The sequence below is a fragment of the Saccharothrix coeruleofusca genome, from assembly GCF_017876325.1.
Taxonomy (GTDB): Bacteria; Actinomycetota; Actinomycetes; order Mycobacteriales; family Pseudonocardiaceae; genus Actinosynnema; species Actinosynnema coeruleofuscum.
Genome location: NZ_JAGINV010000001.1, coordinates 7044489 through 7156055, shown reverse-complemented (window position 1 = coordinate 7156055; position 111567 = coordinate 7044489). Strand labels below are relative to the sequence as shown.

The window sequence follows — 111567 nt, the reverse complement described above, 5'->3', positions numbered from 1 at the left end:
CGCGCTGCGCCGGGAGGCCGCCGTGCGCTCCGCCCTGCGCCAGCGCGCCGACGACGAGCCGCTGGTGGCGCAGCAGGACCTGATCGGCGCGCTGGACACGGTCCGGCCGATCTCCATGTCCACTTCGGACACGCTGCGCACCGGCGGGCTCACCCTGGACGACGTGGGCGACATGGTCGAGGTGAAGCAGGCGCTGACCGAGGCCGCGCTGTGGCCGCTGCGCTACCCGGACTCCTTCGCGCGGCTGGGCGTGGCTCCCCCGCGCGGCCTGCTGCTGTACGGCCCGCCCGGCTGCGGCAAGACGTTCCTGATCCGCGCGCTGGCGGGCACCGGCAGGCTGAACGTGCTCTCGGTCAAGGGCGCGGAGCTGATGGACAAGTTCGTCGGCGAGTCCGAGCGGGCGGTGCGGGAGCTGTTCCGCCGGGCCGCCGAGGCCGCGCCCGCGCTGGTGTTCCTGGACGAGGTGGACGCGCTGGCCCCGCGCCGGGGCCAGTCCGCCGACTCGGGCGTGGGCGACCGCGTGGTGGCCGCGCTGCTGACCGAGCTGGACGGCGTGGAGCCGCTGCGGGACGTGATCGTGCTGGGCGCGACCAACCGGCCGGAGCTGATCGACCCGGCGCTGCTGCGGCCGGGCAGGCTGGAGCGGCTGGTCTACGTGCCGCCGCCGGACGCCGACGCCAGGGCCGAGATCCTGCGCGCGTCGGCGCGCAACACCCCGCTGGCGGCGGACGTGGACCTGCCCGCGCTGGCGGCGGAGCTGGACGGCTACTCGGCGGCGGACTGCGCGGCGCTGATCCGCGAGGCCGCGCTCACCGCGATGCGCGAGGACCTGGCGGCGGCGTCGGTCACCGCGGCGCACCTGGCGACCGCGCGCAAGACCGTGCGGCCCTCCCTGGACCCGGCCCAGCTGGCGTCGCTGGCCGCCTACGCCGAGTCCCGCCAGCGCGCCTGACGCGCGCGGGCGGGACCGGTCAGGACCCCGCCTTCGGGTTGGGGCCCCGGTAGTCGTTGGTGACGATCACGATGATGCCGGGGTGGGCCTTGACGATGCCCTCGAAGCGCGGCTCCGCCCTGGCCCCGATCAGCTCGGCCAGCTGCTTGGCCTGCGCCTCCTCGTCGGTGCCCGGCCGGAAGTAGACCGTGGTGGTGGGGATCTGGCCCTGGGAGTAGTTGTCGGTCTCGGTGACCTGCCAGCCCAGGGAGCGCACCTCGGTGGACGCCCTGGCCGCCAGGTTGGGCACGGTGCTGTTGTTGTAGACCCGCACCGGCTGCCGGTTCTCCGGGGTGACCGGCGGGGGCGGGGTGTCCGTCGCGGGCGCGGTCGTCGTGGTCGCGGGCGCGCCCGTGGTCGTGTCCGTGGTCGTGTCCGTGCTCGTGGGCGCGTCCGTGGTCGTCTCGGCGGGTGCCGAGGGGGGCGCGTCGGAGGTCGGCGAGCCCGCCGTCGAGGCCGGTGGCTGCCCCGGCTGCGCGCCGGAGGTGTCCTCGCCGCCGGTGAACAGCGACACCACGCCGAGCACCAGGGACGCCGCGGCGACCGCGAGCAGGGCGTAGCCCGCGGCTCGCGTCGGACGCGTGGAGCCGGTCGGTTCGGGGTTGCTCATCGGTCGGCCACGTCCGAGTCGGCCACGTCCGAGTCGGCCGGGTCCAGCCCGGTCGCACCCAGCCCGGTCGCACCCAGCCCGGTCACACCCGGCCCGGTCACGCCCAGCCGCCTGGCCGCGCGGGCGCGCTGCCTGCCGGACCTGATCCGGCGCAGCCGCTTGACCAGCATCGGGTCGACCGCCAGCGCCGCCTCCTTGTCCACCACCGCGTTGAGCAGCTGGTAGTACCGGGTCGCCGACATGTCGAACAGCTCGCGGATGGCCTGCTCCTTGGCGCCCGCGTACTTCCACCACTGGCGTTCGAAGGCCAGGATCTGGCGCTCGCGGTCGTCCAAACCGTCGTCCGGCCCCTCCGCCGGCGCCAGTGCCTCTGCGGCGTCCATCGGGCTCCTCAGCCGTGTCGGTGCGTGCCGCCCCATTACATCACGTGATCTTCGACCGGGTCGGCTCATCGGTCGGCGCGTCCCCGGCCCGCCTGGTTAGGCTGCCGGTCATGGCAGTTCACCCGATCCGGATCGCGGGAGACCCGGTCCTGCACCACCCGACGCGCCCGGTCGAGGTCTTCGACGACGCGCTGCGGACGCTCATCGAGGACATGTTCGAGACCATGGCGGCGGCGCGCGGCGTCGGCCTCGCGGCCAACCAGATCGGGATCGACCAGCGCCTGTTCGTCTACGACTGCCCGGACGACGAGGGCGTGCGGCACCGCGGCGTGGTGGTCAACCCGGTGCTGGAGACCTCCGAGATCCCGCTGGGCATGCCCGACCCGGACGACGACTACGAGGGCTGCCTGTCCGCGCCCGGCGAGTCCTACCCGACCGGCCGGGCGAGCTGGGCGAAGGTCACCGGCGTGGACGGCGACGGCAAGCCCGTCGAGGTCGAGGGCACCGGGTTCTTCGCCCGCTGCCTGCAGCACGAGACCGACCACCTCGACGGCCACCTGTACCTGGACCGGCTGGTCGGGCGGCACAAGCGGGCCGCGAAGAAGATGCTCAAGGCCAACGGGTGGGGCGTGCCCGGCCTGTCCTGGGACCCGGCGACCTCGCCGGACCCGTTCGCCGACGAGGACGACGAGGGCTGACAAAACCGCTGGACACCCCGGTGACGATGGTCGCGTGTGGAGCAGCGCGGCCGCGCTCGTCGCGGCGTCCTTCCTGATCGCACTGTCGCCCGGCCCCGGAACGGCGCTGGTCCTGCGCCAGTCGGTCCGGGGGCGCGGCAGCGCGCTGGCCACGGTCGCGGGCATGGAGGTCGGCGTGGCCTGCTGGGCGGTGGCCGCCGCGCTGGGGCTGTCGGTGCTGCTGACCGCGTCCGAGATCGCCTACCACGCGCTGCGGATCACCGGCGCGGTGTTCCTGGTCTACCTGGGCGTGAAGGCGTGGCGGTCGGCGAGCGAGCCGGTGACCGCGCCGCCGCCCGCGAGCCACGCCTTCCGGGCGGGCCTGGTGGTGAACCTGGCCAACCCGAAGCTGGGCGTGTTCGCCGTCTCGTTCCTGCCGCAGTTCCTGCCCGCGGGCGGCGGCAGGAGCGTGCTGCTGCTGTTCGCGCTGGTCTGGGTGCTGGTGGACACGGCGTGGTACCTGGTCGTGGTGGTCGTGCTAGACCGGGTCCGAGGCCGGCTCTCCCGCGCGCGGGTCCGCCGCACCCTGGAGCGGGTCTCCGGCGCGGTCCTGGTCGCCCTGGGGCTTCGGCTGGTGCTCTCCGCTCGGTGACGGACGCAGCCACGGCAGCTCGGGGAACCCGATCAGCTCGCCGTGGTCGGCGCAGCGCGCCAGCTCCTCGTAGGCGCCCGCGAGGACCTGGGCGCGCAGCCGCCGCACCTGCCCCACCGTGGGCAGGTGGCCGACCAGCAGGAACGGCATCAGCAGCCGCCACGCCCCGACCACCGGGTCGCGGTGGCGGTGCGGGGCGCGCAGGGTGGCCCGCGCCACGCGCAGCGCGTGCTCGCCCGCGGTCATCGACTTCGGGAACCCGGCGTGGTCCCAGGACCAGCGCAGCGCGTCGGACATCGCGCACCGGACGCAGTCCACCGGCCCGGTGCCCGGCTCGGCGCCGCACTGGGAGCAGCCGACCAGCGTCATCGCCCAGTCCACGCAGGTCCACGGGTACTTGCCGACCTCGTCGGCGAGCACCAGCTCGGCCAGCTCGCGCTCCCCCGCGCCGCCCTCGGCCAGCTGCTCGGCGGCCAGCAGCACCTGCCAGTCGGCCAGCCAGTACTGGTCCACCAGCTCGGCGCAGAACCGGCAGGCGGGGTAGCCGCGACCGGCCAGGTCCCCGCACGAGGGGCACGGCGACGCGACGGCGGGGCGTTCCACGCGCCTGCCTCCGGGCGGGAACGGCTGGTGATCAGCCACGCGGAGAACTTAGACCGAAACCGGCGGCCTTGGCATCCGCACCCGGCCGTGGTTATGGTCGGGCGGACAACTCAACACGCGGGAGCTCGCGCCGTAGCGGGCTGAGAGGGCGGCTGGGTCGAGGGACCCGGCGCCGCCGACCGCCGGAACCTGACCGGGTAATGCCGGCGTAGGGAGGAAACGTCGTGACGGCACTTGACGACCGCTCGGTTCGGCCCGCTGTCACCACCGGCCCGATTTCGGGCTCCCGCAAGGTCCACCGCGAGGTGGGCGACGGGGTGCGGGTGCCCTTCCGCAGGGTGGAGCTGACCAACGGCGAGCACGTCGACCTGTACGACACTTCCGGTCCGTACACCGATTCCAACGCCACCATCGACGTCCACAGCGGACTGCCCGCGCTGCGCGCGGGGTGGATCGGGGACCGCGAGCCGATCGGCGGGGCGGTGACCCAGCTGGCCTACGCCAAGGCCGGGGTCATCACCCCCGAGATGCGGTTCATCGCGGCCCGCGAGTCGATGACCCCCGAGTTCGTCCGCGACGAGGTGGCCGCCGGGCGCGCGGTCATCCCGCTCAACCGCAACCACCCCGAGGCCGAGCCGATGATCATCGGCAAGAAGTTCCTGGTGAAGATCAACGCCAACATCGGCAACTCGGCGGTGTCCTCCTCCATCGAGGAGGAGGTGGAGAAGATGGTGTGGGCGACCCGCTGGGGCGCCGACACGATCATGGACCTGTCCACCGGCAAGCGCATCCACGAGACCCGCGAGTGGATCCTGCGCAACTCGCCGGTGCCGGTCGGCACCGTGCCCATCTACCAGGCGCTGGAGAAGGTCGACGGCGACCCGGCGAAGCTGTCGTGGGAGGTCTACCGCGACACCGTGGTCGAGCAGGCCGAGCAGGGCGTGGACTACATGACCGTGCACGCGGGCGTGCTGCTGCGGTACGTGCCGCTGACCGCCAAGCGGGTCACCGGCATCGTCTCGCGCGGCGGGTCGATCATGGCCGCGTGGTGCCTGGCGCACCACAAGGAGAGCTTCCTCTACACGCACTTCGAGGAGCTGTGCGACATCCTGCGCGCCTACGACGTGACGTTCTCGCTGGGCGACGGCCTGCGGCCGGGCTCGATCGCGGACGCCAACGACGAGGCGCAGTTCGCCGAGCTGCGCACGCTGGGCGAGCTGACCCACATCGCCCGCGCCCGCGACGTGCAGGTGATGATCGAGGGGCCCGGCCACGTGCCGATGCACAAGATCGCGGAGAACGTGCGGCTGGAGGAGGAGTGGTGCGGTGAGGCGCCGTTCTACACCCTCGGGCCGCTGGCCACCGACATCGCGCCCGCCTACGACCACATCACCTCGGCCATCGGGGCGGCCCAGATCGGCTGGCTGGGCACCGCGATGCTGTGCTACGTCACGCCCAAGGAGCACCTGGGCCTGCCCAACCGGGACGACGTGAAGACCGGCGTGATCACCTACAAGATCGCGGCGCACTCGGCGGACCTGGCCAAGGGCCACCCCGGCGCGCAGGACTGGGACGACGCGCTGTCCAAGGCGCGGTTCGAGTTCCGCTGGGAGGACCAGTTCAACCTGTCGCTGGACCCGGACACCGCGCGCTCGTTCCACGACGAGACGCTGCCCGCGGCGCCGGCGAAGACCGCGCACTTCTGCTCGATGTGCGGTCCCAAGTTCTGCTCGATGAAGATCACCCAGGACGTGCGGCGGTACGCGGAGGAGCGCGGGCTGTCCACGGTCGAGGCGATCGAGGCGGGCATGTCCGAGAAGTCCCACCAGTTCAGCGACCAGGGCGGCAAGGTCTACCTGCCGGTAGTGGAGTGATGGAGCGAACACCCCCCAGGGTCCTCACCATCGCCGGATCGGATTCCGGCGGTGGTGCGGGCCTGCAAGCGGACCTGCGCGCGCTGTTCGCGTGCGGCGTCCACGGCATGACCGCGGTCACCGCGGTGACCGTGCAGAACTCGCTGGGCGTCACCGGCTACACCGAGATCCCGCCGGAGGTGGTGGCCGCCCAGATCGAGGCGGTGGCGGGCGACATCGGCGTGAACGCGGCCAAGACCGGGATGCTGGCGTCGGCGGGCATCATCGAGGCGGTCGCCGAAGCGTGCGACCGGGTCCACATCGGACGGACGATCCCGTTCGTGGTCGACCCGGTGGCCGCGTCCATGCACGGCCACCAGCTGCTGGCCGACGACGCGCTCAAGGCGCTGCGCGACGAGCTGTTCCCGCGCGCGACGCTGGTGACGCCGAACCTGGACGAGGTGCGGCTGCTCACCGGCCTGGAGGTGCGCTCGCGCGCGGACCAGCGCGAGGCCGCGCGGGCGCTGCACGCGCTGGGGCCGCGGTGGGTGCTGGTCAAGGGCGGCCACCTGTGGGACGACCCGGAGTGCCTGGACGTGCTCTACGACGGCGCGGAGTTCGTCGAGCTGCTCGGCCCCCGCTTCGACGTGCCGCACACCCACGGCAGCGGCGACACCCTGGCCTCGGCGATCTGCTCCCGGCTGGCCAGGGGCGAGAGCGTGCCCGACGCGGTGCGGTTCGGCAAGGAGTTCATCGTCCGCTCGGTGCGGGCCGCCTACCCGCTGGGCGCGGGCGTCGGCCCCGTGTCCCCGTTGTGGCGCTTGGCGGACGGGTCGCACTAGCGTGGCGCGATGGCGCGCGAGGCGATCACGTTCACGGGCACTCAGGAGACGATGCTGGCGACCCTGTACGCCAGGGCGCTGGACAGCGCGCGGCCCGACTCCGTCCTGCACGACACCGCGGCGGCCGAGGCGGTGGCCCGGATCGACTACGACTTCGCCAGGACCGGCATCCGGGGCACCTCGGCGATCGGCGTGGCGATCCGGGCCAGGGTGCTCGACGACTGGACCGCCGAGTTCCTGGCCGCCACGCCCGAGGCGACCGTGCTGCACCTGGCCTGCGGCCTGGACACGCGGGCGCGCAGGATGGCGCCGCCGCCGTCGGTGCGCTGGGTGGACGTGGACCTGCCCGAAGTGGTCGAGCTGCGGCGCAAGCTGCTGCCCGACCCGCCGGGCGACTACCGGCTGCTGGCCACCTCGGTGACCGCCGAGGGCTGGCTGGAGGCCGTCCCCGCCGACCGGCCGGTGGTGGCCGTGTTCGAGGGCCTGACGATGTACCTGCGGGCCGAGGAGGTGGAGCGGCTGGTGCGGCGGATCACCGGCCACTTCCCCGGCGGGCAGCTGCTGTTCGACGCCTACGGCACGCTCGGGATCAAGCTGCAGAAGCTGGTCCCGGCGGTGCGCAACGCGGGCGCGACGCTGCACTGGGGCATGGACGACCCCCGGTCGATCGAGCCGTGGGGCGTCGAGCTGGTGCAGTCGCTGCGCAGCGTCGAACTGCCGCACCTGGACAAGCTGCCGCGCGGCGGGCGGATCGCGATGAAGGTGCTGGCGCTGCTGCCCGGCCTGCGCGACTCGGGCAGGCTGGTGCGGTACCGGTTCTGACCGCCGAGGTTCTGACCGCTAGTGCGCCTCGCCCACCAGTTCCTCCAGCGCGCCCAGCGCGTTGACCAGCGCCGACTGGTGCTCCGGGGAGAGCTGCTCGATGCGGCGCTGCAGCTCGCGCACGCGGGCCGAGCGGACCCCGGAGACCATCGTCTCGCCCTCGGGGGTCGGCGTGGCCAGCCAGGCGCGGCCGTCCTGCGGGTCCGGCTCCCGGCGCACGTACCCGGCCTCCACCAGCGCGGCGACGATCCGCGAGAGCGTCGGCGGGGCGACCCCCTCCTTGGTGGCGAGGTCGCCCAGCCGCATCGGGCCGCACCGGGCGAGGGTGGCCAGCGCGGACACCGCGCCGGGACCGAGCCCTGGGGACCCGGTCCGGCGCAGCAGGCGCGCGAGCCTGCCGATCGCCAGGTACAGGCGCGCGGTGGCGTCCTCGACCTGGTCGGTCAACGGTGCCGTCACGGCACGTTCCTCCTCGGTCGGTGGACAGGACGGAGCACGGGTGCTCAAGCATCCATCATGCCGCCCGCGCCGACCACCGCCCGATGGGCCATCACCGATCCAGCGCCGGGCTGGACGCCTGCGCCCAGAACCGCTGCGGGATGCGGCCCGCCAGCCGGGCCAGCCTGCCCGCCTCGACCGCGCCGCGCATCGCCGAGGCCATCCGCTCCGGGTCCTGCGCGCGGGTCACCGCGGTGGCCAGCAGCACCGCCGAGCAGCCCAGCTCCATGGCCAGCGCGGCGTCGGAGGCGGTGCCCACCCCCGCGTCCAGGATCACCGGCACCGACGCGCGGGCCACGATCAGCTCGATGTTGTGCGGGTTGCGGATGCCCAGCCCGGTGCCGATCGGCGAGCCCAGCGGCATCACCGTGGCGCAGCCCAGGTCCTCCAGCCTGCGCGCCAGCACCGGGTCGTCGCTGGTGTAGGGCAGCACCACGAACCCGTCGTCGACCAGCCGCTCGGCCGCGTCCAGCAGCTCCACCGGGTCGGGCAGCAGGGTGCGCTCGTCGGCGTGCACCTCCAGCTTCACCCAGTTGGTGCCCAGCGCCTCGCGGGCCAGCCGGGCGGTCAGCACCGCCTCGGCCGCGGTGCGGCAGCCCGCGGTGTTGGGCAGCGCCTCGATGCCGAGGCGGCGCAGCAGCTCCAGCACGCCGGTGCCGCCGCCCGCGTCCGCGCGCCGCATGGCGACGGTGGTCAGCTCGGTGCCCGACGCCACCAGCGCGCGCTCCAGCACGGCCAGGTTCGCCGCGCCGCCGGTGCCCATGACCAGCCGGGAGCGGAACTCGCGCCCGGCGATGACCAGCGGGTCGTCCACGTCAGCCCCCCTGCACGGCGGTGAGCACCTCGACCGCGCCGCCCTCGGGCACGGCGGTGGAGTCCCAGGCCGCGCGCGGCACCACCTCGCCGTCCAGCGCGACGGCGACCCCGCTGGGCGGCGTGCCCAGCAGCGCCACCACGGTGGCCACGGTGGCCCCCTCGGCCAGCTCCCGCACCCGTCCGTTGACCTTGGCCTTCATCAGCTGTCCTCCCTCTCGCGCAGCAGGGCGAGCGCCCGCCGCGCGGTGACCGGCGCGAGCAGCAGGCCGTTGCGGTGGTGGCCGGTGGCGGCCAGCACGCCCGGTTCCAGCCAGTCCACGACGGGCGCGTTGTCCGGGCTGCCCGCGCGGAACCCGGCGGCCGACTCGACCAGCGCGTACTCGGTGATCGCGGGCCACACCGCTTCGGCGTCCCGCAGCAGGTCCAGCACGCCCCGCACCTTGACCCCGGTGTCGAAGCCCGCCTCGTACTGGGTGGCGCCGAGCACCAGCCCGCCCGGCCTCGGCACCAGGTAGACCGGCCTGCCCTCGACGTGCGCGCGGACGGTGTGCCGGGGCGGCGGCAGCGCGCCTGGTCGGGCGGCCAGGCGCAGGATCTCGCCCTTCACCGGGCGGATCACCCCGCGCAGCTTCGGGTGCAGCCCGCCGCTCCACGCCCCTGCCGCGATCACCGTGACACCGCCGTTCCGACCGGACGCGGTCTCGGGCTCGGCCCCTGGCTCGGCTTCGGCGAACCGCACGCCGTGGTCCCGGCACGCCGCGCGCAGCGCGTCCAGCAGCGCCCGGTTGTCCACGGAGAGGTCGCCGGGCACGTGCAGTCCACTTCGGACCGACGGGCCCAGCCCCGGCTCCAGGCCGCGCAGCTCGCGCCCGGTCACCCGGCGCGCGGAGCGGCCGCGCGTGCCCAGGTAGGCGCACAGCTGGTCGAGCACCTGCGCGTCCGCGCGGTCGACGGCCACCGCCAGCGTGCCCACCTCGCTCAGCTCCAGGCCGAGGTCGGCGGCGAAGGAGGGCCACCGCTCCAGCGACTCCACGCCCAGGTCGAGCACGTGCTCGTCACCGGGCCACGCCTCGGTGATCGGGGCGAGCATCCCGCCCGCGACCCACGAGCCGCCGTGCGGCGAGCCGCGGTCGACGACGGTGACCGGGAAGCCGTCCCGCGCGGCGAACCACGCCACGGACAGGCCGATGACGCCGCCCCCGAGGACGGTGACCTGCACTGCCAAGGCACTCACGCTCCCTGCGCCGGCATGACCCGGATCAGGTTCGACGGTCGGAGCGAACCACGCTCCCTCTCAGCCCGGTGTCCTCCGGGCTCCCGTGCGGACCGCCTCCACCGTAGCGCACGGCCGCGGCGGGCGGTTACCTTCCAGCCCGTGCCAGGACTCGACGCAACCACGACCAGGCGGCGGCTCGCGGACGCGACGCTGTACCTCTGCACCCCGAACCGCCCCGACCTCGCCGAGTTCGCCGACGCCGCGCTCGCGGGCGGGGTGGACGTCGTGCAGCTGCGGGACAAGGGCCTGGAGGCCAAGCAGGAGATCGCCGCGCTGGAGGTGCTGGCCGAGGCGTGCGCCCGGCACGGCGCGCTGCTGGCGGTCAACGACCGCGCGGACGTGGCGCTGGCGGTGGACGCCGACGTGCTGCACCTGGGCCAGGACGACCTGCCGGTGCCGCTGGCCCGCCGGATCGTGGGCGAGGACGTGGTGATCGGCCGGTCCACGCACGACGTGGCGCAGGCGCGGGCGGCGGCGGCCGAGCCGGGCGTGGACTACTTCTGCACCGGCCCGTGCTGGCCGACGCCGACCAAGCCGGGCCGTCCCGCGCCGGGGCTGGACCTGGTGCGGGCCACCGCGGCGGCGGGCGTGGACCGCCCCTGGTTCGCCATCGGCGGCATCGACCGGGAGCGGCTGCCGGAGGTGCTGGCCGCCGGGGCGCGCCGGATCGTGGTGGTGCGGGCGATCACCGAGGCCGAGGACCCGAGGGCCGCGGCATCGTGGTTGAAGTTTCAACTAGAGGGCGTACTCTCGACCCCGTGATGCCTGTGCTGTACCTGGGCCACGGGGCTCCCCCGCTGGCCGACGACGAGCGGTGGACCGGCGAGCTGCGGTCGTGGGCGGCCGAGCTGCCGCGACCGGAGTCGATCCTGGTCGTCTCCGCGCACTGGGAGGAGTCCCCGCTGACCCTGGGGGCCACCCGCCCGACGCCGCTCACCTACGACTTCTGGGGCTTCCCCCGGCGCTACTACGAGGTCACCTACGACGCGCCCGGCGCGCCCGAGCTGGCCGAGGAGGTGACCAAGCTCGTCGGCGGCGCCGAACCCGTGGCCCAGGACCCGGAACGCGGCCTGGACCACGGCGCGTACGTGCCGCTGAAGGAGATGTTCCCCGAAGCCGACGTCCCGGTGCTCCAGGTGTCCATGCCCAGCCTCGACCCGCGCGGGCTGTTCGACCTGGGCCGCAGGCTCGCGCCGCTGCGCGAGCGGGGCGTGCTGGTGGTCGGCAGCGGGTTCCTCACGCACAACCTCAGCTGCGTGGACTTCCCGGCGGGCCCGGACTACCAGCCGCCGTCGTGGTCGGCCGAGTTCGACGACTGGGCCGCCCGCGCGCTGGCAGGCGGCGACGTGGACGCGCTGCTGGACTTCCAGCGCAAGGCCCCCGCCGCGGGCATCGCGCACCCCCGCACCGAGCACTTCGCGCCGCTGTTCGTGGCGATGGGCGCGGCGGGCGCGGGCGCGGACCCGTCGTCGCCCCGCACCGCCGTCGAGGGCTTCTGGTACGGCCTGTCCAAGCGCTCGGTCCAGTTCGGCTGACCGGGGTCGGCACCCCCTGGCGAGGGGGTGCGCCAGGGGGTGCCGGTCGCCCGCGGCGCGGTCCGCAGGGAGGTCGACCGCGCGCGGGCCGGGGTCAGCCTCGGGTCAGGCTCAGCCCGTAGGCGCTGAGGATCTCGCCGACCGGCTGGAAGTAGGTCGTGCCACCGGAGGAGCAGTTGCCCGAGCCGCCGGAGGTCACGCCCTGGGCCTGGCTGTAGTTGCTGCCCGCCACCCACGACCCGCCCGAGTCGCCCGGCTCAGCGCAGGCGTTGGTGCGGGTCAGGCCGGACACCGAGCCCTGCGCGTAGTTCACCGTCTGGTTCTTGGCCTGGACGGTGCCGCAGCGCCAGCCGGTGGTGGAGCCGGAGCGGCAGATCGCCGCGCCGACCGCCGCCGAGCTGGAGCCGGTGACGGTGACGTTGGAGCCGTTGTAGCGGTTCACCCACGGCCGCGAGGTCCAGTTGCTGTTCGTGCGGACCCAGCCGTAGTCGTTGCCGGGGAACGACGAGCCCGCGAAGGAGCCCTGCGCCACCCGGTTGTGGCCGCTGGTGCTCGCGCCGCTGCGGCCGCAGTGGCCCGCGGTCACGAAGCCGCCGCTGACCGCGAAGCCGACCGAGCACCGGCTGCTGCCGATGTAGTAGGCGTCGCCGCCGCGGGTGTCGTACAGGGTGGTGGGCGTCTGGTCGACCTCGACCACGCGCACCGCCGGGCTGACCGCCCTGGCCCTGGTCAGGAACGCCTCGGTGGCCGCGTCCCGCTGGTCGCGGTGGACCTCGACCACCACCGAGTTGGTCAGGTCGTCGACCCGCCAGCCGGTGACCGACCGGGGCGCGCCCATGGCGTCGATCGCGTCCTTGGCGCCGGTCAGCTGCTGGTGCGAGAAGGCGACGTGCTTGGCCTCGGCGCCCGCGGCGCGCACCGCGCCCGCCTTGGCCGGGTCGACCACGGCGACCACGAGCCCGCCGGTGGCGGGGCTGATCCAGGAGCCCGCGTACGCCGCGCCCGCGGCGTCGCGCGCCTCGTCCTCGACCTCCGCCGCCGCGGCGTCGCGGGCGAGACGGGTGGTCATCTGTTCGGCGGTCAGGCCGAGGTCGCGTTGCGCCGCTCGGACCAACTCGGCGGGGTAGCTCTCCGTGTTCGGAGAGCTTGTCCCGTTGGGGCCGACCGGAGCGGCGATCGCCGGTACGCTGAGAGGTGTAGCCGCGCCGGTGGCGAGCAGAGCTGCCACGGCGAGGCGGGCCGCACTCGTGCGGTTCATCAGGCGTCTCCCTCATCTTCGGGTGCAGGGAACCCGAGAGCCTGGTTGCAGGGACCGCTCTCGGGGGCTCTAGGGGGACGGGTGGTGGGGCGGCGGCAGGGGTCGCCCCACCCCTTCTCTTCTCTCCGTCTTCTCCAGCACGGGCCGGACGAGTCGCGCGGGGTGCCGTCGCATCGCGCTCCTTCCCGATCGCTACCGATCAGTACTCGCCCGTTCGAGCTACGTTATGACTCTGTGACCTGTTACGCCTCGGATCACCTGAGGGCGAAGTGTGTCACAAGTCACGCCAGTTTGACTGCGCTGTGTAGCGTTTGACAGTTAACTCTCACTCGGGGTAATGATTAGCTCACCGAATGGTGTTAATTGCCAGAAGTGACCAGTTCTCGTCCGACTACTCCCCGTTCGCGTGACACCCCCTATGCCGAACGAGTGGCCATGGCGCGTCTCAGTAGTCGCCAGAGTGGTTCCGGAACGAACCCGGCGCGGACATCGGGAGGGTTCAGGATCTCCACCATGGACCTCGTCACCCTCACCGACATCCAGGCCGCGGCGGCCCTGATCGCCCCCGCGGTCGTCCGCACCCCCCTGCTGCCGCAGGACGACGGGCTGTGGCTCAAGCCGGAAAGCCTCCAGCGGGTCGGCGCGTTCAAGATCCGCGGCGCCTACCACGCGCTGGCGCGGCTGCCCGAGCAGGTGCGGGCGCGCGGCGTCATCGCCTACTCCAGCGGCAACCACGCCCAGGCCGTGGCCAGTGCCGCCGCCCTGTTCGGGATCAAGGCCACCATCGTCATCCCGGACAACGCCCCCGCGGTCAAGATCGAGGCCACCCGCGCGCACGGCGCCGAGGTGGTGCTGGTGCCGATGCCCGAGCGCGAGTCGCGGGCCCGCGAGCTGGCCGAGGCCACCGGCGCCACCCTGGTCCCGCCGTTCGACCACCCCGACGTGATCGCGGGCCAGGGCACCATCGGCCTGGAGGTGCTGGCCGACCTGCCCGACGTGGCCACCGTGCTGGTGCCCGTCAGCGGCGGCGGGCTGATCTCCGGCGTCGCCGCCGCGGTGAAGGCGCTGCGGCCCTCCGCCGCGGTGGTCGGCGTGGAGCCGGAGCTGGCCGCCGACGCGGCCGAGTCGTTCCGCGCCGGGGCGCGGGTGCCGTGGTCCCCGGCCGACCGCGCCCGCACGGTGGCCGACGGGCTGCGGGCCGAGCTGTCCGAGCTGACCTTCGCCCACCTGCGGGCGTTCGTCGACGACGTGGTGACCGTGTCCGAGGGGGAGATCCTGGACGCCGTCCGGGTGCTCGCCCGCCGGGCGCGGCTGGTGGTCGAGCCCACCGGCGCGGTGGCCGTCGCGGCGCACCTGAAGTCGCCGCGTCCTGGGAAGACCGTCGCCGTGGTGACCGGCGGCAACGTCGACCCGGAGGTCTTCGCCCGCATCCTGTCCTCGTGATCACGGCCACCCGATCACGGCCACCCGATCACGGGCACCCGATCACGGGCACCCGATCACTGCCACCTGATCGGGTCCGCCTGATCGTGTCATTGCCGCTCGAACAGCCGTTCGAATAGCGTGGTCGGCATGGAAACCCCGCCGCCGCTGCTGTCCGACGAGCAGCTGCGCTCAGCCGCCGTCGAGGCCGAGGCCGCCGCCCGCGCGGCCCACCGGCGACGGCTGGGCCTGCTCGCCGAGGCCCAGCGCCGCGGCCTGGACCTGGCCGCCTACCGCCTGCTGCTGCGCGCCGACCGGGCCGAGTTCACCCGCTGGCTGACCCAGGTCCGGCTGTTCCTGCCCGCGCTGAGCCCGTCGGGCCAACCGCTGCCACCGGCCCACCCGGTCACCGCCGCCGCCCTGCCCGAGCTGTCCGAGGCCCACCTGGCCCAGCTCGCCCGAGCCCTGCCCCGGCTCCCCGAGGGCGCGGAGGACATCCTGGTCACCGCCGCCCGCTCCACCGAGCCCCGCGCGCTGCGCCTGCTGGCCGACCGCATCCACGCCGAGCAGGACGCCGCCGAGCCCGGACCCGAGCCCGAGGCGGAAGCCCCCGACGTGCTGCACCTGCGCGACCTGCCCGGCGGGCGGCTGGAGCTGTGGGGCGAGCTGACCGCCGAGACCGGCGCCCGCCTCACCGCCGCGCTGGACCCGCTGGCCCGCCCCGGCGCCGAGGACACCCGCTCCCGCGCCGAGCGCCAGGGCCAGGCCCTGGCCGACCTGATCGACCTGCGCGGCGAGGCCCTGCCCACCCGGGCGGGGCAACGCCCCCACCTCAGCGTCACCCTGGACTACCAGACCCTGCGCACCGGCACCGGCACCGCGCGGCTGGACGGCGGCGGCCACCTGACCGCCGCCCAGGCCCGCCGCCTTGCCTGCGACGCCGTGGTCATCCCCGCGGTGCTGGGCGGTCGCTCCGAGGTGCTGGACCTGGGCCGGGCCCGGCGCACCGTGAGCCTGGCCCAGCGCCGGGCGCTGCACGCGCGCGACCGCGGCTGCGCCTTCCCCGGCTGCGGCCGCCCGGCCCGCTGGTGCGACGCCCACCACGTGCGGCACTGGGCCGACGGCGGTCCCACCGATCTGGACAACCTCGTCCTGCTCTGCCGCCGCCACCACAGCGAGGTCCACCACCACCGGTGGCGGATCCGGCTCACCGGCGGGGCGGCGGTGTTCATCCCGCCCCGCCACATCGACCCCGCCCAGCTCCCCCGGCAGAACCTGCTGCACCGACGAGCCCTGGAGCTGGCGGGGTGAGCGGTCAGTCCGAGGGGCGGTTCAGCGTCGCCACGAACTTGTAGCGGTCGCCCCGGTACACCGAGCGCACCCACTCCACCGGGTTGCCCTGGGTGTCGAAGGAGTGCCGGGACAGCAGCAGCATCGGCAGCCCGATGTCGGCGCCGAGCAGCTCGGCCTCCTCGGGCGAGGCCAGCGCCGTCTCGATGGTCTCCTCGGCGTGCCCCATCTCGACCCCGAAGCGCTCGCGCAGCACCTGGTACAGCGAGCCGCCGGGGGTCAGGTACCGGCGCAGGCCCCGGAACCGGCCCAGCGCCAGGTGCGTGGTCTCGATCGCCATCGGCTCGCCGTCGGCCAGCCGCAGGCGGTGCAGCCGCAGCACCTTCGCGCCCGCCCGCACGCCCAGCAGCCGGGCCAGCTCGGCCTCCGCGGGCTGCTCGGAGGCGTCGATCAGCCGGGACGAGGGCTGGCGGCCCTGCGCCCGCATGTCCTCTGTGTACGAGGACAGCTGAAGCCGTTGCGCCACCTTGGGTTCCGCGGCGAAGGTGCCCTTGCCCTGCACCCGCAGCAGCCGCCCCTCGACGGTCAGCTCCGCCAGCGCCTGCCGGACCGTCGTGCGCGAGACGTCGAACTCCGCGGCGAGCGAGCGCTCGGTCGGGATCGGCGAGCCCGGCGGCAGCGCCCGCAGCAGGTCGAGCAGGTGGCGCTTGAGTCCCCAGTACTTCGGTTCGCGCTGCGCGCGGGACCTGGTGTCCAGTCCCGTCGCAGTGCTCGTCTCCAGCATGCCTTCCTCCTCGACCTCACCAGCGCTCCCACGACAAGGATGCCCTGTCCACGGCGGATCGCGCCCCCGAACCCCCGGAGCGGAATTGATCCGATGACTTTGCAACGTCTCTGCAACGGCCTTGACAGGCAGTGTGGCGAGGCACACGCTGATCATATTGGTCTACACCACTTGGTGCCCGGTCGCGGCGACCGGGTCAGGGAAAGGGCGCGAACGTGAAGGGCTGGAAAGGGATGGCCGCCGGTGCCGCCGCACTGGCGGTGGCCGTGGCCGGATGTGGCACGAGCTCCAGCGGGTCCGACAGCGGCTCCGGCGACGGCAAGACGCTCACCGTCTGGCTGATGGACGGCTCCGCGCCGGCCGCGCTGACCGACGCCCTGCACAAGGAGTTCCAGGACGCCCACCCCGGCGTCACGGTCAAGTACGAGGTGCAGAAGTGGGGCGGCATCCAGGAGAAGCTGACCACCGCGCTGACCAGCAACACCCCGCCCGACGTGATCGAGCTGGGCAACACCCAGACCGCGAAGTTCGCCGCCGAGGAGACGCTGGAGGACCTCAGCGGTGACGTCTCCGCGCTCGGCGGCGACCAGTGGCTCGCCGGCCTGAAGGACTCGCTGACCTGGGACGGCAAGTCCTACGGGATGCCGTTCTACGCCTCCAACCGCACCGTCATCTACCGCACGGACCTCTTCGAGGCCGCGGGCATCACCGCCGCGCCCACCACGCGCGACGAGTGGGTCGCGGCCATCGAGAAGCTCAAGGCCGCCAACGCCGCCGACCCCGACTTCCAGGCCCTCTACCTGCCCGGCCAGTCCTGGTACGCGCTGCTGTCGTTCATCTGGGACGAGGGCGGCGACGTGGCCAAGCAGGACGGCTCCGCCTGGACCGGCGCGCTGGACACCCCGCAGGCCAAGGCGGGCCTGGACTTCTACAAGAAGCTCGTGGACGTCTCCGGCACCAAGGCCCCCAAGGACACCGACGAGGCCACCCCGCAGCAGATGGAGGTCTTCGGCACGGGCAAGGTCGGCATGATGATCGGCCTGCCGTGGGAGCTGGCGGGCGCGGTCAAGGCCAACCCCGACCTGGCGAGCAAGACCGCGGCGTTCCCGATCCCGTCCAAGACCGCGGGCAAGACCGCGCCGGTCTTCCTCGGCGGCTCGAACCTGGCCATCCCGGCGGGCAGCCAGAACACCGACCTGGCCAAGGACTACCTGAAGCTGCTGTCGTCCAAGAAGTACCAGGACATGCTGGCCGAGGGCGGCTCGGTGCCGGGCACCTCCACCGACACCGCCAAGCTGGCCACCAACCCGGTGGGCAAGGCGCTGGCCGAGTCCGCCCCCAACGGCAAGGTCACCCCGACCACGCCCACCTGGGCCGCGGTGGAGGCGGGCCAGAACCCGCTCAAGGACATGCTGACCGCGTACCTGACCGGCGCCAAGTCGCTGGACCAGGCCACCGGCGACGCCAACGCCGCGCTGACCAAGACGCTGGCCGGATGACGCAGCCATGACGGCCGTGGACACGACCGACGCCGCGGTGCCGACGAGGGGTTCCTCGCAGGCACCGCGGCGTGCCGCGCCCGGCGGCGCCCGTCGCCGCCGGGGCAGCGCCCTGGACCGGGCGCTGCCCTACCTGCTGCTCGCCCCCGCGGTCATCGCCATCCTGTGGATGATCGGCTTCCCGGTGCTGTCCGTGCTGGCGACCAGCTTCCGCAAGCTGAACCTGCGCGAGCTGACCCGCGGCCAGGTCGTGTGGACCGGCCTGGACAACTACACCCAGGTGCTGTCCGACCCGGAGTTCTGGGCCATCACCGCCCGCACCGTGGTGTTCACCGCGCTGGTGGTGGGCAGCTCGGTGCTGGCGGGCCTGCTGCTGGCGCTGCTGATGCGCCAGATCAGCCCGGTGGTCCGGATCGTGCTGCAGGTGTCGATGCTGCTGGCGTGGGCCATGCCGCTGCTCGCGGCGACCACGGTCTACCAGTGGATCTTCGACCAGCAGTACGGCATCCTCAACAAGACCCTGGTGCGCCTTGGCTTCGACGGGTTCGCGGGCTTCTCCTGGTTCTCCACCGGCGCCTCCACGCTGGCGGTGATCGGGCTGCTGATCGTCTGGCAGGCCGTGCCGTTCCTGGCCTTCTCGCTGTACGCGGGCGCCATCGGCATCCCGCGCGACCAGTACGAGGCGGCGGGCATGGACGGCGCCTCGCCGTGGCAGACCTTCCGCGCGGTGACCTGGCCGGAGCTGCGCCCGCTGCTGATGATGGTGACGTTCCTGTCCCTGCTGTGGGACTTCAAGGTGTTCGCGCAGATCTGGGCGATCCGCAAGGGCGGCCCGGACGGCGGGAGCACCACGCTGGCGGTCTACCAGTACCTGGAGGGCATCTCGCAGAGCCACTTCGGCGTGGCCGCCGCGGTGAGCGTGCTGATGGTGCTGCTGCTGGCCCTGCTGACCTTCCAGTACCTGCGCAGGCTGGTCCGATCCCAGGAAGGGGCGCTGTGAACCCCGCGAAGAGCAAGAAGGTGGCCGCGAACGCCGTCGCGCTGGTCGTGGCGCTGTTCTTCGCGTTCCCGACCTACTGGATGGTCGCCACCGCGCTCAAGCCGCGCAAGGACATGCTGACCAGCGAGTACGACCTGCTGCCGCTGTCGGTCACCGGGACCAACTTCGCCACCGCGTGGACCAAGCCGGGCTTCCTGCAGTCGCTGGGCAACAGCCTGGTGGTGACGCTGCTGGCGGTGCTGGCCGCGGTCGTGGTCGGCCTGCTGGCGGCGGTGCCGCTGGCGCGGATGAGGTTCCGCGGCCGCAAGGGCTTCGTGATGCTGATGCTGGTGGCCCAGATGGCCCCGTTCGAGGCGCTGCTGATCCCGGTGTTCCTGATGATGCGGGACCTGGACCTGCTGGACAAGCTGCCCTCGCTGGTGCTGATCTACTTCGCGGTGACCCTGCCGTTCTGCGCCTGGACGCTGCGCGGGTTCGTCAACGGCATCCCGCTGGAGCTGGAGGAGGCCGCGCAGGTCGACGGGTGCAGCCGGTGGGAGGCGTTCCGCCGGGTCACCCTGCCGCTGCTGGGCCCCGGCATGGTGGCCACGTCGGTGTTCGCGTTCGTCACCGCGTGGAACGAGTTCCTGTACGCGCTGTCGCTGATCAACGACCAGTCCAGGCAGACGCTGCCGGTGTGGTTGAGCGGCTTCCAGTCGCAGTTCGGCACCGACTGGGGCGGCGCGATGGCCGCCTCGGCGCTGTTCACGCTGCCGGTGCTGGTGTTCTTCCTGATCGTCCAGCGCAAGATGGTCATCGGCGTCACCGCCGGTGCGGTGAAGGGGTAGGACCGCATGTCGTTGCACCGGCTCGCGTCGGCCGTGCTGCTGCCCGGCTTCCACGGCACCACCGCCCCCGACTGGCTGATCGCGCGGGTGGCCGACGGCCTGGGCGGGGTCGTGCTGTTCGGCCGCAACGTCGTCGACGACGCCCAGGTGACCGCGCTGACCGCGCAGCTGCGCGCGGCCCGCCCGGACGTGGTCGTCGGCATCGACGAGGAGGGCGGCGACGTCACCCGCCTGGACGCCGCGCGGGGGTCGGAGGTGCCCGGCAACCACGCGCTGGGGGCCGCCGACGACCTCGACCTGACCCGCGCGGTGGCCGCGTCGATCGGGGCGCGGCTGGCGGCGTGCGGGGTGACCCTGAACCTGGCGCCGTCGGCCGACCTGGTGCTCACCCCGGAGGACCCGGTGATCGGCGTGCGCGCGTTCGGCTCGGACCCGCACGCGGCGGCCGGGCACGTGGCCGCGTTCGTGGAGGGGACGCAGGCGGTGGGCGTGGCCGCGTGCGCGAAGCACTTCCCCGGCCACGGCGCCTCCTCGGTGGACTCGCACGCGGCGCTGCCGGTGCTGCCCAGGACCGAGGAGCAGCTGCGCGAGGTGGAGTTCGTGCCGTTCCGCGCGGCGGTGCGGGCGGGCGTCCGGTCGGTGATGACCGGGCACCTGGTGGTGCCCGCGTGGGGCGACCAGCCCGCGACGCTGAACCCGCGGGCGCTGCGGGTGCTGCGGGAGGAGCTGGGGTTCACCGGCGCGGTCATCACCGACGGCCTGGACATGAAGGCGGTCGGCGGCGACCTGGCCGAGGGGTCGGTGCGGGCGCTGGCGGCGGGCGTGGACGCGCTGTGCCTGGGCGGTGAGCCGCTGGACGACGACGGGCTGCGGTGGCTGGTGGACAGCATCGTGGCGGCGGTGGAGTCCGGGGCGCTGTCCCGCGAGCGGCTGGCGGAGGCCGCCCGGCGCACCGCCGCGCTCGGCAGGCCCCCGGCGGCGGTCGACGGGCACGACCCGGAGCTGGGCATGGCCGCCGCGCGCCGGGCCGTCGAGGTGGCCGGGACGCTGGCGCCCAGCGGTCCGCCGCTGGTGCTCGACCTGGCGGTGGAGCCGTCGATCGCGGTCGGCGACGTGCCGTGGGGGTTGGGGCCGCACCTGGTGGAACTGCTGCCCGGCACCGAGGTGCTGCCCGCCGATGGCGTCACCGCCGCGGCGGTGTCGCGGGCGGCCGCCGGACGTACCGTGGTGGTGGTCACCAGGGAGGCGCACCGCTTCCCGGCGGTTCGCGACCTGGTGTCCGAACTGGCTACAATTGGTCTAGACCTAGTGCACGTGGAGACCGGCGTGCCGGGCCCCGACCTGGGCGCCGGTGCCCGCGTGGACACCCACGGCGGTTCACGGGTGTGCCTGCGCGCCGCGGCCGAGCGCATCGCCGCCGCCACCACCTGACGCCACCACCTGACAGGGGTTCCGACATGACCGACCAGCAGCCCGGCAGGCACATGGCGGCCGAGATCGACCAGCAGCCCGGCATCTTCGCCGCGCTGGTGGACCGGCGGGCCGAGATCGCCGAGGTGGCGCGAGCCATCCGCGACCGCGGCCCCCGGTTCGTCCTGCTGGCCGCCAGGGGGTCCAGCGACCACGCGGCGCTGTACGCCAAGTACCTCACCGAGGTGCTGCTGCAGCTGCCCGCCGGCCTGGTGTCGCCGTCCACCACGACGCTGTACGGCGCCCAGCCGGACCTGACCGACGTGCTGGTGGTGTCGGTGTCGCAGAGCGGCGGCTCACCGGACCTGCTGGAGGTCACCGAGTCGGCGCGGGCCAGGGGCGCGCTCACCGTGGCGGTGACCAACACCCCCGACTCGCCGCTCAACGGCGCGGCCGAGCTGTCGGTGGACGTCGGCGCGGGCGTGGAGCACGCGGTGGCCGCCACCAAGACCTACTCGGCGACGCTGCTGGCGCTGTACCTGCTGGTGGACGCGGTGCGCGGCGGCGACGGGCGGCACGCGCGCGACCTGGGCGAGCTGGCCAGGTCCACTCTGGACACCTCGGCGGACGCGGTGGCCGAGGCGGTGCGGCGGTACCGGTTCGTGGACCGGGTGCTGACCACCGCGCGCGGGTACTCGCTGCCCTCGGCGCTGGAGTCGGCGCTGAAGCTGGCCGAGACCTCCTACCTCGCGGCCCGCGCCTACAGCGGGGCGGACCTGCTGCACGGGCCGGTGGCGGCGGTCGACGCCGAGACCGCGGTGCTGGCGGTGACCAGCACCGGCAAGGGCGGCGAGGCGCTGCACGACGTGCTGGACGCGGTGCACGGGCGCGGGGCGGACGTGCTGGCCGTCGGCTCGGCCGCGACCAAAGCGTCGGCGGCGCTGCGCATCCCGGTGGCGGAGACCGCCGAGGAGGTGGCGCCGGTGCTGGAGATCCTGCCGGTGCAGCGGCTGGCGCACGGGCTGGCGCTGGCCCGCGGCGGCGACCCGGACAGCCCGCGCGGGCTGAACAAGGTCACCCGCACCCGCTAGCCGAGAAGGGCGGGCTCCCCTGGGGAGCCCGCCCTTCTCGTCAGCTCACCGGCCCGTCAGCTCACTGGCCGGCGGCGGCGTAGCCGAGCTTGCCGTCGGCGGGCACGGGCGCGTCGGCGTCGAAGACCACCTCGCCGCCCACCCAGACCTTGCGCGGGCGCAGCTCGTCGTCCCACCAGACCAGGTCGGCGACCGCGCCGGGGGCCAGCCGTCCCAGCCCGGTCTCGCCGATGGCGTCCGCCGGCACGATCGTCGCCGAGGCCAGCGCGTCGGCCAGGTCCACGCCCACCGACACGATGTTGCGCACCGCCCGGTCCAGGGTCAGCGCGCTGCCCGCGATGATCCCCTCGGGCGAGCGCGGCACGCCGTCCTCGGTCAGCACCACGACCTCGCCGCCCAGGTGGTAGCGGCCGGGCGGCATGCCCGCGGCGGCCATCGCGTCGGTCACCAGCGCCACCCGGTGGCCCGCCGCGTTGAACACCAGCCTGCACACGTCCGGCCCCACGTGCGCGAGGTCGGCGATCAGGCCGAGGGTGAACCGCTCGTCCACCAGCGCCACGCCGGGCACGCCGGGCTCGCGGTGCCCCAGCGGCCGCTGCGCGTTGAACAGGTGGGTCACCATCCGCGCGCCCGCCTCGGCCGCCGCGCGGGTCTGCTCGCCGGTGGCGTCGCTGTGCCCGACGGCGACCAGCACGCCCGCCTCGACCAGCCTGCGCACGGCTGCCATGCCGCCGGGCTGCTCGGGGGCGAGGGTCACCACGCGCAGAGCGCCGCGCAGGGCCTCGTCGTCGAGCAGCTGGTCGATCTCGGCCGCTCCGGGTTCCGCCATCAGCGCCGGGTTGTGCACGCCCGCGCGCTTCGGGGACAGGAACGGCCCCTCCAGGTGCACGCCCAGCGGACGCGCGCCGACGCCCTCCGGCAGCGCGGCCGACGCCGCCAGCACCGCCCTGGCCTGCCGGATGGCCACCGGCACCGGCGCGGTGATCAGGGTCGGCAGGAAGCGCGTCACCCCCGTGCGCGGGAGGGCTCGGGCGACGGCGAGCATCCCCTCGGCGTCCACGTCCGCGAAGTCGATCCCGACCGCGCCGTTGACCTGCACGTCCACCAGTCCGGGGGTGAGCAGGCCGCCGGTGAGCACTTCGGCCCGCGCGGGCGGGTCGCCCGCGAGCACCTCCACGATCCGGCCCGCCCTGACGCGCACGGACGCCGGACCGGTGATGGTGCGACCGAGCAGTGCTCGCGGAGCTGCGACAACCGTGTCCAAGGTCCCTCCTCAAATGGTCCAGACCATTATGGCCGCAATCCGCAGGCCACGTCACCCGTGGTGAGAAGATAACCGAATATAGTGAATCACGGTTAATGATCGTCAGCCACGGCGGCGTTCCGGAACGGCCACAGCCCCGCTGCCGTTGGCCATACTGGGCGCCGTGGCGGTGACCGACGACGCGATCCTGCGCGTCAAGCAGATGATCGTGTCCGGGGAGCTGAAGCCGGGCGACCGGCTGCCCCGCGAGGCCGACCTCGCCGAGCGCCTGGGGCTGTCGCGCAACTCGCTGCGCGAGGCGGTGAAGGCGCTGTCCCTGGTGCGGGTGCTGGACGTGCGGCAGGGCGACGGCACCTACGTGTCCAGCCTGCGCGCCGACGAGCTGCTCGGCGCGCTGTCATTCGTGCTCGACCTGCACCGCGGCGAGGACTCGGCGCTGGAGGTGCTCCAGGTCCGCCGCATCCTGGAACCCGCCGCCGCCGCGATGGCCGCGACGCGCATCGGCGAGCAGGAGCTGGCCGCGCTGCGGGGGCTGTGCGACGCCGCGGAGTCCGCGCGCACGGTGGAGGAGCTGGCCGGGCACGACCTGGAGTTCCACCGGGCGGTCGCGCGCTGCTCGGGCAACTCCTACCTGGCCCGGCTGCTGGACGCGCTGGCCGGGCCGACCGCGCGGGCGCGGGTCTGGCGCGGCATCGCCAGGGCGGGCGCGGTGGAGCGCACGGTCGCCGAGCACCGCGCGATCGTCGACGCGCTGGCCGCCCACCAGCCGGAGCTGGCCCGCTCCTGGTCCACGGTGCACGTGGCGGGCGTCGAGCGGTGGCTGCCCGACCTGGCCTGACCCGCCGCGCTCAACCCACCACGCTCAACCCACCACGCCCTGGGGAGCCGCGTCGATCACCTCGTCGAGCATCCCGCGAGAGACCTGCAGCTGCTCGATCACCGACGTGATCCGCTCGCGCTCCCGCCGCAGCTGCGCCACCAGCGTGGAGCACGTGGGCACCAGCCGCTCGCCGTCGTCGCGCACGCACGGCAGCACCCGCGCGATCACGGCGGTCGGCAGCCCGGCGGTGAGCAGGGCCCGGATGCGCCGCACCGCGTCCACGTCCGCCTCGCGGTAGACCCGGTACCCGCTGGGCAGCCGCTCCGGCGCGAGCAGCCCCTGCTCCTCGTAGTAGCGCAGCAGCCGCTCGCTCACCCCGGTTCGCCGGACCATCTCACCGATGCGCACGTGATCCGCACCTCCGCGCCTTGACCCTCACATCGGTGTCAGACTTTATCGTCGCCGCATGACCACCGGAACCAAGCTGCCGCTGGGCCGCGTCGTGCGCGGCTCCGGACCCGGCCTGCTGCTCGCCCACGGCGCGGGCGGCGGTGTCGACGCCAACTTCGGACCGATCCTGGACGGCCTGGCCGAGCGCCGGACCGTGGTCGGCCCCGACTACCCCGGCACCGGCCGGACCCCGCGCGCCGCCGGACCGCTGTCGCTGGACGGGCTGGCCGACGACCTGGTCGCCGCCGCGGTCGAGGAGGGCCTGGAGACCTTCGCCGTCGCCGGGTACTCGCTGGGCGCCGCGGTGGCGGTGCGCGCGGCCACCCGCCACCCCGACCGGGTCACCGCGCTGGTGCTCACCGCGGGCTTCGCCCGGCCCAACCCGCGGATGCTGCTGGCCGTGCGGCTGTGGCGGGAGCTGCTGGAGGCGGGTGACCGCGAGCGCCTGGCGGCGTTCCTGGCCCTGATGGCCACCGGCGCGCCCGCGCTGGACCGGCTGTCCCAGGAGGCGCTGGACGCCGCGGTGGCGGACACCGCGGCGTCGATCCCGCCGGGCACGGCGCAGCACGTCGACCTGGCCGCCGAGGTCGACGTGCGGGACGACCTGGCCGCGATCCGGGTGCCCACCCTGGTGGTGTGCACCCGGCACGACGCCCTGGTGACGCCCTTCCTCCAGCGGCAGCTGGCCGAGGCCACCCCCGGCGCGGAGCTGGTCGAGCTCGAGGCGGGCCACCTGCCCTTCGCGGAGCGGCCCGCCGAGTGGCTGGCCGCGATCCGCGAGTTCCTGGACCGCGGTCAGGAGAACGCCGCCAGGAGAACGCGGCGGTGGTGATGCGGGTGATGCCCAGGCCGTGCACCGCGTGAGGCCGTCGGTGCGGGGCCTCGTCGTCAGGGTCGCACGTCGCGCCTGCGGAAGTGGAACGGGCAGGTGGCCCCGCCGCGCGCGATGGTGGTCGGGCGGCGGAAGTCGATGCCGTGCCGGTCGGGGTCGATCGCGCTGATCCAGGCGGCGTCGAACTCGCAGAACACCGGCCCCAGCTCGGGCACCCCGCAACGCGCCAGCACCTCGACGTAGAAGCACCGCCGCACGTCCACCAAGTAGCGCTCGTCATCGTCGGCGGTGCGCTCGAAGGCGAAGTCGGCCCCGAAGTAGTTCTCCTCGCGGTCCTTGGAGTAGCCCACGATCACGGCGAACGGGTCCTCGGCCGCGTCCAGCGCGGCCCTGGTGCTGTCGTGGCCGTGGGGACGGGTCGGTTCGTGGAACGCCCGCGCCACGCGCACGAGCGCCTCCCGCTGCGGCATCCGGGCCAGCAGGCACTGGTAGCCGGCGACGACGACGGCGGTCAGCTCCAGGTGGGGGCTCCGCCCGCCGATGCCTGCGACGATCCGCTCCGCGCGGTCGTCCAGCTCGGTCAGCGGCACCTCGCGACCGATGTGCTCGCGGAACAGGGTGATGATGAGATCGTTCACGGTGGTTGTCCTTCGGTCCGCACCCGCGCACGCGCGGGACGGCCGGCACGCTCCAACCACCAACCTGGCGCCGACCAGGGTTGTCGGTACGAGGCCGGAATCTACACCCGCGCACCGGACGGCCGGCAAGCTGATCGCATGGATCTCGTGGTCGGTCTGGACGCGGGTGGCACGTCGACCAGGGCGCTGGTGCTGGACCTGACCGGCCGCGCGGTCGGCGTGGGCCGCGCGGGCGGGGGCAACCCCAACTCGCACCCGCCCGAGCGGGCCGCCGCGCACGTCGGGCAGGCGCTGCGGGAGGCGCTGGCGGGCCTGGACGCGGGCGGGGTGCGGGCGGGCGTGCTGGGCATGGCCGGGTCCAGCAAGCTGACCGACCCCCTGGTGGCCGAGCTGTACGAGCGGGCGTGGTCGGACGCGGGGCTGCGCTGCCCGCTGCGGGTGGTGACCGACTGCGAGGCCGCGTTCGCCACCGCCTCGGCGTCGCCGGACGGGACGGCGCTGGTGGCGGGCACGGGGTCGATCGCGGCGCGGATCGAGGGCAGGCGGCTGGTCCGCACGGCGGGCGGGTACGGCTGGCTGCTCGGCGACGAGGGCTCGGCGTTCTGGCTGGGCCGCGAGGCGGTGCGGGCGGCGCTGCGGGCGCTGGAGGCGGGTGAGCTGGACGGCCTGGCCGAGGCGGTGCTCGCGCTGGCGGGGGTGGCGCCGGGACCGGCGGCGTGGAAGCGGCTGATCACCGCGGTCAACGCCGAGCCGCCGATCCACCTGGCCCGGTTCGCGCCGCTGGTGACCGCGCACGCGGCCGAGCCGGTGGCGGGCGGGATCGTGCGCCGGGCGGCGCGCGTGCTGGCCGACCTGGCGATGGCCGCGCGGACCCCGGCGGAGACGACGCCGATCGTGCTGGTCGGCAGCCTGGTCGGGGCGCCGTCGCTGGGCGAGCGGCTGCGCGCGGAGCTGGCGGTGCGCACGGACGGCCCGGTGCTGGTGGCGTCCGAGGGCGCGGCGGGCGCGGCGTGGCTGGCCGCCGTGGAGCTGCTCGGCGACGACGCGCCCCGCCCGGTCTGAGCGCCCGGTCTGAGCGCCCCGACCGAGCGCCCCGGTCAGGCGGCGGGCTCGCGGGGGTGGCGCAGGCCGGGGTGGTCGGCCGGGAGGGTGCGGCGCAGGATCCACCAGCTCGCCGCGACGCACACGGCCTGCAGCGGCCAGGTCAGCGCCACCCGCATGATGCCGAGCACGAGCACCTGCCCGGCCAGCCACAGCGCCCCGAAGACCACCACGCGCAGCACGTACTGCCCCACCCACGGCCAGCTCGCGTAGCGGTAGGCGCGCAGCAGGTCCGGGTCGCGCCGCCAGCGGAACCTCTGCCCGGTCAGCAGGCCGACGACCACGCCGAGCAGCGGCCACCGCACCACGATGCTGGCCAGCCAGGCCAGCGCGCTGGCGGCGTTGAGGAACACCTGCACCAGGAAGAAGTCCTCGGCCCGGCCGGTGCGCAGCGCCACGTAGGCGGCCAGCACGACCAGGGTCACGCTGACCACGACACCGCCGACGCGCCCGCCCCGGAACAGTCGCACGCCGCCCACCGCGAGCCCGACGACGACGGCGGCGACCGCGCCCACCACCACGGAGCGCCCGCCCAGCAGCCACCCCGCGGCGAACGCCACCGGCGGCAGGGAGGCGTCCAGCGCCCCTCCCCTGCCGCCGAGGAGCTGGGCCAGCGACTCCTGCCGCGTATCGGTCATGCCTCCAGGGTGCCTTAGGGCGTCCTAACCTGACCAATGGACCCGTTTCGCCCATTGACCGCCGTGACCGGTCTCACTAGCGTGGCGAGAAATAGTCTGGAAAGTTAACAGACAGGAGTGGTCATGCGCGCGGGCAGCCCCCGACTGCTGCGGGAGATCAACGACCGCGCGGCGGTCGAAGCACTGCTGCGCAACGGCCCGCTCACCCGCTCCGAGCTGGAAGGTCTCATCGGCCTGTCCAAGCCGGCCACCGCCCAGCTGCTGACCCGCCTGGAGACCGAGGGCACGGTGCTGCGCACCGGCCTGCGCGGCGGCGGCCGGGGTCCGCGCGCCCAGCTGTGGGCGGTCAACGGCGCGCTGGCGCACGTGGCCGCGGTCGACCTCACGCCGGACGCGGTGGACGTCGCCATCGCCGACATCTCCGGCGCGCTGCTCACCGAGCACTGCGCCCCCATGCCGCGCACCGGCGTGGTGGAGGCGTTCCGCGCCGCGGTGGCCAAGGCCGCGAGCCAGGCCGGGCTCACCCCGGACGCGCTGCGGCACGTCGTGGTCGGCAGCCCCGGCGCGGTCGACCCGGCCGACGGCGGGCTCGACTACGCGCCGCACATGCCCGGCTGGGAGGGCTTCGACGTGCCCGGCGCGCTGCGGGAGGCGCTGGGCACCGGCGTCACCGTGGAGAACGACGTCAACCTGGTCGCGCTGGAGGAGATGGTGGCCGGGCGGGCCGTCGGCGTGCGGAACTTCGTCCTGGTCTGGCCCGCCGACGCGGTGGGCGCGGCGGTGGTGGTCAACGGCGTGCTGCTGCGCGGCGCGACCGGCGGCGCGGGTGAGATCGACGCCATGCGGGTGCCCGACCCGGCCAACGCCGAGACCGGCACCGGCCGCCGCGGCGGGCGCTACGGCGACCTGCTGGACAACGCCGCGGTGGTCAAGCTGGCGCGGGCGCACGGCCTGTCCGCCCGCTCCGGCGAGGCCGCGGTGCGCAAGGCGCTGGGCGCGGGCACGCCCGGCCGGGAGTTCCTCGTGGACCTGGCCCGCCGGATCGCCACCGGGGTGGCCAACGTGGTCGCCGTGCTGGACCCGGAGCTGGTGCTGCTCTCCGGCGACATCGCGCAGGCGGGCGGGACCGCGCTGGTGGACCTGGTCTCCGCCGAGCTGCGCACCCTGGTGGTGCCCCGCACCGCCGTCCGCCTCGCCATGGTCACCGGCAAGCCGGTGCGCTCCGGCGCGCTGCACTCCGCGCTGTCGGTGGTCCGGGAAGAGGTGTTCGGCCTGCCCGCCGCCACGACCGAGCCGTTCGGTCCCCGCTGAGAGTCCCCGCTGAGAGTCCCCGCTGAGACGAGGAGAGCACATGCGTTCACTCCCCCGCGCCGCCGCGGTGTCGTCGGCGGTGGCGTTGGCCGCGTCGTTAGCCGCGTGCGCGGCCGGTTCGGGCGGGAGCGGCCAGGGGTCCGGGCCCGCCGCCGCGCCCGCCCGTGACGCCGAGTTCTCCCTGACGGTGTGGAGCAACTACTCCGGGCGCGAGCAGGACGAGGTCACCAAGGCGCTGGAGAGCTTCAAGGAGAAGTTCCCCAACGCCGTGATCGAGCACCAGGGCAGCCAGGACGACGACAAGATCACCGCGGGCATCCGCGGCGGCAACCCGCCGGACGTGGCGCTGTCGTTCACCACCGACAACATCGGCCAGTTCTGCTCCAGGGGCGCTTTCCAGCCGCTCAAGCCCTACCTCGACCGCGACGGCGTCGACCTGGGCCAGATCCCGGACGCGGTGCGCTCCTACACCGAGTACAAGGGCAACCGCTGCGCGATGCCCATGCTCAGCGACGTGTACGGGCTGTACTACAACAAGGAGCTGCTGGCAGCGGCGGGCATCACCGCCCCGCCGAGGACGACCTCCGAGCTGCTGGACTTCGCCAAGCGCACCACCAGGCGGGCGGCCGACGGCTCGCTGGAGGTGGTGGGCTTCCTGCCCTCCATGCCGTTCTACGCCAACCGGCCGCAGATCTGGGCGCCGCACTTCGGCGCGGAGTGGGAGACCGCGGACGGCAGGTCCGGCCTGGCCACCCCGGAGTGGGCGGCGATGCTGGAGTTCCAGAAGCGGCTGGTGGACTTCTACGGCCACGACGCGCTGGAGCGCTTCCGCGCCGGGCTCGGCCAGGAGTACTCCGCCGACCACGCCTTCCACCGGCAGAAGATCGCCATGATGGTGGACGGCGAGTACCGCACGGCGTTCCTGGCCGACCAGGCCCCGGAGGTCGAGTTCGGCACCGCGCCGTTCCCCGTCCCCGACGACAGGCCCGACCTGTACGGCACCGGCTTCACCACCGGCACGATTATGGGCATCCCCAAGGGCGCCAAGAACCCCGGCGCGGCGTGGGAGCTGATCAAGCACCTGGCGCTGGACACCGACACCGTCGTCGAGCTGGCCAACGGGATCAAGAACATCCCCAGCACCAAGGCCGCGCTGGCCGATCCGGGACTGGAGGTGGACGAGAACTTCCGGACCTTCGTCGACCTGGCCACCAGCGGCAAGCTGCGGGGCAACCCGGTCACCCCGATCGGCGACGCGCACATCAAGGCCGTCGGCGACTTCGCCACCGCGTGGCAGGCGGGCCAGGTGCCCGACGTGCTGGCGGGCCTGCGGGAGGTCGACCGGCGCGTCGACGAGCAGATCGCCAAGAGCGGCAAGTAGCGGTGACCGCCCGCCGCCGCCTGACCGTCCTGGCCCTGCTGGCCCCGGCGGTCCTGGGCTTCGCCGCGTTCTTCGGCTACCCGCTGGTGGCCACGGTGGTGTTCTCGTTCACCAGGTACGACCTGATCAACCCGCCGGAGTGGATCGGCCTGGCGAACTACGAGTACATGCTGGGCGACGAGCTGTTCGCGCGGGCGGTGGGCAACACCCTGTGGTTCGTCGTGGTGCTCACCGCCACGCGCGTGGTGTTCGCGCTGGGCGTGGCGTCGGTGATCGCCCGGCTGAAGTCGGGCGTGGGCCTGGTGCGCACCTTGTGCTACCTGCCCTCGCTGGCCCCACCGGTGGCCGCGACCCTGGTGTTCTTCCTGGTCCTGCGCCCGAACGAGGGCCCGGTGGACACCTTCCTGGGCTGGTTGGGCGTCCAGGGCCCGCTGTGGTTCGCCGACCCGGCGTGGGCCAAGCCGGGCATCGCCGCGGTGGTGCTGTGGGTCTCCGGCGACCTGATGATCATCGTCCTGGCGGCGATCCTGGACGTGCCGCGGGAGCAGTACGAGGCGGCGGAGCTGGACGGGGCGGGGCCGCTGCGGCGGTGGTGGCACATCACCCTGCCGTCGATCTCGCCGGTGCTGCTGTTCGGCGTGGTCAACTCCATCATCCTGGCGCTGCAGCTGTTCACGCAGGCGGTGGTGGCCGGGTCGGCGGCCAGCGGCTCGGCCGACGTCACCGGCAGCACGAAGGACCTCGGCTTCCCGGAGAACTCGACGCTGACGTTCCCGGTGTGGCTGTACGCGCAGGGCTTCCGCTACTTCGACATGGGTTACGCGGCGGCCATGGCGACCGTGCTGTTCGCGGTGTCGTTCCTGGCCACCGCGCTGCTGGTGCAGCGGATGCGCCGGGCCACCCACCAGGAGGAGGGGGCGTGACCGCCGCGTCGGGACGCGCGCCGAGGGACTGGCGCGGCGCGCTGGACTGGGTCGCGGTGCACAGCATCGGCATCGCGCTGGGCCTGATGTTCACGCTGCCGATCGTGTTCGTCCTGCTCACCGCGGTGATGCCGGACGAGCAGGCGTTCACCGCCGACCTGTGGCCGCGCGAGTGGCGCTGGGGCAACTTCGTCGAGGTCTTCGAGCGGGCGCCGCTGCTGACCTACCTGGGCAACAGCATGCTGTACGCGCTGCTGGCGACCGCCGGGATGCTGCTGTCGTCCATCCCGGCCGCCTACGCGCTGGCCAAGCTGCGCTGGCGCGGGCGCGACGCGGTGTTCCTGCTCGTGGTCGGGGCGATGATGCTGCCACCGCAGGTGGTCGCCGTGCCGCTGTACGACGCCTGGTCGGGCCTGGGCCTGACCGGCACGCTGTGGCCGCTGGTCGTGCCGTACTTCCTGTTCGACGCGTTCAGCGTCTTCCTGCTGCGCCAGTTCATGCTCACCATCCCGCAGTCCTATGTGGACGCTGCGCGGGTGGACGGGTGCACGGAGTTCCAGGCGATGCTGCGGGTGGTGGTGCCGATGGCGCGGCCGGGCATCGCGGCGACCGCGCTGTTCTGCTTCCTCTACACCTGGAACGACTACTTCGGGCCGCTGCTCTACACCAGCGAGCGGCCGGACGAGTGGACGCTGTCGCTGGCGCTGTCCTCGTTCAAGGGGATGCACCACGTGCAGTGGAACCTCGCCATGGCGGTCACGTTGCTCACCATGCTCCCGGCGGTGGTGCTGTTCGTCCTCGCGCAGCGCTCGTTCGTCAGGGGGATCACGTTCACAGGAGTCAAGGGTTGAAGCTCACCGTGGTCGGTGGGGGGTCGACATACACCCCCGAGTTGGTCGACGGCATCGCGAACAGGCGCACCAGCCTGGCGGTCGACGAGATCGTGCTGGTGGACCCGGACCAGCGGCGGCTGGCGGTGGTGGGCGCGTTCTGCCGCCGCCTGCTCGCGCACGCCGGGCACCCCGCGCGGGTGCGCACCACCGCGGACCTGGCCGAGGGCGCCGAGGGCGCGTCCGCGGTGCTGCTGCAGCTGCGCGTGGGCGGGCAGCGGGCGCGGTTGTCCGACGAGACGTTCCCGCTGCTGTGCGACTGCGTGGGGCAGGAGACCACCGGCGCGGGCGGGCTGGCCAAGGCGCTGCGGACCGTGCCGGTGGTGCTCGACATCGCCGAGCGGGTGCGCGCGGTGGCGGGCGCGGACACCTGGATCGTCAACTTCACCAACCCGGTCGGCATCGTGACGCGGGCGCTGCTGGAGGCCGGGCACCGCGCGGTGGGGCTGTGCAACGTCGCGATCACCTTCCAGCGCTGGGCCTCCGCGCTGCTGGGTGTCACGCCGGAGGCGGTGGAGCTGGAGCACGTCGGCCTGAACCACCTGTCCTGGGAGCGCGGCGTCCTGGTCGACGGGGTGGACCGGCTGCCGGAGCTGCTCGACGGCCACGGCGACGCGCTGGCCGAGCACATCGGCCTGCCCGCGAACCTGATGCGACGGCTGGGCGCGGTGCCGTCGTACTACCTGAAGTACTTCTACGAGCACGACGAGGTGGTGGCCGCGCAGCGGACCGGGCGGCCGCGCGCGGAGGTCGTCGCGGAGGTGGAGCGGGAGCTGCTGGCCGTCTACCGGGACGAGGCCGTGGTCACCAAGCCCGAGCAGCTGTCCCGGCGCGGCGGCGCGTACTACTCGGAGGCGGCGGTGCAGCTGGTGCACGCGCTGACCGGCGGCGCGGGCGCGCAGCGGCACGTGGTCAACGTCCGCAACGGCGGCACGCTGCCGTTCCTGCCCGACGACGCGGTCGTCGAGGTGCCCGCGGCGGTCGACGCCTCGGGGGCGACACCGCTGCCCGCGCGGCCGGTGGGCCCGTCGATCTCCGGGCTGGTCTCGCACGTCACCGCCTACGAGTTCCTGGCGCTGGAGGCGGCCGTGCGCGGCGGACGCGACCGGGTCTTCGACGCGCTGCTGGCGCACCCGCTGGTGGGGCAACGCGCCACCGCCGAGCGGCTGGCCGACGAGCTGGTCGCGCGCAACCGGCACCTGCTGCCCTGGGCGCGCGGGTGACGGCCGCACGGGTGCTCGCCATCGACGGCGGCAACAGCAAGACGGCCGTGGCGCTGGTCGACACCTCGGGGCGGGTGCTCGCGGACGTGCGCGGGCCGGGCGCCTCACCGCAGAACGTCGGCCTGGCCCGCGGCCTGGAGGTGTTCGGGGAGCTGGTCGCCGAGGCGGCGCGGCGGGCCGGGCTGCCGCCGGGCGAGCGGGTCGCCGCGCACACCGCCGCCTACCTGGCGGGCGCGGACCTGCCGCGCGAGGAGGAGGACCTGCGCGCCGCGATCGGGGCGCGCGGCTGGTCGGCCACCACGGCGGTCGGCAACGACACCTTCGCGCTGCTGCGCGCGGGCACCCCCGACGGGGTGGGCGTGGCGGTGGTGTGCGGGGCGGGGATCAACTGCGTGGCCGTGGCGCGGGACGGGCGCACGCACCGGTTCCCCGCGCTGGGCCGGATCTCCGGCGACTGGGGCGGCGGCGGGCACATCGGCGGTGAGGCGCTGTGGCTGGCGGTGCGCGCCGAGGACGGCCGCGGCGAGCCGACCGCGCTGCTGCCCGCGCTGCGCGCCCACTTCGGCGTCGGCGCGCTGGCCGAGGTGGTCGAGCGGGTGCACCTGGGCGAGCTGGAGTTCGACCCGCACCCGTTGTGCCCCTTGCTGTTCGAGGTGGCCGCGGCGGGCGACGCGGTGGCGCGGGCGGTGGTGGAGCGGCTGGTCGAGGAGGTCGTGCTGCTGGCGTCGGTGTCGCTGCGGCGGCTGGCGCTGCTGGCCGAGCCGGTGACCGTGGTGCTCGGCGGCGGTGTGCTCACCGGCACCGGTGGGGCGGTGGTGGGCGCGGTGCGGCGGCGGCTGGCGGAGCTGGCCCCGCGAGCCGAGGTGCGGGTGGTCGACGTGCCGCCGGTGGTCGGCGCGGCGCTGCTCGGGCTGGACGCGCTCGGCGCGGCGCAGGGGGCCGAGGAGAGGCTGCGCGCGGCCTACCGGGACCGGCTCGCGGGGGACTCGGCGGCGGGTGGCCGCCCCACCGGCACGGGCGGGTAGACCGAGGTCAGGGCCACGCTGGGTGTCCCGATGCGCACGGACGGCAGCAGCGCCGCACGGCTCGGCGACGAGCTAACCGTGATGTTCGTCGCAGTTGTCGTGGTGGTGGTCGTCACCACCTCGGAGGTCTTCGGCGGCGACGTAGCGGGGCGCGGCGCGCGGGTGGTCGCGATGGTCGTCGGGCGGCCGTGGAAGTCCAGCGGTGGTCCGTCCACAAAGGACTGTGACGGTCCCGGACCTGGCTCGACCCGCGTTTTCCCCGGTGGGCGCGGGCCGGGCGCGGTGAGCGCGAAGCCGATGGCGAACCCGGCCAGCACGGTGATCGCGACGCAGGAGATGACGGGGAGCGGCGGGCGGCACGGCTGGCAAGGCTAGGCCCGCCGACGGGGCGAAACGCCCATCGACGCTCAGAGCTCCCACCATCGGGTGACTTTCGAGCAACGGTGTCGTCAACCGACGCTGGCGTAGGTCGACGCTGCGGGAGCATGCTGTCCAGCGCGTCACAGGGGGTGTGCGCCGCGCGGGAGGGGAGGGGCTGTGCTGGCACTGGACAGCTACGTCGCCTTGGGCGACAGCTTCACCGAGGGCATGGACGACCCCGCGCCGGACGGGACCTACGTCGGCTGGGCCGACCGGCTGGCCGCGATGATCTCGTCCCGGCAGCGGGGTTTCCGGTACGCGAACCTGGCCATCCGGGGCAAGCTGCTGCAGGAGATCGTGGACGAGCAGGTGCCGCTGGCGGTGGCGCTCAAGCCGCAGCTGGTCACCTTCTGCGGCGGCGGCAACGACCTGCTGGTGCCCGGCTCCGACCCGGACGCGCTGGCCGAGGTGTACGAGATCGCCGTGGCCGAGCTGCGCGCGGCCGGGTGCGAGGTGGTGATCTTCACCGGTTTCGACACCAGGAACACCCCGCTGCTGCGGTCGCTGCGCAGCCGGGTCGCGGTCTACAACAGCCACCTGTGGTCGGTGGCGCAGCGCTACCACTGCCGCGTGGTGGACCTGTGGTCGATGCAGGTGCTGCACGACCGGCGGGCGTGGAGCGAGGACCGGCTGCACCTGTCCTCGGAGGGCCACCGCCGGGTGGCGCTGCGCGTGGCGGAGGTGCTGGGCCTGGAGGTCGCGGAGGACTGGAACGCCCCGTGGCCGCCGCTCGCGGTGGAGGCGGACTGGATGACCCAGCGCAGGCACGACTTGAAGTGGGCCCGCGAGCACGTGGTGCCGTGGATCGCCAGGCAGCTGCGCGGGGAGTCCATGGGAGACGGCATCGCTCCCAAGCGCCCGGAGCTGCTGCCCGTCGTCGGGGAAGGCTGAGCGGGACGGGCCGAGCGGGACGGGCCGAGCGGAGCCGGTTGGCCGGCACTCTCCCCCGAATGCCGGCCAACCGGGTTCGGGTGGCATCCCCCCTGGCTTCTCCCCGGTGCCACCCCGGACGCCGCCGCGATGCGGTGATCAGCGTCCGATTACAAACTGCCACGACATGCCCCACCGGAACTAAACGGTGGCTAAAACCCCGAGGTCGACTCGACCAGCGCGGCCCAGTCCCCGTCCAGCGAACGGGTCTGGCAGTAGGCGCGGGCCAACCGGAGCAGCTGCCGGACCTGCCGGTGCAGGCCGTGCTCGGCGGCGGCGCGCACCAGGGCGACGACGTTGGGCCACTCCTCGTCGAACCAGGACAGCGCTTGCCCGGTGGTAGCGGCCAGGTACTGCTCGACCAGCCTGCCCACCGCCGTGGCGCAGCTGTCCGGCGCCTCCTCGGCGATGACCTCCTCGGCGTAGAGGCGGACCAGGTCGTGCAGCACGTACCCGCCGCGCCACTGCTCGACCAGCAGGTGCGCGTCGGCCAGGTCGGCCAGCCTGGCCGCGGCGGTGCCCAGGTCGGTGCGGCACACCGCGGCGACGGCGCGCGGGCTCACCCACCGCCCCGGCAGCGCCCCGGCGGCGCGGAACGCGGCGGCCAGCTCGGGGGGCAGGTTGCGGTAGGACACGGCCAGCGCGCGCCCCACGCCCATGCCCGCGTCGGCCAGGTCGAGCACCCGCAGCCGGGCGCCCTCGTCGGCGAGCTGGGCCACCAGCGCCTCGACCGTCCACTCCGGACTGAGCACCAGCTTGGCCGCGGCCACGCGCAGGGCCAGCGGCAGCCGGTCGCAGTGCGCCACCAGCTCACGCACGGCCGCCGGTTCCTGCTCCGACAGCGGTTTGCCCACCACCTCGTCGACCAGCCGGACCGCTTCCTCCTCCGACAGCGTGCTCAGCGTCAGCATCCGCGCGCCGTTGCGGACCACCAGCGACTCCAGCCGCCGCCTGCTGGTGACCAGCACCATCGACCCCGCGCCGGGCGGCGTCAGCAGCCGGACGTGCTCGGGGGCCCACGCGTCGTCGAGCACCACCAGCACCCGCCGCCTGGCCAGCACCGAGCGGTACAGGCCGACGCGGGTGTCCAGGTCGCGCGGCACGCCGTCGGCGGGCACGCCCAGCGCCAGCAGGAACCGGGCCAGCACCTCGGCGGGCTCGGCCCGCGCGTGCTCGTCGCCCGCGAACCCGCCCAGCGAGGCGAACAGCAGCCCGTCGGGGAACTGCCCGGACCGGCGGTGCCCCCAGGTGATGGCCAGCTCGCTCTTGCCCACGCCCGGCGCCCCGGTGACCACGACGGTGGTCGTGGCGCCCCGGTCACGCACGTCGCACAGCCGGTCCAGCCAGGCCAGCTCCTCGTCGCGGCCGACGAAGCCGCTGGCCGCGGCGGGCAGCTGGGCGGGCACCACCACGCCCGCCCTCGGCGGCACCTCGACGGGCTCGGCGCGGCCGGCCGGGCTCAGCGCGGGGTCGTCGCGCAGCACCTGCTCGTGCAGCGCCCGCAGCTCCGGGCCGGGGTCGATGCCCAGCTCGTCCACCACCCGGCGGTGGAACCGCTGGTAGGCCTCCAGCGCGTCGGCCCGCAGGCCCGACCGGTACAGCGCCCTCATGCTGTGCGCCACCAGCCGTTCCCGGAACGGGTGCTCGGCCACCAGTCTGCGCAGCTCCCCCACCAGCTCCAGGTGGCGGCCCAGCGCCAGCTCCGCCTCGACGCGCTCCTCCAGCGCGGCCAGCCGCAGCTCCGCCAGGTCGGTGGTGGCGAGCTCGCCCGGCACGTCCCCCAGCACCGGCCCCCGCCACAGCCCCAGCGCCTCCCGCAGCAGCGCGGCCCGCGCCGCCGCGGGCTTGCCGCGCGCGGAGGACACCAGCTGCCGGGCCCGGTGGTAGTCCAGCCGCCACGGGTCCACCGCCAGCTGGTAGCCGGGCGGGGTGGTCAGTATCCGCGCCGAGCCGGTCGGGTCGGCCTCCTCCAGCATCCGGCGCAGCCGGGAGACGTAGCCGTGGACGATGGTGCGCGCGGTGGCGGGCGGGTCGTCGCCCCACAGCGAGTCCACGATCCCGTCGATCGGCACCACCCGGTTGGCCTCCAGCACCAGCATCGCCAGCAGCCCCCGCATCCCCTTGCGACCGATCCGCACCGGCCGCCCGTCCGCGAGCACCTGCAACGGTCCGAGCACGCCGAACTCCAGCCCGCTGCGGATCCGGTCGTCAGCCATGCCCCTCCCCCCGCCGTCGTCCGTGAACCGGTCACAGGTCAAGATGCCGACGGTGGTCGCGCAGATACCAACCGGTAGTCCTTGCTTGTTCAACTTCACCCGCTCCCCTCACCGGTCCACCGCCGCGGGGGCTAGGGTTTTGGCCCCGGACGTCGCAGTGCAGGAGGGCCGTTGGCGCGCGAGCCGATGAGTGTGGTCGACCGTGGCGCGGCATGTCTGCTGGGCGGTGCGCTGGGTGACGCGCTGGGCGCGCCCGTGCAGTACCTGGGCTGGGCGGACATCCAGCGCGACCACGGCCCCGAGGGCGTGCTGGAGCCGCCCCGGCCCGCGCTGGTCACCGACGACACCCAGCTCACCCTGTTCACCGCCGACGGCTACCTGCGCGCCTGGGTGCGGGGGCGCAACACCGGCGAGTGGGAGCCCGTCGAGGAGGTCTGGCACAGCTACCGGCGGTGGCTGGTGACCCAGCAGATCGCCGGGCCCGAGGAGGGCGCGACCGGCCTGCTGGGCAACGAGCGGCTCTACGCCAGCAGGTCGCCGGGGCTGACCTGCCTGCGCGCGCTGGCCGCCGACGAGCCGCCGACGCCCGAGGCCCCGCACAACGAGTCCTCGGGCTGCAACGGGGTCACCCGCACCGCGCCCGCGGGCTTCGCCCCCACCGCCGACATCGCCTACGACCTGGGTTGCCGGTTCGCCGCGCTGACCCACGGCGGCACCGGCGGCTGGGTGTCCGGCGGGGCGTTCGCGCTGCTGATCCACCTGCTCGCGGTGCGCGGGCGGCCGCTGCGCGAGGCGGTGGACCAGGTCATCGGGCGGGTGCTGCGCGACGACCCCTACACCGCCAACGCGCTCAACCGGGCGGTGCTGTTCGCCGAGGAGCACCGGGCGATGGGCTTCGACTCGGTGCGGGTGGACCGGCTGGGCAGCGGCTGGACCGGCCCTGAGGCGCTGGCCATCGCCGTGCACACGGTGCTCGTGCACGCCAAGGGCAGCGAGTTCGTCGACGCGCTGCGGGCGGCGGTCAACCACTCCGGCGGCAGCGACGCCACCGCCGCGCTGACCGGCAACATCCTGGGCGCGATGCACGGCACGGCCGCGCTGCCCAGGGACTGGCTGGCCGGGCTGGAGCTGGTGGACGTGCTCGCCGAGCTCGGCGCGGACCTGGGCCGGTCGGTGGTCGGGCTGGACTTCGACTACGCGCGCTACGAGTGAAGCCGGCCTCGGCGCGCACGTTCCCGAATGCGTGCGACCGAGGCCGGCTCTCCACCGGCGCGCGGCGGGTGACGCCCCGAGCGCAACACCCGGCGCGACCTGCGTGGAGCGGGAGATCCCGTGCGCCGAACCGTAGCAGAGCGGGCGTGTTCGATCACGCCCGACCTGTCGAGTTGCTGTCTAAGCCCCGCGGTGCCGTTGATCTCTTCGACCCGCGGGCCGCGTTGCTCCACCATGGTGAGGTGGACAAGGCCACTGCGGTTCGACTGCTCGTCGTCGACGACGAGCCCCACATCGCCGATCTGGTGGCCACGGTCGCCCGGTACGAGGGCTGGCAGGCGGTCACGGCGGGCAGCGGGGAGGCCGCGCTGCGCGCCGCGGGCGACTTCCACCCCGACATCGTGGTGCTCGACCTGATGCTGCCCGACCTGGACGGGTTCACCGTGCTGGACCGGCTGCGCGGCGGCGGCGCGATGGTGCCGGTGGTGTTCCTCACCGCCCGCGACGGCACCGCCGACCGGGTGGCCGGGCTGACCAGGGGTGGCGACGACTACCTGGTCAAGCCGTTCTCGGTGGAGGAGCTGATGGCCCGGCTGCGGGCGGTGCTGCGGCGCACCACCGGGCCCGCCTGGAAGCGGTCCGTGCTCAAGGTGGCGGATCTGGTGCTGGACGAGGACACTCGCGAGGTGCGTCGCGGCGACAGGCTGGTCTCCCTCACCCCCACCGAGTACGAGCTGCTGCGCTACCTGATGCGCCGCTCCCCCACGGTGCTGACCAAGGCGCAGATCCTGGACCACGTGTGGGAGTACGACTTCGGCGGCCGGTCCAACGTGGTCGAGCTGGTGATCTCGCACCTGCGCCGCAAGCTCGACGTGGACGGCGCCGAGCCGCTGATCCACACCGTGCGCGGGGTGGGCTACGTGCTGCGCCTGGCGCCCGCGTGATCGGCCTGCCCCGACGCCGCCGGATGCGGCTGGTCACCCGGCTGGCGCTGGGGTTGGGGGCGCTCGCGCTGGCGGTGTTCGCCGTGGTCGGCACGGTGATGGTCACCAGCATGCAGGACTACCTGGCGCGCAAGCTGGACGAGCAGATGCGCAGCACGCAGATCGCCCAGGAGAAGGACGTCGAGAAGTTCGGCGACCTGCGCGGGATCACCTACGGCTGGTTCTCCGCGGTCTACGACGTCAAGGACGGCGTGGCCACCCCGCGCGACACCGAGGACCTGCCGCCGCAGGGCGCCGTGCAGATGGCCCAGATGGCGCGGGAGGTCGGCGGCGCGGGCAAGCCGCTGTTCAAGACCGTGCACCTGGGCAGCGACGTCTACCGGGTGCGCGGCTGCCCGTCGGCGGAGGGCGTGGTGCTGGTCAGCGCCGCGCCGATGAACGACCTGGCCAACACCACGCGGCAGCTGGTGCTGGTGGCGGTGTCCACGTTCGCGCTGGCGCTGGTCGCGCTGGTGGTGGTCGGCCGGGCGCTGCTGCGGCGCGGGCTGCAGCCGCTGAGCGAGATGGCCCGCACCGCCCACGACATCACCTCGCACGACCTGACCGACTCGGCCCGGCTGCCGGTGCGCGCCCAGGGCTCGCCCGGCGGCGTCGAGGTGGACGAGCTGCGGATCGCGTTCAACAAGATGCTGGAGCACATCGACTCCTCGCTGGCCGCGCGCACGGCCGCCGAGCAGCGGCTGCGCCGGTTCATCGCGGACGCCTCGCACGAGCTGCGCACGCCGCTGACCTCGATCCGCGGCTACGCCGACCTGTTCCGCTACGCGGCGGCCAACGCGCCCGCCGAGCGCGAGGCGCACCTGGAGAAGCTGCGCTCGGAGGCGGCGCGGATGAGCGTGCTGCTGGACGAGCTGCTGCTGCTGGCCCGGCTGGACTCGGCCGACAAGGAGCCCGCCCTGCGGCTGTCCCCCGGCGACCTGGTCGAGCTGGCGCACCAGGCGGCGGACGCGTTCCGCGCGGCCAGGCCGACGCACCCGCTGACCGTGACCGCGGGACCGGACCCGGTGCTGCTCCCGTTCGACGCGGTGCGGCTGCGGCAGGTGGTGGACAACCTGCTCACCAACGCCGCGGTGCACACGCCGCCGGGCACGGCCGTGTCGCTGTCGGTGTCGACCGCGCCGGGTGAGGCGGTCGTGCGGGTCAGCGACTCCGGTCCGGGCATCCCGGCCGCCGACCAGCCGCGCATCTTCGACCGCTTCTACCGGGTCGACGACTCGCGCACCCGCGACCGCGGCGGCAGCGGCCTCGGCCTGGCCGTGGCGCACTCCCTGGTGGTCGCCCACGGCGGCACCGTCGCGCTGACCAGCTACCCCGGCTCGACCACCTTCACGGTCCACCTGCCCCGCGCCGACCCGCCCGCGACCCCCTCGGCGAACACCCCGGCGACCGCTCCCGCCGAGCAGCGCCAACTGCTGTCCGGCCGGGCGGAGTAGCCGATTCCTCCCCTTCCCCGCCCATGATCGCTACCGTGGTGGCCCGTGGGCGGTGTGCGGCGCTGGGCGCGTTCTCGGCTGGACTACCTGGTGTTCCTGGGCTCGCGCGAGTGGCCGGTGCTGGTCGCCGGGGTGGGCGTGCTGCTGGGCGCCATGACCGTGCTGCCCAGCTCGATCGGCGTCGCCCTGTCGGTCGTCGCGCTGGTGCTGGGCGTGCTGACCTTCACGCGGGACGTGCGGCTGCTGCGGGCCCGCTGGTCGGCCTACGACTTCTCGGTGATCGCCGCGCCGTTCCCGCACCAGGAGGTGCCGCCGCCCGCGGGCTTCCCCGAAGGGCGGTACCTGGCCGTGCCCGGCCGGGGCACGGCGCTGGTCAGCGACGTCGTGGACGAGGGCCTGCGGGGGCACGACTTCCCGGTGGAGCTGGCCGAGGAGCGCTACCGGCTGCCACCCCGGCTGCGGGCCACCGCGCCGCACGTCCTGCCGTTGCGCGCCAGGGGCAGGCTGCTGTTCAACGGCGCGGTGGTGGGCCTGCGCGACGACCCGCTGCCCGGCGCGAACCCGCTGCGGCTGCACCGCGCCCGGTTCTTCGACGGCGAGTGCTCCAACGAGCTGTGCGGGCTGCGCATCGCCGACCGCGGCACGGGCGAGGAGTTCGACGCCCGGCGCAGGCTCCTGGTCGACGCGGGCGGGCGGCTGCGGTCGCTGGCCGAGAGCGAGCTGGCCGACCCGGTGGGCATCTCCACCGTCGCGCTGACCACCGACGACCACCTGGTGCTGGTGGTGCAGTCCCACCGCAACGCGGCCAGCCAGCTGCTCGTCGCCCCCTCGGGCAGCGGGTCGCTGGAGCCGCGCGACCTGGCGGGCACGCTGGTCGACTCGGTGCGCGCGGGCATGGAGCGCGAGCTGTGCGAGGAGACCGGCCTGCGGGCCGATGAGGTCGCCTCGACCCGCGTGGTCGGCTACGCGCGCTGGCTGGAGCGCGGAGCGCGGCCGGAGTTCTTCGGCCTGACCCGGCTGACCGCGAGCAGCGCCGAGGTGCGCGGGCGGCGCGCCAAGGGCGCGGAGCGGCTCTACAGCTCGCCGGTCCTGCTCGTGCCCGTGGACCTGGCCGCGCTGGGCCGGGGCCTGCGGGCGGGCGCGGACCTGCTCGCCCTGCTGCCCCAGCGGCTGCGCGAGGACGGCTCGCTGCCCCTGCTCCTGGCGCTGCGCGCGGCCGCCCTAGCCGACCTCGGATGAGCGGGCCCAGATGTTGATGCCGGACTCGACGGCGTGCTCGTCGATCGCGGCCAGCTCGTCGTCGGTCAGCGGCGGCGCGTCCAGCGCGGCCACGTTGTCCTCCAGCTGCCGCACCGAGCTGGCCCCGATCAGCGCCGACGTGACGCGCTCGTCGCGCAGCACCCAGCTCAGCGCGAGCTGGGCCAGGGACTGGCCGCGCCGCCGGGCGATGTCGTCCAGCGCCCGGACGTGGGTCAACGTCCGCTCGGAGAGCATGTCCGGCGACAGCGACTTGCCCTGCGCGGCGCGCGAGCCCTCGGGCACCCCGTTGAGGTACTTGTCCGTCAGCAGGCCCTGGGCCAGCGGCGAGAACGCGATGCAGCCGGTGCCGGTCTCGGCCAGCACGTCCAGCAGCCCGTCCTCGACCCAGCGGTTGAGCATCGAGTAGGAGGGCTGGTGGATCAGCAGCGGCACGCCCTCGGCGCGCAGCAGCTCCGCCGCCTCCCGCGTCTTGGCCGCCGAGTAGGACGAGATGCCGACGTAGAGCGCCTTGCCCTGGCGCACCGCGCTCACCAGCGCGCCGACGGTCTCCTCCAGCGGTGTCTCGGGGTCGAACCGGTGCGAGTAGAAGATGTCGACGTAGTCCAGGCCCATCCGGCCCAGCGACTGGTCCAGCGAGGCCAACAGGTACTTGCGCGAGCCCCAGTCGCCGTACGGGCCGGGCCACATGTCGTAGCCCGCCTTGGTCGAGATGACCAGCTCGTCGCGGTAGGGCTTGAAGTCGCTCGCCAGCAGCCTGCCGAAGTTGGCCTCGGCCGAGCCGTAGGGCGGGCCGTAGTTGTTGGCCAGGTCGAAGTGGGTGATGCCCAGGTCGAAGGCCCGCCGCAGGACGGCCCGGCCGGTCTCCAGCGGCCGGTCGTCGCCGAAGTTGTGCCACAGGCCCAGCGAGATCGCGGGCAGGCGCAGGCCGCTGCGGCCGCAGCGGCGGTAGGTCATCCGGTCGTAGCGGGCGGCGTCGGGGAGGTGGACCATGCGCCCACCTTGGCACGCGGGTGGTGGGACCGCCGAGGAGGCGGTCCCACGCCCGGTCGTGGAGCCGGTGGCGGGACTTGAACCCGCAACCTTTCGCTTACAAGTTCTCGGGATGATCGTTCAGCAGGGTACGTAGACGTACGTTTTCCCTGGTCAGAGCTAAGGCTGCAACACTGTGGCACGGGTTGAACCGCGCCGTACTGAGACCCGTTCTGAGACCCTTCCGCCGCACCCAAAGCCCGCACGTCGGGCCACGGCGACCGGCCTCTAGCTCTGTGGGTCTAGATCTAGACCCACAGAGCTAGAGCTAGACCCCCGTCTAGAACCTCAAAGCGGGGCTGACCTGGCCTCTAGGGCCTAGACCTCCTACAGGGATGCGGCCAGGGAAGCGGCCAGGGAGGCAGCAGGAGACAGGGAAAAATCCCTGACCGCCTCCCTGGCCTACTTCCCTGGCGTCACCTCGGACAACCCCAGACAGGGAAGATCATCAGAGTCGACAGGGACCTACCGGAACCGTCCTCACGGGCGCTGTCCACTCCCCTGCCCGTGCCTCCCTCTCTGACCGCCCCACTGGGACCACTACCCGACATGGCCGATCGACGCCCTACGGCCATCTCAGCGCCCGTTCAGCGTAGTTCTGCGGGCTGTGGTGACCGCGCTGGGAGTGAGCCGGGGGACGTGACGCCAGGAAGGCCGCTGAGGAACCGTCACACAGGACCTCAACGAGTTAGGCCACCGGCACTACCTCGAACGGCCCCGGTGCGGCCCGCGCCAGCGGTCCCGCCAGGCGACCTAACTCGGGTAACTCACCTAACTTTGCCCTGGTCAGCAGCTGTCCACCCACGTAGGACCAGCGAGTTAGGAACCTAACTCGCCCCGAACCTGCTGCTCACGCGGGGGACGTGACAGCGTCAGTCGCCATGCACAAGCCGGTTGTAGCCCTGCTGACCGTCCAAGTCGAGCCAAGCTTCAGGGGCTACGGTCGGCATGATCCCGAGGTTGCGCAGCAACGTGCTCGCAGCTGTCATCCGCTCCACCGCGCTGCCGCCGTCACGATCTGGCCGCAGACCGCGCTCAACGAGAAGCGCGGCCACCTCTTCAACGAGACGACGCGGGTCATACGTCTGGATAGTCTCCGACATTACGCGGGCTCCTCACTGGTCCACTGGTTTCCGGTAATGCGTTCGTACACCTCGACGTAGCGTGCGCGCGTCGCGCTCACGATCTCCTCGGGCATCTCCGGGCCTGGCGGGGTCTTGTCCCACCCAGTAGTCAGCGACCAATCCCGTACGAACTGCTTGTCAAAAGCGTGTTGCGCCCGCCCCGGCTCCCACTCGTCAGCAGGCCAGAAACGCGAGGAATCCGAGGTCAGCACCTCGTCTCCGAGAGTCAGGGTGCCGTCTTCGGCAAACCCGAATTCCAACTTAGTGTCAGCGATGATGATGCCGCGCTGTGCGGCGTGCTCCGCACCCTTGGTGTAAATTTCAATCGTCAGTTCACGAAGCCGTTCGGCAGTTTCAAGACCGATGTCGTTCACCACATCGTCAAAGGTGATGAACTCATCGTGCCCCGTGTCGGACACCTTCGTGGTCGGCGTGAAGATAGGCTCCGGCAGCCGACTGCCCTCCAACAGGCCAGGAGGCAGCGGAACACCCGACACAGCACCGGTCGCCTGATACTCGCGCAACCCGAGTCCCGCCAGGTAGCCGCGTGCGATGCACTCTACCTGGATCATCTTCAAAGGCTTACAGCGAACGGCCCTGCCTCGAAACTCCTCGGGAACGTCATCGGTGGAGATGACGTGATTAGGAACCACGTCACGCAACTTGTCGAACCACCACGCCGACAACTGCGTCAGGAGCGCGCCTTTGTCCGGAACCGGAGTCGGCAGGGAAACGTCATAGACGGACACCCTGTCGGTTGCGACTAGCAAGATATCGCCGTCGATTTCGTAGAGGTCGCGCACCTTGCCACTGTGGATATGCTTCATTTCACTTCCTCATTGGCGTACTCGTAAAACACCCAGTGGTCAGGCAGCGCAGTTGATTCCCCATATTCAAGGACTGAGCCCTCACTGTCCACAAACCTGTTACGACTGACAAGCACAGCCGATCCGACCGGTACGCGCAACTCGGCGGCCTCATCCTCGGTGGCAAAACCGGCGGCATGTTGCACATACGTCATCACAGCTAGCCGCCCGGTCTGTTCCTCCACATACCGGGCGGTGCCTTGAACGATCCGTTCAGTGGACAACAACAAAGGACAGCTTGCGGCTAGCGCACCGTCGAACCACGAGACCGAGGTAGAAACCGGGGTGTCGTCTGCGGTGTAGGTCGTTCGCTGCCGCCGGATGGCCGGTGCTCCCTCCTGGATGCCCAGCGCATCGGCCACGAGGTCGGGCGCGGGACTGAGAGCGGCCGTGCGAATCCTGGCGTAGTGGCCAGGCGGGTAGATCTTGCCGGTGCGGTGGATCGCGATGCTTCGATCGCGGGCGGAGTGGTGAAGCGCCCCCTTCGTCTGCACAACCGTCCCCACGCCGCTCACGGCGCGAGTCAGTCCCTCGGATCGCAGGGTGGCCAATGCCTTCGTAGCCGTAGCCAGCGCCACCCCCCAGGTTCGGGCGATCTCCCGCGCTGAGGGCACGAGGTCACCGTCCTTGAGTGCGCCAGCCTTGATCTGCTCCCGGATGTGTCCGGCGACCTGCAAGTACGGAGGCTCCGCACGTTCGATGGTGGGCACTGCTGGCTCCTCTACGGACTGAGCGCGTCCTAGCACGCACACTGTATCAGTCACTATTTCCGCAGGTCAGCGGTGATCTTTCGGAGTGCACTAGAACACCACTTGCAGGTGTACTAGCACGCTGCTACTGTTCCACCTGTCGCACCGGTTGCACCGGTAGCGGCAGACAGCAAAAGCCCCGGCGGTGTTGGCGCACCGGCCGGGGCGGCAGATCACATCGCGGTTGGGAGACCAGACGATGCAGACCGAGGGTACCCGGATGTTCCGGGTTAAAGCAGTGGCAGAAATGTTCGACGTGCATCCGGCCACGATCTACCGGGCCATCAGGGCCGGTGAGCTGGACGCGCTGAAGGTGGGCGGGTCGATCCGCATTCCGGCCAGCTCAGTGGAGGTCTACCGGGAGGCGTGCGCCCAGGCCGCCTACCGGGAGTTCGTCACCGGCAGCGGCGACCCGGCCGCGCTGGACGGTGCTGGTCAGGGTGGGGACGTGACCGAATGGCGGTGGGAGCACGGGCCGTTGAACGAAGCTCAGGCGGACGGCCGCGCGTGCGTGGTGTGCGGGACGGACTTCATGCGGACGCAGGTGGCGCACTACCCGGTGGGGTGCTCGAACAGCGGTTCCCAGGTGTTCGCCTGCCGCAGCCACCCGGCCGGTCAGGTGTGCGCCGACCTGACGGCGGTGACCCGATGAGCGCCCCGACCGTGACCACGCACATTTCCGACCAGCTCGCAGAGGGAGAGCCCGTCATGACCGCGCCCGCCGTTCCCATCGCCACCGTGACCGCTGTCGCGTCGATCGATGGTGTGGCGGTGCCGGAGTTCACGCCCAGCACTCGCGACGGGCTTGCTGAGCAGCCCGCGACGCTGGCCACCCTGTCGCTGTCGCTGCCGCTGAGCCGCGAGGAGTTGGTAGCGGCGCTGTTCTACTGGAACAGCTCGGACAGCGCCGAACTGGTCGATGACGAGTACGTGCGTCAACTGGTTGTGGAATCGGTGGTCAACGTCGGCATGGGCGAACTGACCGCGCTGTGCTTCGAGATCGACACCGCGCCGTTGGACGACGTAACGGCCGAGTGGTTGGCCTACTGCCGCCGTCGAGTGGCGGAGGTCTTCCCGGCCGCTGTGTCGGTGCCCGAGCAGCGTGGCCGTACCGATTACCCACAGCACAGCGCCGGACGTCCGGCGGAGGTGGTCGAGGCCGCGCTTGCGGGGGCATCGCTGCGTCAGGTCGCGGTGGCGTTGTACTTCTCCGACTACCGGCCCGGTGATTTGGCCCGCTCCGGTCTGGAGTGGGTGGAGACGTGCGCCGCGATCGGCTTGGACGGCTTGACCGCCGAAGTGGTCAACCGGGTGCACGCCGCGCCGGATGACTTGGACCGCTTCACCGACTGCCGCGCCGCTGCGCGCGTCGTACTCGACGCCCGCTAGTCCGGTCCGCTGACGCGAGGGTGTCGCACGGGGTGCGGCCCCGGTCGTACAGGCCAAACAGTTCGCCCGGTTCGGTGGCCCGTCGCCCACCGGAGCCAGTGGGCACGGCCCAGAACCAACCACCGGACCGGCTCACCCCACCACCCGACTACCCCGATCGTTCAGGGCAGATCGGAACGGACAAGCAAGCCCGGTCCGGCCGCTCCCGGCCCGCCGCACCTCCCGCCAAGACCCGCCCCGGAACCTGCCGGACGCGGGGTCAGGTGCGGCGTTGAACCCGGCCGGACCGGGCTCCCTCCCCAACACCGTCCCTTGCCTGGTGGCCAGTCACCACGCTGTTCCGGCTGGCCATCCAACCCGCAGGCCCGGCACAAAACCGCATTTCCCGACCGGTGCGCGCGCCGCGCGCCGGACCCGCCGTGACGCAAGCGCCCAGGGCGCAACCGTCACCCCCACCGCACGCGACAAGCCCCCTGCTACTCCGCGCGGGCTAGCAGGGCCGCGCTGCCGTTCCCGCTGTTCCCGACCGGCGCGGACCCACCGCGCACCCAGTCCCGCAGACCGCTTGGAGAGCCGCTGTGAAGCCCACCAACCGCCGAACCCGCCGTGACGCGCGCCCCGGTTCCGGCCGTTCCCGTGCGCCGCGTCCACTAATGCAGCTACTGCCCGGCACCCACCCCGATGACCACCTGAACCGTCCCCGGTCCTGCCCGGTGGTCCACGTCAGCCCCGGCATCGGACATGCCCCAGTGCCGGTGGACCTGGACACCATCACAGCCCTGATCTACCTGACCGGTATGGCCCCCGATGCCTGGGAGGCCATCGGCCCGGACGGTGTGGCTGAGTTCATCCTGCGCAGCTGCGAAGACCCCCGCGTGCGGGTGCCCGAACTCGTGGCCCTGGTCGCCTGCGCCCACCGGACCGGGCACGTGCTGCCCGACTACTACGCCCAGGTCGAAGAGTTCGCCCCGGCCGTACTCGCGGTGTTCACCCGCGCCGTGTCCGCCCCCGCCTCCCACAAGCGGCAGGCGGGACGAAACCCCGTCGACGGGGAAACGTCACTCGGCACCGACCACTAGCAGCAGGAGACAGGCCGTGACCCACGCCAACGCCACACCCCCGCCACCGGGAGCGGCAGGCCCGGCCAGTGCCGCAACGGCAACCGGGAACACCCGTCACCTGCGGCCGGTCACCTCCACCGCACAAACCCGAACGGAGCCCTACGGGCCATCCTTTCAGCCTGCACACCAGTCGGATGGACTGCTGCCGCCGTTGGTGACCTCCGGTTCCGCGCGGACTCCCGACACGGCTGTAGCCGCTGGGGTGCCCGCGGGGCATTCGTCACCCTCGGCCGCCCCCTCCGGCTACAGCCAGGAAGCCGCGCAGCTGCAACGGCAGGGTGCTGCCCAGGTCGCCCGAGCACGGGCCTGGCTGCCGCCCGCCGATCCGGCGGTGTTCGGCTGCTACCTGGGTCGACTCGCCGAACGGATCGACCCCCACACCGAGGGCGACCCGATCGGTGTGCTTGCCTCCCTAGTCGGCGCGGCCGGGGTTCACCTTGGTCCCGGCCCGCACCTGGAACTCGGGTTCGGGGAGCGGCATCCGCTGCTGGTGTGGCCCATGCTCATCGGCGCGACCGGCATCGGCCGCAAGGGCACCGCGACCAACGCCATGCTCGCGCTGCTGACCGAAGCAGACTCCGACTTCGTGGCGAGCAACAAGCACTCTGGGCTGTCCTCCGGTGAGGGCCTAGCCGCCGCGTTCGCACTCGACTCCGGTACCGGGGACGGTGCGAGCAAGACCCGGCCTAGGTTGCTGCCCGAGGGAGACTGTCGGCTGCTGGCCCTGGAAACCGAATGGTCATCGGTCATGGCCCGGATGAAGCGCGAGGGCAACACCCTGGGCGCGCTGCTGCGCCAGGCATGGGAAGGCGGCAACCTCTCCACTCTCAACGTTGACGCCCGCATGGCGGCTCGCTCCCACCTGGGCATCATCGCGCACATCACGCCCAAGGAGTTCCGTAGCAAGGTCTCCGCCGCAGACCTGGCGGGAGGCACTTACAACCGGTTCCTCCCCATCGCGGTGGCTCAGTCCAAGTACTACCCGCCCACTCCCGAACCAGGGCTGATGAGCGAGCTCGCCGCGTCGTTGGCCGCTCGTCTGGGCCACGCCGCGCAGTTGGGCGCACTCGGCTTCACCCCTCCCGCTCAACTGGCCTGGCAACGCCTCCAAATCGAGTTCAACGGCCATCTCGGCGGTGACGGCCCGGTAGAGGAGTTCATCTCCCGAGCCGCAGCCAACTGCGTCCGCATAGCCGCCATCTATGCCGCACTCGACCGCACACCCCTGATCACCCCTGACCACTTGGAGGCTGCCGCCGCACTAGTCCGCTACTCCATCGCGTCCGCGCGCGCCGTTCTCGGCACCGACCAGGAAGCCGACGAACTAGCCGCGTTCATCACGGCAGCCGGACCAGAAGGGCGCACCCGCAAGGAGATCACCACTGTCCACTTTGGTGGTAATGCCAAACGGCGCGGGATCGACCCAGCCCGACTGCTGGACCACCTCACCGAGTCCGGCCGCATCATCCGCACCCAACGACCACCGGTCACAGGGCGGGGCCGCCCCACCGAGGTCTACACCGCCACCTGAGCGCCCGCGCGAACTTGATGAACTTACGAACTATGCCCCTGACCAGGGCAAACGCTCCCGACTTAGTTCGTCACCGACGAACTAAGTCCACCACGAACCGCAGGTCAACCTCTTAGTTCGTAAGTTCGTCAAGTTCGTGCCACTCATCGAGGCACTACGGATTACGCCTGCAACTGGGCAGGTTCGACCGGCGAGCTAGCGCTGCCGGTCGAACCTGCGGCCTGTACTACGGGAAGGCTAGTTCACCGCGAACGGCATCAGATGAAGTCGCCCCAGAGCCAGATTTCGGTACCCGTCTCGCCATCTACCAAACACTGAGCAGCCCGGACCGTCCCCCTCTCCATGAGGAGGTAAGCAGCATTGTCACACTGACGGCGACCCTGGTCGTTATTCGGCCACGGCCCGCCGGCGATCCGCCACGCGTTCGCCTGGAAATCGCCCGACGTCGAAGCTACACCAGCATGAGAGGTGAACGGAGATGCAAATAGTGCTGCCACCAGCAGACCAAGGGTCGCAAACATGCGGAAACGGAATTTCACCTTCATAGATCCCCCTTCGAATTCAGCTACGGAATTACCCTTCATCTCGCAAAGTACCGCAACGAATTTCCGTGTCAACAGCCTTGCCGGTGACCGAGATCACCGGATTCACATCCAGCCGCCTTACAGTCAAGAAGACGACTCAAGTAACCCAAATCGAGAGTTTTCCCCGTGAAGAGTCACCCCCGTTCAGTCGTTGCACTACTCCTAAAGTGCACACAATCCGGCCTGCATTCATAACGGAAAGTCACAAGTCTGACGAGAAACATACCTCTGCCCTAATCCGCAGCGGCCTTGACACCGGAGACGCTGCCAGTCCCGCTCTCCGAGAAGGCGCATACCGCGCAGCTGCGCAGACGAACGCGCTAGGGCTAGCACCCCACCCCGCTAGACCTAGCACCCCCGCTAGCGCTCCACCTGGGGGTTGACCAGCCCGCTAGCGCCTAGCGCCACTCCCACGCGCACCCGCACGGACAGCCCGCACCGGCCATCCGCCACCCCCGCGCGGCCCGCTCACGCCACCACGGAAGGAACGCAAGGTCATGGCCAGCACCGACACCACGACCGCCGACCAGCCCCGCGCACTGCTGAGCGTGGAAGACGCCGCGCGGGCACTGTCCATCGGCCGCACCACCATGTTCGGCCTCATCAAGTCCGGCGCGATCGCATCTGTCCAGATCGGACGCCTGCGGCGCATCCCTTCCGCTGCTATCGCGGAGTTCACCGCGCGCCTGACCGCCGAACAGCCTGCCGCCTAGTCCACCTGTTCCAGCCCGTCACGTCCCCTGTCTGCCCAGGTCAGCAAGGGGACGTGACCGGCAGACCAGCCATCCGGGAGAACACGACATGCCGCGCAGGAAACGACCCGAGGGCACGCGCGCACCCAACGGCGCGAGCAGCATCTACTACGGCAGTGACGGCAAATGGCATGGCCGCGTCACGATGGGCGTCCGTGACGACGGCAAACCCGACCGGCGACACGTCAAACGCTCTACCGAGAAAGAGGTGATCGACGCCGTACGCGACTTGGAGCGACAGCGTGACACCGGCCAAGTACGAAAGCCCGGTAGGGCATGGACCTTGGAAAAGTGGCTCACGCACTGGCTCGACAACATCGCAACTCCGTCGATCACGCCGAACGCTGCCTCTGCCTACAGGTACGCGGTGCACAAGTGGTTGATCCCTGGTGTCGGTGCTCACCGACTAGACCGGCTACAGCCTGAACACCTCGAAAAGCTGTACGCCAGGATGCAGGCAGAAGGGAAGTCGGCAGGATACGCACACCAGGTGCACCGAACCGTACGAACCGCGCTCAACGTCGCGGTAGCGCGGAAACACATCACGTCCAACCCCGCAGCTCTGGCGAAGGCACCGCGCGTCGAGGAACAGGAAGTCATCCCGTTCACGGGCGAGGAGGCCCGACGAATCCTGAACCACTGCGTCAAGCGCCGCAACGGTGTGCGTTTCGCGATGGCGCTCGCACTCGGCCTGCGGAAGGGAGAGGCGCTAGGACTGAAGTGGTCCAGGATCGACCTGGACAGCGGCATCCTCCGTACCCCGCGCCAGCTTCAGCGCCACAAGTGGCAGCACGGGTGCGCTGACCCTCACGAGTGCGGCTCCGCACGCCACAAGACCAAGCCCTGTAAGAAGGACTGCACGCAGCACCGACGCAAGCCGTGCCCACCACCCTGCCCGCCCTCGTGCACGGCGCACGCTTCGACGTGCCCGCAACGGCACGGTGGCGGACTCCGCGAGGTGGACGTGAAGTCGCGGGCCGGACGGCGTGCGGTCGGCATCCCGGCGCCGCTGGTGAAGCTGCTCCGTGAGCACAAGACCTCGCAGGATGCCGAACGTGAGCTTGCGGGGTCGGAGTGGCACGAGGGCGGTTGGGTGTTCGCACAGCCGAACGGAAAGCCGATCGACCCGCGTCGCGACCATGACGAGTGGAAGGAGCTGCTGCGCGAAGCGGGAGTTCGTGACGCTCGCTTGCACGACGCCCGGCACACGGCCGCCACGATGTTGATGGTGCTGGGTGTACCGCCCAGGGCCGTTATGGAGGTGATGGGCTGGTCTCAGGTGTCCATGACGGCCCGGTACCAGCACGTGCCAGCGGAGCTAGTGGCCAGCATCGCGCAGCAGGTGGGAGGCCACCTGTGGGCGGGTGACTGAGACCCGATCTGAGACCCGCCATGATCATGAAACTACCCCCTGACCAGGGTTTCCACTGGTCAGGGGGTAGCTGTTCCTGAGCCGGTGAGGGGACTTGAACCCCTAACCTTTCGCTTACAAGGCGAGTGCTCTGCCAGTTGAGCTACACCGGCCGGGCCGACGGCCGGGAACATCGTAAGCGCCCGCACCAGGTTCCACCTGCGGATTGCGGTGCACCGGGCGTCGGTCGCCGCTGGTCCTTCCGGAGTGCCCGATTCTGGCCGAGTGGCCCACTCGGGGAGAAAACCGCTGGTCAGGGCCTCGCGACAGGCTCGACGGAATGTGATCAACTCACCCCCGAAGGGTACCCCTTCGGGGGGTGTCGCACGACACACCATCAGGTGGCCGGTAGCGGCGTGGCGCGCCCCGCCGCGCGGCCCGGCGCACGCTGGTGACCTGCGGCGGTGGCCCGCGGCTGCCCGGTCGGACGCAAGCTCGACGTCGAGTGGAGTGAATCGGTGTGACCGCCATGACGGCCGGGCATACCAGCGGGACCTTCCCACTAACCTCTCACGTGGGCGAGACGATCCCTGAGGAGGCGTTACCCGGTGAGCAGCATCGGCGAGCACGGCGCGGACTTCCTGGTCGTGGCCAACCGCCTACCTGTCGACCTGGAACGCCTGGAGGACGGGACGCAGCGCTGGAAGCACAGCCCCGGTGGCCTGGTGAGCGCGCTCGAACCCTTCCTGCGGGCGCACAGCGGCGCGTGGGTCGGCTGGCCCGGCATCGCCGACGCGGAGGTGGACGCCTTCGAGGAGGACGGCCTGCAGCTGCACCCGGTGGGGCTCAGCGCCGCCGAGGTGGCCGACTACTACGAGGGCTTCTCCAACGGCACGCTGTGGCCGCTCTACCACGACGTGGTGGCGCCGCCCGCGTTCCACCGGCACTGGTGGAACGCCTACGTGCGGGTCAACCAGCGGTTCGCGGACGTGACCGCGAAGGTCGCCGCGCAGGGCGCGACCGTGTGGGTGCAGGACTACCAGCTCCAGCTGGTCCCCGCGATGCTCCGCGAGCTGCGCCCGGACCTGCGCATCGGCTTCTTCCTGCACATCCCGTTCCCGCCGGTGGAGCTGTTCATGCAGCTGCCGTGGCGCACCGAGATCATCCGCGGCCTGCTGGGCGCGGACCTGGTCGGCTTCCACCGGCCCGGCGGCGCGCAGAACTTCCTGTGGCTGGCCCGGCGGCTGGTCGGCCTGGAGCCCAGCCGCGGCGCGGTGGGCGTGCGCACCCGCCCCGGTGTGGTGCAGGTCGGGGACCGCACGGTCCGGGTGGGCGCGTTCCCCATCTCCATCGACTCCTCGTCGCTGGACGCGCTGGCGCGCAGCAAGGAGGTCCAGGCGCGGGCCAAGCAGATCCGCGAGGACCTCGGCAACCCGAAGAAGATCCTGCTCGGGGTGGACCGGCTGGACTACACCAAGGGCATCGACGTGCGGCTGCGGGCGCTCAACGAGCTGCTCGTCGACGGGCGCGTCAACCCCGAGGACGTGGCCATGGTGCAGCTGGCCACGCCCAGCCGGGAGCGGGTCGAGCACTACAAGCAGATGCGCGGGGACATCGAGCAGATCGTCGGCCGGATCAACGGCGAGTTCTCCACCGTCGGCCACCCGGTCGTGCACTACCTTCACCAGTCCGTGGACCGCAAGGAGCTGGCCGCGTTCATGACGGCGGCGGACGTCATGGTCGTGACCCCGGTCCGCGACGGGATGAACCTGGTCTGCAAGGAGTACGTGGCCACCCGCTACGACCTGGGCGGCGCGCTGGTGCTCAGCGAATTCGCGGGCGCGGCTGCCGAGCTGACCTCGGCGTTCCTGGTCAACCCGCACGACCTGGACGGCGTGAAGAACGCCTTGGAAGCCGCCCTCACGGTCGATCCGGCCGAAGGTCGCCGTAGGATGCGCGCTCTGCGTCGCCAAGTCCTCACGCACGACGTCGACCGCTGGGCGCGTTCGTTCCTTGATGCCTTGGGGACGCAGACCGCGTTCTGAATCAGTTCAGACCACATCCCTGACCTGTCCCACCGAGCATTGAGGAGGGGCGTTGACCGCCGAGGCCCTCCCCGCCGAACTCCGCCGCGCGCTGGTCCAACTGGCCCGCACACCGCGCCTGCTGGTCGCGTGCGACTACGACGGGACACTTGCCCCGATCGTGGAAAACCCGGAGGACGCGCGCCCGCTGCCCGAGTCGGTGGGCGCGCTGCGCTCACTGGCCGGGCTGCACGAGACGACGACGGCGGTGATCTCCGGCCGGGCCCTGCGCGACCTGGCCATCCTGTCCCGACTGCCCTCCGAGGTCCACCTGGTCGGCTCGCACGGCTCGGAGTTCGACGTGGGCTTCGTGCACGCGCTCGACGCCGACGCCCGCGCCCTGCACCGCAGGCTGGAGGAGGAGCTGGACCGCGTGGTCGCCGACCACGAGGGCGTCACCCTGGAGGTCAAGCCCGCCAGCATCGCGGTGCACGTCCGCCGCGCCGAGCCCGCCGTGGGGGAGCGGGTTCTCGACGCCGTCCGCTCCGGCCCGTGCACCTGGGAAGGTGTGCAGGTCACCGAGGGCAAGGCGGTGATCGAGCTGGCCGTGGTGCAGACCGACAAGGGCCACGCCCTGGACGTGCTGCGGCACCGCGTGTCGGCCACCGCCGCGATGTTCGTCGGCGACGACGTGACCGACGAGAAGGCCTTCGCCCGGCTCAGCGGCCCGGACGTGGGCATCAAGGTCGGCCACACCGAGTCGCTGGCCGAGTTCACCATCGAGGACACCGTCGACGTGGCCACGGTGCTGGCGTTCCTGCTGGAGGAGCGGCGCAACTGGCTGCACGGCGACCAGGCCGTGCCCATCGAGCGGCTGACCATGCTGGCCAACGAGCGCTCGGTGGCCCTGGTGACCCCGGACGCGCGGCTGAACTGGCTGTGCCACCCGGAGCCGGACTCGGCCGCGGTGTTCGCCGACCTGCTCGGCGGCCCCGCCGCGGGGCACTTCTCGATCAAGCCCGAGCACGGGTCGCTGCCGCTGGGCCAGCGCTACGTGCCCGGCACGATGATCGTGGAGACCCGCTGGTCGCGGCTGCTGGTCACGGACTACCTCGACCACGACCAGCCCTCGCACCGCACCGACCTGGTGCGCCGGATCAGCGGCTCGACCAACGCGGTGATCACCTTCGCGCCGCGCCCGGAGTTCGGCCAGGTGCCGGTGCGGCTGCTGCGCGAGCGCGACGGCCTGCGCGTGGTCGGCACCTCGGACCCGATGGTGCTGCGCTCCCCCGGCGTGGACTGGCAGATCACCAGCGACGGGATGCAGGAGACCGCCACCGCGGTGGTCCGCCCGCGCGAGGGCGCGCCGATCCTGTTGGAGCTGCGCTGCGGCACCGACGACCTGTCCGAGGCCACCCTGGGCGAGCCGGAGCGGCGCGCGCGGGCGGGCAGCTACTGGTCGGACTGGGCGGCCACGCTGAAGCTGCCGCAGGTGGAGCCGGACCTGGTGCTGCGCTCCGCGCTGACGCTCAAGGGCCTGGTGCACCACGACACCGGGGCGATCATGGCCGCCGCCACCACCTCGCTGCCCGAGGAGCTGGGCGGCATCCGCAACTGGGACTACCGGTACTGCTGGCTGCGCGACGCGGCGCTGACCGCGCAGGCGCTGGTGTCGCTGGGCTCGCTGGGCGAGGCCGAGGCGTTCCTGGGCTGGGTGCACGGCGTGCTGGCCACGCTGCCGGGCCCGGAGCGGCTGCACCCGCTGTACACGCTGCAGGGCACCATGCTGGGCGCCGAGGCGGTCATCGACACCCTGCCCGGCTACGCGGGCTCCCGCCCGGTCCGGGTGGGCAACCTGGCCAACCAGCAGGTCCAGCTGGACGTGTTCGGCCCGGTGGTGGACCTGGTGGCGCAGCTGGCCAGGGCCAGGGGCTCGCTGACCGACCAGGACTGGCGGATGGTGCAGGCGATGGCCGAGGCGGTCGCCCGCCGCTGGCACGAGCCCGACCACGGCATCTGGGAGGAGCGGCACGCGCCGCGCCACCACGTGTACTCCAAGGTCATGTGCTGGGTGACGCTGGACCGCGCGGTGCGGCTGGCCGAGGACTACCGGCGCGACATCGACCCGTCGTGGCCGGTGCTGCGCGACACCATCGCCAACGACGTGCTCAAGCACGGCTGGAGCGATGAGGCGCAGTCGTTCACCACCGCCTACGACGGCGACGACCTGGACGCCGCGTCGCTGCACGTGGGCCTGGCGGGGCTGATCGACCCGACCGACGAGCGGTTCCAGGCCACGGTGACCGCCATCGAGGCCGAGCTGCGGTCCGGTTCGACGGTCTACCGCTACCGCCGCGACGACGGCCTGCCCGGCGACGAGGGCGGCTTCCACCTGTGCGCGGCGTGGATGATCGAGGCGTACCTGCTCACCGGCAGGCGCACCGAGGCCGAGGAGCTGTTCGCGCAGATGGTGGACGCGGCCGGGCCGACCGGCCTGCTGCCCGAGGAGTACGACCCGATCGCGGAGCGCTCCCTGGGCAACCACCCGCAGGCGTACAGCCACCTGGGCCTGATCCGCTGCGCCCAGCTGCTGGCCGCCAAGTAACCGCTCGCGCGAGGGGGGCGCACCCGGTTCGCCGGGTGCGCCCCCCTCGTCACTTCTTGAGCTTGAGCAGGCGCAGGGCCTCGCCCAGGTCGTTGGCGACCAGGGCGCGGGTCTCCGGGGGCAGCTTGCCCGCGTCCGGCGGCACCAGGGCGCGCGTGTAGCCCAGCCGGGCGGCCTCGGCCAGCCGCCGCCCCACCCCGTTGACCCGGCGCAGCTCCCCGGACAGCCCCACCTCGCCGACCACCACCAGGTCGTGCGGCAGCGGCTGGTCGGTGGCCGCGGAGGCCACCGCCAGCGCCACCGCCAGGTCCACCGCGGGCTCCACCAGCCGCATCCCGCCGACCGTGGCGGTGAACACGTCCTTGTTGCCCAGCGGCACCCGGCCGCGCTTCTCCAGCACGGCCATCACCATGGCCACGCGGGCCGAGTCCAGCCCGCTGACCGCCCGCCGGGGCGCGGGCAGGCTGGTGGGCGCCACCAGCGCCTGCACCTCGCCCAGCAGCGGCCGCTTGCCCTCCACCACGACGGTGACCGCCGAACCGGTGACGTCCTGCTCGCGGCGGTTGAGGAACAGCCCCGACGGGTCGGGCACGCCGACGATGCCGTCGTCGCGCAGCTCGAAGCAGCCCACCTCGTCGGCCGCGCCGAACCGGTTCTTGATGCCGCGCAGCAGCCGCAGCGTGGAGTGCCGGTCGCCCTCGAACTGCAGCACCACGTCCACCAGGTGCTCCAGCACCCGCGGGCCCGCCACCGCGCCGTCCTTGGTGACGTGGCCCACCAGGATGATCGGCAGGTTGCGCTCCTTGGCCAGCGAGATCAGGCCGGAGGTGACCGCGCGGACCTGGCTGACCCCGCCGGGTGAGCCGTCGATGCTCATCGAGGACATGGTCTGCACCGAGTCGATGATCATCATGCTCGGCTTGACCGCGTCGACCTGGCCCAGCACCGCGGAGATGTCGCTCTCCGCGGCGAGGTAGATCTCGTCGTGCAGGTTGCCCGTGCGGTCGGCGCGCAGCCGCACCTGGCCCGCGGACTCCTCGCCGGTGATGTAGAGGCAGCGGCCCACCGTGGCGGCCCACTGGTGGGCGACCTCCAGCAGCAGCGTGGACTTGCCCACACCCGGCTCGCCCGCCAGCAGCACGACCGCGCCGGGCACCAGGCCACCGCCGAGCACCCGGTCGAGTTCACCCACCCCGGTGGCGCTGGCCCTGGACGACTCCACGTCGACCTGGGCGATGGGGCGGGCGTCGCCGCTGGTCGCGCCCGCGAGGAAGCGGGAGGGCGCGGCGGCGCCGCGCTCCTCGACCGTGCCCCACGCCTGGCACTCCGGGCACCGCCCGACCCACTTGGACACCTCGTGCCCGCACTCGGCGCACCGGTAGAGGGGCCGTGCCGCCCGCGCGTTCTTCACCACGCGGCCAGGCTATAGACCGCCCCCGACAGTGCCGGACCGCCGCACCTGCGGCGCGGGGTCAGTGACCGCCGCCCTCGCCGCCCTGGCGCGGCTCGGGGGACGGGCCGATGGGCAGCTCCAGGACCAGCTCGCCCGCCTTCTCGAACACGAAGGTCACCTTGGCGGTCTGACCGGGGCGGAAGTCGCGGGTCAGGTCCTTGAGCACGATGCTGACCACACCGGGCTCCACCGGCTCGGCCGAGGACGGCAGCTTGGTCACCGAGGTCGGCGGGTTCGACACCGACCCCCGGCTGCCGGTGGTGGTCGTCGGGGCCGAGGAGCTCTCCCGCGCGCCGCTGGTCGGCGAGCCGGACGGGGTCGTGGTCGCGGTGACCGACGCGGCGGAGCCGCTGGTCTGCGAGGTGGTGCTGACGTGGCTGCTGCCGCCGGAGTCCTGCTCGCCGCCGCTGATGATCGCGGAGGAGGGCTCCAGGTCGACGTCGCCGGTGATCTCCGCCGGGCCTGAGGTCAGCTCGCTGGTCACCGAGACCAGCTTGTCCTCCTCGTTGCCGTTGTTGACCACGGTCACCACCATCGGCGCGTCGTCGCCCTCGCCGTAGTGCCCCTCCTCGACGGGGAACACCAGCTGGGCGTCGCGGACCGACAGCAGCCCGACGTCGCCGGAGGCGCCGTTGACCGCGGCGACCTGGGTGTCGGTCTGGGTGACCTGCCCCGCGCCGCAGGCCGCGGCGACCATGCCCAGTCCGACCGCGAGTGCGGCCGCGACGGCCAGGCGGCGAGGCGCTGAGGACTTCTGCTGTGCGCGACCCACGGCTGCTCGGATCCCTTCCCGATGTGCTGGCTGGGACGGCCGCGCCCGGTAGCACCGGCGCCCGACCACCAGTCGGGAGCCTAACCGGGCGGGCCGGACTCGGCGGCACGTGGTGCCCCCGACGACCGGGTCCGGGGGCCTCCGGGGACCCGGCCAGGACCTGGCCGTTGCACGCGAACAGGTGGTTTGTCAACCCCCCGCGCCGCCCCTGACCAGGGCTAACCGATCTCCGGAGGCCGATGGGGGGATTGCTCGGCGTGTTAGGATGGAGTTAGCGAAAGGGGCAGAGGACACATGGTTTTCAAGGTCGGAGAGACCGTCGTCTACCCGCACCACGGTGCCGCTCTCATCGAAGCAATCGAGACCCGTGTGATCAAGGGCGAGGAGAAGAAGTACCTCGTGCTGAAGGTCGCCCAGGGTGACCTCACGGTCCGCGTCCCCGCCGACAACGCCGAGATCGTCGGTGTGCGCGACGTCGTCGGCCAGGAGGGTCTCGACAAGGTCTTCGAGGTCTTGCGCGCTCCCCACACCGAGGAGCCGACCAACTGGTCCCGGCGGTACAAGGCCAACCTGGAGAAGCTCGCGTCCGGTGACGTGAACAAGGTGGCCGAAGTGGTGCGCGACCTCTGGCGGCGCGAGAAGGATCGCGGTCTGTCCGCTGGTGAGAAGCGGATGCTGGCGAAGGCTCGACAGATACTGGTTAGTGAACTGGCGCTCGCCGAGGGCACCGACGAGGACAAGGCTGAGGTCCTCCTCGACGAAGTCCTCGCCACCGCGTCCTGATCGACTACTCGAACACGACTTCGGACCGCGAACATGGGTGTGGTCGCGCTCGTGCCCGCGGCGGGCCGGGGTGAGCGCCTGGGCTACGGGATGCCCAAAGCGCTGGTGCCGGTCAATGGGGTCCCGCTGCTGGTCCGCGCCGTTCGCGGGCTGCTCGACGCGGGGTGCGTTCAGCACGTGGTCATCGCCGCCCCGCCCTCCGACGTGAACACCGTGAGCACTGTCACCGCCCCGCTGGCCCAGGCCGGCGGGGCGGTTCACGTGCTGGCGGGCGGTGCGGAGAGGTCGGACTCCGTCCGCCTGGCGCTGGAGCACGCGGTGCGTGAGATACCCGACACCACCGTCGTGCTGGTGCACGACGCGGCACGGGCCTTCACCCCACCCACCGTGGTCAAGGCCGTGGTCGACGCGGTCGAGGCGGGTCACCCCGCGGTCATCCCGGTACTACCCGTCGCGGACACGGTCAAACAGGTCGACGGGAGCGGGCGGGTCGTGGCCACCCCGGAGCGGTCGTCCCTGCGGGTCGTGCAGACCCCGCAGGGCTTCGACGCGCGGGTGCTGCTGCGCGCCCACGAATCCGGCCTGCACGCCACCGACGACGCGGGCCTGGTGGAGCGGCTGGGCGTGCCGGTGGTCACGGTGGCGGGCCACCCCGACGCGATGAAGATCACCACTCGGTTCGACCTCGCGGTCGCCGAGGCGCTGCTGGCAGGAGAACGTCCGTGACTCCCCCCGCGATCTCCCCCGCGATCCCCAGGGTCGGCACCGGGACCGACGTGCACCCGGTCGAGCCGGGCCGCGAGTGCTGGATGGTGGGACTGCGCTGGGAGGGCGTCGACGGCTGCGCGGGCCACTCGGACGGCGACGTGGCCGCGCACGCCCTGTGCGACGCGCTGCTGTCCGCGGCGGGCCTGGGCGACCTGGGCGCGGTGTTCGGCACCGGCGACCCGCGCTGGTCGGGCGCGCACGGCGTGGAGTTCCTGGCCGAGGTGCGCCGCATGGTCGAGGAGGCGGGCTACCGCCTGGGCAACGCGGCGGTGCAGGTCATCGGCAACGCCCCGCGCGTGGGCAAGCGCCGCGAGGAGGCCCAGAAAGTCCTCTCCGACGTGCTGGGCGGCCCGGTGTCGGTCAGCGGCACCACCACCGATGGACTGGGCCTGACCGGTCGGGGGGAAGGCGTCGCGGCCATCGCCACGGCACTGCTGGTCCCCCTGGGCTGAGTGCCCCTAGGCTGGGGTGCCATGGCGATCACCCTCGGCGCGGAGCTGCGCGCACTGGTCGACGGCCGGAACCACGCCTCGCTCGCCACGGTCAACCCCGACGGCGGTCCGCAGAACTCGCTGATCTGGATCACCCGCGACGGTGACGACCTGCTGTTCAGCACGCTGAGGGGCCGCCGCAAGGAGCGCAACCTGCGCCGCGACCCGCGAGCCAGCGTGACCGTGTGGGACGCCGCCGACCCGGAGCGGTACGCGGAGATCCGCGGCACCGTGACCATCACCGAGGACAAGGGGCGGGCGCTGGTCGACGCGCTGGCGCACAAGTACACCGGTGCCGACTTCCCGGCCGAGCCGGAGGACCGCGTGCGGGTGGTGCTCCGGCTGACCCCCACCAAAATCACCGGCAACGTCCGCTGAGGACGGTCGCTCCGGCTGGTTCGTCCCCCTTTGAGGCGAATGGGGAAATCACCGTTCGACGCCAGCGGCGCTTGCGGCTCTCGGGTCGCATTTTTCGGGTTTGCCTGCGACAGATCTCGGTGAAACAGTCGCGAGTACGGCCGGACCTGAGATACTTCACTCTATCGTGTGAAGATCAAAAATTCTTCCACCATGATTGACACTCTCACCATCGAGTGATAGAAGCGACCACTCTGCGTAGCGCATTGCCCATTCGCAAGATCGCAAGGAGATAGGTCTATACCCATTTCCTCGCCGCCCCGGCGCGAACCACCGAGTTTCCCCAGCTCAGCAGCCCGGAACCTCGCCATTGCCACACCTTGGACCCCGAGACGGACACGAAAGAGGAACGCAACATTTTCGGTATGGTGTAAGATCAGGTAGGACACTCTGCGCACCGGACGAGTGATGTGACGTAGGTCACATCCGTCCAGCTTGAAGTTGATCGATGTTCCTGGGAACTTTGTCAGCAGAGACCATTCTCTAGGTGCATAGGGGCGACCCGAACACCACATCCTAAGGCCGTCCTCCGGGGCGGCCTTAGCGCTATCGTGACCCAATGCACTTCTGCTACCTGGACGAGTCGGGTGGGTGCGAGCCTCCGGATCAAGGCCCGAGTGCGACTCCGGTCATGGTGATCCTGGGGCTCGTCGTCAATGCGGACCACATTCCGTCCTTGACGCGGGAATTCCTCGCGCTCAAGCGCCGGCACTTCCCAGGGCGCTTCACCACCGGCCCCGCGCTGAACCACGTGCTGACCGAGGTCAAGGGCAGCGAGATCCTGCAGATGACCAGAAGCGATTCGCGGAACAAGCGCAGGCAGGCCGACCGGCTGCGCGACGAGCTGCTGGACCTGCTCAAGCGGTACGGGTGCCGCGTCACCGGGCGGGTCTGGATCAAAGAAGCGGGCAAGAGCGTCAAGGCGACGGCCAGCTACTGCTACGCCGTGCAGGACATCGCCCGTCACTTCAGCGAGTACCTGTCCGACAACGCCTCGACGGGCTTCCTGATCGCGGATGGACGCGCCCCCCGGCTGAACGTCGAGGTGGCACATTCGATCTTCACGCAGAAGTGGCGCATCGGTGGCGACCCCTACCCGGCGCTGCTGGAAGTCCCGCTGTTCGCCCACAGCGACAACCACGTGGGCCTGCAGATCGCGGACCTGGTGGCCACCACGCTGGTCTTCCCGATGGCGGCCTCGGCGTTCTGCAAGCCGGTGCCGAACAACCCGCACTCATCACCGCGCTACGCCGATGTCCGCAGGAACTACGGCGCAGCGGTGAAGGACCTGCAGTTCCGCTACCGCGACGAAACCGGCCGCTGGCGCGGGGGCCTGGTGGTCAGCGACCCGGTGGGGCACCAGTCCGGAACGGCGTTGTTCTCGTTCGACTGACCAGCTGCGCGAATGGACGGGTGAAGTGTCCACGAGGACCAGCCGGGTAGCTCTCGCCAGCTTCGTCGGCACCGCGATCGAGTTCTACGACTTCTACATCTACGGCACCGCCGCCGCGCTGGTGCTCAACTCGGCGTTCTTCCCCACCCTGTCCCCGGTCGCGGGCAGCCTGGCGGCCTTGTCCACCTTCGCCGTGGCGTTCGTGGCCCGCCCGCTGGGCGCGGTGCTGTTCGGCCACTTCGGCGACCGGGTGGGCCGCAAGGCGACGCTGGTCGCGTCGCTGCTGCTGATGGGCCTGTCCACGGTGGCGATCGGCCTGCTGCCCGGCTACGCCACCATCGGCGTGGCCGCGCCGGTGGCGCTGACCGCGTTGCGCTTCCTGCAGGGCCTGGGCCTGGGCGGCGAGTGGGGCGGGGCGGCGCTGCTGGCCGCGGAGCACGCCCCGGCGGGCAGGCGGGGCTGGTACTCGGTGTTCCCGCAGCTGGGGCCCGCGGTGGGGTTCTTCGCGGCGGGCGGGTCGTTCCTGGTGCTCTCCGCCGTCCTGGACGACGCCGCGTTCCGGGCGTGGGGCTGGCGGGTGCCGTTCCTGGCGTCGGCGGTGCTGGTGCTGGTCGGTCTGCGGGTCCGGCTCAGGATCGCCGAAACGCCCGCGTTCGCCCGCGTGCTGCGGCAGCGGGAGCGCAGCTCGCTGCCGGTGCTGGAGATGCTGCGCCGGGCCCCGGCCCGTCTGCTGCTGGGCGGCGGGACGATCGTGGTCTGCTACGTGCTGTTCTACGTGGCCACCACGTTCGGCCTGGCCCACGCCACGGGTGTGCTGGGGGCGCCGCGCGCCGGGGTGCTGGCCGACCAGATCGTCGCGGTCTGGGCGATGGCCGCCGCGACCGTGGTGGCCTGCCTGCTGTCCGACCGGTGGGGGCGCAAGCCGGTGCTGGTCTCGGGCTGCTTGGCGGCCGTGGGCGCGGGGGCGGTGTTCGCGCCGCTGCTGCACGGTGGTCAGCACCTGGCCGCGTTCGTGCTGGCGCTGCTGGCGATGGGGTGGGTCTACGGGCCGCTGGGGGCGTTGCTGCCGGAGCTGTTCCCGACGCGGTTCCGGTACTCCGCCTCGTCGTTGGCCTACAACCTGGGCGGTGTGCTGGGCGGGGCGCTGGCGCCGACGGTCGCGACGTGGCTGGTGCACCGGCACGGGCCGCAGTCCGTCGCCTGGTACGTGGCCGCCGCGGCGGCGGCGAGTGTGGTGTGCGTCCTGCTGCTGCCCGAGACCATTGGCGAAGAGGTCCAGACCACGTAACGTCGCGTTGTGACCACGATCCGCGCAGTCCTCTTCGACTTCTCGGGCACCCTGTTCCGCCTGGAGCACGACAGCCTGGCCGCGCACGCGGGACTGATGCGCGCGCTGACCGCGCCGGTCGGCGCCTTCCAGGACTTGGACGCCGACGCGTGGGCACGCCGCGACCTCGACGCCGACCTGCACCGCGAGCTGCACGTCTCGGCGCTGGCCAAGGCGGGCGCGGCCGATCCCGTCGACTTCTACGAGCGGCTGTGCAGCCCGCCGTACTGGCAGCCCTACCCCGACACCGCGCAGGCGCTGGGCACGCACCTGCGGGTCGCCGTGGTGAGCAACACCGGGTGGGACATCCGCGCGGTGTTCGACCGGCACCACCTCACCGGCCGGGTCGACGAGTTCGTGCTCTCCTACGAGGAGGGCGCGATCAAGCCGGACCCCAAGCTGTTCGAGCTGGCCTGCGAGCGGCTGGGCGTGGAGCCGCACGAGGCGCTGATGGTCGGCGACAGCCCGGAGGCCGACGGGGGCGCGGCCGCGATCGGCTGCCGCGTGGAATTCGTGGACCCGTTGCCGACCTCGGATCGGCCGGACGCACTCCTGCGGGTGCTCCACAAGCACATTTAGCCGGGCGATTCAACCCCGGCGGGCACACGCCCGTACCATTCCGGTGTGAGCCTCCACATCTACGACACCGCACGTCGGGAACTGCGGGAGTTCCGCCCGCAGATCAGCGGAACGGCGTCGATCTACGTGTGTGGGGCGACCGTGCAGGGCGTGCCGCACATCGGCCACGTGCGCAGCGGGCTGAACTTCGACGTGCTGCGCCGCTGGCTGGCCCGCGACGGCGCGGACGTGCGGCTGGTGCGCAACGTCACCGACATCGACGACAAGATCCTCACCAAGGCCGCCGAGCACGGCAGGCCGTGGTGGGAGTGGGCGTACTCGCACGAGCGCGCCTTCGAGGCGGCCTACGAGGAGCTGGGCTGCCTGCCCCCGTCCTACGCGCCGCGCGCGACCGGGCACGTGACGCAGATGGTCGAGCTGATGGAGCGGCTGATCGAGAAGGGCCACGCCTACGCGGCGGAGGGCGACGTGTACTTCTCGGTGACCTCCTTCCCCGAGTACGGCGCGCTGTCCGGGCAGAAGCCCGACGAGGTGCACCAGGGCGAGACGGCCGCCACCGGCAAGCGCGACCCCCGCGACTTCACGCTGTGGAAGGCCGCCAAGCCGGGCGAGCCGTCGTGGCCGACGCCGTGGGGCGCGGGCCGCCCCGGCTGGCACCTGGAGTGCTCCGCGATGGCCACCGCCTACCTGGGCGGGACCTTCGACATCCACGGCGGCGGCATCGACCTGATCTTCCCGCACCACGAGAACGAGCAGGCGCAGTCGCGCGCGGCGGGCGACGGGTTCGCCGAGTACTGGATGCACAACGCCTGGGTGACGCTCAGCGGCGAGAAGATGTCCAAGTCGCTGGGCAACACCGTGTCCATCCCGGCCATGCTGGAGCGGGTCCGCGCCCCGGAGCTGCGCTACTACCTGGTGGGCCCGCACTACCGGTCGACCATCGAGTACTCCGAGGCCGCGCTGGAGGAGTCGGTGGCGGCCTACCGGCGGGTGGAGTCGTTCCTGCGCCGGGTGGTCGAGCGCACCGGCTCGGTGGACGACCGGGGCGCGCTGCCCGAGGCGTTCGTGGCGGCGATGGACGACGACCTGGGCACGCCGGGCGCGCTGGCCGCGGTGCACAAGCGGGTGCGCGAGGGCAACACGGCGCTGGAGGCGGGCGACGACCGGGGCGCCCGCGCGGCCGCCGAGTCGGTGCGCGCGATGACCGCACTGCTGGGCCTGGACCCGCTGTCGCAGCTGTGGAGCGCGTCGGCCGCGCAGGACTCCGGCAGCCGCCAGGCGCTGGCCGCGCTGGTCGAGCGGGTGCTGGAGGACCGCGCGCGGGCGCGCAAGGAGAAGGACTTCGCGAGGGCGGACGCGTTGCGCGACCACCTGCTGCTCGCCGGTATCGCCGTCGAGGACACCCCCGACGGTCCGTTGTGGACCTTGAAGGACGACTGAGCTCGTGGCTGGTAACTCCAAGCGCCGTGGCGCGATGCGCAACCCCGGTTCCAAGAAGGGCGCGATCGTCGGTTCCGGCGGGCAGAAGTCCAAGGGCCTGCAGGGCAAGGGGCCCACGCCCAAGGCCGCCGACCGGCCCAACCACCCCGCCTACCGCAAGGCCAAGGCGGTGGCCAAGGTCGAGCACGCGCGCCAGCAGCGCCGCAAGGCCGCCGAGAACGCGCCGGAGACCGTGGCCGGGCGCAACCCGGTGGTGGAGTGCCTGCGGGCGGGCATCCCGGCCACCGCGCTGTACGTGGCGCTGGGCATCGACGCCGACGACCGGGTGGCCGAGGCGGTGCGGCTGGCGGCGGACCGGGGCATCTCCGTGCTGGAGGTGCAGCGGGGCGAGCTGGACCGGATCACCGGCGGTGCGGTGCACCAGGGCCTCGGCCTGCAGGTGCCGCCGTTCGAGTACACCGACCCGGCGGACCTGCTGGAGGTCGCCAACGAGTCGGGCAGGCCGCCGCTGTTCGTGGCGCTGGACGGGGTGACCGACCCGCGCAACCTGGGCGCGGTGGTCCGCTCGGCCGCGGCGTTCGGCGCGCACGGGGTGCTGCTGCCGCAGCGCCGGTCCGCGGGCATCACCGCGGTGGCGTGGCGGACCAGCGCGGGCACGGCGGCGAAGCTGCCCATCGCGGTGGCCACCAACCTGACCAGGCAGCTGCGGGAGTGGGCCGACGCCGGGCTGATGATCGTCGGGCTGGACGCCGACGGGACCGTGGACGTGGACGGGCTGGACCTGGCCACCGGGCCGCTGGTGGTGGTGGTCGGCTCGGAGGGCCGGGGGCTGTCGCGGCTGGTGCGGGAGACCTGCGACCAGACGGTGTCGATCCCGATGGCGCCGGGGGTGGAGTCGTTGAACGCCTCCGTGGCCGCGGGCGTGGTGCTGGCCGAGGTGGCGCGCAGGCGCAGGCTGGACGCGGCGGGCTGATCTCCGGGACATCGCGGGTGGCGGGCGGATAAGGTCACCCGCGATGTCCTTCGCCACGCCCCTGTTCCTCTGGTTCTTCGTGCCGGTCGTGCTCGCGGCCGTCCTCGTCGCGCCCAGGACTCGGCGCAACGGCGTGGTGGCGGTCGCCAGCCTGTTCTTCTACGTCAGCGGGGCGGGCGGCACGACGCTGCTGCTGCTGGCCTGCATGGTGGTCAACTACCTGGCCGGGCTGCGGCTGGAGCCGGGCAGCCCGCGCGACCGGCGGGGCCTGCTGGTCGGCGTGATCGCGTTCGACCTGGGCGTGCTGCTGGTGTGGAAGTACCTGGGGTTCGCCACCGAGCAGCTGCGCGCCATCGCGAGCGTGGTCGGCGCGGACCTGCCGGTGGTGCACCTGGCGCTGCCGATCGGCATCTCCTTCTACACCTTCCACCACATCTCCTACGTGGTGGACGTCTACCGCGGTGAGCGCCCGGCGCTGCGCGAGCCGGTCGCGTTCGTCACCTACATCGCGATGTTCCCGCAGCTGGTGGCCGGGCCGATCGTGCGCTACCGGGAGATCGCCGACCAGCTGCCGCAGCCGCGCACGCACCGGCTCGACGACATCGCCGCGGGGTTCCCCCGGTTCGCGCTGGGCCTGTGCAAGAAGGTGATCATCGCCGACTCGCTGGCGCCGCTGGTGGACGCCTGCTTCGCCACGCCCGCGGACCAGATGACCACGGCGACCGCGTGGCTGGGCGCGATCGGCTACACCCTGCAGCTCTACTTCGACTTCTCCGGTTACTCGGACATGGCGATCGGGCTGGGCCGGATGCTGGGCTTCCGGCTGCCGGAGAACTTCGCCCGGCCGTACTCGTCGGTGACCGTCACCGAGTTCTGGCGGCGCTGGCACATGTCGCTGTCGCGGTGGTTCCGCGACTACCTCTACATCCCGCTGGGTGGGAACCGGCACGGGGTCGCGCGGACCTACCGCAACCTCACGGTCGTTTTCGTGCTCACCGGTTTTTGGCACGGCGCGAACTGGACGTTTCTGGTGTGGGGTTTGTTCCACGGCGGGCTGCTGGTGCTGGAACGGCGGTTCGGCTGGAATTCGGCGCCCGCCGCGCGCGGCAGGCGCATTGCGCGCCGGGTCCTCACGATGCTGCTCGTGGTGGTCGGCTGGGTGTTCTTCCGCGCGGCCGACCTCGGTTCCGCGCTGGTGATGATCGGGCACCTGTTCATTCCCGATTTCACCGGCCTGACCGAGGCCGTCGCCGCGGCGGCGACCAACCAGCGGGTGGTGCTGCTGCTGGTGGCGCTGGTCGTGGTGGTGCTGCCGGATCATCCGGTCACCGGCCCTTACCTGGAGGCGTCGCGGGACCGGGTGGCCGCCACGATCAGGGTGTCCTTGATGACGGTCGGGGTCGCCTACGCCGCGATCCTGGTCGCCAGCGGTACGTTCAGCCCGTTCCTGTACTACCAGTTCTGACGATCGACGTTTCAGCGCGCCCAACAATTTCGAACGCGATCACCCAGGACTCAACGGCGTGGAACCCGCCTGCCCCGGACGGGCGGCCGGACCTGACGTAGGGTGGGCGGACATTGCTCGCGTCGGGTGACGCCACGGTCAACTGTCAAAGAATGGGAGCCCGTTTCCTCGACACTGTAACTACTTTATGTCACCAATGTCGTCCGTTTGGGTACCCACTGTGGCGGGACCAACATTGTGCAACCGGCAGCTTCTACCGTGCTAACCGAGGGAATTAATACTCGGGTGGGGGTAACGTGACTCACTCATCGGAGTCGACCATCGCGGGGCGGACGTGACCCCGCGCGGCACGCTGCGCGCCCTGGTCGGCAACCGCGAGTTCCGCGGCCTGTGGATCGGCTCGACGGTGTCCACCGCGGGCGACCAGCTCGCCGCCGTGGCGCTGTCGCTGCTGGTGTTCCAACGCACCGGCTCCCCCGCGTGGACCGCGCTGACCTGGTCGCTGACCCTGGTCCCGCCGCTGGTCGCGGGCCCGCTGCTGGGCTGGGTCGCGGACCGGTTCCCGCGCCGCACGGTGATGATCCGCTGCGCCTGGCTGCAGGCCGCGCTGATGGCGCTGATGGCGCTGCCGGGGGTGCCGCTGTGGGTGATGATCGCGCTGCTGGTCGCGGTGCTGATGACCGCGTCGCCGTTCCTGGCCGCCCAGGAGGCCAGCCTGCCCTCGGTGCTGCCCGCCAAGCGCTACGACGACGGCGTGGCGCTGTTCGGCACCTCGGTGGACGTGGCGCAGATGATCGGCCTGGCCGCGGCGGGCTTCGTGGTGACCTGGGCGGGCCCCAACGTGGCACTGGCCGTGGACGCCGCCTCGTTCGTGCTGGTGGCGCTGCTGGTGCAGTTCTCCGTGCGGCACCGGCCCGCCGCCGCCCCGCGCGACCCGGCGCGGGAGCGGGCCGAGGTCGGGTCGGCGGGCGTGCTGCGGCTGCTGCTGACCGACCCGCGCCTGCGCACCCTGCTGTGGCTGCGGATGCTGGCCGGGCTGGCCATGGTCCCCGAGGGGCTGGCGGTGCCCCTGGCGGCGAGCCTGGACGCGGTCTGGGCGGTGGGGCTGATCCTGGCCATCGAACCCGCGGCGAACGTGCTGGGCGTGGCCGTGCTGTTCCGGGTGGTGCGCAGCCCGGACAAGCGCGAGCGGCTGATGGGCCCGCTGGCCGTGCTGTCCCTGGCGCCGCTCGTGCTCTTCGCGCTGGACCCGAACCTGACCTGGACCATCGTGCTGCTGGTGGTCGCCGGCATGGCGGGGGCCTACCACACGCCCGCGCGCTCGGCCTGGATGCGCATACTGCCCGACGCCTGCCGGGGTCGGGCGCACGGCATCGCGCGCACGGCGCTGCGCTCCAGCCAGGGCGGCGGCATGGCCCTGGCGGGCGCCGTGGCTCACGGCCTGGGCTCGGTCACCCTCACCATCGCGGGCGCGGGCGGCATAGGCTTGCTGCTGGCGGCCCAGGCGACCGTAGCCTGGAACCGGGCGCGCACCCGGACGGACCCGAACGCGATGATCACCTGAAACGGACTCATCATGAGCGACGATTGTCATGACGAGACCTCGTGTGCGCACCGCAAGAGGTCCGGTACGGAGAGTGAGAGCACAGGCTCCGGGAGAGCGATGAGATCACCAGTCGCGGTTACGCATGGCGGACACTCCTTTACGCACTGCTGGGCTGGTGAAGGGGGGCGAACGGCCGGGACCGCAGGGGCTGGTCGTGGTGCGTCGTCGGCGTGAAGTCTAAGGGGACGTGGTGAAGGGAAGTTTGCCTGATCGGGAGCCGCCTGCGACAGTCGGGCGGCGACCGACGCGCACCTGGGAACTCTGGTCCCTGCGCCGGGCCGCGGTTGGTTACATCCTTTCCGTCGAATTCGCGGTGGTCGCCGCGGCTATTGGGCTGCTGACCACGGTCGGCTCAACCACCGCCACCGAGTGGTTCCGTTTCGGCGCGCTCATCCTGGCGATCACGGTTCACCTCACCATCGTGCGACGGGCCGAGGAATCGCGGCGCAACGAATCGACCGGCCCGTACTTCGACCTGACCTCGGTGTGGACGCTGGCCGCGGCCATCGCGCTGCCGGGCGGGCTGGCGGTGCTCACCGTGGTGTGGATGCGCCTGGTCCTCAAACCCATCGCGCGGCGGCAGCCCTACCGGTTCGTGTTCGGCTCGGCCAACATCCTGGCCGCCACCCTGCTGTCCTGGGCCGCGCTGCACCTGACCGGCTCCGCCCCCGGCGTGACCGGGCACGCGCTGTCCGACCTGGGCCTGGTGCTGGAGCTGGTGCTGGTCGCGGTGCTGTACTGGTCGGTCCAGGTCGTGCTGATGTCCGGCGTGCTCAAGATCGTCAACCCGGCCACCCGGCCCGCCGAGCTGATCGGCTCGCGCAGCGACAACATGCTGGAGGCGACCACGCTGGGCGTGGGCGCCATGCTCGGCGTGCTCACCACCACTCACTGGGTGGGCCCGCTGCTGCTGGTCATCCCGGTGATCCTGGTCAACGCGCTGCTCTACCACGCCTCCGAGCGGCAGGCCCACCTGGAGCGGCTGCTCGCCGAGCAGCGCCAGGCCCACCTGCAGCTGACCAAGGACGCGCACACCGACTTCCGCACCGGCCTGCTCAACACCACCGGCCTCAACGAGTACGCGAGCCGGATCGCCGAGCGCTGCCGGGTGGACGGCAGGCCGGTGACCGTGCTGGCCATCGACCTGGACCACTTCAAGCGGATCAACGACACCTGGGGCCACCCGGCGGGCAACGCGGTGCTCGCCGAGGTCGGCCGCATCCTGCGGGAGAAGCTGCGGCCGGGCGACGTGGCCGGGCGCGACGGCGGCGAGGAGTTCGTCGTGGTGCTGGCCGAGACGCCGCTGTCGCAGGGCATCGCCATCGCCGAGCGGGTGCGCGAGGCCATCGGCGCGATGACCGTGGAGACCACCGACAAGCACCGCAACACGGTGACCCTGCTGGGGCGCAACCTGCCGCACGACGAGGAGACCGCGGAGTTCCGGGCCATCTCCGCGTCGATCGGCGTGGCGGTGCTCCAGGCGGGCGTGGACAGCCTGCTCACCGCCCAGCACAGCGCCGACGCGGCGCTCTACGCGGCCAAGGAGAACGGGCGCAACCAGGTGCGCGTGGCGGGCATCGACATCCACGCCGGGCGGCGGCTGCCCCTGCCGCGCGCCGACGAGCCGGAAGTGACCCGCTCGGCCTGACCCGGCGCCCGGTCCCGTGATCGGGGCCCGCGCGCGCCGGGGCGCGCGGCGTGCCCCGGCGGGGGCCCCACCGCGTGCCACCAGGCACGACCTGCGAGTCATGGGCGCTCACTTCGGCGCGGGACGTTCAGGCGCCTCGTGGGTACCCGGCGCGGCCGAGCGCTAAACCACCCGATTCCGCGAACGCCCGACGACGCGGCACACCACGTAGATGGCGAACGAGATCGCCGTGACGAACGCGCTCACCGGCACCCCCGGCGCCAGCGACAGCACGATCCCGCCCAGCACCGCCACCTCGGCGAACGCCACGGCCAGCAGGGTGGCGCGCAGCGGGCTGGCGGTGACCCGCGCCGCCGCCGCGGCGGGCGTGATCATCAGCGACAGCACCAGCAGCGCGCCGACCACCTGCACGCCCAGCGCCGTGGCCATCCCGACCAGCACCGCGAACACCCAGTTCAGGGTGCGCGTGGGCACGCCGCGGGCCAGCGCGACGTCCGGGTCCACGCTGGCGAACAGCAGCGGTCGGTACAGCAGCGCCATGGCCACCAGCACCACCACCGCGCACGCGATGAGCACCCACAGGTCGGTGGGCTGGATGCCGATGGGCTGGCCGACCAGCAGGCCCATCTTGTTCGCCGCGCGGCCGGGGTACAGCCACAGGAACAGCACGCCCAGGCCCAGGCCGAACGCCAGCACCGCGCCGATCACCGAGTCGCGCTCGGTGTCGCGCCGCCCCAGCAGGCCCAGCAGCAGCGCGGCGAGCACCGCGCCCAGCACCGCGCCGTAGCCGACGCCCACGCCCAGCAGCAGCGCCGCCGCGCCGCCGGTGAACGCCAGCTCGCTGGTGCCGTGCACCGCGAAGGACATCTTGCGGGTCACCACCAGCGGGCCCACCACGCCCGCCACCAGGCCCAGCACGGCCGCGGCGACCAGGGCGCGCTGGACGATGTCCAGCGCCAGCAGGTCCGCCGTCTCGGCCAGGTCGAACAGCATCAGGCGTCCTCCGCCACGTGGTGGGCCTGGTCCTCGCACACGCCCTGGGCGCCGACCACGTGGATCTGGCCGCGCACCCGGACCACCTCGACGGTCGTGCGGTACAGCTCGGACAGCGTCGCCGAGGTCATCACCTCGGCGGGCGTGCCCACCCGGAAGCGGCCGTCGACCAGGTAGAGCACCCGGTCGACCAGCGGCAGCACGGGGTTGATCTCGTGGGTGACGAACAGCACCGCGGTGTCCGCGGCGCGCCGCCGGGCGTCGATCAGGTCGCTGACCACCCGCTGGTGGGCCAGGTCCAGCGACAGCAGCGGCTCGTCGCACAGCAGCACGTCCGGGTCGCCGACGAGGGCCTGGGCCACCCGCAGCCGCTGCTGCTCGCCGCCGGAGAGCAGGCCGACGGGGGTGTCGGCGTACTCGGTGGCGCCGACCGACGCCAGCGCCTCGGCGACCCGCTCCCGGCGCCGCGCGCGCCCGCGCAGGCCCAGCCCCCAGCGGTGCCCGTCCAGGCCGAGGCCGACCAGGTCGCGGCCGCGCAGCGTCAGCGCCGGGTCCAGCGCGCGCTGCTGCGGGATGTAGCCGATGCGCCGGTTGCCCCGGCCGGGTGGGGCGCCCGCGACCTCGACGGTGCCCCCGGACAGCGGCTGCAGGCCCAGCAGCACCCGCATCAGGCTGGTCTTGCCCGATCCGTTGGGGCCCAGCACGGCCAGGAACTCCCCCGGCCGCACGTCCAGGTCCAGCTCGTCCCACAGGACCCGGTCGCCGTAGGCCAGGCGGGCGCCGCGCAGCGAGACCGCCCCCTGCCGGGTGGGGCGGTCCGCCGTGGAGATCTGAGCTGTCATTTCGTCCCGAGCGCGGCGGTCAGCTCGTCAACCTGCTTCGTCATCCACTCAACGTAACCCGGAACGCCCTCGGGCAGCGTCTCGGTCATCCCCACCACGGGGATGCCGACCTCGCCCGCCTTGGCCACCAGCTGCCCGGTCACCGTGCTCTCGGTCTGGGTGTTGTTGATCAGCGCGGCGACCTGCTTGGTGGCGACCAGGTCGGTGGTGGCGGAGAGGGCGGCCACCGGCACGTCGGTCTCCTCCTCGATGGCCTCGGTGAACTCCGCGGGCGTCACGTCCTCGACCCCGGCGGCCTCCAGCAGGTAGGCGGGCACCGGCTCGGTGACCACGACCTTGGCGGGCTTGATCCGGCCGAGCGCGTCCTCGACGCCGTCGAGCCGCTCGCCGAAGGCCTTGGCGTTGGCGGTGAAGGTGTCCTTCTTGTCGGCGGCCAGCCCGCCCAGCTCCTCGGCGACCTTGTCGGCGACCTTGCGCACGGTGGGCAGGTCGTACCAGACGTGCTCGTTGTCGCTCTTGCCGGACAGCTCGAAGGCGTCGATCCGCTTGACCTGCTTGCCGGAGTCGTCGACGAGCTTGGCGAGGAAGTCGTCGTAGCCGCCGCCGTTGCCCAGGACCAGGTCGGCCTCGGCGACCGCGGCCACGTCGGCGGGGGCGCTCTCGAACGAGTGCGGGTCGGCGGAGGGGTCGTCGATGATCGAGCGGACCTCGACGGCGTCGCCGCCGACCGCGCGGGCCACGCTGCCCCACACGTTGGTGGAGGCCACGACGTGCAGCCGGTCGCTGTCGGCGGCGGGGGTGGGCTCACCACCGCCGCAGGCGGTCAGGCTCAGCACCGCGGCGGCACCGAGCAGCGTGTTGCGGACGGTCATCGGGAACTCCTCGACAGGGCGACGGCGGGGGAATGGAAACCGTTGTCGAGTTCAGTTTAGAACCCTCCGCCACCGAACCGTCCACCGACCGGGCTAAGAACACACCAGGGCCACCCCCGAACGGGGGTGGCCCTGATCGTCTGAACCGGTCAGTCGGTCAGCCGCAGACCCGTCTCCGGGTGGAACAGGTGCACCTCGTCGGCCTGGCGCACCGCCAGCTTCACCGTCTGCCCCAGGGTGGGCGGGGTGCGGCCGTCGACGCGGACCACGAACCGCTCGGGCACGTCGCCGATCCGGACCGAGCCGTGCACCAGCGCGTCCGCGCCCAGCTCCTCCACCAGCTCCACGGTCATGTCCATGCCCTGCTCGGAGCTGCTGACCAGGCCCAGCGACTCCGGCCGCACGCCGAAGGTCACCTCGGACAGGCCCTCGGCCGCCGCCTTGTCCAGCGCGGACCGCGACAGCGGCACCACGACGCCGTCCAGCTTCGCGCCCTCGGCGGTCAGCGGCACGGTCTTGAGGTTCATCGCGGGCGAGCCCATGAACCCGGCCACGAACGCGTTCGCGGGCTTGTCGTACAGGGCGCGCGGGGTGTCGCACTGCTGCAGCAGGCCGTCCTTGAGCACCGCCACGCGGTGACCCATCGTCATCGCCTCGACCTGGTCGTGGGTGACGTAGATGGTGGTGGTGCCCAGCCGGGCCTGCAGCGCGGCGATGTTGGCGCGGGTCTCCACGCGCAGCTTCGCGTCCAGGTTGGACAGCGGCTCGTCCATGAGGAACACGCTGGGCTCGCGCACGATCGCGCGGCCCATCGCGACGCGCTGGCGCTGACCGCCCGACAGCGCCTTCGGCTTGCGGTCGAGGTACTTGGTGAGGTCGAGCATCTTGGCCGCCTCGGCGACCTTCTGCTTGATCTCCTCCTTGTTCACCCCGCGCAGCTTCAGCGCGAAGCCCATGTTCTCCGCGACCGTCATGTGCGGGTACAGCGCGTAGGACTGGAACACCATCGCGATGTCCCGGCCCTTCGGCGGCACGTTCGTGACGTCCTTGCCACCGATCTGGATCGCGCCCTCGTCCACGTCCTCCAGGCCCGCGAGCATCCGCAGCGCCGTCGACTTGCCCGAGCCCGACGGCCCGACCAGGACGAGGAACTCGCCGTCGGCGACATCGAGCGACAACTGGTCGACCGCGCGGACCGGCGGGTTGCCGGAGAAGATCCGCGAAGCCTTGACGTAGGCGACCTCAGCCATTGCGACGCACCTTTCACCTTCAAGCTTTGCCGCCACGCTAGGCATCGCAAGCGCTTACGGGAACACCGCAATTGGTCCACTTCCGCACCGGCAAGTACCACCCGTGCACCGTGCGAGCGCACTCAACTACTACCCGTGTCAGCGGGCGCGGGGCGGGTGCCTCAACCTGGCTCCCGGCCGCACCGCCACCACTCGGCGGACCTGGTCCCACCTGCCGGGGCTGGACTTCGTCACGGCCGACGCCGCGGAGTACCTGGCAACCACCACGACGTCGTTCGACATCATCCACTCGATCTTCGGCGCGGTCCGGTTCACCGATCCCGCCGAGGTCGTCGCGCCGCCCGCGCCGGACCAGCGGGGCACCCTGCTGGTCCGGGCGAGCGCCGGGCGGGCGCGGCACGGGTAGTGGAAAAGGGCCGTTGCGCGGGGGTCGGGTAGTACTTGCAGGCGTCAGCCCTTGACGGCGCCGCTGGACAGGCCGGTCACCAGGAAGCGCTGGACCAGGTAGAACACCGCGATGGCCGGGATGGCGACCAGGATCGACGCGGCGGCCAGGTGGCCCCACTCGGTCCGGTTCTGCTGCACGAACACCTGCAGCCCCACCGCGAGCGTCTTGGACTCGTCGGCGGCGGACAGGAAGGCGGACGCGAACGCCACCTCGCCCCACGCGGTGAGGAAGGCGTAGAACGCGGTCACCGCCAGGCCGGGCCGGGCCAGCGGCAGCACCAGCCGCCAGAACACGCCGAACGGCGACAGCCCGTCCACCCGGCCCGCCTCGTCGATGTCGGCGGGGATGGTGTCGAAGTAGCCCTTGAGCATGTAGGTGCAGAACGGCACCGCGGTGGTGCAGTAGACCAGCACCAGGCCGATGCTGGTGCCCTGCAGCCCCAGGGTCAGCAGGATGTTGTAGAGCGGCACGATCAGCACCGCGAACGGGAACATCTGCACCAGCAGGAACGACAGCATCAGCGACCGCTTGCCGGGGAACCGGAACCGGCTGGCCGCGTAACCGGCGGTGGCGGACAGGAACACCGCGATCACCGTGGTCAGCAGCGCGATGAGCACCGAGTTGCCGAACCAGGCGAGGAAGTCGCCCTTCTCGCCGGACAGCACGCGGGTGTAGTTGTCCAGACTGGACTCGTTGAACAGCTTGGGCGTGGTCTCCACGGCCCGCGCGTCCGGCTTGAAGGACGTGACCAGCACCCAGAACACCGGGAACACCGCGATCAGCGACGCCAGGACCAGCGTGACGTGCAGCGCGACGCTGGCACCCCTGCCGCGCTTGCCGCGCTTGACCTGTCGCCGCCCGGTCGGGACGGTCCGGAGCGAAGCGGCCTCGACCGACATCACCACACCTCGCCTTGCCTGCGCAACGCGCGCCGGTACACGCTCGCGAACACGAGCAGGACGGACAGGATCAGCACGCCGTAGGTGGACGCGACCGCGTAGTCGCGCGAGGCGCCGGAGAAGAACCGCTCGAAGGCGTAGGTCACCAGGATGCGGGTGTTGGGGTTCTGGCCCGCGACGAGGTAGATGACCGCGAACATGTTGAACGTCCAGATGATGCCCAGCAACACCACCGTGCTGGACACCGCGCGCAGGCCGGGCAGCGTCACGTGGCGGAACCGCTGCCACGGGGTGGCCCCGTCGACCTCCGCGGCCTCGTAGAGGTCGCCGGGGATGGACTGCAGGCCGCCCAGCAGCGACACCATCATGAACGGCACGCCCAGCCACACGTTGACGATGATGACCGCGACCAGCGCCCAGTCCGACTGCCCCAGCCACACCGGATCGGGCAAGCCGATCGCGCGCAGCGCCTGGTTGATGATCCCGTACTGCGCGTTGAACATGTACTTCCAGGCGAACGCGCTGATGAACGCGGGCACCGCCCACGGCAGGATCAGCAGCACCCGGTAGACCGAGCGCCCGCGCAGCGGCCGGTTGAGCAGCATGGCCAGGCCGAGCCCGATCCCGTAGTGCAGCAGCACGCAGGCGGAGGTCCAGATCAGGGTGCGCGCCAGCGTGGACCAGAACGACCCGTAGCTGGGGTCGCCGGAGAGCACGTTGAGGTAGTTGCGCAGGCCCACCGAGATGTAGGTGGCGGGCCGGTCCAGGATCGGGTTGGCGATGTTCGCCTCGTTGATGTTGGTGAAGGTGAAGAACACGCCCTGGGCGAGCGGGTAGAGCACCAGCACCGCGATGACCACCACCACCGGCAGGACCATCGCGTACGCGTACCAGTGCCGGTCCAGGAACCTGCGCACCGAAAGCCTCCCTTGCGCGAGCCGGGGGCCGCCCTGGCGGGCGGCCCCCGGCGAACCCGTCAGCTGGTGGTGTACTCGGGCAGGATCTGGTCCTTGTAGGACTTGGCGACCTCGTCGAGCGCGGTCTTGGCGTCCTTCTTGCCCGCCAGCACGTCGGCGTAGGCGATCTTCAGCGGGGCGAACAGCTGGTCGCCCTCGGGAATCCACGCGCGGGCGTGCGCCGAGGTGGCCACCGGCTCGAAGGCCGAGACGACGGGGTTGGCCTTGACGTCGGCGTTGTCGTAGGCGGACTTGCGGGTGGGCAGCAGGCCCAGCTCCTTGGCGATCCGCGCCTGGGACTCGGTGCTGCTCATGCAGGCGACCAGCTTGATCGCGTTGTCCTTGGCCTTGGTGCCCTGGCGGATGACGTAGTCGTGGCCGCCGACCGGGGCCGAGCCGCCGCCCTCGGTCTCACCGGGGACCGGGGCGATGCCCAGGTTCGCCGCGTCGGTGAACGCGGTGCCCTTGAGGTAGTCGGCCACCGACCACGGGCCGTTGACGACCATGGCGATCTCGCCGGAGGAGAACCCGGCCTGCATGTTGCTGTAGGAGTTGCCGGGGTCCAGCGCGGTGGAGGCGGCCTTGGCGTCGACCAGGCCCTTGGCGGTCTCCAGCGCCTTCACGTTCTCCGCGGAGTTGACCACGATCTTCTTGGCGTCGGCGTCGACCAGGTCGCCGCCCGCGCCGTAGATGAACGGCAGCGCGTAGTAGGCGTCGTTGTTGACGAAGAACGCCTTCTCGCCGCCGAGCTTGGCGGCGACGGTCTTGAGCTCCTCCCACGTCTTGGGGGGCTCGACGCCCGCGTCGGCGAGCAGCTTCTTGTTGTAGAACAGCGCCAGCGAGTCGGTGACCTGGGGGACGCCGTAGGTCTTGCCCTCGAACCGGGTGGAGCCCAACGGGGTCTCCAGGAAGTCCGAGGTGTCCTTGGCCAGCTCGGTGTCGCTGAGGTCGACCACGAGGCCGTTCTTGGCCAGCTGCGGCACCCAGGCGACCTCGGCGCGGAACACGTCCGGGCCCTGGCCGCCCTGGGCGGCGGTCTTGTAGTTGTTCAGCGCCTGGTCGAAGGCGACGGTCTCGGTCTTGACCGAGTAGCCGCCCTGGGTGGCGCAGTCCTGCGCGATCTTGCTGAACACCGGGCTCTCGTTGGGGCCGCTGGTGTCCCAGAAGGTGACCTCACCGGCGTTGCCGCTGGAGGAGCCGCCGCCACCGCACGCGGTGAGGACGAGGGCGCCCGCGATGCCGGCGGCCGTGGCGGTCACGAGGGTGGTACGTCGCATCGTTGCTGTCGTCCCTCCTGCTGGCCTCATCACGATGAGGGTGTTGCAAGATTTTGCGTAAATGTTGCCGCGGATTTCATACCGCCGACCTGGGCCGGGTCAAGGGCCGGGACGTAACCAAGCCGTAACGGCGATCCCCCTTCAGGCGTAGCAGTGACGGGAATTGCAAAAATTTGCCACGGGCGGCAGGCTGCACGTCACCCACGGTCGAGGCGAGGAGGCGCGGTGTCCGGACTGTCCGAGATAGCCAGGGCAGCCGGGGTCAGCATCTCAACGGTCAGCCGCGTGCTGAACCGCCGAGCGGGGGTCAACGAGGAGACCCGGCAGCGGGTGCTGGCGGTGCTGGCGGAGATGCCCTACACACCTCGCGGGCTCGGCGCCCTGCAGCGGACCGGGGTGATCGGCCTGCTGGTCCCGGAGCTGTCCAACCCGGTCTTCCCGGCCTTCGCCGAGGCGCTGGAGGTGCGCGCGGCGCGGCTGGGCTACTCCTCGCTGCTGTGCAACACCAGGGCCACCGGCAGCGCGGCCATGGGCGAGGAGGAGTACGTCCGGATGCTGCTGGCCAGGGGCGTGGAGGGGATGGTCTTCGTGTCCCCGGAGATCACCAACGTGGAGGTGCCGCTGGGCCAGGCGCCCCGGCCCAGCTACTACGCCAAGCTGCTGGCCGACGGCGTGCAGATGGTGTTCCTCAACGGGGCCACGCCGTCGCTGGACGTGCCGGACGTGACCGTGGACGAGCAGCACGCGGGCTACGCGGCCACCCGGCACCTGGTGGAGCTGGGGCACCGGCGGGTGGGTTTCGTGTCCGGGCCCGCGCGGTCGCTGCCGTCGCGGCTGAAGCGGGCGGGCTGGGCGGCGGCGCTGGAGGAGGACGGCCTGCCCGCGGAGCCGGAGTTCGTGGCGCACGCCCCGTTCGGCCCGGAGGGCGGCGCGGCGGCGGTGTCGGCGCTGCTGGACGCGGTCGCGCCGACGGCGGTCATCTGCTCCTCCGACCACATGGCGATGGGGGTGCTGCGGGAGGCGCACCGGCGCGGGCTGCGGGTGCCGGGCGACCTGTCGGTGGTCGGCTTCGACGACATCCCGCTGGCGGGCTACTGCTCCCCCGCGCTGACCACGGTGGCCCAGCCGATCGAGGAGATGGCCGCCGCGGCGGTCGACGAGCTGGCGCACCGGCTGGACCCGGATCGGCGTCGCAAGCCCTCCGGGAACTACACGCGGGTGTTCCGCCCCAAGCTGGTGATCCGGGAATCAACAGCACCGCCCGGATGAAAACATTGGTCTGAACCAAAATACCGGAACGTAACCGGTATTCACCTGGGCAGACGACAGGTCGGAGGGACGCAGGTCACCACCACTTCTGTAATGTGTTCTGAACCGTTACGGTCACTTCATGGCGCGGTCGATGCATGTGCGACGCCCGGCGACGCTCGCTTCCCTTGCGGCTGAGCTGGGTGTCTCCCGGACAACGGTGTCCAACGCGTACAACCGTCCCGACCAGCTCTCCCCAGAGCTGCGGCGCCGGGTGTTGGAGACAGCGAGACGACTCGGTTACCCCGGCCCCGACCCGGTGGCCCGCTCACTGCGCACGCGCAAGGCGGGCGCGGTGGGGCTGCTGCTCACCGAGAACCTGTCCTACGCCTTCCGCGACCCGGCGGCGGTCGGGTTCCTGGAGGGCCTCGCGCTGGCCTGCGAGGACGCGGGCCAGGGCCTGCTGCTGGTGCCCGCGAACCCCGAGCGCGAGGACGTCGCGGCCGTGCACCGCGCGGGCGTGGACGGCTTCGTCGTGTACTCGGTGCCCGACGACGACCCGCACCTGGCGGCCGTGCTGGAGCGCCCGGTGCCCACGGTGCTGTGCGACCAGCCTGACCTGGAGGACGTCGACCGCGTCGGCATCGACGACCGGGCCGCGATGACCGAGCTGGCCAGGCACCTGATCGAACTGGGCCACCGCCGCGTCGGCGTGGTGTGCATGCGGCTGGCCAGGGACCGCAACGACGGCTACGTCAGCCACGAGCGCCAGCAGTCGGCCCGCTTCCACGTCCAGCGCTCCCGCCTGGCGGGCCTGGCGCAGGCGTTCACCGAGGCGGGCGTGGACTGGCAGGACGTGCCGGTGGTCGAGCGCTTCGACCACACCATCGCCTCCGGCGCGTCGGCCGCCGCGCAGGTGCTGGAGCGCGACCCCCGGATCACCGCGCTCATCTGCACCTCGGACATCCTGGCCCTGGGCGCGCTGGCCGAGGCCGACCGGCGGGGGCTGCGCGTGCCGCAGGACCTCACCGTCACCGGGTTCGACGGCATCCGGGAAGCCGAGCAGTCGGGGCTGACCACGGTCCGGCAGCCGGTGCTGGAGAAGGGCCGGGCGGCGGGCAAGCTGCTGCTGGACTCGGCCGAGCGGGCCCGCCCGCGCAGCGTCACGCTGGCCACCGAGCTGATCCGGGGCACCACGGCCGCGCCGCCGCGCTCGGCGGCCGACGAGCGCTGGTTCGGCCCCTGAACGGATGACGTGACGTGATCTGCCCCCGGTTCCCCTTGCCACGTGGTGGGAATCTCGTTCCAATTCTGGGGAACCGAGGGAGGCAGGCATGACCGCTATCGACGAACTGCTCCGCCGCAACGCCGAACTGGGCAACATCGTCCCCGGCGACCGCTCCTCTCCCAAGCCGTCCATGCAGGTCGCCATCCTGACCTGCATGGACTCCCGGATCAGGGTCTTCGAGATCTTCGGGCTCAAGCAGGGTGAGGCGCACGTGCTGCGCAACGCGGGCGGCGTGGTCACCGACGACATGCTGCGGTCGCTGGCGCTGAGCCAGCGCAAGCTGGGCACGCGCGAGGTGCTGCTGGTGCACCACACCAACTGCGGCCTGGAGCTGGTGACCGAGGACGACTTCAAGGACGAGCTGGAGCAGGCCTCCGGGATGCGGCCGACCTGGTCGGTGGAGGCGTTCCGGGAGGTCAAGGACAGCGTGCGCGGCTCGATGAACCGGGTCCGGCACAGCCCCTTCCTGCTGCACCGGGACACCGTGCGCGGCTTCGTCTACGACGTCCACACCGGCGAGCTGACCGAGGTGGTGTAGCGGCGGGCGCCCTCCGGTCTGGGAGACTGGGGGCGCTATGAGCCTGGATGCCGAGGTCCTCATCGACTGGTTCGCCGACCACGCCCGCGACCTGCCATGGCGCAGGCCGGAGTGCACCCCCTGGGGTGTGCTGGTCAGCGAGATCATGCTCCAGCAGACACCGGTCGCGCGGGTCGAGCCGGTGTGGCGCGAGTGGCTGGCGAGGTGGCCGACGCCGTCGGCGATGGCGGCGGCCACCCAGGGCGAGGTGCTGCGCGCGTGGGGCAAGCTCGGCTACCCCCGGCGCGCGCTGCGCCTGCACGCCGCCGCCCTGGCCATCGCCGAGCAGCACGGCGACGAGGTGCCGCACGACGTGGACACCCTGCTGGCGCTGCCGGGCATCGGCGCGTACACCGCCCGCGCGGTGGCCGCTTTCGCCTACGGCGAGCGGTGCCCGGTGGTGGACACCAACGTCCGGCGGGTGGTCGCCCGCGCCGTGCACGGGGCCGCCGACGCGGGCCCGCCGTCCACCACGAGGGATCTCGCCGACGTCGAAGCGCTCCTGCCGGACCAGCGGGCCGCCGTCTACTCCGCCGCGCTGATGGAGCTGGGCGCGCTGGTCTGCACCGCGCGCACGCCCAGGTGCGCGGACTGCCCGGTGCTGGCCGCCTGCGCCTGGCAGCGCGACGGCCGCCCCGCCTACGACGGTCCGGTCAAGGTGGCGCAGAAGTTCGCGGGCACCGACCGCCAGGTCCGCGGCCTGCTGCTGGACGTGCTGCGCGGCACCGCCGAGCCGGTGGCCAAGTCCCGGTTGGACGTGGTGTGGGCGGACGCGGGTCAGCGCGACCGCTGCCTGCACTCGCTGCTGGTCGACGGCCTGGTCGAGCAGACCGCGAGCGGCCTGTTCGCCCTGCCGGGGGAACACCGCTGAGCGGTCACCGCTGAGCGGTCAGCGCTGACCGCTCACGTCGGCGGCAGTCCGCTCAGGAACGCCTCCACCGCGCCGCGGTAGACCTCCGGGGCCTCGTCGTGCACCACGTGCCCGGACTCGGGCACCAGCAGGTGTCGCCCGCTCGCGCGCCGCGCCATCTCCGCCATCTGCCCCGGCGCCAGCGGGTGCCTGCCCGCCTCGATCACCAGCAGCGGGCACCGCACGGCGTCCACGAAGTCCCAGTAGGACCGCTCGCCCCACTCGGCCGCGATCTCGTACAGGTCGGCCAGCTCCGCGATCAGGTGGTAGCCGTCGGCGCGCTCCTCGAACAGCTCCTCCACGCGCGGCACGTCCACCACCGAGCGCACGTGCGCCAACGACTGGAACGGCACCGGCCACGCGTCGAAGTACCACCGCCAGTCCTCGACGGACTTGCCCCGGTTGTCCGGCACCACGTCCTCGGCGACCACCGCGCGCACCAGCTCCGGCCGCGTCGCGGCCAGCGCCAGCGCGTGCAGCCCGCCCATGGAGTGCCCGATCACCACGGCGGGCGCCAGGTCCAGGCGCCGCACCACGGCCACCAGGTCGGCCACGAAGTCCTCGGTGCGGAACGGCCCCCGCCGGGGGTTGCGGCCGTGCCCGCGCGCGTCCACGCCGACCACCCGGCCGTAGGGCTTCAGCCACCGCGCCACCGTCCACCACGTGCTGGCCCGGCTCATCAGGCCGTGCAGCAGCAGGATGCCCGGTCCCCGGCCACCGAACTCCACCACGCTCATGCGTGCATGATGACGACATGGCCATCAGCTCCAAGGCGCGCCCCGTCCTGCTGATCACCGCCCTGGTGCTGGTGGCGGCGGGTGTGGTGGTCGCCCGCCTGCCCGAGGAGGGCACCCCGACGGCCGCGCCCCCCGCTTCGGCACCCGCCCCCGCGTCCACCCCGGCGGTGGTGGACGCCATGGGCGGTGACGGCGCGGGCGACCCGTACTACCCGCAGGACGGCAACACCGGCTACGACGTGCGCGGCTACGACGTGGCGATCAGCTACGACCCGGCCACCAGGCGGCTGGACGGCACCACCCGCGTCACCGCGACCGCCACGGCCGAGCTGACCAGGTTCAACCTGGACCTCTACGCGCTGGTGGTCAGCCAGGTCGAGATCGGCGGCCAGGCCGCCCAGTTCCGCCAGGAGGGCGACCACGAGCTGGTGATCACGCCCGCGACCCCGCTGGCCCGCGACGCCGAGTTCACCGTCTCGGTGACCTACGGCGGCGAGCCGACCCTGTTCGAGGACCGCGCCCTGGGCCGCAGCGGCTGGCAGATCTCCGCCTCCGGCGGCGCGTTCGCGGCGGGCGAGCCGCACTCGGCGACCACCTGGTTCCCGGCCAACGACACCCCGCGCGACAAGGCGACCTTCCAGCTCGCCGCGCGCGTGCCGGACGGCTGGTCGGTGATCTCCAACGGGGTCGAGGGCGACAGCACCAAGGCCGACGGCTGGACCACGTTCCGCTGGTCGCACCCGGAGCCGATGGCGACCTACCTGGCCACCGTCGCGATCGACCGGTGGACCGTGGAGCGCTCGGCGCTGCCCGACGGCACCCCGGTGGTCGACGCCTACGCGCCCGGCGCCGAGGGCGGGCGCGAGCACCAGCGCAGGCTGCCCGAGGTGCTGGAGTTCCTGGCGGGCGAGTTCGGCCCCTACCCGTTCGACGCGGCGGGCGGGATCTACCTGGTCGACAACATCGGCTTCTCGCTGGAGACCCAGACCCGGCCGGTCTACGCCGGGTGGGCCGACCTGGACACCGTGGTGCACGAGAACGCCCACCAGTGGTTCGGCAACGCGGTGAGCCTGCGCAGCTGGGCCGACATCTGCCTCAACGAGTGCTTCGCCAGCTACGCGCAGTGGCTGTGGGACGAGGCCAAGGGCGGCGCGGACCTCGACGCCCGCTACCGCGCCGAGGTGGAGCGCCGCGCGGACAGCGCCGCGTACTGGTCGCGCAAGCTCTACGACATGGGGCGGGGCAACGAGTTCCGCGGCGTCTACGACAAGGGCCAGCTCGCGCTGCACGCGCTGCGCAGGCAGATCGGCGAGGAGTCGTTCGACCGGGTGATCAAGGACTGGCTCGCCGAGCACCACGACGGCAACGCCTCGTGGCCGGAGTTCGAGGCGCACGTGGAGCGGATCTCCGGGCAGGACCTCGACGGCTTCTTCGGCGCGTGGTTCCGGGGCGACCAGCGCCCCCCGGACGAGCACCTGTGGCCGGGTCCGCTGCGCAGGTAGGTTGGACGCCATGGCAGTGGTGAAGATCAACGCGATCCACGTCCCCGACGGCTCCGGCCCCGAGCTGGAGAAGCGGTTCGCCGCCCGGCTGGGTGCGGTGGACTCCTCCCCCGGCTTCCTCGGCTTCGAGCTGCTGCGCCCGACCGCCGGTGAGGACCGCTACTTCGTGGTGACCCACTGGGAGACCGACGAGGACTTCCGCAACTGGCTGGGCGGCAGCGGGCGCGAGGCGCACTCGGGCGAGCGGGCCAAGCCCGTGGGCACCGGCTCGGACCTGCTGGAGTTCGAGGTGGTGCTGCAGTCCCGGCCCAAGCGCGACGCCGAGGCGTGATCGAGCGCGCCGCCGAGCTGGTCGCGGGCGCGGGGGCGGTGCTGGTGTGCGCGGGCGCGGGCATGGGCGTGGACTCCGGCCTGCCGGACTTCCGCGGCGCCGAGGGCTTCTGGCGGGCCTACCCGCCCTACGCCCGGCTCGGGCTGCGGTTCGAGGAGCTGGCCGACCCGGTGCACTTCGCCGACGACCCCGAGCTGGCCTGGGGCTTCTACGGGCACCGGCTCGCGCTCTACCGCGCCACCACCCCGCACGAGGGCTTCGCGGTGCTGCGCCGGTGGGGCGCGCGGGTGTTCACCTCCAACGTGGACGGCCAGTTCCAGCGCGCCGGGTTCGAGCACGTGGCCGAGGTGCACGGGTCGATCCACCACCTGCAGTGCGTCGAGCCGTGCACCGACGACGTGTGGTCCGCCGACGGGGTCGAGGTGGCGGTCGACCCGGAGACCATGCGCGCGGTCGGGCCGCTGCCGTCGTGCCGCAACTGCGGCGGGCTCGCGCGGCCCAACATCCTCATGTTCGGCGACTGGGCGTGGGTGGCGGGCCGCAGCCAGGCCCGGCTGGACGAGCTGACCGCGTGGCGGCGCGCCCGCCGCGACCTGGTGGTGATCGAGATCGGCGCGGGCGTGGCGGTGCCCACCGTGCGCCGCCAGGCGGAGCTGGCCAGCGCCGCGGGCGGGGCCCTGATCCGGATCAACCCGCGCGAGCCGGAGGTGCGGCACGGGCGGGGGGTGGCGCTGCGGATGGGGGCGCGGGAGGCGCTGAACGCGATCGACGCCACACTTCGCGGTGATTCCGGATCTTGAGGCAACGCGGACTGCCCTTCCGCGCGTGTACCCCCGTAAGGTGAGTCGGCTACCACTCGATCATGGGGGACCGAATTGGCTGCAAGATGGTTGGGCGCGAGACGGGTCAAGGCGGGCGTGACAGCGCTCGTCGCGGCGGCTGTCACGGTGGCGCTGGCGCCGCCCGCCGCCGCGCACCACGAGAACATGGCGGCCCGCGTCCAGGCCGCCTGGCAAGTCGCCAGCAACCGCAACACCACCGTGGCCATCGGCTACATGGACCGGGTCACCGGTGAGTACCGCGACAACGGGCAGGTCGCGCACCAGCACTTCGGCTCGGCGTCGCTGGTGAAGCTGTTCATCGCCGACGACCTGCTCTACCGGTCGTGGCGCGGCGAGTTCGGCATGACCCAGTACGACTGGACCCAGCTCGACCTGATGCTGAGCTCGTCCGACGACGCCGCGGCCAGCCGGTTCTGGTCCAACCACGGCGGCCCGGCGATCCTGAACCGGGTCAAGAGCCGCTACGGCCTCAACGAGATCCAGCCGCCGCCCAGCGCGCCGTGGTGGGGTCTGACCAAGATCACCTCGTTCGACATCTCGGTCTACTACCAGCGGATGCTCAACGGGGCGGGCGGCCTGCCCGGCTTCCTGGCCGACCACATCGTGGCCGCGCTGCGGCAGTTCACCTCGCACGGCACCGACGGCTTCTACCAGCGCCACGGCCTGCCCGACGGGCTGCCCCGCGAAGGCGTCCTGGGCGTCAAGCAGGGCTGGATGTGCTGCACCAACAACACCCGCACCATCCACACCTCGGGCCTGGTCGGCGGCGACTCCCGGTACATCGTCGTGGTGCTGGGCCAGGAGGGCAGCGGCGGCAGCTACCAGTACACGCAGGACTCGGTCACCGGGGCGGTGCGGGCGCTGTTCCCGGACGGCTACGTGCACCGGCCCGCCGAGCACAACCCGTTCGGCGCGCTGGACGTGGTGACCGTGGACAACGAGCGGATGCTGGTGCGCTCGCAGGGCTGGGTCATCGACCCGGACACCGCCGACCCGACCTACGCGCACCTGTTCATCGACAGCGGCGGCTTCGACATGGGCCTGGTCCGCGACCCGCGCCCGGACGTGGCCCAGCACTACCCCGCCTACGGCCCGAACCACGGCTTCGACGCCACCGGCCCGATGCCCGGCGGCACGCACAACGTGTGCCTCTACGGCGTGAACATCCACCACGGCGACGGCAACCCGCAGCTGGGCTGCCGCTCGGTGAGCGCGCCGCAGAAGCCGTTCGGCTCGCTGGACTCGGTCACCCCGTCGGCGGGCAAGGTCCGCGTGGTCGGCTGGGTCGCCGAGTCGGAGCTGGGCGGCAGCCAGTCGCCCGCGCACCTGCTGGTCGACGGCGTCGCCCAGGACATGGGCTTCGCCGGGATCAGCCGCCCCGACCTCCAGCAGGGCTACGGCGCCTACGGCATCAACCACGGCTTCGACCACACGGCGACCGTCACCCCCGGCACGCACGAGGTGTGCGTGCTCGGGATAGACCTCGCCACCTCGGCGGGGCACACCCCGCTGGGCTGCCGGACCGTCACCGTGCCCGCCGCATGAACAAGCGCGTGACGCTGCTGCTCGCCGCGAGCCTGGTCGGGCTCGCGGCGGGCGGCTGCAGCAGCGGCGGCGGACCGGCGGGCGCGGGCACGCCGAGCCCGCCGCCCCCGCCGGCCAGCCCGGCGTTCAGCGAGGTGCCCTCGTTCACCGGCACGCCCCCGACCATCGCGTCGGTCACCTCCGACGCGCCGATCACGGCGACCGTGGACCCCGGCTCGGTGGCCCGCTCGGGCCTGCCCACCGGGGACGCGCGCGGGCGGATGAAGCTCGCGCTGACCGGCCTGGGCGTGGTCGAGTCGGAGGTCACCGGCCGCTGCGAGGCCAAGGGCGACACCACCCGGCTGGAGCTGAAGTCCTCGTCCGGGACGAAGGTGGTGGTGGCGCTGGTCGCGGGCGGCACCTCGTCGGTGGAGATCGACGACACCGGCCTGCAGATGGCCGCGGCCCTGCTGCCCGGCGACTACCAGGTGGCCCCGCCCCGGCTGACCGCGGCGGCCCGGTTCCAGCCCGAGGGCTCGGACCTGCCCGGCGGCCGCCTGGACCTCGACGTGACCTGCGCGGGCTGACACCCGCGCTCAGGCGTCGGGGACCACGAACTCGGCGAGCACCGCCCGGTGGTCGGTGCCGGCGATGTCGATCACCTCGAACCGGTCCACCGGGCACCGGTTGTCCACCAGCACGTGGTCGATCTGCACCAGCGGCGGCCACCACCCCTCCGACGGCCAGGTGGGCGTCAGCCCGGCGCCCACCTGGTCGGCGGCGTCGACGTAGCCCCCGGCCAGCAGGCGGCGCAGCCCCACGTGGTCCAGCGTCGCGTTGAAGTCGCCCGCCAGCACCCGCGCCGGGCCGTTGAGGTCGCGGCCCGGCAGGCCCGCCATGTCCCGCTGCCACGCCTGCGGCCCCTCGGTGACCACCGGCGGCATGGGGTGCACCGACACCACCTCGATGTCCGCGCCGGGCAGGTCCACCAGCGCCGACGCCTGCCGCAGCGTGCTGGGCGCGGTGAGGGCGCGTGGCCGCAGCGGGTGGCGGGAGGCGATGCCCGAGCCCGACCCGCCCGGTTCGGCCAGGTGCACCCGGTGCGGCAGCAGCTCGTCCAGCCCGGCCCGCGCCAGGTCGTCCACCATGGCCGGGGTCAGCTCCTGCATGGCCAGCACGTCCACCCGGTGCCGCCGCACGGCGTCCACCACGGCCTCCGCGTCGGCCTTGCCCACCAGGAAGTTCGACGACATCACCCGCACCTGCTGACCCACGCCGACCGGCCGGGAGTCCGGCAGCGCCCTGGGCGCGACCGCCGCGACCAGCACCACGGCCAGCAGCAGCACGACCGCGGCCACGGCCCAGCGGCGCAGCAGCAGGGCCAGCGCGCCCAGCAGCACGCCCCCGGCCGTGATGTGCGGGATCAGGGCCGTCGCCGCCAGCAGGTGGCGGCTGCCGTCGATGCCCAGGAGCCTGACCAGTGCCGCGACGGTGAACGCGGTGGCGGGCAGCACCAGCAGGAACGTCGCGCCCCCACCCCCGACACGGCGTACCTCGGTGTCAACCACGCGGTCTAGTCTGCCCGAGTGAACAACAGCGTCGTCCTGCTCACCGGGTTCGAGCCGTTCGGCGGTGAGACGACCAATCCGTCGTGGGACGCGGTGCGCGCGCTGGCCGACCGGGACGATGGCCTGCGGGCGGTCCTGCTGCCCTGCGAGTTCGGCTCCTCGCTGGAGGTCCTGCGCGCCGCCGTCGCCGAGCACCGGCCCGCGCTGGTGGTGGCCACGGGGCTGGCGGGCGGGCGCGCCGGGGTGACGCCGGAGCGGGTCGCGGTGAACCTGGACGACGCGCGCATCCCGGACAACGCGGGCGCGCAGCCGATCGACGTGCCGGTGGTGCCGGACGGCCCGGCCGCCTACTTCACCGGGCTGCCGGTGAAGGCGTGCGTGGCGGCGGTGGCGGCGGCGGGCATCCCGACGTCGGTGTCGTACACGGCGGGCACGTTCGTCTGCAACCACGTGTTCTACGGGCTGATGCACCTGCTGGCCACCGAGCACCCCGGCGTGCGGGGCGGGTTCGTGCACGTGCCGTACGCGCCGGAGCAGGTCGCCGACCGGCCCGACGTGCCCAGCCTGCCGCTGGCCACCACGGTGGACGCGCTGGAGATCATCGTGCGGACCAGCCTGGCCACCACCGCCGACCTCCCCATCACCGCGGGCCACCTGCACTGACCGCGTCTGCAAGTACTACCCGACCCCCCTTCCGGGGTCGGTGACCACTACCCGGCGGGCCCCGTAACGCGCGGCGCCCCCGCGGTCCGTGGACCGCGGGGGCGCCGTGGAGCGGGCTGGCTCACTCGCCGGAGGCGTCGGCCTCGCCGGAGTCGCCACCCGAAGCCGCCAGGTCGACCGGCGGGGCGTCGGGGACGCGGGTCGGCTTGACCTCACCCCGGAAGGTGAAGCGGGCCTTGTCGTCGGACTCGGACTCGCCGTCCCAGCCCTCGACGTCGGTGATGATGATCTGGCCCGGCTGGATCTCGCCGAACAGGATCTTCTCCGACAGCTGGTCCTCGATCTCGCGCTGGATGGTCCGGCGCAGCGGCCGGGCGCCCAGCACGGGGTCGAAGCCGCGACGGGCCAGCAGCTTCTTGGCCTTGTCGGTCAGCTCGATCGCCATGTCCTTGTTCCGCAGCTGCGCCTCGACGCGGGCGATCATCAGGTCGACCATCTTGATGATCTCGTCCTGGGTCAGCTGGTGGAACACGATGATGTCGTCGATGCGGTTGAGGAACTCCGGCCGGAAGTGCTTCTTCAGCTCGTCGTTGACCTTGTTCTTCATCCGCTCGTAGTTCGACGCGGTGTCCTGCCCGGAGGTGAAGCCCAGCCCGACGGCCTTGCTGATGTCGGACGTGCCCAGGTTGGAGGTGAAGATGATCACGGTGTTCTTGAAGTCCACCGTGCGGCCCTGACCGTCGGTCAGGCGGCCGTCCTCCAGCACCTGCAGCAGGGTGTTGTAGACCTCCTGGTGCGCCTTCTCGATCTCGTCGAACAGCACCACCGAGAACGGCTTGCGCCGCACCTTCTCGGTCAGCTGGCCGCCCTCCTCGTAGCCGACGTAGCCGGGAGGGGCGCCGAACAGCCGCGAGGCGGTGTAGCGGTCGTGGAACTCGCCCATGTCGATCTGGATCAGGGCGTCGTCCTCGCCGAACAGGAAGTTCGCCAGCGCCTTGGACAGCTCGGTCTTACCGACACCGGACGGACCGGCGAAGATGAACGAGCCCGAGGGGCGCTTGGGGTCCTTCAGACCGGCGCGGGTGCGGCGGATGGCCTGCGAGACGGCCTTGACCGCGTCGACCTGCCCGATGATGCGCTTGTGGAGCTCGTCCTCCATGCGCAGCAGCCGGGTGGTCTCCTCCTCGGTCAGCTTGAACACCGGGATGCCGGTCCAGTTGGCCAGGACCTCGGCGATCTGCTCGTCGTCGACCTCGGCGACCACGTCCAGGTCGCCGTCCTTCCACTGCTTCTCCCGCTCGGCCTTCTGCCCGAGCAGCTGCTTCTCCGCGTCGCGCAGCTTGGCCGCGCGCTCGAAGTCCTGCGCGTCGATCGCGGACTCCTTGTCGCGGCGCACGTCGGCGATCTTCTCGTCGAACTCGCGCAGGTCCGGCGGCGCGGTCATCCGGCGGATGCGCATCCGCGCGCCCGCCTCGTCGATCAGGTCGATCGCCTTGTCCGGCAGGAACCGGTCGTTGATGTACCGGTCGGCCAGGGTGGCGGCGGCGACCAGGGCGGAGTCGGTGATGGAGACCCGGTGGTGGGCCTCGTACCGGTCGCGCAGACCCTTGAGGATCTCGATGGTGTGCTCCAGCGAGGGCTCACCCACCTGGATCGGCTGGAAGCGCCGCTCCAGCGCCGGGTCCTTCTCCACGTACTTGCGGTACTCGTCCAGCGTGGTCGCGCCGATGGTCTGCAGCTCGCCGCGGGCCAGCATCGGCTTGAGGATGCTGGCGGCGTCGATCGCGCCCTCGGCGGCGCCCGCGCCGACCAGGGTGTGGATCTCGTCGATGAACAGGATGATGTCGCCGCGGGTGCGGATCTCCTTGAGCACCTTCTTCAGGCGCTCCTCGAAGTCGCCCCGGTACCGCGAGCCCGCCACCAGCGACCCGAGGTCGAGGGTGTAGAGCTGCTTGTCCTTGAGCGTCTCCGGGACCTCGCCCTTGACCACCATCTGGGCCAGGCCCTCGACCACGGCGGTCTTGCCGACGCCGGGCTCGCCGATCAGGACGGGGTTGTTCTTGGTGCGGCGGGACAGCACCTGCATGACCCGCTCGATCTCCTTGGTGCGCCCGATCACCGGGTCCAGCTTGCCCTCCCGCGCCGAGGCGGTCAGGTTGCGCCCGAACTGGTCGAGCACCAGGGAGGAGGACGGGGTGCCCTCGCCGCGGCCGCCGGACTCGGCGGGCTCCTTGCCGCCGGAGTAGCCGGACAGCAGCTGCAGGACCTGCTGGCGGACGCGGTTGAGGTCCGCGCCCAGCTTCACCAGGACCTGGGCGGCGACGCCCTCGCCCTCGCGGATCAGGCCGAGCAGGATGTGCTCGGTGCCGATGTAGTTGTGCCCGAGCTGCAGCGCTTCGCGCAGCGACAGCTCCAGCACCTTCTTGGCGCGCGGGGTGAAGGGGATGTGGCCGGACGGGGCCTGCTGGCCCTGGCCGATGATCTCCTCGACCTGCTGGCGGACGCCCTCCAGCGCGATCCCCAACGACTCCAGCGCCTTGGCGGCGACACCTTCACCCTCGTGGATCAACCCCAGGAGGATGTGCTCGGTGCCGATGTAGTTGTGGTTGAGCATCCGGGCCTCTTCCTGGGCCAGGACAACCACCCGCCTCGCGCGGTCGGTGAACCTCTCGAACATTCGCACTCCCTGACTGCTGCGCCGGCGGTCCTCGGCTCACCGCTGGCATACCCCTGTTGTCCGCCTCGGTATGCGCACGGTGAGCGCGGCACCGTGGGACCACTGTAGTCGTCAGCCCCGTCGCTCTCAGTTCCCGTTCGCAGGCAGTCGTCTTCGGGGATCTCTGACACCAGTGGGAACGCGCGATCTGCCTGGCAGATTCCACGGATCGGGCGGTGTCCGCTGAGCGCGAACAACACGCGACCCGACCGCCTGGGCTGTGACAGCCGTCACCACCGCCTCGGGGGGACCTGCGGCTAAGGTAAGGCAAACCTTAGCGCGACGACGAGGACCTGTTTGCCCATGACCGTACCGGCGAGGCTGACCCGGCGCGACGCTTCCAGCCCGGTGGCCGACTCCCTGCTCAGCGCGGCGTCACTGGTGGGCTACCTCGACGTGCGGTACGGCCCGCCCGTCGGCGACGACTGGCTGACCTGCGCGGACCTGCTCGACCAGCCGGAGCGGTTCGACCAGTGGCGGGCCCGCCTGGCGCGGTGGCTGGAGGACGAGCACGGCGAGTCCAACGAGCGGGCCACCGCCGGGTACGTGATGAGCTGGTACCTGGGCGCGGTCGGCCTGCTGGGCGGGGTGCTGTTCCACACCGCCCGCCGCGTCCCGTCGCTGCGGCCTTCCGATGTGGCACTGCGCATCGCCGACGAGGGCAGGCCGCACGTGGTGGGCCTGGCGCTGCTGTCCGGCGAGTTCGCCTGCCTGCCCGACGACGCCGGGGGCGACCACCCGTCGGCGACCGCCGTCGCCGACGACGCCGCGCTGGCCGCGCTGCTGCGGGCCCGCTTCGCCGCGCACGCCGCCGCGTTCGTGGCCTCCTACGGCACGACCGTGCGGCTGGGCCGCCGGATGCTGTGGGCGGCGGCCACCGACGCGCTGGACAGCGCCGCCTGGACCGCCGGGCTGCTGTGCGGCGACGAGGACTCCGGCGTGGCCGACTCGGCGCTGCTGCTGCCCGAGCAGCAGGCCCCGTTCACCGCCGCCTCGACCTTCCGGCCCACCCCGGACGGCTGGGCCCGCCGCCGCGAGAGCTGCTGCTTCCACTTCACCCTGCCCGGCGCCACCGCCTGCGCGGGCTGCCCCCGCACCACCCCCCGCTGACGCCTGCCCGGCCACTGCCCCCTGCCCGGCCGCTCACCCCTTGTAGCGGTGTCCGATCGGGACCACCAGGGGCGTGCCGGAGACCGGGTCGGGCACCACGCGGGCGTCCAGCCCGAACACCTCCAGCAGCACCTCCTCGGTCAGCACCCGCGAGGGCTCGCCCTGCACCACGATCCGCCCGTCCTTCATCGCCACCAGCCGGTCCGCGTACCGCGCGGCCAGGTTGAGGTCGTGCAGCACCATCACCACGGTCCGCCCGCCCTCGGCGTGCAGCCGCTGGACCAGGTCCAGCACGTCGATCTGGTGGGCCAGGTCCAGGTAGGTGGTCGGCTCGTCCAGCAGCAGCAGGTCGGTGCCCTGCGCCAGCGCCATCGAGATCCACGCCCGCTGCCGCTGCCCGCCGGACAGCTCGTCCACGGTCCGCTCGGCCAGCTCCGCCATCCCGGTCAGCCGCAGCGCCTCGGCCACCGCCGCCTCGTCGTCGGCCGACCACTGGCGGTACCAGGCCTGGTGCGGGTGCCTGCCGCGGGCCACCAGGTCCGCCACCGTCAGCCCCTCCGGGGCCTGCGGGGACTGGGGCAGCACGGCCAGCGCCCTGGCCACCTCGCGGGTGGGCGTGCGGTCGATGCGCTTGCCGTCCAGCAGCACCGCGCCGGACTTGGCGGGCAGCAGCCTGCCCAGCGCGCGCAGCAGCGTCGACTTGCCGCACCCGTTGGGGCCGATGACCGCCGTCACGGTGCCCGCGACCACGTCGAGGTCGAGCCCGTCGACCACGGTGCGCTCGCCGTACCCGACGGCCAGCTCCCGCGCCTGGAGACGTACCGCGGTCATACCCTCGCCTCCCGGCGGCTGCGGATGATCAGGTGCATGAGGTAGGGCGCGCCCAACACGGCGGTCACCACGCCGACCGGCAGCTCGAAACCGCCGAACAGGGTGCGCGCCACCAGGTCGGACACCACCACGAGCAGGCCGCCGACCACCGCCGAGCCCAGCAGCGGCGGCGTGGCGGTGCCCGCCAGGCGCAGCGCGATCTGCGGCGACACCAGCGCCACGAACGCGATCGGCCCGGCCGCGGCGGTCGCCACCGCGGCCAGCGCCACGGCCAGCAGCAGCAGCGCCGTGCGCGCGCCGTCGACCCGGACGCCGAGGCCGCGCACGGTCTCCTCGCCGAACTGCAGCGCGCCCAGCAGCCGCGCGCCCAGCAGGGCGGCGGGCAGCAGCACGACCAGCGCCGCGCCCACCGGCACGACGTGCTCCCAGCCGCGCCCGTTGAGGCTGCCGGTGATCCACACCAGCGCCCGCGTCGCGTCGGTGACGTCACCCAGGGTGAGCAGGTACTGGGTGAGGTTGCCGGTCACCGCGGCCACGCCGATGCCGACCAGCACCATCCGGAAGCCCTCGATGCCGCGCCGCCACGCCAGCCCGTAGACCAGCAGGCCCGCCAGCAGGCCGCCGCCCAGGGCCGCCAGCGGCACGCTCACCTGGGCAGGCGGGCCGCTCAGGCCACCCGCGAAGGTGATCACCGACACCGCGCCCAGCGCCGCGCCCCAGGTGACGCCCAGGACGTCCGGGCTGGCCAGCGGGTTGCGGGCGATGGACTGGAACACCGCGCCGGACACCGCCAGCGCCGCGCCGACCAGCGCGGCGGTCAGCGCCCTCGGCAGCCGCAGCTCCCAGACGACGAACCGCTGGCCGCGCTGCCCGCCGCCGAGCAGCACCTCGAACACCTCGCCGAGGCCGATCGGGTAGTCGCCCAGCGCGACGCTGACCGCCGCGGCCAGCACCAGCAGCCCGGACCCGACCAGCGCCAGCGCCAGCGACCGCGCGCGCAGCGGCCCGGAGAGGGGGCCGAGGCGGAACCCGGCGTGCCCCTTCACAGCTTCACCAGCTTCTTGCGGCGGACCAGGGCGATGAAGAACGGGGCCCCGACCAGCGCCATCACGATGCCGACCTCCAGCTCACCCGGTCGGGCGACGATCCGCCCCAGCACGTCCGCCAGCAGCAGCACGACCGCGCCCAGCAGACCGGAGCACGGCAGCAGCCAGCGGTAGTCCGGCCCGGTCACCGCGCGGGCCACGTGCGGCACGACCAGCCCGAGGAACCCGATCGGCCCGCACACCGCGACCGCGCCGCCCACCAGCAGCGTGATCGCCGCGATGCCCAGGGCGCGGGTCAGCGCCACCCGGTGCCCCAGCGAGCGGGCCACCTCGTCGCCCAGCGCCAGCGCGTTCATGCCGGGCGCGCCCGCCGCCGCCAGCAGCAGGCCCGCCACCAGGAACGGCAGCACCGGCCACAGCACCGACAGCTCGCGCCCGGCCAGCCCGCCGACCTGCCAGAACCGGAACGCGTCGAGGCTCTGCCGGTCCAGCAGCACCAGCGCGGAGACCAGCCCCTGCATCAGCGCGCTGACCGCCGCGCCCGCCAGCGCCAGCGTCACCGGGGTCGGCCCGGCGCGGCCCGCCGAGCCGAGCGCGAACACCACCGCGCTGGCCGCCAGCGCGCCCGCGAACGCGAACCACACGTAGGCCAGCGGGCTGGTGACGCCGAGCGTGAAGATGGCCAGCACGACGGCGAGCGCCGCGCCCTGGGTGACGCCGAGGACGCCGGGGTCGGCCAGCGGGTTGCGGGTGTGGCCCTGCATGAGCGCGCCGCCCACGCCCAGCGCGACGCCCACCACGACGCCGATCACCGTGCGCGGCACGCGCAGCTCGCGCACCACCAGGTCGTCCTCCACGCCGGTGGGGCTGACCAGGGCGTGCCAGATGGCGTCGAGGGGGATCTCCTTGGCGCCGATCGCGACGCTGGCCACGGCGGCGGCCAGCAGCGCCGAGCCGATCAGGAGCAGGCCCAGGGGTCTGCGGGTCGTGCGAACGGCCACTGCGCGATCCCCCGCTCCACAACCACCTGATCCGGTGAGGCAAGCCTAACCGAACCGTCGGGGGACGCCGCTCGTCGGGCACGCCCTCCGGGATGTCAAGATCAACCATAGGGCGGCTCGGGCGCGGCAGCTCCGGCGCGACGCCGGAGATCATTCAACGCCGCACGGGCGTGCTTTCCCAAAACGACGAAGGGGCACCGGCCGAAACCGGTACCCCTTCGTTACTTGACGTAATTGACGTGGTGCACGCCACGCAATGTCGTCACCCCTGCTGGTGGTAAGCCTCCAGCACCTCGGCGGGGATGCGGCCGCGATCCGACACCTTCATCCCCTGCTTGCGCGCCCACTCCCGAATGGCCTGGTTCTGCTCCCGATCAGCCGACGCGGGACGCGCCGCCTTCACCCCAGCCGGACGACCCGGACCGCGCTTGCGACCTCCCGCCTTGCGGGCGCTTGCGACGAAGTCGGCGAGGGCGTCGCGGAGCTTCCCCGCATTGGCCGAAGAAAGGTCGATCTCGTACGAGACCCCGTCCAAACCGAAGCCGACCGTCTCCTCGGCCTGCCCGCCGTCCAGGTCATCGACCAGGGTCACGGTGACCTTCTGCGCCATGCGTATCCTCCTGGACTCGAATGCGTGCGCGGTGTCCCCGACCGCGACCAAATCATTGTCGAGTGCAGGTTAGCGCACAAGTCCCGGAATCCGCCCCCCGGAGTGCGGGGGGTTCGTCATTCCGGGCGGACGAGGGGGAACAGGATGGTCTCCCGGATACCGAGGCCGGTGATGGCCATCAGCAGCCGGTCGATGCCCATTCCCACCCCACCGCTCGGTGGCATTCCGTACTCCAGTGATCGCAGAAAGTCCTCATCCACCGGCATGGCTTCGTCGTCGCCCGCCGCGCCCAGCCGCGCCTGGGCTTCCAGCCGCTCCCGCTCGACCACCGGGTCGACGAGTTCGGAGTAACCCGTGGCCAACTCGAAACCGCGCATGTAGAGGTCCCACTTTTCGGCGACCCCGGCCACGGAGCGGTGCTGCCGGGTCAGCGGCGAGGTCTCCACCGGGAAATCACGCACAAAGGTGGGGGCGTACAGGTGATCACCCACCAGGTGCTCCCACAGCTCCTCCACGAGCTTTCCGTGGCCCAGCTTGGGATCGGTCTCCAGCTCGTGCTCGGCGGCCAGCTCGCGCAGCCGCTGCGCGGAGGTCTCCGGGGTGACCTCCTCGCCGACCGCCTCGGACAGCGACCCGTACATGGTCAGCGTGGTCCACTCGCCGCCCAGGTCGTACTCGGTGCCGTCGGCCAGCGTCACCACGTGCGACCCGGCCACCGCCAGCGCGGCCTCCTGGATCAGCTCCCTGGTCAGCACCGCGTTGGTGTCGTAGGTGGCGTAGGCCTCGTAGTACTCCAGCATGGAGAACTCAGGCGAATGGGACGAGTCGATGCCCTCGTTGCGGAAGTTGCGGTTGATCTCGAAGACCTTCTCGATGCCGCCCACCACGCACCGCTTGAGGTACAGCTCCGGCGCGATGCGCAGGAACAGGTCGATGTCCAGCGCGTTGGAGTGCGTCACGAACGGACGGGCCGCCGCACCGCCCTGCAACGTCTGCAACATCGGGGTCTCCACTTCGATGAAACCCCGGCGGTGGAACGACTCCCGCAACGACCGCACCACGGCGGCCCGGCTGCGCACCGTGTTGCGCGCCTGCTCGCGCAGGATGAGATCCACGTAGCGCTGCCGAATGCGGGTTTCCTCCGCGAGTTCCTTGTGCGCGACCGGCAAGGGGCGCAACGACTTCGCGGCCAGCGACCAGGAGTCGGCCAGCACCGACAGTTCCCCCCGGCGGGAGGTGATGACCTCGCCGCGCACGAATACGTGGTCGCCCAGGTCGACGTCGGACTTCCATTCGGCAAGCGCTTGCTCCCCGACCCCGTTCAGGCTCAACATGGCCTGCAGTTCGGTGCCGTCGCCTTCGCGCAACGTCGCGAAGCACAACTTGCCGGTGTTGCGGATGAACATCACGCGGCCGGTGACGCCGACGACTTCGCCGGTGCTGGTGTCCGGCGGCAGGTCCGGGTGCGCTTCCCGCACTTCGCGCAGCGTGTGCGTGCGGGGTACTTCGACCGGATACGGGTCGACCCCGCGTTCCAACAGCCGCGCCCGCTTCTCCCGGCGCACGCGCAACTGCTCGGGGAGATCGTCGTCGCTGATCGGGATACCGGTCTGAGGCTGCTCACTCACACGCAGAAGGGTACGGAAAGGCCGCTCCGGGGATCGAACGGGTTCTCCCTAGGGTGAGGTGATGACCAGTGCCGACGACCGCGACGAGATGTGGGCCCGCCGAGCCGGTTCTTTCGGGTCGCACGCTCGCGCCTACGCCGAACACCGCCCCGACTACCCCGCCGCCGCCGTCCGGTGGGCCCTGGAACCGCTGGGCGGATCCTCGTTGGGCCGATCCTCGCTGGAGGTGCTGGACCTCGCCGCCGGGACCGGCAAGCTGACCGCCGTCCTGGTCGCCGAGGGCCACCAGGTCACCGCGGTGGAACCGGACGAGAAGATGCTCGCCGAACTGGTGCGCCGCAACAAGGAGGTGCGCGCGCTGCCCGGTTCCGCCGAGCGCGTCCCGCTGCCCGACCGGTCGGTGGACGCCGTGCTGGTGGGCCAGGCGTTCCACTGGTTCGACCGGGACGCGGCGCTGCCCGAGATCGCCAGGGTGCTGCGGCCCGGCGGCGTGCTCGCCGGACTGTGGAACTACGGCGACCTGTCCGTGCCATGGGTGGCCGAGTTCGACCGCATCGGCCACGACGGGACGAACCGGGGCGTGAGCGATGTCGACCAGGTGATGCCCGACCACGAGCTGTTCACCGGCTCGGCGCGGGCGACGTTCCCGCACGTCCACCGGCGCACGGCGGAGACCCTGGTGGCGACGGTGGGCACGCAGTCGCACGTGCTGGTGGCGGCCGAGGAGGAGCGGCGGGCGCTGCGCGAGCAGGTGCTGGCGTTCCTGCGCGCCCGCCCCGAGACCGCCGAAGGCGAGTTCGACTTCCCCCTGACCACCCACGTCAAGCGCATGACCCGCGCCTGAGCCTCCCTGGTGCGTCGGCAAGTACTACCCGAGGCCGCTGCGAGGGCCGGTAGCTACTACCCGAGGTGCGGGGTCGAGGCGCGAAAGTGCGTGTCGGGGTGCGCGAACGTTGAATTCAGGGTGCCTGGAGGTTCGACTCGCGGGGGCGGGTCACCTCATGTTGCGCTCGAAGACCAGGCGCAGGCCCAGGAGGGTCAGGTCGGGCACGTGCCTGCCGATGGTCGCCGACTCGGTGACCACCAGTGGCGCCAGGCCGCCGGTCGCGATCACCGACACCGGTCCCGGCTCGCTCTCCTGCAACTCGTCGACGATCCGCCGCACCAGGCCGTCCACCTGGCCGACGAACCCGTACACGATCCCGGACTGCAGGCACTCCACGGTGTTCTTGCCGATCACCGAGCGCGGGCGGACCAGCTCGACCTTGCGCAGCTGGGCCGCCCGCGCGGCCAGCGCGTCCACCGAGATCTCGATGCCCGGCGCCAGCGCCCCGCCGAGGAACTCGCCCTTGGCCGAGATCACGTCCAGGTTGGTGGAGGTGCCGAAGTCGACCACCACGCAGGCGGTGCTGTAGAGGTGGTGCGCGGCCAGGGTGTTGATCACCCGGTCCGAGCCGACCTCCTTCGGGTTGTCCACCAGCAGCGGCACGCCGGTCCGCACGCCGGGCTCGACCAGCACCTTCGGCACCGACGAGTAGTACCGGCCGAGCATCACGCGCAGCTCCCGCAGCACCGCGGGCACGGTGGACAGGGCGGAGATGCCGGTGATCTTGTCGGCGTACTCGCCGAGCAGGCCGCGCATGGTCAGCGCCAGCTCGTCGGCGGTCATCCGGGCGTCGGTGCGCATCCGCCAGTCGCGGACCAGCGCGGCCTTGTCCCCGGTGCCGTCGTACAGCCCGAGGACGATGTTCGTGTTGCCGACGTCGACGGCGAGCAGCACCGCGGTTCTCCCTACTGGTTCTCGGCCTGGATCAGCGCGTCGAGCGCCGCGGCGTCCTCGGTCTCGGAGGCGGGCACGCCCCCCGCGGGCACCAGGACCGCGCCGCTGAGCAGGCCGGAGCCCTCGGGCGCGTGCGCCGGGTCCGCGCCCAGCTCGACGACCTTGTTGTCGGCGTCGACGAAGACGACCTTGGGCTGGTAGGCGCGCGCCTCGGCGTCGTCCATCATGCCGTAGGCGATGAGGATGACCAGGTCGCCGGGCTTGACCAGGTGCGCGGCGGCGCCGTTGATGCCGATGACGCCGCTACCCCGCTCGCCGGGGATGACGTAGGTCTCCAGCCGCGCGCCGTTGGTGACGTCCACGATGGCCACCTGCTCGCCCGCGAGCAGGTCGGCGGCCTCCATCAGGTCCTCGTCGACCGTGACCGAGCCGACGTAGTGCAGGTCGGCCTGGGTGACGGTGGCGCGGTGGATCTTCGACTTGAGCATGGTGCGGAACATCGCGGTCCCCCTCACTCGTCCCCCGCGCCCAGCAGCACGGGGGCGTTGTCGATCAGTCGGGTGGCGCCCACGCGGGCGGCGACCAGCAACCTGCCGTCGCCGTTCTCCGGCGCGGGGCCCAGGTCGGGCGCGCGCAGCTCCAGGTAGTCCAGGTCCACCTCGGGCACCGCGGCCAGCGTGTCGCGGGCGGCCTTGAGCACGGCGTCCGCGCCCTGGCCGCTGACGTGCGCCCCGGCCACCAGCGCGGCGGACAGGGCGGTGGCGGCGGCGCGCTCGTCCTCGGACAGGTAGCGGTTGCGGGAGGACAGCGCCAGGCCGTCGGCCTCGCGCACGGTGGGCACGCCCACCACGTCCACCGGCAGGTTCAGGTCCCGCACCATCCGGCGGATGAGCGTGAGCTGCTGGTAGTCCTTCTCGCCGAACAGCGCGTAGTTCGGCTGCACGATGTTGAGCAGCTTGGCCACCACGGTCAGCACGCCCGCGAAGTGGCCGGGGCGGGTGGCGCCCTCCAGCTGCTCGCCCAGCGGCCCCGGCGCCACGGTGACCTGCCCGCCCTCCGGGTACATGTCCTCCACGCCGGGCGCGAAGACCAGGCCGACCCGCTCCTCGCGGCAGACCTCCACGTCGGCCTCCAGCGTCCTCGGGTAGCGCTCGAAGTCCTCGTTCGGCCCGAACTGGGTCGGGTTGACGAAGATCGACACCACCACGACGGTGTTCTGCAGGACGTGGGCCTCGCGGATCAGCTTGCGGTGGCCCTCGTGCAGCGCGCCCATCGTCGGCACCAGCGCGATGTTGCGGCCCGCGGCGCGCAGCGCGCGGGTGACCCGGCGCAGGCGGTCCGGGTCGTGGTGCACGGTGACCCCACCGGGGGTGTAGTCGTCCTTGGTGAGGGGCTTGGTCATGCGTCGTCCTCGAGGGTGGTGCGGACTTCGGCCGCCAGCTCGGGCCGGAGCAGCCCGGCGGCCTGCGCGCGCTCCGCGGTGCGTCGCGCGAGAACTCGGTACGGCGCAAGGGTGGCAGGTGCCCGCTCGGCGAGCACCGCCAGGTGCTTGGCGACGGTGCCCGCGTCGCCGCGCGCGACCGGCCCGGTGAGGGCGCGGTCGCCGTGCCGCAGCACGTTGTCCAGCGCGGCGGACAGCAGCGGCCCCAGCGCGCGCTCGGCGTCGGCGATGCCGGACCGGCGCAGCACGTCGGCGCAGTCGGCGACCAGCGTGATCAGGTGGTTGGCCCCGTGGGCCAGGGCGGCGTGGTAGAGCGGGCGGGCCGCCTCGGGCACCCGGACCGGCTCCGCGGACATCTCCACGACCAGCGCCTCGCCCACGTTCCAGGCCACGTCGTCGCCGTCGGCGGCGGTGACGCCCACCGAGCAGGCGGTGACCCGCTGCACGTCCTCGGCGCGGCCGGTGAACGTCATGACCGGGTGCAGCGCCACGCACAGCGCGCCGACCTCGGCGGCGGGGGCGAGCACGGCCACGCCCTGCGCGCCGCTGGTGTGCACCACGATCTGGCCCGCGCGCAGCGACCCGGTGGCGACCAGGCCGCGCACCAGCCCGGCCAGCGCGTCGTCGGGGACCGCCAGCAGCACCAGGTCCGCGCCCGCGGCCACCTCCGGCGGCGGCAGCACGGGCACGTCGGGCAGCAGCTCGTCGACGCGGCGCAGCGACTCCCGCGAGACCGCGGACGCCGCCGACACCACGTGCCCGGCCCTGGCCAGCGCGGCGCCCAGCACCGAACCGACCCGGCCGGCCGAGATCACGCCCACGGCGAGCCGCGCGGGGCGGGGGGTCGCGTCCATGCGACGTACTCCATCCAGACGTTCCAGTCCCTACGGGCGGGTACCGGACGACGACACCGAGCGTAATCCGGGCCGTCGGCGGCGCTGGTCAACTGCGACGAACACCACCCGCGGCGTTGAGCGCGCCCGGCGCCTCGACCGCCGCCCGACGGGCCGCGATGAGCGCTTCCAGCAGCTTGGCGTGCCGCTCGTCGGCGTCCGCGGCGGCGGTGCCCAGCGCCATCCGGTGCCGCAGGAAGGCCAGCTCGGTCGCGGCCACCTGGTAGCCCGCCACCGCGCGGGCGGCCCGGTCGCCGACCTTGCGGCGGACCCGCCGCCGCCACCGCCGCCTGCCCTGCAGGCTGGCCAGCAGCGTCACCTCGCTGGCGGCGATCCACTTGCGCTCGGCCATCGCGGGCAGCTGGGCGGCGACGATGCGCTGCTCGCGGCGGCGCTGCCAGACCACCAGGCACACCATCGCCGCGAAGATCGGCACCATGATCAGGAAGTACAGGTTGATGAAGGTCGATCCGGTGCCCACGGTGGTGGAGAAGTTCCACAGCGAGTGCAGCCCGACCGCGCCCAGGTAGCCCAGCAGCGGCGCGACCAGCCGCAGGTTCCGGCTGGCGGTCATCGCGGCGAAGCCGATGCCCAGGCCGGTCATGGACGTGAACAGCGGGTGGGCGAACGGGGACAGCACGCCGCGCAGGATGAACAGCGCGATCACGCCGCTGCTGAGGTCGCCGAAGCCGCTGTCGACGAAGACCCGCGCGAAGTAGTAGATGTTCTCCGTGAAGGCGAACCCCGCGGCGACCACCCCGGCGTAGACAATGCCGTCCACCACGCCGTCGAACTCCTGGCGGCGGCGCAGGAACAGCCCCACCAGGAAGACCGCCTTGGTCGCCTCCTCCACCACCGGCGCGCCCACCACGGCCGCGAACGTGGTGCCGTCGCCCCCGTTGATCAGCTCGCCGAGCACCTGCGCGGTCTGGTTGAACACCAGCGAGGTGATGGTCGCCCCGCACGCGCCCCACGCGAACGCCACCAGCAGGTTCCTGGCCGGTTCCGGCTCCCAGCGGTCGATCCACAGCGAGGCGCCCAGCACCGCGGCGACCGGCAGCAGCGCGGCCACCGCGCCGACCAGGATGGGCAGCAGGCCGATCCGGCTGGTGCCCAGGCCGAGCAGGACCAGCCCGCACACGCCCAGGGCGATCAGGCCGACCACGGGCAGGAGCACGGTCCAGCGGCGTTGCTCCACCCGTTTGCGGGCGGTGGGGGTGTGCGGCGTCGGTGCGGGGTCGGTCACGGAGTGAAACCTTAAAGGGACACTTGAACGATGCGAGACCCGGAATCGGCTTGGCGCGAGGCCCTGTACGGGCCGGAGGGCTTCTTCACGCGCGGAGCACTGCCCGCCGACCACTTCCGCACCGCCCCCCTGGTGGGTCCGGAGCTGGCCGAAGCCCTGCTGGTGCTGCTCGACCGGGTGGACTTCGCGCTGGGCAGGCCCGCCCGGCTGGACTTCGTCGACGTCGGCGCGGGCGGCGGCGAGCTGTCGGCGGCGGTGCGCTCGCTGGCCGCCGGGTCGCTGGCGCGCAGGCTGCGGGTGACCGCGGTGGAGCTGGGGCCCGCGCGGCGGGTCGACGGCGTGACGTGGACCCGGTCGCTGCCCGAGCGGGTGGAGGGGCTGCTGGTCGGGCACGAGTGGCTGGACGCCATCCCCTGCCCGATCGTGACGGGCCCGTCGGACGACCCGTGGCTGGCCCGCTGGTGGCCGCTGCCCGCCGGGGCCACCGCCGAGGTCGGCGCGCCCCGCGACGCGGCCTGGGCGGACGCGGTGTCGCGGGTCCGGGGGGCGGCGCTGGCGGTGGACTACGGGCACGTGCGGGCGGACCGGGCGGCCGGGCGCTACCCGGAGGGCACCTTCGCCGCCTACCGCGACGGGCGGCGGGTGGAGCCGGTCTTCGACGGCAGCTGCGACCTCACCGCGCACGTGGCGCTGGACGCCTGCGCCGAGGCGGCGGGCGGGGACTGGGTGCTGGTGTCGCAGCGGGACGCGCTGGCGGCGCTGGGGCTGGTGGGGGAGATCGACCCGGCCCGGTGGCTGGACACGGCGGAGCGGGCCTCGCGCATCGCGGAGCTGCGGGCGGTGGGCGGGCTGGGCGGCTTCGGGTGGCTGCTGCACGGGGTGGGCGTGCGCACGTCGGACCTGCTGCCGCCGCTGCCCCCGTGGCGACCGTGAGCGCGAGGTCCGAAGAGCGCCGGCAGCGGGACGCGGGCGCGGGCAGGGTGCGCGGCATGAGGATTCACGCGCTGCCGCAGGACGTCGTCACCAGGGCTCGGGAAGCCGCCGGGCGGGACGAGCACCACGAGCGGGTGGCGGAGGCGGCGGGCTCGCCGCTGAGGTGCTGCCTGCGCAAAGCCCGCGAGGGCGAGCCGCTGGTGCTGTTCCGCTACTCGCCCACGGCGGGCCGCGGCCCGTACGAGGAGGTGGGGCCGGTGTTCGTGCACGCCGAACCGTGCGGCGGGCCGGACGGCGGCCTCCCGGTCGAGCTGAGCCGCGCGCCGCGGGTGCTGCGGGCCTACACCGCGCACGGGCGCATCCACGACGGGGTGCTGGCCCAGCCGGAAACCCTGGAGCGCGACCTGGCGGACCTGCTGGCCCACCCGGAGGTCGTCGAGGTGCAGGTGCGCAGCCTCTCCCACGGCTGCTTCCTGTTCGCGGTGACCGGGGACTGACGTGGGACCATGACGGGGTGCGGATCACTGTGGGCGTAGGGGCAGGAGCGCGTCACCTCGGCGTGGACCGGGTAGTCGACCTCGGTCCGCTGCACCCCTCCGCCCACGGCGCCTACCGCCTGCGGCTGACCGTGTCCGACGACGTCATCACCTCGGCCGAACCGCTGGTGGGCCACCTGCACCGGGGCGCGGAGAAGCTGTTCGAGGTGCGCGACTACCGCCAGGTGCTCACCCTGGCCAACCGCCACGACTGGCTCGCCGCCTTCTGCAACGAGCTGGCCGTCGCGCTGGCCGTGGAGCGGATGACCGGCATGGACGTGCCGCCGCGCGCCCAGTGGCTGCGCGCCCTGCTGTGCGAGCTCAACCGGATCATGGCCCACCTGGTCTTCCTCGCCCCGCTCACCGACCCGGCCGCCGCGGGCCGGGGCCGGGAGGCCGTGCAGGCGGTGCTGGAGGAAGCCTCCGGCGGGCGCATCCACTTCATGGCCAACCGCATCGGCGGCCTGCGCGAGGACGTGCCCGCGGGCTGGACCGACCGGGTGGCCGCCGCGCTGTCCACAGTGGAGATCCCCGACGTGCCTGACGGGTTGGCCGGGATCGGTGTGCTGACAAGGGAAGCGGCTCTCGCCCACGGCGTCACCGGCCCCATCGGACGGGCGTCCGGAGTGGACTTCGACCTGCGCCGCGACGATCCCCTGCCCGCCTACCGGGAACTCGGCGTCGAGCCGGTCACCCGGCGGGAGGGCGACGCGCGGGCGCGGGTCGCGTGCATGGTCGACGAGGTCCGCCAGTCCGTCGAGCTGGCCCGCCGGTGCCTGGACCGGCTTCCCGCCGGACCGGTGAACCTGCGGCTGCCCAAGGCGATCAAGGCCCCCGAGGGCTCGGTCTACACCAGCGTGGAGGCGCCGCTGGGCACCTCGGGGGTGCTGCTGTCCTCGCGCGGCGAGAAGACGCCGTGGCGGCTCAAGCTGCGCACCCCGTCGTTCAACAACGTCCAGGCGCTCTCGGCGCTGCTGCCCGGCACGCCGGTCGCCGACCTGCCCGCCGTCCTCGGCTCCTTCGCCGTGGTCGTGGGCGACATCGACAAGTGATCAGCCCTCGCGGCGACGCCGCCGCCGCGGCGAGTCCCCGCCGCCGAACGCGGCCAGCAGCTCGCTGACCGACTTGCCGTCCGCGTGCGCGCCCGCGGGCTCCTCGGGCTCGGGCCTGCGCGTGGGCTTGCTGATCTCCTCCCACTGGGGGGAGTGCTCCTCCACCCGGCGCCGCCCGGCGGGCTCGACCGGCTGGTGCCCGCCGGTGCGCTCGGACGCCGTGCGGCCCGCCACCGGGCGGTGGCTGCCGGTCGACTCCGCGCCCTTGCGCCGGGGCTTGTCGGCCACCGACTCGCGGCTGATCATCTCGGTCCGCTCGGCGATCCGGCTGCGGCGCTCGGTCTTCGCCGACCCCACCGGACGGGCCTGGGCACCGCTGCCCCGACCCGGTTCGCGCGGCCCCAGCTCGGCGAACCGGGTCGGGTCGCCGCCCTGCGGGAACTCGTCGCGGCCACCGTCCGAACGGGACGGTGGCTTGTTCGGGGTGCGGAACAGGTCGGTGTCGCGAGCGGCCTCCCCGCGCGCCTGCTCCGCGCGCACCGGCTCACCGCGCACCGGCTCGGGGGCAGGGCGCTGCGGCTTGGGGCGGTTCACCCGCTCGGTCTGCTCGGGCTTGGGCGGGGCCTCCCGCCGGACCACCGGCGGCACGGGCCGCTGCTGCTGCACGCGGGCGGGTTCCCGGCGCACCGGCTGGGTCTGCCGCGCCGGTTCGGGCCGGGCGGGCTCGGGGCGGCGCGGCTGCTCCTTGCGCGGCGCCTCGGCCACCACCCGGTCCATCATCTCGGTGCGCACCTCGGGGCGCTCGGCGGCGGGCTTGTCCACCACCGGCCCGGCCGTGATGATCCGCTTGTCCCCCAACCCCATCAGCCGCGACTGGTCCGACAGCGACCGCATCCGGGTGGACTCCGCGCGCAGCGCCACCCGCTCGACCAGCACCTCGCCGCCCAGCAGGGCCTCCAGGTTCTCCCGCAGGGCGCGCAGCTCGCCGCGCAGCGCCTCCAGGTCGTCCTTGGCCTCCTCGCGGACCCGCTTGCGGGTCTCCGCCTCCAGCTCCAGCTCGTACTCCCGGCGAGCCGCGACCTCGCGCTCCAGCTCCAGCTCGTAGACCGACTGGAGGTCGGCCACCTCGTCATCGCGCTCGACGACCTGGCGGCGGTAGCGCGCGGCCAGGAAAGCGCCCACCAGCGCCGCCCACAGCGCCGCGACCACGGCCAACCGCAACCAGCGGGCGTTGTCGCTGAGCACCAGCACCGCCGCGGCGCCGAAGGCCAGCGCCAGCGCCCCCACCAGCAGCAGTCGCCCGGCAGCGCGACCGCGGTCCTGCCGATCGTCGTCCTGCGACGCGCCTCGCCCGGTCATGGGGCCCACGGTACCGGTCGGTTATGCGATTGAGACCTCCGGACCCGTATTCACCGGTCCGCGTGCGGGTCCGGCGGCGTCCTGCAGCAGTGCTCCAGCCACAGCCCCGCACCGATCAGCGCCGCCGCGCACACCACCCCCACGATCGAGCTGACCAGGTCGTTCGACGCGGCCTCGAACTCGCCGCGCGCGGGCAGCACGTAGACCAGCACCCCCGCCCAGCCACCCAGCATGATGGCCCCCAGCAGCGACGACGCCTTCGCCAGCGCCACCGCGCGGGCCGCGGTCAACGGCTGGACCGGCCGCGCACCGGGTTTGCGCAGGATGCGGGCCCGCAGGCTGAACGCCAGCCCGACATCCACCGCGGAAATCACCAAAAGGGTGAATCCGGCGAACCTCGGCAGCAGGGGCAGCGCGTCGTAGGCCAAGCGCAGCACCAAGTGCGCCAGCAAGCCCGCGATCAGCGCGGCGGCGAGCAGGTCCCGCGTTCTGGTGAACCTCACTGGATCATTTTGCCGCGCCTCCGGCGCGGCGGCTCGGCCGCCTGGAAGTCGGCCCATCGGCACGCGTTTCGCGGAAAATCGAAAAGCGTGATTTTCCGCGAAAGGCATGCCGACAGGCCGACGCGGCCTCGCGTGGTGGTCACCTGGCCTCCCCGGCCTCGCGTGGTGGTCACCTGACCTCCGCGGCCTCGCGTGGTGGCTGAGGGTCAGAGCAAGGAGTGGGGGTAGGGGCGGACGCCGGTCGTGTCCAGTGTGGACAGCAGGTCGGCGATCCTGCCGTGTCCGGGTAGGACGGCGTCGGGGTCGACGTCCAGCCAGGGGATCAGGACGGTGGCGCGCTCGTGGGCGCCGGGGTGGGGCAGCAGCAGGTCCGGGTGGTCGGAGCGCACGCCGTCCACGGTCACCACGTCCACGTCCAGGGTGCGCGGACCCCAGCGTCGCTCGCGCACCCGGCCCGCCGCCCGCTCCAGCTCCTGCCCGCGCCGCAGCCAACCCCACTCGTCCGGCTCGCCGGAGACGATGAGCACGGCGTTGAGGAAGTCGTCCTGGTCGGTCACGCCCCACGGCGCGGTCTCGTACACCGGGGACACCGCCACCAGGTCGTCGGCGAAACCGGCCACGGCCTGGCGCAGGTAGCCCAGCCGGTCGCCCATGTTCGAGCCGATCGACAGGACCGCCCTAGTCACGGGTCCGCCGGATGGTCACCGACACGTCCGCGAAGGTCAGCGGGATCGGCGCGGACGGCTTGTGCACGGTCACCTCGACCGCCCGCACCCTCCGGTCGGTCAGCACCTCGTCGGCGACC

At 72.6% G+C, this 111567-nt stretch carries 111 protein-coding genes, 1 tRNA gene, 1 pseudogene and 1 riboswitch (2 of these 114 running past the window's edge); of the genes and pseudogenes, 66 read left to right on the top strand and 47 right to left on the bottom strand.

Features of this window, described 5'->3' with window-relative positions; genetic code table 11:
- Positions 1 to 952, top strand: the final stretch of a protein-coding gene (locus tag JOF41_RS33175) for an AAA family ATPase (RefSeq protein ID WP_189221149.1). Its footprint begins 1208 nt before the window's first position; the window shows 952 of its 2160 coding nt (coding positions 1209–2160); its start codon lies beyond the left edge, outside the window; the stop codon is at positions 950 to 952.
- A gap of 19 nt (positions 953 to 971) precedes the next feature.
- On the opposite strand, the gene JOF41_RS33170 is transcribed toward JOF41_RS33175, so the two are convergent.
- Both JOF41_RS33170 and JOF41_RS33165 read right to left on the bottom strand, forming a co-directional pair.
- Positions 972 to 1601 (bottom strand): LytR C-terminal domain-containing protein, encoded by a 630-nt coding sequence (locus JOF41_RS33170; protein ID WP_189221150.1) that lies wholly within the window; start codon positions 1599 to 1601, stop codon positions 972 to 974.
- Between the two features lie 98 nt (positions 1602 to 1699).
- Positions 1700 to 1984, bottom strand: a pseudogene (locus JOF41_RS33165) (DUF3263 domain-containing protein); the annotation flags it as partial.
- A gap of 110 nt (positions 1985 to 2094) precedes the next feature.
- Here JOF41_RS33165 and JOF41_RS33160 point away from each other — a divergent pair.
- Positions 2095 to 2682: a peptide deformylase gene (locus JOF41_RS33160; protein WP_189221152.1), complete on the top strand. Its 588-nt coding sequence runs from the start codon at positions 2095 to 2097 to the stop codon at positions 2680 to 2682.
- Positions 2683 to 2716: 34 nt separating this feature from the next.
- Positions 2717 to 3313, top strand: a complete 597-nt coding sequence (locus JOF41_RS33155; protein WP_209623703.1) for a LysE family translocator — start codon at positions 2717 to 2719, stop codon at positions 3311 to 3313.
- Here the strand turns inward: JOF41_RS33155 and JOF41_RS33150 are convergent.
- A complete protein-coding gene (locus JOF41_RS33150) occupies positions 3200 to 3955 on the bottom strand; it encodes a hypothetical protein (protein WP_189221154.1) in 756 nt (251 codons plus the stop codon). The two genes, JOF41_RS33155 and JOF41_RS33150, sit on opposite strands and share 114 nt — an antisense overlap.
- Before the next feature lie 185 nt (positions 3956 to 4140).
- Between JOF41_RS33150 and thiC the strand changes: the two genes are divergently transcribed.
- The 3 genes from thiC to JOF41_RS33135 are packed head-to-tail and all read left to right on the top strand — an operon-like array spanning position 4141 to position 7433.
- Positions 4141 to 5790, top strand: a complete 1650-nt coding sequence (gene thiC, locus JOF41_RS33145) for a phosphomethylpyrimidine synthase ThiC (RefSeq protein WP_189221155.1) — start codon at positions 4141 to 4143, stop codon at positions 5788 to 5790.
- Positions 5790 to 6611 carry a bifunctional hydroxymethylpyrimidine kinase/phosphomethylpyrimidine kinase gene (gene thiD / locus JOF41_RS33140; RefSeq protein WP_189221156.1) on the top strand — a complete coding sequence of 274 codons (822 nt, stop codon included), beginning with the start codon at positions 5790 to 5792 and terminating at the stop codon, positions 6609 to 6611. Before thiC ends, thiD begins: the two co-directional genes overlap by 1 nt.
- 9 nt (positions 6612 to 6620) lie before the next feature.
- Positions 6621 to 7433: a class I SAM-dependent methyltransferase gene (locus tag JOF41_RS33135; RefSeq protein ID WP_189221157.1), complete on the top strand. Its 813-nt coding sequence runs from the start codon at positions 6621 to 6623 to the stop codon at positions 7431 to 7433.
- A gap of 18 nt (positions 7434 to 7451) precedes the next feature.
- Here JOF41_RS33135 and JOF41_RS33130 read toward each other — a convergent pair whose 3' ends face one another.
- The 4 genes from JOF41_RS33130 to thiO all read right to left on the bottom strand — a co-directional run bounded on the left by JOF41_RS33130 (position 7452) and on the right by thiO (position 9981).
- Positions 7452 to 7892, bottom strand: a complete 441-nt coding sequence (locus JOF41_RS33130) for a MarR family winged helix-turn-helix transcriptional regulator (RefSeq protein ID WP_229794875.1) — start codon at positions 7890 to 7892, stop codon at positions 7452 to 7454.
- 91 nt (positions 7893 to 7983) lie between these two features.
- On the bottom strand, positions 7984 to 8745 hold the full coding sequence (locus tag JOF41_RS33125; protein WP_189221158.1) for a thiazole synthase: 762 nt from the start codon (positions 8743 to 8745) through the stop codon (positions 7984 to 7986).
- Between the two features lies 1 nt (position 8746).
- On the bottom strand, positions 8747 to 8947 hold the full coding sequence (gene thiS, locus JOF41_RS33120; protein WP_189221159.1) for a sulfur carrier protein ThiS: 201 nt from the start codon (positions 8945 to 8947) through the stop codon (positions 8747 to 8749).
- The gene (thiO, locus tag JOF41_RS33115; protein WP_307867619.1) at positions 8947 to 9981 is read right to left on the bottom strand and encodes a glycine oxidase ThiO; all 1035 of its coding nucleotides are present in this window, start codon (positions 9979 to 9981) and stop codon (positions 8947 to 8949) included. Before thiO ends, thiS begins: the two co-directional genes overlap by 1 nt.
- Positions 9967 to 10078: riboswitch (TPP riboswitch) on the bottom strand. Its footprint overlaps the gene before it by 15 nt.
- Before the next feature lie 44 nt (positions 10079 to 10122).
- Here thiO and thiE point away from each other — a divergent pair.
- Entirely contained in the window at positions 10123 to 10785 is a 663-nt protein-coding gene (gene thiE, locus JOF41_RS33110; RefSeq protein ID WP_209623702.1) for a thiamine phosphate synthase, read from the top strand.
- Positions 10785 to 11558 (top strand): dioxygenase family protein, encoded by a 774-nt coding sequence (locus tag JOF41_RS33105; RefSeq protein ID WP_189221716.1) that lies wholly within the window; start codon positions 10785 to 10787, stop codon positions 11556 to 11558. The genes thiE and JOF41_RS33105 overlap by 1 nt, the downstream gene beginning before the upstream one ends.
- Positions 11559 to 11652: 94 nt before the next feature.
- On the opposite strand, the gene JOF41_RS33100 is transcribed toward JOF41_RS33105, so the two are convergent.
- Complete coding sequence (locus JOF41_RS33100) at positions 11653 to 12816, bottom strand: S1 family peptidase (RefSeq protein WP_189221161.1); 1164 nt, start codon at positions 12814 to 12816, stop codon at positions 11653 to 11655.
- Positions 12817 to 13329: 513 nt separating this feature from the next.
- Here JOF41_RS33100 and JOF41_RS33095 point away from each other — a divergent pair.
- Complete coding sequence (locus tag JOF41_RS33095) at positions 13330 to 14259, top strand: threonine ammonia-lyase (RefSeq protein ID WP_189221162.1); 930 nt, start codon at positions 13330 to 13332, stop codon at positions 14257 to 14259.
- 129 nt (positions 14260 to 14388) lie between these two features.
- Complete coding sequence (locus tag JOF41_RS33090; protein ID WP_209623701.1) at positions 14389 to 15549, top strand: HNH endonuclease signature motif containing protein; 1161 nt, start codon at positions 14389 to 14391, stop codon at positions 15547 to 15549.
- A gap of 4 nt (positions 15550 to 15553) precedes the next feature.
- Here the strand turns inward: JOF41_RS33090 and JOF41_RS33085 are convergent, their stop codons facing one another.
- Positions 15554 to 16312 (bottom strand): GntR family transcriptional regulator, encoded by a 759-nt coding sequence (locus JOF41_RS33085; RefSeq protein WP_189221164.1) that lies wholly within the window; start codon positions 16310 to 16312, stop codon positions 15554 to 15556.
- 215 nt (positions 16313 to 16527) lie between these two features.
- On the opposite strand from JOF41_RS33085, the gene JOF41_RS33080 reads away from it, so the two are divergent.
- From JOF41_RS33080 to JOF41_RS33060, 5 genes are read left to right on the top strand one after another with little or no spacing between them, the layout of a single operon-like run.
- A complete protein-coding gene (locus tag JOF41_RS33080; protein WP_189221165.1) occupies positions 16528 to 17811 on the top strand; it encodes a sugar ABC transporter substrate-binding protein in 1284 nt (427 codons plus the stop codon).
- A gap of 7 nt (positions 17812 to 17818) precedes the next feature.
- Entirely contained in the window at positions 17819 to 18811 is a 993-nt protein-coding gene (locus tag JOF41_RS33075; protein WP_209623700.1) for a carbohydrate ABC transporter permease, read from the top strand.
- Positions 18808 to 19638, top strand: coding sequence for a carbohydrate ABC transporter permease (locus tag JOF41_RS33070; RefSeq protein WP_189221717.1), 831 nt, complete (start codon positions 18808 to 18810; stop codon positions 19636 to 19638). The genes JOF41_RS33075 and JOF41_RS33070 overlap by 4 nt, the downstream gene beginning before the upstream one ends.
- A 6-nt stretch (positions 19639 to 19644) precedes the next feature.
- Positions 19645 to 21069: a glycoside hydrolase family 3 protein gene (locus tag JOF41_RS33065; protein ID WP_209623699.1), complete on the top strand. Its 1425-nt coding sequence runs from the start codon at positions 19645 to 19647 to the stop codon at positions 21067 to 21069.
- Between the two features lie 26 nt (positions 21070 to 21095).
- Positions 21096 to 22139: an SIS domain-containing protein gene (locus JOF41_RS33060; RefSeq protein WP_209623698.1), complete on the top strand. Its 1044-nt coding sequence runs from the start codon at positions 21096 to 21098 to the stop codon at positions 22137 to 22139.
- Positions 22140 to 22200: 61 nt separating this feature from the next.
- Here JOF41_RS33060 and nagA read toward each other — a convergent pair whose 3' ends face one another.
- Positions 22201 to 23403, bottom strand: a complete 1203-nt coding sequence (gene nagA, locus JOF41_RS33055) for an N-acetylglucosamine-6-phosphate deacetylase (protein WP_209623697.1) — start codon at positions 23401 to 23403, stop codon at positions 22201 to 22203.
- A gap of 163 nt (positions 23404 to 23566) precedes the next feature.
- Between nagA and JOF41_RS33050 the strand changes: the two genes are divergently transcribed.
- The gene (locus tag JOF41_RS33050; RefSeq protein ID WP_189221170.1) at positions 23567 to 24241 is read left to right on the top strand and encodes a FadR/GntR family transcriptional regulator; all 675 of its coding nucleotides are present in this window, start codon (positions 23567 to 23569) and stop codon (positions 24239 to 24241) included.
- A gap of 24 nt (positions 24242 to 24265) precedes the next feature.
- Here the strand turns inward: JOF41_RS33050 and JOF41_RS33045 are convergent, their stop codons facing one another.
- Positions 24266 to 24631 (bottom strand): MerR family transcriptional regulator, encoded by a 366-nt coding sequence (locus tag JOF41_RS33045; protein ID WP_189221171.1) that lies wholly within the window; start codon positions 24629 to 24631, stop codon positions 24266 to 24268.
- 58 nt (positions 24632 to 24689) lie between these two features.
- Between JOF41_RS33045 and JOF41_RS33040 the strand changes: the two genes are divergently transcribed.
- Positions 24690 to 25505 (top strand): alpha/beta fold hydrolase, encoded by an 816-nt coding sequence (locus JOF41_RS33040; RefSeq protein ID WP_189221172.1) that lies wholly within the window; start codon positions 24690 to 24692, stop codon positions 25503 to 25505.
- Between the two features lie 56 nt (positions 25506 to 25561).
- On the opposite strand, the gene JOF41_RS38010 is transcribed toward JOF41_RS33040, so the two are convergent.
- Positions 25562 to 26143, bottom strand: coding sequence for an L-2-amino-thiazoline-4-carboxylic acid hydrolase (locus JOF41_RS38010; protein ID WP_209623696.1), 582 nt, complete (start codon positions 26141 to 26143; stop codon positions 25562 to 25564).
- 138 nt (positions 26144 to 26281) lie between these two features.
- Between JOF41_RS38010 and JOF41_RS33030 the strand changes: the two genes are divergently transcribed.
- Positions 26282 to 27205, top strand: a complete 924-nt coding sequence (locus JOF41_RS33030) for an N-acetylglucosamine kinase (RefSeq protein WP_209623695.1) — start codon at positions 26282 to 26284, stop codon at positions 27203 to 27205.
- Between the two features lie 35 nt (positions 27206 to 27240).
- Here JOF41_RS33030 and JOF41_RS33025 read toward each other — a convergent pair whose 3' ends face one another.
- A complete protein-coding gene (locus tag JOF41_RS33025) occupies positions 27241 to 27882 on the bottom strand; it encodes a DUF3159 domain-containing protein (RefSeq protein WP_209623694.1) in 642 nt (213 codons plus the stop codon).
- A gap of 123 nt (positions 27883 to 28005) precedes the next feature.
- Here JOF41_RS33025 and JOF41_RS33020 point away from each other — a divergent pair, with 123 nt between their 5' ends.
- From JOF41_RS33020 to JOF41_RS32985, 8 genes are all read left to right on the top strand, one after another.
- A complete protein-coding gene (locus tag JOF41_RS33020; protein WP_209623693.1) occupies positions 28006 to 29193 on the top strand; it encodes an ROK family transcriptional regulator in 1188 nt (395 codons plus the stop codon).
- A gap of 40 nt (positions 29194 to 29233) precedes the next feature.
- On the top strand, positions 29234 to 30574 hold the full coding sequence (locus JOF41_RS33015) for an ABC transporter substrate-binding protein (protein ID WP_209623692.1): 1341 nt from the start codon (positions 29234 to 29236) through the stop codon (positions 30572 to 30574).
- A gap of 2 nt (positions 30575 to 30576) precedes the next feature.
- A complete protein-coding gene (locus JOF41_RS33010; protein ID WP_189221176.1) occupies positions 30577 to 31497 on the top strand; it encodes a carbohydrate ABC transporter permease in 921 nt (306 codons plus the stop codon).
- Positions 31494 to 32348, top strand: a complete 855-nt coding sequence (locus tag JOF41_RS33005) for a carbohydrate ABC transporter permease (RefSeq protein WP_229794880.1) — start codon at positions 31494 to 31496, stop codon at positions 32346 to 32348. The genes JOF41_RS33010 and JOF41_RS33005 overlap by 4 nt, the downstream gene beginning before the upstream one ends.
- Positions 32345 to 33610 carry a 6-phospho-beta-glucosidase gene (locus JOF41_RS33000; RefSeq protein ID WP_209623691.1) on the top strand — a complete coding sequence of 422 codons (1266 nt, stop codon included), beginning with the start codon at positions 32345 to 32347 and terminating at the stop codon, positions 33608 to 33610. The genes JOF41_RS33005 and JOF41_RS33000 overlap by 4 nt, the downstream gene beginning before the upstream one ends.
- Positions 33595 to 34635, top strand: coding sequence for an N-acetylglucosamine kinase (locus tag JOF41_RS32995; RefSeq protein ID WP_244992614.1), 1041 nt, complete (start codon positions 33595 to 33597; stop codon positions 34633 to 34635). The genes JOF41_RS33000 and JOF41_RS32995 overlap by 16 nt, the downstream gene beginning before the upstream one ends.
- Positions 34636 to 34665: 30 nt before the next feature.
- Complete coding sequence (locus tag JOF41_RS32990; RefSeq protein ID WP_209623690.1) at positions 34666 to 35010, top strand: hypothetical protein; 345 nt, start codon at positions 34666 to 34668, stop codon at positions 35008 to 35010.
- Positions 35011 to 35172: 162 nt separating this feature from the next.
- A complete protein-coding gene (locus JOF41_RS32985; protein WP_189221179.1) occupies positions 35173 to 35946 on the top strand; it encodes an SGNH/GDSL hydrolase family protein in 774 nt (257 codons plus the stop codon).
- A gap of 191 nt (positions 35947 to 36137) precedes the next feature.
- Here the strand turns inward: JOF41_RS32985 and JOF41_RS32980 are convergent, their stop codons facing one another.
- A complete protein-coding gene (locus tag JOF41_RS32980; RefSeq protein WP_229794884.1) occupies positions 36138 to 38201 on the bottom strand; it encodes an AfsR/SARP family transcriptional regulator in 2064 nt (687 codons plus the stop codon).
- A 186-nt stretch (positions 38202 to 38387) separates the two neighbouring features.
- On the opposite strand from JOF41_RS32980, the gene JOF41_RS32975 reads away from it, so the two are divergent.
- From JOF41_RS32975 to JOF41_RS32960, 4 genes are all read left to right on the top strand, one after another.
- Positions 38388 to 39413, top strand: coding sequence for an ADP-ribosylglycohydrolase family protein (locus tag JOF41_RS32975; protein ID WP_229794886.1), 1026 nt, complete (start codon positions 38388 to 38390; stop codon positions 39411 to 39413).
- A 242-nt stretch (positions 39414 to 39655) separates the two neighbouring features.
- Positions 39656 to 40357: a response regulator transcription factor gene (locus JOF41_RS32970; protein WP_189221181.1), complete on the top strand. Its 702-nt coding sequence runs from the start codon at positions 39656 to 39658 to the stop codon at positions 40355 to 40357.
- Positions 40354 to 41850, top strand: a complete 1497-nt coding sequence (locus JOF41_RS32965; protein ID WP_443705754.1) for a sensor histidine kinase — start codon at positions 40354 to 40356, stop codon at positions 41848 to 41850. Before JOF41_RS32970 ends, JOF41_RS32965 begins: the two co-directional genes overlap by 4 nt.
- Before the next feature lie 45 nt (positions 41851 to 41895).
- Positions 41896 to 43089, top strand: coding sequence for a hypothetical protein (locus JOF41_RS32960; protein ID WP_209623689.1), 1194 nt, complete (start codon positions 41896 to 41898; stop codon positions 43087 to 43089).
- On the opposite strand, the gene mgrA is transcribed toward JOF41_RS32960, so the two are convergent.
- The 4 genes from mgrA to JOF41_RS32940 form a co-directional block, all read right to left on the bottom strand.
- Positions 43072 to 44100 carry an L-glyceraldehyde 3-phosphate reductase gene (mgrA, locus tag JOF41_RS32955; protein WP_189221183.1) on the bottom strand — a complete coding sequence of 343 codons (1029 nt, stop codon included), beginning with the start codon at positions 44098 to 44100 and terminating at the stop codon, positions 43072 to 43074. The genes JOF41_RS32960 and mgrA overlap by 18 nt on opposite strands.
- A gap of 911 nt (positions 44101 to 45011) precedes the next feature.
- Positions 45012 to 45242 carry a hypothetical protein gene (locus tag JOF41_RS32950; protein ID WP_209623688.1) on the bottom strand — a complete coding sequence of 77 codons (231 nt, stop codon included), beginning with the start codon at positions 45240 to 45242 and terminating at the stop codon, positions 45012 to 45014.
- The gene (locus JOF41_RS32945) at positions 45242 to 46090 is read right to left on the bottom strand and encodes a phosphoribosylaminoimidazolesuccinocarboxamide synthase (protein ID WP_209623687.1); all 849 of its coding nucleotides are present in this window, start codon (positions 46088 to 46090) and stop codon (positions 45242 to 45244) included. Before JOF41_RS32945 ends, JOF41_RS32950 begins: the two co-directional genes overlap by 1 nt.
- On the bottom strand, positions 46087 to 46839 hold the full coding sequence (locus JOF41_RS32940) for a GntR family transcriptional regulator (RefSeq protein ID WP_189221186.1): 753 nt from the start codon (positions 46837 to 46839) through the stop codon (positions 46087 to 46089). The genes JOF41_RS32945 and JOF41_RS32940 overlap by 4 nt, the downstream gene beginning before the upstream one ends.
- A gap of 238 nt (positions 46840 to 47077) precedes the next feature.
- Between JOF41_RS32940 and JOF41_RS37530 the strand changes: the two genes are divergently transcribed.
- The 4 genes from JOF41_RS37530 to JOF41_RS32925 all read left to right on the top strand — a co-directional run bounded on the left by JOF41_RS37530 (position 47078) and on the right by JOF41_RS32925 (position 50919).
- Entirely contained in the window at positions 47078 to 47530 is a 453-nt protein-coding gene (locus tag JOF41_RS37530) for a helix-turn-helix domain-containing protein (protein WP_307867614.1), read from the top strand.
- Positions 47527 to 48267, top strand: coding sequence for a hypothetical protein (locus JOF41_RS32930; protein WP_209623686.1), 741 nt, complete (start codon positions 47527 to 47529; stop codon positions 48265 to 48267). The genes JOF41_RS37530 and JOF41_RS32930 overlap by 4 nt, the downstream gene beginning before the upstream one ends.
- 653 nt (positions 48268 to 48920) lie before the next feature.
- Positions 48921 to 49346 carry a hypothetical protein gene (locus tag JOF41_RS37525; RefSeq protein WP_244989754.1) on the top strand — a complete coding sequence of 142 codons (426 nt, stop codon included), beginning with the start codon at positions 48921 to 48923 and terminating at the stop codon, positions 49344 to 49346.
- A 16-nt stretch (positions 49347 to 49362) separates the two neighbouring features.
- A complete protein-coding gene (locus JOF41_RS32925) occupies positions 49363 to 50919 on the top strand; it encodes a DUF3987 domain-containing protein (RefSeq protein ID WP_307867612.1) in 1557 nt (518 codons plus the stop codon).
- Between the two features lie 257 nt (positions 50920 to 51176).
- Here the strand turns inward: JOF41_RS32925 and JOF41_RS32920 are convergent, their stop codons facing one another.
- Positions 51177 to 51464: a hypothetical protein gene (locus JOF41_RS32920; RefSeq protein WP_209623684.1), complete on the bottom strand. Its 288-nt coding sequence runs from the start codon at positions 51462 to 51464 to the stop codon at positions 51177 to 51179.
- Positions 51465 to 52000: 536 nt separating this feature from the next.
- Here JOF41_RS32920 and JOF41_RS32915 point away from each other — a divergent pair.
- Both JOF41_RS32915 and JOF41_RS32910 read left to right on the top strand, forming a co-directional pair.
- On the top strand, positions 52001 to 52216 hold the full coding sequence (locus JOF41_RS32915; protein WP_209623683.1) for a helix-turn-helix domain-containing protein: 216 nt from the start codon (positions 52001 to 52003) through the stop codon (positions 52214 to 52216).
- 88 nt (positions 52217 to 52304) lie between these two features.
- Positions 52305 to 53627, top strand: a complete 1323-nt coding sequence (locus JOF41_RS32910; RefSeq protein WP_209623682.1) for a tyrosine-type recombinase/integrase — start codon at positions 52305 to 52307, stop codon at positions 53625 to 53627.
- Positions 53628 to 53706: 79 nt separating this feature from the next.
- Here JOF41_RS32910 and JOF41_RS32905 read toward each other — a convergent pair.
- Positions 53707 to 53779 (bottom strand) — tRNA-Thr (locus JOF41_RS32905).
- 435 nt (positions 53780 to 54214) lie between these two features.
- Here JOF41_RS32905 and JOF41_RS32900 point away from each other — a divergent pair.
- Both JOF41_RS32900 and otsB read left to right on the top strand, forming a co-directional pair.
- Positions 54215 to 55651, top strand: coding sequence for an alpha,alpha-trehalose-phosphate synthase (UDP-forming) (locus tag JOF41_RS32900; RefSeq protein WP_189221192.1), 1437 nt, complete (start codon positions 54215 to 54217; stop codon positions 55649 to 55651).
- A gap of 52 nt (positions 55652 to 55703) precedes the next feature.
- Positions 55704 to 58235, top strand: a complete 2532-nt coding sequence (otsB, locus tag JOF41_RS32895) for a trehalose-phosphatase (protein ID WP_189221193.1) — start codon at positions 55704 to 55706, stop codon at positions 58233 to 58235.
- A gap of 49 nt (positions 58236 to 58284) precedes the next feature.
- Here otsB and radA read toward each other — a convergent pair whose 3' ends face one another.
- Entirely contained in the window at positions 58285 to 59649 is a 1365-nt protein-coding gene (gene radA / locus JOF41_RS32890) for a DNA repair protein RadA (RefSeq protein WP_189221194.1), read from the bottom strand.
- A gap of 58 nt (positions 59650 to 59707) precedes the next feature.
- Complete coding sequence (locus JOF41_RS32885) at positions 59708 to 60460, bottom strand: copper chaperone PCu(A)C domain-containing protein (RefSeq protein ID WP_189221195.1); 753 nt, start codon at positions 60458 to 60460, stop codon at positions 59708 to 59710.
- 294 nt (positions 60461 to 60754) lie between these two features.
- On the opposite strand from JOF41_RS32885, the gene JOF41_RS32880 reads away from it, so the two are divergent.
- The 12 genes from JOF41_RS32880 (at position 60755) to JOF41_RS32825 (ending at position 73350) form a co-directional block, all read left to right on the top strand.
- Positions 60755 to 61243: a CarD family transcriptional regulator gene (locus tag JOF41_RS32880; RefSeq protein WP_012782996.1), complete on the top strand. Its 489-nt coding sequence runs from the start codon at positions 60755 to 60757 to the stop codon at positions 61241 to 61243.
- A gap of 33 nt (positions 61244 to 61276) precedes the next feature.
- A complete protein-coding gene (gene ispD / locus JOF41_RS32875) occupies positions 61277 to 61969 on the top strand; it encodes a 2-C-methyl-D-erythritol 4-phosphate cytidylyltransferase (RefSeq protein WP_209623681.1) in 693 nt (230 codons plus the stop codon).
- A complete protein-coding gene (gene ispF, locus JOF41_RS32870; RefSeq protein ID WP_372448505.1) occupies positions 61966 to 62463 on the top strand; it encodes a 2-C-methyl-D-erythritol 2,4-cyclodiphosphate synthase in 498 nt (165 codons plus the stop codon). The genes ispD and ispF overlap by 4 nt, the downstream gene beginning before the upstream one ends.
- Positions 62464 to 62484: 21 nt before the next feature.
- Complete coding sequence (locus JOF41_RS32865) at positions 62485 to 62880, top strand: PPOX class F420-dependent oxidoreductase (RefSeq protein WP_209623680.1); 396 nt, start codon at positions 62485 to 62487, stop codon at positions 62878 to 62880.
- 598 nt (positions 62881 to 63478) lie between these two features.
- A complete protein-coding gene (locus JOF41_RS32860; protein ID WP_189221198.1) occupies positions 63479 to 64312 on the top strand; it encodes a DUF3800 domain-containing protein in 834 nt (277 codons plus the stop codon).
- A 25-nt stretch (positions 64313 to 64337) separates the two neighbouring features.
- Positions 64338 to 65600, top strand: coding sequence for an MFS transporter (locus tag JOF41_RS32855; protein ID WP_307867610.1), 1263 nt, complete (start codon positions 64338 to 64340; stop codon positions 65598 to 65600).
- A 9-nt stretch (positions 65601 to 65609) separates the two neighbouring features.
- On the top strand, positions 65610 to 66218 hold the full coding sequence (locus JOF41_RS32850; RefSeq protein ID WP_189221199.1) for an HAD family hydrolase: 609 nt from the start codon (positions 65610 to 65612) through the stop codon (positions 66216 to 66218).
- Between the two features lie 45 nt (positions 66219 to 66263).
- Positions 66264 to 67658 (top strand): cysteine--tRNA ligase, encoded by a 1395-nt coding sequence (cysS, locus tag JOF41_RS32845; RefSeq protein WP_209623679.1) that lies wholly within the window; start codon positions 66264 to 66266, stop codon positions 67656 to 67658.
- A 4-nt stretch (positions 67659 to 67662) separates the two neighbouring features.
- Positions 67663 to 68631: a 23S rRNA (guanosine(2251)-2'-O)-methyltransferase RlmB gene (rlmB, locus tag JOF41_RS32840; protein ID WP_189221201.1), complete on the top strand. Its 969-nt coding sequence runs from the start codon at positions 67663 to 67665 to the stop codon at positions 68629 to 68631.
- Positions 68632 to 68674: 43 nt separating this feature from the next.
- Positions 68675 to 70096: an MBOAT family O-acyltransferase gene (locus tag JOF41_RS32835; protein WP_189221202.1), complete on the top strand. Its 1422-nt coding sequence runs from the start codon at positions 68675 to 68677 to the stop codon at positions 70094 to 70096.
- Between the two features lie 334 nt (positions 70097 to 70430).
- Positions 70431 to 71660, top strand: coding sequence for an MFS transporter (locus JOF41_RS32830; protein ID WP_189221203.1), 1230 nt, complete (start codon positions 70431 to 70433; stop codon positions 71658 to 71660).
- Positions 71661 to 72123: 463 nt separating this feature from the next.
- Complete coding sequence (locus JOF41_RS32825) at positions 72124 to 73350, top strand: GGDEF domain-containing protein (protein ID WP_229794896.1); 1227 nt, start codon at positions 72124 to 72126, stop codon at positions 73348 to 73350.
- A gap of 162 nt (positions 73351 to 73512) precedes the next feature.
- On the opposite strand, the gene JOF41_RS32820 is transcribed toward JOF41_RS32825, so the two are convergent.
- The 4 genes from JOF41_RS32820 to JOF41_RS32805 all read right to left on the bottom strand — a co-directional run bounded on the left by JOF41_RS32820 (position 73513) and on the right by JOF41_RS32805 (position 77307).
- Positions 73513 to 74343 carry a metal ABC transporter permease gene (locus JOF41_RS32820; protein ID WP_189221205.1) on the bottom strand — a complete coding sequence of 277 codons (831 nt, stop codon included), beginning with the start codon at positions 74341 to 74343 and terminating at the stop codon, positions 73513 to 73515.
- A complete protein-coding gene (locus JOF41_RS32815) occupies positions 74343 to 75185 on the bottom strand; it encodes a metal ABC transporter ATP-binding protein (protein WP_209623678.1) in 843 nt (280 codons plus the stop codon). The genes JOF41_RS32820 and JOF41_RS32815 overlap by 1 nt, the downstream gene beginning before the upstream one ends.
- Entirely contained in the window at positions 75182 to 76057 is an 876-nt protein-coding gene (locus tag JOF41_RS32810) for a metal ABC transporter solute-binding protein, Zn/Mn family (protein WP_189221207.1), read from the bottom strand. Before JOF41_RS32810 ends, JOF41_RS32815 begins: the two co-directional genes overlap by 4 nt.
- A gap of 149 nt (positions 76058 to 76206) precedes the next feature.
- Positions 76207 to 77307, bottom strand: coding sequence for an ABC transporter ATP-binding protein (locus JOF41_RS32805; protein WP_189221208.1), 1101 nt, complete (start codon positions 77305 to 77307; stop codon positions 76207 to 76209).
- Positions 77308 to 77410: 103 nt separating this feature from the next.
- Here JOF41_RS32805 and JOF41_RS32800 point away from each other — a divergent pair, with 103 nt between their 5' ends.
- Positions 77411 to 77713 (top strand): hypothetical protein, encoded by a 303-nt coding sequence (locus tag JOF41_RS32800; RefSeq protein WP_209623677.1) that lies wholly within the window; start codon positions 77411 to 77413, stop codon positions 77711 to 77713.
- A 44-nt stretch (positions 77714 to 77757) separates the two neighbouring features.
- Here JOF41_RS32800 and JOF41_RS32795 read toward each other — a convergent pair whose 3' ends face one another.
- The 3 genes from JOF41_RS32795 to JOF41_RS32785 form a co-directional block, all read right to left on the bottom strand.
- Positions 77758 to 78654, bottom strand: a complete 897-nt coding sequence (locus tag JOF41_RS32795; protein ID WP_189221210.1) for a sugar ABC transporter permease — start codon at positions 78652 to 78654, stop codon at positions 77758 to 77760.
- Positions 78654 to 79532, bottom strand: a complete 879-nt coding sequence (locus JOF41_RS32790; protein WP_209624596.1) for a carbohydrate ABC transporter permease — start codon at positions 79530 to 79532, stop codon at positions 78654 to 78656. Before JOF41_RS32790 ends, JOF41_RS32795 begins: the two co-directional genes overlap by 1 nt.
- Before the next feature lie 98 nt (positions 79533 to 79630).
- A complete protein-coding gene (locus tag JOF41_RS32785) occupies positions 79631 to 80887 on the bottom strand; it encodes an extracellular solute-binding protein (protein ID WP_189221211.1) in 1257 nt (418 codons plus the stop codon).
- 225 nt (positions 80888 to 81112) lie between these two features.
- Here JOF41_RS32785 and JOF41_RS32780 point away from each other — a divergent pair, with 225 nt between their 5' ends.
- The 4 genes from JOF41_RS32780 (at position 81113) to JOF41_RS32765 (ending at position 84871) form a co-directional block, all read left to right on the top strand.
- Positions 81113 to 82156, top strand: a complete 1044-nt coding sequence (locus JOF41_RS32780; protein WP_189221212.1) for a LacI family DNA-binding transcriptional regulator — start codon at positions 81113 to 81115, stop codon at positions 82154 to 82156.
- Positions 82157 to 82277: 121 nt separating this feature from the next.
- Positions 82278 to 83381: a LacI family DNA-binding transcriptional regulator gene (locus JOF41_RS32775; protein WP_209623676.1), complete on the top strand. Its 1104-nt coding sequence runs from the start codon at positions 82278 to 82280 to the stop codon at positions 83379 to 83381.
- Positions 83382 to 83469: 88 nt separating this feature from the next.
- Positions 83470 to 83961, top strand: a complete 492-nt coding sequence (locus JOF41_RS32770; protein WP_189221214.1) for a beta-class carbonic anhydrase — start codon at positions 83470 to 83472, stop codon at positions 83959 to 83961.
- 37 nt (positions 83962 to 83998) lie between these two features.
- Complete coding sequence (locus JOF41_RS32765) at positions 83999 to 84871, top strand: HhH-GPD family protein (protein WP_209623675.1); 873 nt, start codon at positions 83999 to 84001, stop codon at positions 84869 to 84871.
- A gap of 32 nt (positions 84872 to 84903) precedes the next feature.
- Here JOF41_RS32765 and JOF41_RS32760 read toward each other — a convergent pair whose 3' ends face one another.
- On the bottom strand, positions 84904 to 85647 hold the full coding sequence (locus JOF41_RS32760; RefSeq protein ID WP_209623674.1) for an alpha/beta fold hydrolase: 744 nt from the start codon (positions 85645 to 85647) through the stop codon (positions 84904 to 84906).
- Positions 85648 to 85664: 17 nt separating this feature from the next.
- On the opposite strand from JOF41_RS32760, the gene JOF41_RS32755 reads away from it, so the two are divergent.
- The 5 genes from JOF41_RS32755 (at position 85665) to JOF41_RS32735 (ending at position 90433) form a co-directional block, all read left to right on the top strand.
- Positions 85665 to 87149, top strand: a complete 1485-nt coding sequence (locus tag JOF41_RS32755) for a M1 family metallopeptidase (protein WP_209623673.1) — start codon at positions 85665 to 85667, stop codon at positions 87147 to 87149.
- Positions 87150 to 87159: 10 nt separating this feature from the next.
- Positions 87160 to 87480: an antibiotic biosynthesis monooxygenase family protein gene (locus tag JOF41_RS32750; RefSeq protein WP_189221218.1), complete on the top strand. Its 321-nt coding sequence runs from the start codon at positions 87160 to 87162 to the stop codon at positions 87478 to 87480.
- The gene (locus tag JOF41_RS32745; protein WP_189221219.1) at positions 87477 to 88280 is read left to right on the top strand and encodes an SIR2 family NAD-dependent protein deacylase; all 804 of its coding nucleotides are present in this window, start codon (positions 87477 to 87479) and stop codon (positions 88278 to 88280) included. The genes JOF41_RS32750 and JOF41_RS32745 overlap by 4 nt, the downstream gene beginning before the upstream one ends.
- Positions 88281 to 88397: 117 nt before the next feature.
- Entirely contained in the window at positions 88398 to 89867 is a 1470-nt protein-coding gene (locus JOF41_RS32740; protein ID WP_209623672.1) for a serine hydrolase family protein, read from the top strand.
- Positions 89864 to 90433 (top strand): hypothetical protein, encoded by a 570-nt coding sequence (locus JOF41_RS32735; RefSeq protein ID WP_209623671.1) that lies wholly within the window; start codon positions 89864 to 89866, stop codon positions 90431 to 90433. The genes JOF41_RS32740 and JOF41_RS32735 overlap by 4 nt, the downstream gene beginning before the upstream one ends.
- A 9-nt stretch (positions 90434 to 90442) precedes the next feature.
- Here JOF41_RS32735 and JOF41_RS32730 read toward each other — a convergent pair whose 3' ends face one another.
- Positions 90443 to 91414, bottom strand: a complete 972-nt coding sequence (locus JOF41_RS32730) for an endonuclease/exonuclease/phosphatase family protein (RefSeq protein WP_209623670.1) — start codon at positions 91412 to 91414, stop codon at positions 90443 to 90445.
- Positions 91415 to 91432: 18 nt separating this feature from the next.
- On the opposite strand from JOF41_RS32730, the gene pcp reads away from it, so the two are divergent.
- Positions 91433 to 92077 carry a pyroglutamyl-peptidase I gene (gene pcp / locus JOF41_RS32725; RefSeq protein WP_209623669.1) on the top strand — a complete coding sequence of 215 codons (645 nt, stop codon included), beginning with the start codon at positions 91433 to 91435 and terminating at the stop codon, positions 92075 to 92077.
- 121 nt (positions 92078 to 92198) lie between these two features.
- Here pcp and JOF41_RS32720 read toward each other — a convergent pair whose 3' ends face one another.
- Positions 92199 to 94754: an ATP-dependent Clp protease ATP-binding subunit gene (locus JOF41_RS32720; protein ID WP_189221223.1), complete on the bottom strand. Its 2556-nt coding sequence runs from the start codon at positions 94752 to 94754 to the stop codon at positions 92199 to 92201.
- Positions 94755 to 95096: 342 nt separating this feature from the next.
- Between JOF41_RS32720 and JOF41_RS32715 the strand changes: the two genes are divergently transcribed.
- Positions 95097 to 95903, top strand: coding sequence for a (2Fe-2S)-binding protein (locus JOF41_RS32715; RefSeq protein ID WP_209623668.1), 807 nt, complete (start codon positions 95097 to 95099; stop codon positions 95901 to 95903).
- A 33-nt stretch (positions 95904 to 95936) separates the two neighbouring features.
- Here JOF41_RS32715 and JOF41_RS32710 read toward each other — a convergent pair whose 3' ends face one another.
- From JOF41_RS32710 to lysS, 5 genes are all read right to left on the bottom strand, one after another.
- Positions 95937 to 96734, bottom strand: a complete 798-nt coding sequence (locus tag JOF41_RS32710; RefSeq protein ID WP_189221225.1) for an ABC transporter ATP-binding protein — start codon at positions 96732 to 96734, stop codon at positions 95937 to 95939.
- A complete protein-coding gene (locus JOF41_RS32705) occupies positions 96731 to 97780 on the bottom strand; it encodes a FecCD family ABC transporter permease (RefSeq protein WP_189221226.1) in 1050 nt (349 codons plus the stop codon). The genes JOF41_RS32710 and JOF41_RS32705 overlap by 4 nt, the downstream gene beginning before the upstream one ends.
- The gene (locus tag JOF41_RS32700; RefSeq protein WP_209623667.1) at positions 97777 to 98781 is read right to left on the bottom strand and encodes a FecCD family ABC transporter permease; all 1005 of its coding nucleotides are present in this window, start codon (positions 98779 to 98781) and stop codon (positions 97777 to 97779) included. The genes JOF41_RS32705 and JOF41_RS32700 overlap by 4 nt, the downstream gene beginning before the upstream one ends.
- A 262-nt stretch (positions 98782 to 99043) precedes the next feature.
- Positions 99044 to 99391, bottom strand: coding sequence for a histone-like nucleoid-structuring protein Lsr2 (locus JOF41_RS32695; protein WP_189221228.1), 348 nt, complete (start codon positions 99389 to 99391; stop codon positions 99044 to 99046).
- A gap of 116 nt (positions 99392 to 99507) precedes the next feature.
- Positions 99508 to 101019, bottom strand: a complete 1512-nt coding sequence (gene lysS / locus JOF41_RS32690) for a lysine--tRNA ligase (protein ID WP_189221229.1) — start codon at positions 101017 to 101019, stop codon at positions 99508 to 99510.
- Positions 101020 to 101080: 61 nt separating this feature from the next.
- On the opposite strand from lysS, the gene JOF41_RS32685 reads away from it, so the two are divergent.
- Positions 101081 to 101863, top strand: coding sequence for a class I SAM-dependent methyltransferase (locus tag JOF41_RS32685; protein ID WP_209623666.1), 783 nt, complete (start codon positions 101081 to 101083; stop codon positions 101861 to 101863).
- Between the two features lie 150 nt (positions 101864 to 102013).
- Here the strand turns inward: JOF41_RS32685 and JOF41_RS32680 are convergent, their stop codons facing one another.
- From JOF41_RS32680 to JOF41_RS32660, 5 genes are all read right to left on the bottom strand, one after another.
- A complete protein-coding gene (locus JOF41_RS32680) occupies positions 102014 to 102799 on the bottom strand; it encodes a type III pantothenate kinase (RefSeq protein WP_189221231.1) in 786 nt (261 codons plus the stop codon).
- Positions 102800 to 102810: 11 nt separating this feature from the next.
- Entirely contained in the window at positions 102811 to 103299 is a 489-nt protein-coding gene (gene panD / locus JOF41_RS32675) for an aspartate 1-decarboxylase (RefSeq protein ID WP_189221232.1), read from the bottom strand.
- An 11-nt stretch (positions 103300 to 103310) separates the two neighbouring features.
- Positions 103311 to 104201, bottom strand: coding sequence for a pantoate--beta-alanine ligase (gene panC, locus JOF41_RS32670; RefSeq protein WP_209623665.1), 891 nt, complete (start codon positions 104199 to 104201; stop codon positions 103311 to 103313).
- Positions 104198 to 105094 (bottom strand): Rossmann-like and DUF2520 domain-containing protein, encoded by an 897-nt coding sequence (locus JOF41_RS32665; RefSeq protein ID WP_189221234.1) that lies wholly within the window; start codon positions 105092 to 105094, stop codon positions 104198 to 104200. Before JOF41_RS32665 ends, panC begins: the two co-directional genes overlap by 4 nt.
- Before the next feature lie 88 nt (positions 105095 to 105182).
- Positions 105183 to 106310, bottom strand: coding sequence for a PrsW family intramembrane metalloprotease (locus JOF41_RS32660; RefSeq protein ID WP_189221725.1), 1128 nt, complete (start codon positions 106308 to 106310; stop codon positions 105183 to 105185).
- Positions 106311 to 106409: 99 nt separating this feature from the next.
- On the opposite strand from JOF41_RS32660, the gene JOF41_RS32655 reads away from it, so the two are divergent.
- The 3 genes from JOF41_RS32655 to JOF41_RS32645 all read left to right on the top strand — a co-directional run bounded on the left by JOF41_RS32655 (position 106410) and on the right by JOF41_RS32645 (position 108900).
- Positions 106410 to 107312: an SAM-dependent methyltransferase gene (locus tag JOF41_RS32655; protein WP_209623664.1), complete on the top strand. Its 903-nt coding sequence runs from the start codon at positions 106410 to 106412 to the stop codon at positions 107310 to 107312.
- 56 nt (positions 107313 to 107368) lie between these two features.
- Positions 107369 to 107809 (top strand): DUF1203 domain-containing protein, encoded by a 441-nt coding sequence (locus tag JOF41_RS32650; protein ID WP_209623663.1) that lies wholly within the window; start codon positions 107369 to 107371, stop codon positions 107807 to 107809.
- Between the two features lie 62 nt (positions 107810 to 107871).
- Complete coding sequence (locus JOF41_RS32645) at positions 107872 to 108900, top strand: NADH-quinone oxidoreductase subunit D (protein WP_307867606.1); 1029 nt, start codon at positions 107872 to 107874, stop codon at positions 108898 to 108900.
- Here the strand turns inward: JOF41_RS32645 and JOF41_RS32640 are convergent, their stop codons facing one another.
- From JOF41_RS32640 to folB, 5 genes are all read right to left on the bottom strand, one after another.
- Positions 108901 to 110259, bottom strand: a complete 1359-nt coding sequence (locus tag JOF41_RS32640) for a DUF6779 domain-containing protein (RefSeq protein ID WP_189221237.1) — start codon at positions 110257 to 110259, stop codon at positions 108901 to 108903. It abuts the gene before it with no gap.
- A 50-nt stretch (positions 110260 to 110309) separates the two neighbouring features.
- On the bottom strand, positions 110310 to 110762 hold the full coding sequence (locus JOF41_RS32635) for a DUF3180 domain-containing protein (protein ID WP_189221238.1): 453 nt from the start codon (positions 110760 to 110762) through the stop codon (positions 110310 to 110312).
- Positions 110759 to 110905: a hypothetical protein gene (locus JOF41_RS32630; RefSeq protein ID WP_209623661.1), complete on the bottom strand. Its 147-nt coding sequence runs from the start codon at positions 110903 to 110905 to the stop codon at positions 110759 to 110761. The genes JOF41_RS32635 and JOF41_RS32630 overlap by 4 nt, the downstream gene beginning before the upstream one ends.
- A 63-nt stretch (positions 110906 to 110968) precedes the next feature.
- Positions 110969 to 111448, bottom strand: a complete 480-nt coding sequence (gene folK, locus JOF41_RS32625) for a 2-amino-4-hydroxy-6-hydroxymethyldihydropteridine diphosphokinase (RefSeq protein ID WP_209623660.1) — start codon at positions 111446 to 111448, stop codon at positions 110969 to 110971.
- Positions 111441 to 111567, bottom strand: the 3' portion of a protein-coding gene (folB, locus tag JOF41_RS32620; RefSeq protein ID WP_209623659.1) for a dihydroneopterin aldolase. It continues 248 nt past the right edge of the window; the window shows 127 of its 375 coding nt (coding positions 249–375); its start codon lies beyond the right edge, outside the window; it ends in the stop codon at positions 111441 to 111443. The genes folK and folB overlap by 8 nt, the downstream gene beginning before the upstream one ends.

Excerpts from the sequence above, each read along its gene's own strand:
- JOF41_RS33170 (WP_189221150.1), bottom strand. The coding sequence starts at position 1,601 with ATGAGCAACCCCGAACCGACCGGCTCCACGCGTCCGACGCGAGCCGCG.
- JOF41_RS33160 (WP_189221152.1), top strand. The coding sequence starts at position 2,095 with ATGGCAGTTCACCCGATCCGGATCGCGGGAGACCCGGTCCTGCACCAC.
- thiD (WP_189221156.1), top strand. The coding sequence starts at position 5,790 with ATGGAGCGAACACCCCCCAGGGTCCTCACCATCGCCGGATCGGATTCC.
- JOF41_RS33135 (WP_189221157.1), top strand. The coding sequence starts at position 6,621 with ATGGCGCGCGAGGCGATCACGTTCACGGGCACTCAGGAGACGATGCTG.
- thiS (WP_189221159.1), bottom strand. The coding sequence starts at position 8,947 with ATGAAGGCCAAGGTCAACGGACGGGTGCGGGAGCTGGCCGAGGGGGCC.
- JOF41_RS33105 (WP_189221716.1), top strand. The coding sequence starts at position 10,785 with ATGCCTGTGCTGTACCTGGGCCACGGGGCTCCCCCGCTGGCCGACGAC.
- JOF41_RS33100 (WP_189221161.1), bottom strand. The coding sequence starts at position 12,816 with ATGAACCGCACGAGTGCGGCCCGCCTCGCCGTGGCAGCTCTGCTCGCC.
- JOF41_RS33095 (WP_189221162.1), top strand. The coding sequence starts at position 13,330 with ATGGACCTCGTCACCCTCACCGACATCCAGGCCGCGGCGGCCCTGATC.
- JOF41_RS33090 (WP_209623701.1), top strand. The coding sequence starts at position 14,389 with ATGGAAACCCCGCCGCCGCTGCTGTCCGACGAGCAGCTGCGCTCAGCC.
- JOF41_RS33085 (WP_189221164.1), bottom strand. The coding sequence starts at position 16,312 with ATGCTGGAGACGAGCACTGCGACGGGACTGGACACCAGGTCCCGCGCG.
- JOF41_RS33075 (WP_209623700.1), top strand. The coding sequence starts at position 17,819 with ATGACGGCCGTGGACACGACCGACGCCGCGGTGCCGACGAGGGGTTCC.
- JOF41_RS33065 (WP_209623699.1), top strand. The coding sequence starts at position 19,645 with ATGTCGTTGCACCGGCTCGCGTCGGCCGTGCTGCTGCCCGGCTTCCAC.
- JOF41_RS33060 (WP_209623698.1), top strand. The coding sequence starts at position 21,096 with ATGACCGACCAGCAGCCCGGCAGGCACATGGCGGCCGAGATCGACCAG.
- JOF41_RS33040 (WP_189221172.1), top strand. The coding sequence starts at position 24,690 with ATGACCACCGGAACCAAGCTGCCGCTGGGCCGCGTCGTGCGCGGCTCC.
- JOF41_RS33030 (WP_209623695.1), top strand. The coding sequence starts at position 26,282 with ATGGATCTCGTGGTCGGTCTGGACGCGGGTGGCACGTCGACCAGGGCG.
- JOF41_RS33025 (WP_209623694.1), bottom strand. The coding sequence starts at position 27,882 with ATGACCGATACGCGGCAGGAGTCGCTGGCCCAGCTCCTCGGCGGCAGG.
- JOF41_RS33020 (WP_209623693.1), top strand. The coding sequence starts at position 28,006 with ATGCGCGCGGGCAGCCCCCGACTGCTGCGGGAGATCAACGACCGCGCG.
- JOF41_RS33015 (WP_209623692.1), top strand. The coding sequence starts at position 29,234 with ATGCGTTCACTCCCCCGCGCCGCCGCGGTGTCGTCGGCGGTGGCGTTG.
- JOF41_RS32990 (WP_209623690.1), top strand. The coding sequence starts at position 34,666 with ATGCGCACGGACGGCAGCAGCGCCGCACGGCTCGGCGACGAGCTAACC.
- JOF41_RS32980 (WP_229794884.1), bottom strand. The coding sequence starts at position 38,201 with ATGGCTGACGACCGGATCCGCAGCGGGCTGGAGTTCGGCGTGCTCGGA.
- JOF41_RS32975 (WP_229794886.1), top strand. The coding sequence starts at position 38,388 with ATGAGTGTGGTCGACCGTGGCGCGGCATGTCTGCTGGGCGGTGCGCTG.
- mgrA (WP_189221183.1), bottom strand. The coding sequence starts at position 44,100 with ATGGTCCACCTCCCCGACGCCGCCCGCTACGACCGGATGACCTACCGC.
- JOF41_RS32950 (WP_209623688.1), bottom strand. The coding sequence starts at position 45,242 with ATGTCGGAGACTATCCAGACGTATGACCCGCGTCGTCTCGTTGAAGAG.
- JOF41_RS32945 (WP_209623687.1), bottom strand. The coding sequence starts at position 46,090 with ATGAAGCATATCCACAGTGGCAAGGTGCGCGACCTCTACGAAATCGAC.
- JOF41_RS37530 (WP_307867614.1), top strand. The coding sequence starts at position 47,078 with ATGCAGACCGAGGGTACCCGGATGTTCCGGGTTAAAGCAGTGGCAGAA.
- JOF41_RS32930 (WP_209623686.1), top strand. The coding sequence starts at position 47,527 with ATGAGCGCCCCGACCGTGACCACGCACATTTCCGACCAGCTCGCAGAG.
- JOF41_RS37525 (WP_244989754.1), top strand. The coding sequence starts at position 48,921 with ATGCAGCTACTGCCCGGCACCCACCCCGATGACCACCTGAACCGTCCC.
- JOF41_RS32920 (WP_209623684.1), bottom strand. The coding sequence starts at position 51,464 with ATGAAGGTGAAATTCCGTTTCCGCATGTTTGCGACCCTTGGTCTGCTG.
- JOF41_RS32915 (WP_209623683.1), top strand. The coding sequence starts at position 52,001 with ATGGCCAGCACCGACACCACGACCGCCGACCAGCCCCGCGCACTGCTG.
- JOF41_RS32910 (WP_209623682.1), top strand. The coding sequence starts at position 52,305 with ATGCCGCGCAGGAAACGACCCGAGGGCACGCGCGCACCCAACGGCGCG.
- JOF41_RS32880 (WP_012782996.1), top strand. The coding sequence starts at position 60,755 with ATGGTTTTCAAGGTCGGAGAGACCGTCGTCTACCCGCACCACGGTGCC.
- ispD (WP_209623681.1), top strand. The coding sequence starts at position 61,277 with ATGGGTGTGGTCGCGCTCGTGCCCGCGGCGGGCCGGGGTGAGCGCCTG.
- JOF41_RS32865 (WP_209623680.1), top strand. The coding sequence starts at position 62,485 with ATGGCGATCACCCTCGGCGCGGAGCTGCGCGCACTGGTCGACGGCCGG.
- JOF41_RS32860 (WP_189221198.1), top strand. The coding sequence starts at position 63,479 with ATGCACTTCTGCTACCTGGACGAGTCGGGTGGGTGCGAGCCTCCGGAT.
- JOF41_RS32835 (WP_189221202.1), top strand. The coding sequence starts at position 68,675 with ATGTCCTTCGCCACGCCCCTGTTCCTCTGGTTCTTCGTGCCGGTCGTG.
- JOF41_RS32820 (WP_189221205.1), bottom strand. The coding sequence starts at position 74,343 with ATGCTGTTCGACCTGGCCGAGACGGCGGACCTGCTGGCGCTGGACATC.
- JOF41_RS32815 (WP_209623678.1), bottom strand. The coding sequence starts at position 75,185 with ATGACAGCTCAGATCTCCACGGCGGACCGCCCCACCCGGCAGGGGGCG.
- JOF41_RS32810 (WP_189221207.1), bottom strand. The coding sequence starts at position 76,057 with ATGACCGTCCGCAACACGCTGCTCGGTGCCGCCGCGGTGCTGAGCCTG.
- JOF41_RS32805 (WP_189221208.1), bottom strand. The coding sequence starts at position 77,307 with ATGGCTGAGGTCGCCTACGTCAAGGCTTCGCGGATCTTCTCCGGCAAC.
- JOF41_RS32795 (WP_189221210.1), bottom strand. The coding sequence starts at position 78,654 with ATGTCGGTCGAGGCCGCTTCGCTCCGGACCGTCCCGACCGGGCGGCGA.
- JOF41_RS32790 (WP_209624596.1), bottom strand. The coding sequence starts at position 79,532 with ATGGTCCTGCCGGTGGTGGTGGTCATCGCGGTGCTGGTGCTCTACCCG.
- JOF41_RS32785 (WP_189221211.1), bottom strand. The coding sequence starts at position 80,887 with ATGCGACGTACCACCCTCGTGACCGCCACGGCCGCCGGCATCGCGGGC.
- JOF41_RS32775 (WP_209623676.1), top strand. The coding sequence starts at position 82,278 with ATGGCGCGGTCGATGCATGTGCGACGCCCGGCGACGCTCGCTTCCCTT.
- JOF41_RS32770 (WP_189221214.1), top strand. The coding sequence starts at position 83,470 with ATGACCGCTATCGACGAACTGCTCCGCCGCAACGCCGAACTGGGCAAC.
- JOF41_RS32765 (WP_209623675.1), top strand. The coding sequence starts at position 83,999 with ATGAGCCTGGATGCCGAGGTCCTCATCGACTGGTTCGCCGACCACGCC.
- JOF41_RS32760 (WP_209623674.1), bottom strand. The coding sequence starts at position 85,647 with ATGAGCGTGGTGGAGTTCGGTGGCCGGGGACCGGGCATCCTGCTGCTG.
- JOF41_RS32755 (WP_209623673.1), top strand. The coding sequence starts at position 85,665 with ATGGCCATCAGCTCCAAGGCGCGCCCCGTCCTGCTGATCACCGCCCTG.
- JOF41_RS32750 (WP_189221218.1), top strand. The coding sequence starts at position 87,160 with ATGGCAGTGGTGAAGATCAACGCGATCCACGTCCCCGACGGCTCCGGC.
- JOF41_RS32735 (WP_209623671.1), top strand. The coding sequence starts at position 89,864 with ATGAACAAGCGCGTGACGCTGCTGCTCGCCGCGAGCCTGGTCGGGCTC.
- JOF41_RS32720 (WP_189221223.1), bottom strand. The coding sequence starts at position 94,754 with ATGTTCGAGAGGTTCACCGACCGCGCGAGGCGGGTGGTTGTCCTGGCC.
- JOF41_RS32715 (WP_209623668.1), top strand. The coding sequence starts at position 95,097 with ATGACCGTACCGGCGAGGCTGACCCGGCGCGACGCTTCCAGCCCGGTG.
- JOF41_RS32710 (WP_189221225.1), bottom strand. The coding sequence starts at position 96,734 with ATGACCGCGGTACGTCTCCAGGCGCGGGAGCTGGCCGTCGGGTACGGC.
- JOF41_RS32695 (WP_189221228.1), bottom strand. The coding sequence starts at position 99,391 with ATGGCGCAGAAGGTCACCGTGACCCTGGTCGATGACCTGGACGGCGGG.
- JOF41_RS32685 (WP_209623666.1), top strand. The coding sequence starts at position 101,081 with ATGACCAGTGCCGACGACCGCGACGAGATGTGGGCCCGCCGAGCCGGT.
- panD (WP_189221232.1), bottom strand. The coding sequence starts at position 103,299 with ATGTTCCGCACCATGCTCAAGTCGAAGATCCACCGCGCCACCGTCACC.
- panC (WP_209623665.1), bottom strand. The coding sequence starts at position 104,201 with ATGACCAAGCCCCTCACCAAGGACGACTACACCCCCGGTGGGGTCACC.
- JOF41_RS32665 (WP_189221234.1), bottom strand. The coding sequence starts at position 105,094 with ATGGACGCGACCCCCCGCCCCGCGCGGCTCGCCGTGGGCGTGATCTCG.
- JOF41_RS32655 (WP_209623664.1), top strand. The coding sequence starts at position 106,410 with ATGCGAGACCCGGAATCGGCTTGGCGCGAGGCCCTGTACGGGCCGGAG.
- JOF41_RS32650 (WP_209623663.1), top strand. The coding sequence starts at position 107,369 with ATGAGGATTCACGCGCTGCCGCAGGACGTCGTCACCAGGGCTCGGGAA.
- JOF41_RS32640 (WP_189221237.1), bottom strand. The coding sequence starts at position 110,259 with ATGACCGGGCGAGGCGCGTCGCAGGACGACGATCGGCAGGACCGCGGT.